Source organism: Sphingopyxis sp. 550A, from assembly GCF_053569535.1.
Window position 1 is genome coordinate 1,160,724 of sequence record NZ_CM131615.1, and the last position, 111,516, is coordinate 1,272,239.

Genomic DNA, 111,516 nt, shown 5'->3' on the forward strand with positions numbered 1-111,516 from the left:
GGCAGCCGACCATCGAGCGCACCTGATGATGCAGGAAACTGCGCGCCGCGGTCTCGATGACGATCTCGTCGCCGTGGCGGCTGACGCTGATCCGGTCGAGCGTCTTGACCGGGCTTTCGGCCTGGCAATGCACCGAGCGGAAGGTGGTGAAGTCATGCCGCCCGACGAGCGCCTGCGCCGCGCCGTGCATCGCTCCAGCATCGAGCGGCTTGGCGAATTGCCACGACAGCCCCTTATCCCACGTCAGCGGCGCGCGGCGGTTGACGATGCGATATTCATAGGCGCGCCCGATGCACGAAAAGCGCGCGTGCCAATCGTCCGCGACCGTCTCGCAGGCGAGCACCGCGATGGGGGCGGGGCGAAGCTGCGCGTTGAGCGCTTCCATCAGGCGGAAAGGCTCGATCACTTTCTCGATATCGACATGCGCGCGCATCGCGATCGCGTGCACGCCCGCATCGGTCCGCCCCGCGCCATGCACCGGAGTTTCCTCGCGGGTGATGCGCGTGACCGCTTCTTCCAGCGCCTGCTGGACGCTGGGGCCGTGCGATTGCCGCTGCCAGCCCATGAAGGGGCGGCCGTCGAACTCGATGGTGAGGGCAAATCTTGTCATCGCCGCTCCCTTAGCCGTTCGTGTCGAGTGAAGTCGAGACACCCATCGAGAACGCGCCTAGCCCGAGGGGCATCTCGACTTCGCTCGATGCGAACGGACTTAGGAAAGGCGCATACTCTTTGCGATCGCCCGCCCGCGCAGCAGTTCGGTGGCATCCATCGCGGGCTTGCCCGCGCGCTGCACGCGCGTCGCGCGGATCGCACCGGGGTTGCAGGCGATCGTCAGCGCATCGTCAAGCGTGACACCGGGTGTGGCGCCCGCGACCGTCTCCGTCGGGTGCACGACCTCGGCCGCCAAAATCTTGTAACGCTCGCCGTCCAGCTCGAAGAAGGCCCCCGGCATCGGGTTGAAGGCGCGAATCTGGCGTTCGACCTGCACCGCGCTGGTCAGGAAATCGAGCCGCGCCTCGCTCTTGTCGATCTTCGCGGCATAGGTGACGCCTGTTTCGGGTTGTGACACGGGCGCGAAGACGGAAAGATCACTCAGCACCGTCACCATCATCCGCGCACCCATTTCGGCGAGTTCGTCGGTGAGCTCGCCCGCGCTCTTGCCCGCGATTACGGTCGTATCGACCAGCCGCATCGCGCCGGTGTCGAGCCCGGCGTCCATCTGCATGATTGTCACGCCGGTCTCGGTATCGCCCGCCAGGATCGCGCGCTGCACCGGCGCCGCGCCGCGCCAGCGCGGCAGGATCGAGCCATGGACGTTGAGGCAGCCCTCACGCGGCGCATCGAGCACCGCCTGCGGCAGGATCAGGCCGTAAGCCGCGACCACGGCGACATCGAGGTTCAGCGCGGCGAAGGCCACCTGTTCCTCGGCGGATTTCAGGCTCTTCGGGGTGCGGACGGGCAGGCCATGCGCTTCGGCCCAGACGTGCACAGCGCTCTGCTGCACCTTCTTGCCGCGCTGCGCCGGGCGCGGCGGCTGGGTATAGACGGCGGCGATTTCGTGCCCTGCCGCGTGAAGCGCGGCGAGCGTTGGCACCGCAAAGGGCGGCGTTCCCATGAAGGCGATGCGCATGGGCGGCGCTTTGGCGGACGGCGGTGCGACAATCAACCCCTCTCCCCCTGCGGGAGAGGGCAGCGAGACTTGCGAGCTTGCTCGCTAGTCGCAGCGGGAGAGGGGGCAGCTGCGTCGCGCCCCCTCTCCAGCCTTCGCTAGGCGCTTCGCGCTAAGCTCCGGCATCCTCTCCCGCAAGGGGAGAGGATTGTGTGGAGCCGTCCGGCGCGATAGGTGCTGAGCATGGCCTCCACCGAAATCGAAGCGCTCGTCCAGCAACTTGCCCGCCTGCCGGGGCTCGGCCCGCGGTCGGCGCGGCGCGCGGTGCTGCACCTGATGAAGAAGCGCGAGAGCAGCTTCGCGCCGCTGCTCGCCGCGCTGCAGACGGTGTCGGAACGGCTCGTCACCTGCACCGTCTGCGGCAATGTCGACACGCAGGATCCGTGCGCGATCTGCGCCGACCCGCGCCGCGACGCGCGCAGCCTGTGCGTCGTCGAGGAGGTGTCGGACCTCTGGGCGCTCGACAAGTCGCGGCTGTTTCCGGGCAAATATCATGTGCTGGGCGGGCGATTGTCGGCGCTGGAAGGCGTGCGGCCACAGGACCTCAGCATCGACGCGCTGGTGAACCGCGTCGCCGCGGGCGGCATCGACGAGGTCGTGCTGGCGATGAATGCGACGCTGGAGGGGCAGACGACCGCGCATTATCTCGCCGAGCGGCTGGAAGGCTATCCGGTGCGCCTGACCCAGCTCGCGCACGGCCTGCCGGTGGGCGGCGAGCTCGACTATCTGGATGAAGGAACGCTGGCGCAGGCGTTACGGGCGCGGCGTCCGGTGGGTTGACGGCGGGCGTTCGAGTTCATACCTCGCACCCATGGCCCTGTTACCCATCATAGAGACCCCGGACCCCCGGTTGCGCGTCATTTCCAAGCCCGTCGAGACCTTCGACGCCGAGCTGAAGACGCTGGTCGCGGACATGTTCGAGACGATGTACGACGCGCCCGGCATCGGGCTTGCCGCGATTCAGGTCGGGGTGGCGAAGCGCATCCTCGTCATCGACCTGCAGGAACCCGATCCCGACGATGAGGAGGGCAAGGCCGTTATCCGTGACCCGCGCGTCTTCATCAACCCCGTCTTCTCTGACGAGAGCGAGGAGCACAGCGTCTATCAGGAAGGCTGCCTGTCGGTTCCCGAGCAATATGCCGATGTGACGCGCCCAGCCGAAGTCACCGTCGACTGGCAGGACGTGGACGGCAAGCACCATCGGGAGCGCATGACCGGGCTGATGGCGACGTGCATTCAGCACGAGCACGACCATCTGGAAGGCATTCTCTTCATCGATCATCTGTCGCGGCTGAAGCGCGAGATGGTGCTGAAGAAGCTCGCGAAGATGCGCAAGGCGGCGTAAAATCCCTCTCCACTTAGGGGAGAGGGTCGCGGAAGCTTGGCAGCTTGCTGCCTAGCTGAAGCTGGGTGAGGGTGACCCGCGTTGGCGGAGCAAACCCTCACCCGCTGCGACTAGCGGACAAGTCCGCAAGTCTCGCTGCCCTCTCCCGCAAGCGGGAGAGGGAATAACTTACTCCGCCTTCTTCGCGACCCCGACCATCGCGGGGCGCAGCAGGCGGTCCTTCATCATATAGCCCGCCTGCATTTCCTGCACGATCGTGCCGCTTTCCTTGTCGCTCGGGATTTCGAGCATCGCCTGATGCTGATTCGGGTCGAGCGGCAGGCCGATCGCGGCGATGCGGGTGATGCCGTTGCGCTCGAACACGCTCATCAGTTCGCGCTCGGTCGCTTCGAGCCCGGTGAGTAGCGGCTTGATCGTCTCGTCGGCGCGCTGTTCTTCGCTGAGCGACGCCAGCGCGCGGCCCAGATTGTCGGCGACCGACAAGATGTCGCGCGCGAATTTGGTCGCCGCATAGGCGTGCGCGTCGGCGATCTCCTTGTCCTTGCGGCGCGTGACGTTCTGCGTCTCGGCGCGCGCATAGAGCAGATCCTGCTGGAGTGCCGCAAGCTGCTCGGCAAGCTTCGCCGCTTCGTCCTGCGTTTCCGCGGCGGGAGCCTCGGTTGCGGTCGCTTCGGCCTGACCCTCTTCGACGGGCGTATCGTTTTCGGTGTTCGTCATAATCCTATCGTATCAGTCTGGAGAGAGATTGTGCGGTGAAATCCACCATGGGAACGATCCGCGCATAGTTCAAGCGCGTCGGGCCGATCACCCCCACCACGCCGACCACGCGGCCGTCGCTGCCATGATAGGGCGCGGCGATAACCGACGATCCCGACAGCGAAAAGAGCTTGTTCTCCGACCCGATGAAAATGCGCGTCGCGCTGCCCTCGCGCGCGCTGTCGAGCAGGCCCGCGATTTCCTGCTTGGTTTCGAGCTCGTCGAGCAGCTGCCGCACCCGGTCGAGGTCGCCGAGCGCGCTTTCGTCGAGCAGATTCGCCTGGCCGCGCACGATCAGCACCGGCCGGTCGGCGCCGTCCGACGACCAGATCGCGAGCCCGCGCGACACCAGGTCGGCGGCGGCGCGGTCGATCGCGATGCGCTCGGCCTCGATCTCGCGCCGCACCCGCGCCATCGCGTCGGACAGCGTCAGCCCTGCGAGCATCGCGCTCACATAATTGCCCGCCTCGACGAGCGTCGAGGGGTTGAGCCCGGCGGGCACGTCGATGACGCGATTCTCGACCGTGCCGTCGCCCGCGACGAGCACGACGAGCGCCTGCGTTCCCGACATCGGCACGAAGGCAACCTGCTTCAGCACCCGCTCATGCTTGGGGACGAGGACGAGCCCGGCGCAGGCGGACAGGCCCGACAGCGCGGCGGTCGCCTGCGCGAGCGCGCTTTCGATCGGCCCGCCGCCGTCGGCAAGGCTCGCCTCGATCTGCGCGCGGTCCTCGGCTGAAGGCTCGGCGACCTGCATCATCCCGTCGACGAAGAGGCGGAGACCCTGTTCGGTCGGCAGCCGCCCCGCGCTGGTGTGCGGGCTGGCGAGCAGGCCATATTCCTCGAGGTCTTGCATGACGTTGCGGATTGACGCCGGCGACAGGTTGAGCGCCGCGAGTTTCGACAGGGTGCGCGACCCGACCGGCTGGCCGGTTTCGAGATAGGCGTCGACGACCAGCCGGAACACGTCGCGGGCGCGCGTGGTGAGTTCGGTGATCGGCGGATTGGTCATGCCGAGGATGTAGGGGCGGCGCGGGGGAGGGGCAAGCATCGTGCTCGCCTTCCGTCATTCCCTTCGTCATTCCCGCGAAGGCGGGAATCCAGCTCTTTTCCAACTGTCTCTTCGCGCCTTTGCGCCTTTGCGTGAGATTTTCCGATTTCACGCAAAGGCGCGAAGAATGAGCAAGCTGGATTCCCGTCTTCGCGGGAATGACGAAAGTGGGTGCATTTGATCTGGCTTGTGCATAGCCTCCTCACGGGGGAGAAACCGTATGACCACACGCCCACTGACCGAGGACGACCCGCTCGACGATTTCGAGCATCGCACCATCGCATTGCTCGGCCGCCCGCACCGCGTCTACACGATGGGCAACGGCCCCGCGGTGGTCGTGATGACCGAAATGCCGGGGATCAGCCCGCATGTCGCGCGCTTCGCCCGCTGGGTCCGCGATGCGGGCTTCACCGTCTATATGCCGCATATCTTCGGGCGCGACGGCGCGGTGCCGCGGATGCCCGGCGCGCTGTTCACGATGATCGGCGGCTGCGTCAGTCGCCAGTTCCGCGCCTTTCAGGCGAATGAAAGCTCGCCCGCCGTCCAGTGGCTGCGCACCCTCGCGGCGCTCGCGCACAAGGAGTGCGGCGGCCGGGGCGTCGGCGCGATCGGCATGTGCTTCACCGGCAATTTCGCGCTGTCGATGATGCTCGAACCCGCGGTGCTCGCGCCGGTGCTGTCGCAGCCGTCGCTGCCGCTGAATGACGCGGCAGGGATGCACATCGCCCCCGACGAGCTCGCGGCGGTCAAGGCGCGTATGGAGGCGGAGGATCTGACCGTGCTCGCCTATCGCTTCGAGGGCGACAAATTTTGCAAGGCGGCGCGCTTCGCCGCCTATGAGGCCGCGCTCGGCGACCGCTTCGTCGGCCGCGTGCTGCCTGACAGCGCCGCCAATCCCGACAGCCCGATGGCGAATCCGCACAGCGTCGTCACGCTCCACCTGATCGACGAGGAAGGTCAGCCGACACGCGCGGCGCGCGACGAAATCCTCGATTTCTTCCGTATGCGCTTGAGCGGTTGAGGACGGCGGCCTAAGGGCGGCGCATTCATCACCTGAAAGGATTCCCATGCGACCCTCCGGCCGCGCGCCCGACCAGATGCGCTCCATCGCCATCGAAACCAACTTCACCATCCATGCCGAGGGCAGCGTCCTTGTGTCGTTCGGCAATACGAAGGTGCTGGTGACCGCCAGCGTCGAGGAGAAAGTGCCGCCCTTTCTTCGCGGCAAGGGGCAGGGCTGGGTGACGGCCGAATATGGGATGCTCCCGCGCGCGACCCATACGCGCGGCAGTCGCGAAGCGGCGAAGGGTAAGCAGTCGGGAAGAACGCATGAAATTCAGAGACTTATCGGGCGTAGCTTGCGCGCCGTCGTCGATATGAAGAAGCTCGGCGAGCGCCAGATCGTCATCGATTGCGACGTCATCCAGGCCGACGGCGGCACGCGCACCGCGTCGATTAGCGGCGCGTGGGTTGCGCTGCGGCTTGCGGTCGACAAGCTGCTCGAAAGCAAGGCGCTCGCCGCCGACCCGATCGAGGATCAGGTCGCGGCGATCTCGTGCGGCATCTACAACGGCACGCCGGTGCTCGACCTCGATTATGATGAGGATTCGGTCGCCGAAGCCGACGGCAATTTCGTCCTCACCGGCCGCGGCCAGATCGTCGAAGTGCAGGCGAGTGCCGAAGGGGCGACCTATGACGAGGAAGGCCTGCTGCGCTTGCTCCGCCTCGCGCGCATCGGCTGCACCGACATCTTCGCCGCGCAGGCGAAGGCGGTGGGGCGCTGAGGTGACGCGCAAGCTCGTTCCCGGCAAACTCGTCATCGCAAGCCATAATGCGGGCAAGGTGCGCGAGATTCGCGCGCTGCTCGAACCCTATGGGATCGAGCCCGTGTCGGCGGGCGATCTCGGCTTGCCCGAGCCCGAGGAGACCGGGACCACGTTCCGCGACAATGCGTTGCTCAAGGCGCATGCGAGTGCCTCCGCATCGGGACTGCCCGCGCTTGCCGACGACAGCGGGCTCGAAGTCGCGGCGCTTGGCGGGCGGCCGGGCGTCTACACCGCCGACTGGGCCGAGCGCCAATGGTTCGAGGGCGAAGAGGGACGCGACTGGTATATGGCGATGGGCAAGGTCGAAGGGCTGCTCGCCGAGCAGGGACCGGACGTCGACCGCAGCGCGCGCTTCGTGTGCACGCTCGCGCTGGCCTGGCCCGATGGCTATGCGGATGTTTACGAAGGTGCCGCGGAGGGTGACCTGACCTGGCCGCCGCGCGGGACATTGGGATTCGGTTATGATCCGGTCTTCGTTCCGATCGGCAAGTCACTGACTTATGCAGAAATTGATCCAGCCGAAAAACATGCGATCAGTCATCGCGCCGACGCTTTTGCCAAGCTGGTGACGGGGGCTTTCGGATAATTTTATCCGGGTGAATTGACTTTCATTTTACCCGGATATAATGGGGCGCCATGACAGAGCGTTCCGAAACCGTCACCGCCTTTCTCGGCGACACGCAACTCGCTTCGGGCAGCCGCGAGGCCGTTACCCGCACGCTCGAGGATCGCTATCCCGGGGACCTCGGATCGATCCTCGTGTTCGACGATGCCAGCGGCAAGCTGACCGACCTCGATTATTGGGATGCGGCGAAGACCGCGCCCGCTCCATCCGCGGGGCGCCCGCGTCTGGGCGTGAAGGCACGCGAAGTCACGCTGCTTCCGCGCCATTGGGACTGGCTGGCGGCGCAGCCCGGCGGCGCGTCGGCTGCCTTGCGCCGGCTGGTCGAAAGCGCCGTGCGGGAGGCCCCCAGCCTCGCGCAGCGCCGCGATGCGGCCTATCATTTCATGAGCCATATGTGCGGCGACCGCCCGGGTTATGAAGAAGCGCTGCGCGCGCTCTACCGCGACGAAGATGGCGCCTTCGACTCCATCGTGGCGGCATGGCCCGACGATGTCCGCACCCATATCGCGCACCTGCTCCATCGCTGACGCACGCGATTCCGGCTTTCGCCCGAGCGATGAATGGGAGTAGGGGCGCGCCATGGCCGAACCGCTCGCCCTTTATGTCCATTGGCCGTTCTGCGTGTCGAAATGCCCCTATTGCGATTTCAACAGCCATGTCCGCGAAAGTGTCGATCAGGCGGCGTGGCGCGCGGCGCTGCTGGCGGATTTGGCGCATGAAGCAGCTTTGCTGCCGGGCCGCAAGGTTTCGTCGATCTTCTTCGGCGGCGGCACGCCCAGCCTGATGCCGCCCGCGACCGTCGCGGCGGTCATCGCGGCCGCCAATGCGGCGTGGGGGTTGGCGGATGACGTGGAGATCACGCTCGAAGCGAACCCCAATTCGGTCGAGGTCGCCCATTTCGCCGATCTCGCCGCCGCCGGGGTCAATCGCGTATCGATAGGCGTTCAGAGCTTTGATGCGCAAATCCTTGAATTTCTCGGACGCGCACACAGCGGGGACGAGGCGCGGCGCGCGATCGCGGCGGCGCAGGATCATTTCGCGCGCGTCAGCTTCGACCTCATCTATGCGCGGCCCGGCCAGTCGCTTGCGGCGTGGGAGTCCGAGCTTGGCGCGGCGCTGGCGTTCGGCACCGGGCATCTCTCGCTCTATCAGCTCACGATCGAGCCCGGCACGCGCTTCGCGACCCTCGCCGCGAAGGGCGATCTCGTCATTCCCGACGGTGATACGGCGGCCGACCTGTTCGACGCGACGCAGGCGATCACGCGCGCCGCGGGTTTGCCGCGCTACGAAGTGTCGAACCACGCCGCGCCGGGCGAGGAGAGCCGGCACAATCTGACCTATTGGCGCTACGGCGATTATGCCGGCATCGGCCCCGGCGCGCATGGGCGGCGGCTGGCGCAGGCGACCGAGCGGCACAAGAAACCCGAAAATTTCATGTCCGCTGTCGACCGCAATGGCCACGGCCTGAAAGTCGAAACCGACCTGCCGCCGCACGAACGCGCGACCGAGGCGATGCTGATGGGGCTCCGCCTGACCGAAGGCATCGACCTTGCGCGCGTCGAGGATCGGAGCGGGCTGGCGCGCGAGGCGTTCGTCGATGCGGACGCGGCGGCGCGGCTGGCGGGGCAGGGGTTGCTGGTGCAGGCCGGCGACCGGCTGGCGGTGACCGATGCGGGGATATTGCTGCTCGACAGCATCCTTTCCGAGGTGGTGCGGACCGGCTAAACATTTCAAAAGCCCGTTCGCCCTGAGCCTGTCGAAGGGCCGTTCTTCCTTTTCGAGGCTGGAAGAAAGGACGGGGCTTCGACAAGCTCAGCCCGAACGGAATATTGGTTGGCAGACGGACTGATCCGCGACTGGGACGCCCATCTGGCGCATGAGAAGCGCCGGTCGGAGCATACGCGCCGCGCCTATGTCGCGACCGCGACACGCTTTTGCGCCTTTCTGTCGCAGCATCGCGGCGGCGCGGTCGATACGTCGATGCTCAAGAGCCTGACGCCGAACGACCTCCGCTCTTATCTGGCCGACCGCCGCGCCGAAGGGCTGGGCAATGCGTCGGCGGCGCGTGAACTCAGCGCGCTCAGGACGTTCCTGCGCTTCGTCGGCGGCTCCAACGCCAGCGTGCCGCAGCTTCGCGGCCCGCGCGTCAAGAAGGGCCTGCCGCGTCCCGTCGCGCCCGCCGAAGCGCTCCAACTCGCGCAGGATGTCGAGGACAATGCCCGCGAGGGTTGGGTCGGCGCGCGCGATTTCGCACTTCTGCTGCTGCTGTACGGAGCGGGGCTCCGCATCGGCGAAGCGCTGGGGCTCACCGGTGCCGCGTTGCCGCTCGGCGACACGCTGCGCGTCACCGGCAAGCGGAACAAGACCCGCATCGTCCCGATCCTGCCCGCGGTCGCATCGGCGGTGTCGCGCTATGTCGCGGCCTGTCCGTGGCCGATCGGCAAGGAGACGCCGCTGTTCCTTGGCGCGCGCGGCGGCTCGCTGGCGCCGGGGGTGATCCGCGCGAGCGTGCGTTCGGCGCGGCGCGCGCTGGGCCTGCCCGAACGCACGACGCCGCACGCGCTGCGCCACAGTTTTGCGACGCATCTGCTCGCGGGCGGGGCCGATTTGCGCAGCCTTCAGGAATTGCTCGGCCATGCGAGCCTTGCCTCGACGCAGGTCTATACCGCGGTCGACGCGGCGCATCTGCTCGATATTTATCGCAGCGCGCACCCGCGAGCCTGACGGGGATCAGCCGCGCGGCTTCCACCTAATCACCCGCCACAGATAGATCAGCACCAGCGATCCGATCGCGGCCAGCGCCATCGGCCCGACGAAGGCGTCGAGATTGGCGAAGCGGCTGCCGAACCAATGGCCCGCGCCCGCGAGCGCGCTGATCCAGATCGCCGATCCCGCGGCGGTCCAGATCAGGAATTTCGCCTGATTCATCCGCACCATGCCCGCGGGAAGCGACACCATCGTCCGCGCCACCGGCATGAAGCGCGCGACGAAGACGATCGCGGGGCCATATTTCAGGAAAAAGCCGTGCAGCCGCTCGACCTCCGCCCAGTCGAGCGTCAGCCAGCGCCCGTGCCGGTCGATGAAGGGTTTGAGCCGCTCATAGCCGATCCAGCGCCCGATCGCGTACCAGACCCAGTTTCCCGCCGTGGTCCCGGCGACCGCGACCGCGATCAGCGTCCCGAGGTCGAACCGCCCCTGCGCGACCGCGATGCCGCCGAGGCCCATGATGACTTCGGACGGGATCGGCGGAAAGACATTCTCGAGGACCATCAGCACGAAGATGCCGAGATAGCCCCAGCTCTGGATCAGATCGAGAATGATGCCGGTCATGCGGGTTCAACGCAGGGGCTGCGTCAACCGATCCGCCGTTCGATCGCGTCCCAGATCATCGCCGCCGTGTCGACATTGTCGAAGCGGTCGATTGCGACGATGCCGGTCGGCGATGTGACGTTGATTTCGGTCAGCCATTCGCCGCCGATCACGTCGATGCCGACGAACAGCAGCCCGCGTTCGCGCAAGGCGGGACCGAGCACATCGCAAATCTCCTGCTCGCGCGGGGTCAGCGCCGCCGCTTCGGCATAGCCGCCGACCGCGAGATTCGACCGGAACTCGCCTTCGCCGGGCTTGCGGTTGATCGCACCCGCGAACGCGCCGTCGATCAGCACGATGCGCTTGTCGCCCTGCGAAACGCTGGGAAGGAACTGCTGGACCATGAAAGGCTCCGGCCAGACCTGACCGAACAATTCGACGAGCGCGCCGAGGTTCGCGCCGTCCGCGTCGATGCGGAACACCGCCTTGCCGCCGTTGCCGTGCAGCGGCTTGATGACGACCGCGCCGTAACGCGCCTGAAAATCCTTCACCGCGTCGAGATCGCGTGTCACCATCGTCGGCGGCATGAACTCGGGAAAGTCGAGCACGAACACTTTTTCGGGGGCGTTGCGTACCGACACCGGATCGTTGACGACCAGCGTCTCGCCCCGAATGCGCTCGAGCAGCCAGGTGCCGGTCAGATAGCCGAGATCGAAGGGCGGGTCCTGCCGCATCAGCACGACATCGACGTCGCGGCCGAGGTCGAGCATCACCTGCTCGCCGAATTTGTAATGATCGCCCGGCTCGCGCTTCGCCTCGACGACGCGGTGCGCCTTGGTCGTCAGCCGCCCCGCTTCCCACGTCAGGCCGCGCACGTCGTAATGATAGAGCGGATAGCCGCGCTCGATCGCCTTCAGCATCAGGTGAAAACTGCTGTCGCCATTGATGTTGACCGTATCCATCGGGTCCATTTGCACGGCTGCGCGCAGGGTCATTTTTTTCTCCTCAAAGCGCGCGCCACAGTCTGCGCCGCCTAACCGATTCGTCATCCCGGCGAAGGCCGGGATCTCGTCGTCACAATATGACGCACCGGCGAGATACCGGCCTTCGCCGGGATGACGGACAAAGAGCGTCGTTGCGGCACCCTAAGGCTGCCAGACGTGGACCAGATGGCGAGGCAATCGCTTCGGCGCAAGGAGCATCACGTCGATGCGGATGTCGTCGGTCGGCCGCGCGAGGCGCGGAGCCAGCATCGCAGCCGCCGCGGCGACGCGCCGCAGCCGCCGTTCGTCGATCGCCAGGTCGAGATCTTCGGGGCGTTCGCGCCATTTCACTTCGATGAAGGCGAGCGTGCGCCCGCGCCGCGCGACGAGGTCGACCTCGCCCGCGCTCACGCGCAGCCGCTCGCCGACGATCCGCCAGCCGTGCAGCCGCAGCCACCACGCCGCGCGCCGTTCGGCCCTGCGTCCGCGCGCTTCGGCGGCGGCGCGGCTCAAGCCCGGTCCTTGAGCGCCAGCGCCCGCGCATAGACGGGGTGCCGATCGAGGCCATAGCGTTTCGCGACCGCCTTTGCCGCCTGCGCGACGGGCTTGTCGGCCATGGCGGCGCGCAGCGCGGCATCGAGCGTCGCGTCGTCGGCGATTTCGGCGGCCGCTTGGCCCGGCGGGCCGACGACGATCACGATCTCGCCCTTGGGCGGCGCATCGGTGTAGCGTTCGGCGAGTTCGCTCAGCGTCCCCGTCACGCATTCCTCGTAGAGCTTGCTGATCTCGCGTGCGACCGCCGCTTCGCGGTCGCCGAGCCCTTCCGCCAGCGCCTCCAGTGCCGCCGCGAGCCGCGGCCCGCTTTCGTAGAAAACCAGTGTCGATCGCAGCGCGGCGAATTCGGCGATCGTGTCGGCGCGCGCCTTCGCCTTGTTCGGCAGGAAGCCCGCGAACAGGAAGCGGTCGCTCGGCAGCCCCGACAAAGTGATCGCGGCGATCGCGGCGCACGGGCCGGGCAGGGTGGTGACGTGCCGCCCCGCCGCGCGCGCGTCGCGGACGAGCTTGTAGCCGGGGTCCGAAATCAGCGGCGTTCCCGCGTCGGACACCAGAATGACGACTTCGCTCTCCATCCGCGCAACCAAGGCGGCGCGGGCGCGTTCGTCGCTATGATCATGATAGGGGGTCATCGGCACACGCAAACCCAGATGCGACAGCAGCTTCGCGGTCACGCGCGTATCCTCGGCCGCGATCACGTCGGCGGAGGCGAGTGTCGCTGCCGCGCGCGCGCTTATGTCGCCGAGGTTGCCGATGGGCGTCGCAACGATATAGAGACCGGGCAAGGGAGATTTTGAGATGGTCGAATCCGGCATGAAGCCGAAAATGGCAGAAACTGCCCCGCAGCGCCAAGAGAATGCGCCGCCGCGTCGGCAATTGCTGCGCGGGCTCGGCGTCCTGGCGATGGCCGGCTTTCTCGCGGCCTGTCAGGTGGTGCCCAAGGCGACCGGCCCGGCGACTCCGCCGCCGCCGCCCGCCGGCGACAATGTCGGCCCCGGCCTGCCGACCGATACCGACCGGCATCGCGTCGCGCTGCTGGTGCCGGAGAGCGGCACCAACGCCGACGTCGGCACCGCGATCGCCAATGCGACGACGATGGCCTTGCTCGACTCGCGCACTGAAAAGGTCCGGATCACTACCTATGACACCGCGCTCGGCGCCGCTGCGGCGGCGCGGCAGGCGGTCGCCGACGGCAACAAGCTGATCCTCGGTCCCTTGCTCAGCGAGGATGTCGCCGCGGTCGCCCCGATCGCGCGCGCGGCGAAGGTGCCGGTGCTCAGCTTCTCGAACGACAGCAGCGTCGCGGGCAACGGCGTCTTCATCATGGGCTTCGTCCCCGGCCAGTCGGTCGAGCGCGTCGTCGCCTTTGCGCGCAGCAAGGGGCATCAGCGCTTCGGCGCGCTCGTCCCCAAGACCGTCTATGGCGAGCGCTCGACCGCCGCTTTCCGCGCCGCGGTGGCGGCCGCGGGCGGGACGCTGGTGTCGATCGAAAGCTATGACCGCAGCGCGACCGCGCTGACCGGGGCGGCGCGGCGGCTCGCCAATGCGGGCGCGATCGACGCGGTGCTGATCGCCGATTCGGGCGGCAACGCGATCCGCGCCGTGCCGGTGGTGAAGAGCGGCGGCGGCAAGCAGATCCTCGGCACCGAGCTCTGGAACACCGACGCCGCGCTCGGCGGCAATGCGGCGATGCGCGGGGCGTGGTTCGCCAGCGTGTCGGACGGCCTCTACGGCCAGCTCGCCGCCAAATATCGCACGCGCTACGGCAAGGCGCCCTACCGGCTCGCCAGCCTCGGCTATGATTCGGTGCTGCTGACGGTGCGCATCGCGCGCGACTGGAAGCCGGGGACGAATTTCCCGGCGGCGCGACTGATGGCTGCCGACGGGTTCGGCGGTATCGACGGCATCTTCCGCTTCAACAATCGCGGTATCGCCGAGCGCGCGCTCGAAGTGAGCGAGGTCGGGGCAGGCGGCTTCCGCGTCATCGACCCCGCGCCGGCGAAGTGGTAAGGCGCCGCGGCGTGGCTTGACCGCCACAGTCGGACGAAAAGCGTCATCTTTCTGCCACGGGCGGCCTTTACGCCGCGCCCGGCTTCACTATATGAGCGGGGCGCACGTGGATCGCGTCGATTCCGCACGCCTGCCTAAAATACCAGGAGATACAGCTATACCACCGCCGATGACTCGCCGCTCGATGGCGCCCATGCCGCCCAAAAACGGCCCGCGATACAATGAATTCATCGCTTCGCCCAAGGTCCGCGTGATCGACGAGGAAGGCGAGAATCTGGGCGTGATGCTGACGGCCGAAGCAATCGAGCAGGCGGCCGAGGTCGGGCTCGATCTGGTCGAGGTGTCGCCGAACGCCGATCCGCCGGTGTGCAAGTTCCTGGACGTGGGCAAGTTCAAATACGAGGCCCAGAAAAAGGCGAACCTGGCGCGCAAGAGCCAGAAGACGCAGGAAATCAAAGAGATCAAGATGCGTCCGAATATCGACGATCATGATTTCGACGTGAAGATGAAGAAGGTCTTCGATTTTCTGGGCGAAGGCGACAAGGTCAAGATGACCATGCGCTTCCGCGGCCGCGAGATGAGCCATACCCAGCTTGGCCTCAACGTGCTTCAGCGCGTCGCCGAAATGACCGCCGAGATCGCGAAGGTCGAGGCGCACCCGCGCACCGAAGGCCGCCAGATGCTGATGGTGCTCGCGCCGAAGTGAGTTACCCATCCCCTCCGCTTCAGAGGAGGGGCAGCGAGAGTTGCGAGCTTGCTCGCTACTCGCAGCGGGGTGGTGCTCAGCACAGGCGTCCACCACCCCAAACCCCTCCTCTGAAGAGGAGGGGCTTCAATCTTTTCTCATCCGATCCTGAAATCCAGCACCGTCGTCCCCGCAGGGCGACCGCCGCCGACATAGCGGCGCTCAACCATATGGACATCGCCCGCGGCCGACACAGCGACCAGCGTCGATGCGCGCGTGCCATAGACGTCGCCGAGCAGAAACAGCGCCGGGTCGCCCTCGGCGGTCAGCGTGTCGAGCAGGCCTTCGGGGTCGGCGCCGGCTTCGACCACCGCGGCCAGCGCCGCGCGTAGCCGTTCGGCGCGGGGGCAAGGGCTATCGATGGGTTCGTTGGCGAGAGCATGAATGCCGTCCGCCAGCGTCGCGATCAGGGGCTGCGGCCGATTGGTAAGCAGCCGGGCGGTTCCGTTCGTGGCGAACAGATTGAAGGCATTGAACCGATCAAGATCGGCGGCGGTCGGGTCGGCGAAGCGCCCTTCGCCGCGCAGCATGTCGACGACGAGCGCGCCGCGCGAATCCTTCGCCGGATCGGGCATCGCGCCACGCACGTTGGTGACCACGACGACGCGCCCGCTCGGCCGATGCACGCCGAGCCACGTCCCGCCCGCCTGAAGGTCGCGCCCCGCGACGATGCCGCCGCCGTCATCCCATTCGGCGAGCGGCGCGGCGGGGCGCTCGTGAAACTCGTCGCGGTTCCCGATCAGGATCAGCGGCCAGTCGGGATGGACGTGGTGGGCGAGGGCGACGACGCACATGTAGGCGCATATCGGTCGCTGCGACCCCTTTGCCAAGCCGCCATCTCGGTGTGTTGCAACGATATGTCACTCATTGCCGAGGCGGGGGAATGATGATAGCCTCCGCCGATCTTTCTGGAGGGGGAGGTGAATATGAGCAATGCTGTGAAGACGCCCTGGCACCTTTGGGTGGTCGGGGCAGTATCCTTGCTGATCAACGCCTTTCCGGTCGCCGATTTTACGCTGACCAATTTGCAGAATGAATTCTGGCTGTCACCGCTGAACGATGCACAGCGCAGTTTCATCCTTGGCGCGCCGCTTTGGTCGGACGTTTTCTGGGCGCTCGGTGGCTTCGGCGCCTTTGTGGGTTCGTTGCTATTGCTTATGCGGTCGCGCCACGCCGTCACCGCCTTTATCGTGTCGATCATCGGGCTCGCTGGCTCGACACTGTATCAGCATATCCTGAACGGGGAGACGACGAGGCAGCTGTTCCAGAACGTCGCCCTGTTCGTGACACTGACCATTTGGGTCATAATGCTCGCGCTGCTTTTCTACGCCCGCGCGATGAAGGCGAAGGGCGTCCTGCGCTGACTTTAAAAGGGGCGCCTGCGGGCGCCCCCCATCCTACCGCGCCCGAATGAACGCCCGGATGTCCCCGGCCAATTTGTGCCGATCCTCGTCGCGGATGTACATCATGTGCCCCGCATCATAATATTTATACTCGATCCGGTCCTGCGGGATTCCGGTGCGCGACAGCGCATATTCGGCGGCGAAAAAGGGCGTCGCGAAATCATAATAGCCCTGGCCGACGAAGACGCGCAGCCCGCTGTTTTCGCGCAGCGCCTGCCCGATATAGGGCGCGACGTTCAGATAGGCGTTGCTGTCGCGCCCGCCGATCCGCCAGTCCCACGGGCCGACGTTGCCGATCGACTGATATTCGCGATCCGTCTTGAACCCCAGCGTATCGCGCGCCCAGCTATTGATCGCGGCGGTATAGCCTGCGTCGATGCCATAGAAGCTGGGATCATTGTCGGGCTCCTCGCCCGCATTGTCGTAATCCTTGCCGGTATAGCGGCTGTCGAGCCGTCCGATGGTCAGGCCGCGGTCGCGGAGCAGTTCCTTGTAGAAGCGACCGGGCGTCACGCGCAGGTCGGCGCGTTCGAGGAAATCCTCCGACAGGCCGGTGTAGCGCGCGAGTTCGCGGCGGATCGCGGCGCGCTCCCCGCCCTGCAATTTCTGCCCTTTCAACAGCGCCGCGGCATAGGGACCGATCGCCCATTGCCGGGCTTCCTCGGCGAAGGCCTCGACCGACGGTGCGCTCGCCTTGCCGTGATAGAGCGCGGTCGTCGCCATCGAGGGGAGGTTGGTGATATAGCCGAGCTCGTTCCCCGGCGCATCGGAGCCGGCGGCGAAGTCGAGCACGGTCGAGATCAGGATGATCCCGTTGAGGCCGACGTCGTTGAAGGTCTCGTTCATGAGCTGGTTGGCAACCGCCGCCGAGCGCGTCGTGCCATAGCTTTCGCCGCCCAGAAACTTGGGGCTGTTCCAGCGGCCATTCTCGTTCAGCCAGCGTCGGATCACCTCGGCAACCGCCTTCGCATCCTGCGTGATGCCGTAATAATTCTTGGGATCGGCTTTGCCGATCAGGTGCGAAAAGCCCGTGCCCGGCGGGTCGATGAAGACGATGTCGGCGACGTCGAGCAGCGCGTCGGGATTGTCGACGATCGGATAGGGCGGCGCGCCGTCGTCGGTGCCGTTGCCGGGGATCGCGACGCGCTTGGGGCCGAAGGCACCCATCATCAGCCACACGGTGCCCGACCCCGGCCCGCCGTTGAACAGGAAGGTCACCGGCCGGTTCGGGTCGCGCGGCTCCTTGATATAGGCGGTGGTGACGATCGCGGCTTCGGCGACGCCGTCCTGGTTTTTGAGGATCGTCTCGCCGATCGTCGCGGCGTAATTGATCCGCTGTCCGCCGAAGGTGCCGGAAAGCTTGGTGGTGTGGACCTGCGGCACATAGTCGGCGGGCTTTTCGGCTTTCGCCTTGTCGTCTGCTTTGTCCTGCGCATGGAGTGCGGCGGGCGCGGCGAAGGCAAGCGCCAGCGCGATGATCGACAGACCCGTTTTCATGATTTTCTCCCCGATTGCGCGGCGAGACTATGCGGCGCGCAGAGGGGGAGCAAGGTTGCTCGTCGGTTACAGGCGGGATTTCGTCGAAGGGGCGGAACGGTTTATTTTCGAAGCAGGTGCGGAGTGGCTTTACCAAACCAGTATTTTCCGTCCTTGGGTGCCGACCATGGATTGATCGCTTCCCAGCGCTTGCCGGAAAAGTTCATGTCGTCAGGGTCTGCCTCAAGCGCTTGCTTGGTTCGATGCCGCAGCACGCGCGCCGCCTTTGCTTTCCATTCGGCGTCCGACTGGGCGGTGGTATGTCCTGTTATGGGTGTTTTTCGACGGGAGCGGGACATGGCGTCATTCCTATCTCGCCGCGTAAATTGCCGGGCGATAGAGCGGCTCGGGAATAGGAAAGCCTTTTTCCCGCGCAACCTCAAGCCAACCCTCGATCGCGTCGCGTATATTGGAGACCGCTTGCTCGCGCGTGTCCCCATGCGCGGAACAAGGGCGTAGATCGGGGACATCGGCGATCCAGCATTTATCCTCGCCGGACCAGAACAGGTTGATGTGATAATGAGGTTCGTTCACTCGTCGATATATAGGCCATAGGTCTCGATGAGTTCAAGCAGTTCGCGGACCTGATAACGCTTGGCGTCCTTGGTTTCGGGCTGGACCGGAAAGGAGCGCGGCACTTTCGGGTGGACATATTGCCGGTGACTGCCCGTCGTCCGCTCCCATTCGAATCCGAAAGCACGCAACAGCCGCTCGAAATCGCGAAAGCTCACGGTGCGGTTCGATGATTGGAGCAGCAGGGCGTATAGTTTCGCGGGCTTGACCATATACCGATCCTAAGAAGAAAATCGGTCGTTCAGATAGCGCATTTTTTTGGGGTTGTAACAAGGTCGCGTGTAAAAATACTGAAACAAAAATCTTGACTCGCCCCGGGTCCAGAAATTCGGTTGTTCTAAGGATGCCTGTTTGATTTAGCGGATATCACCGCCCCCACTTCGTCTTGCTCTGCTTCCCGAACCGCCCCTTGCGCGTTCCCGGCTTGCCCTCGTTCGAGCGCCCGACCCTCGGCGCCACCTGCTCGTCTGCCGGTAACCCGAGCTCATCGGCTTCCAGTCGCCGGATTTCGTCGCGCAGGCGGCCGGCTTCCTCGAATTCCAGGTCTGCCGCCGCGTCGCGCATCTTCTTTTCGAGGTCGGCGATATAGGCGCGCAGATTGTGGCCGACCATATGGTCGGGCTTGTCGTCGCCGAGGTCGATCGTCACCTGATCCTTGGACGCGACATGCGCGATGATGTCGCCGATGTTGCGTTTGATCGTCGTAGGGGTGATGCCGTGTTCGTCGTTATACGCCTGCTGCTTCTCGCGGCGGCGGTCGGTTTCGCGCATCGCGCGTTCCATGCTGCCGGTGATGCGGTCGGCGTAGAGGATGACGCGCCCGTCGACGTTGCGCGCTGCGCGGCCGATCGTCTGGACGAGGCTGGTCTCGCTGCGCAGGAATCCTTCCTTGTCGGCGTCGAGGATCGCGACGAGCCCGCATTCGGGGATGTCGAGCCCCTCACGCAGCAGGTTGATGCCGACGAGCACGTCAAACACGCCGAGGCGCAGGTCGCGGATGATCTCGATACGCTCCAGCGTCTCGACATCGCTGTGCATGTAGCGGACCTTGAGTCCCGCCTCGTGGAGAAACTCGGTCAGATCCTCGGCCATGCGCTTGGTCAGCGTCGTCACCAGCGTGCGGTATCCGGCGGCCGCGGTCTTTTTCGCTTCGGCGATCAGGTCGTCGACCTGTTCCTCGACCGGCTTGATCTCGACCGGCGGGTCGATGAGGCCGGTGGGGCGGATCACCTGTTCGGCGAAGACGCCTTGGGTGCGGTCCATCTCCCACGTTCCCGGGGTCGCCGACACGCTGACCGTCTGTGGGCGCATCATGTCCCATTCGGCGAAGCGCAGCGGCCGGTTGTCGATGCACGACGGCAGGCGGAAGCCATATTCGGCGAGGGTGATCTTGCGGCGATGGTCGCCCTTCGACATCGCGCCGATCTGCGGGATCGTCTGGTGGCTCTCGTCGACGAAGAGCAGCGCGTTGTCGGGCAGATATTCGAACAGGGTCGGCGGCGGCTCGCCGGGCAAGCGGCCGGTCAGGAAGCGGCTGTAATTCTCGATCCCCGCGCAGCTTCCGGTCGCGGCGATCATCTCGAGGTCGAAATTGGTGCGCTGTTCGAGCCGCTGCGCCTCGAGCAACCGGCCTTCGCCCTCGAGTTCCTTCAGCCGCTCGGCGAGTTCGTGGCGGATCGCCTCGCTCGCCTGCTTGAGCGTCGGGCCGGGGGTCACATAGTGCGAGTTGGCAAAGACGCGCACATAATTCAGGTTGGCGATCTTCTTGCCCGTCAGCGGGTCGAATTCGGTGATTTCCTCGATCTCGTCGCCGAAGAAGCTGACGCGCCACGCCATATCCTCATAATGCGACGGGAAAATCTCCAGCGAGTCCCCGCGCACGCGGAAATTGCCGCGCGCGAACGCCTGGTCGTTGCGCTTGTACTGAAGCGCGACGAGCTTGCGGATGATTTCGCGGCTGTCGGCGACCTGGCCTTTTTTCAGGTCGAAGATCATCGCCGAATAGGTTTCGACCGAGCCGATGCCATAGAGGCAAGACACCGACGCGACGATGATGACGTCGTCGCGTTCGAGCAGCGCGCGCGTTGCCGAGTGGCGCATCCGGTCGATCGCCTCGTTCACCGAGCTTTCCTTCTCGATGTAGGTGTCGGAGCGCGGGACGTAGGCCTCGGGCTGGTAATAGTCGTAATAGCTGACGAAATATTCGACCGCATTGTTCGGAAAGAAGCTCTTGAACTCGCCATAGAGCTGCGCCGCGAGAATCTTGTTCGGCGCGAGGATCAGCGCCGGGCGCTGCAGCTCGTCGATGACCTTCGCCATGGTGAAGGTCTTGCCCGATCCGGTGACGCCGAGCAGCACCTGGTCGCGCTCGCCGGCGAGCGCGGTATCGACCAGTTCGCGAATCGCCGCCGGTTGGTCGCCGGCGGGCTGATAGTCGCTAACCAGTTCGAATCGCTTGCCGCCTTCGACCTTGTCGGGACGTGCAGGCCGGTGCGGGACATAGGCCGCGCTGGTGTCGATTTCGTCGAGCGATGTGCGAATCTGGATTGCCATTGGCGCCAATATGGTATCGATGGGGCTCAACCACAAATATTAGGGTCCGGCCCCACTATTTCCGGGTCCGAGGTTTGAAGCGATTTTGCTCAGGGCGAGGAGGCAAGGCATAGGAATATGTCGATATTTCAAGACTTGCCGACGAAGCCATGGGCAAAATCGATCAAATCCCGCAGGGACGCCGAAATGGCTTCGATCTTGGGCTCGTGCGGCCTTGCGGGTAGCGATGCTACCCGCTGCATCCGCCCAAACCCAATCTCTTCGCCATTTCGACGCCTCGGACCCGGAAATAGTGGGGCCGGACCCTAAGCTGGGCAACCAATTGGTCGCGTTCGAGTTTCCGATCTGCTCAACAGGAGGATGAATTCCATGAAGAAATTTGTGACGATTGCGGCTCTCGGGGTCGCGCTGGCCGTCTCGGGCTGCGGCAAGAGCGAAAATAATGCCGGCGGCACCGTCAAGCGCGAAGCCGGAAACTGGAAGACCGACGTCAAGCTGGTGAAATTCGAAGTCCCCGGCATGCCGGCCGAAATGAAGGACGGCATGGCGAAGATGATGGAAGGCGCCAGCGGCATGGACCAGTGCTTCACGCAGGAGCAGGTCGACAAGGAGGATATCGCCTCCGAACTCGCCAAGGGTCCCGGCAACGGCGGCGAGTGCAAATGGTCGAAGAAGGATGTCAGCGGCGGCAAGATCGACGTCGCGGGCACCTGCACCGCCAACGGCCAGACGGTCGATATGGCGATGAACGGCACGATGGAAGCGAAGAAGACCGACGTGACGATCACAACCAAGGGCAAGGTGCCGAACGGGCAGGGCGATATGGAAATGGTGCTCCAGATGACGAGCACGCACACCGGCCCGTGCAAGGACGGCGCGGCGACGACCAAGAGCTGAGCGCTCGCGTCGCTGACGAAAAGCCGAAGGGCGCCGATGCAAATCGGCGCCCTTTTTCTTTGGGAGGCATCGGGGAGGGATGGACTTGCCGGAAGGGAGGCAGGTGGGGCTGCTCCCCTTCCGGCGAAGTCTCTGTTCAATGGAACCGCGAGACGTTTCGAAAGGCGCCAGGGACCAGCTCGCACCCTTCGGTCTTGCGACCCCATTTGTTCGGGTCGGGCACGAGGCTCGATCCGAACCACGACCGCCAAGGGCGTGCCGCGACCCTTGAACGATCTCACGCACTGGGGCAGGAGGACAGTTACAATGGGTCACGTCGCGGCGTGTAGCCGGATGGTAAGGTTTTCTTTACCATTGCCCCCCAATTTCCGGGCCGTTTGGAGCAACGCCGTGATTTTGTTATAAGGTCGTGGTCGCCTGTTACCGTTACATCATCGGGAAATCGGTGGCCGTCCCCGTCGAATGGCGTATCTACCGCGCGCCACGCAAAGGGCATTTGAGGGTTGCATGGACCGCACGACAACGAACCAGCTTCCGGGACGCGATGATGACGACCGGATTATCGCGGCCGAGCATGAGCGGCTCCGCGCGTCGCCGTTGTTCACGCGGTCGCCGGTTCTGTCGCGCTTGCTCCAATTCCTGGTCGAGCATCGCCTGAACGGCGGGCGCAGCGCCCCCAAAGCCTATGCCATCGCGACTGAGGCGCTGGGTCGCAACGCCGATTTCGACCCCGCCGTCGACAGCTATCCGCGTGTCATGGTGGGACGGCTTCGGACGCTGCTCGATCGCTATTATGCCGAAACCGCGTGGGTTCATCGCCTGCGCGTGCCGCAGGGAAGTTATGAGATCGTGGTTCAGCGCCGCGCCTCACCTCCGGTGCGGCCCGCGGCCGGGGATGACGGCGTATCGTCGGTTGACGGGTCTGACGAGGCCCTGCCGCCATCGCGCCCCGACGACCGCACCGTGTCGGCGCGTCGTTCGCGGGGATTTCGTTGGCTCTGGACCGTTCCGCTCGTCGCGTTCGCACTGGCGGCGGGATGGTGGGCCTCTGCCAATTGGGGGCGCTTGACGCATTCCGCCGCGCGGCCGGTGCCGCTGCTCGAGATCGCGATGCCTCAATCGGGCGACACGCCGGTATCGCGCGCGCTGGCCCGCGCGCTCGAAAGCCGGCTTCGCGACGGGCTGCGCCGCTTCGACCTGGTCGATCTCAGAAGCGCCGCGCCCGCCGGCGCGGCATCGTCGGCGCGCGCCGATTACCGGCTGGACGCATCGATCGTTCGCACGATCGATGGACCCGCCGACGTCACGCTGGTGCTCAATCGCCTGGTCGATCAGCGCACCATCTGGTCGCAGCAATTCCACCTGGCCAAGGCTGAAATGCCCGAATTCGCCGCGATCGATCCCGCGATCGCCCAGGTCGCAGGCGATTATGGCATCATCGTGCGCGATCAGGTTCAGCGGAACCCCGACGATTTCGCCCCCGGCTATCCCTGCCTCGCGCAATTCAACCGGATTCGGCAGATGCGCAATCCACAGGGGGTGCGGCAGATCGACGCCTGCCTGCGCGCGACCCTCGATCGCAAGCCGAACGACCCGGTCGCGCTGAACGCGCTGTCGCTGCTTCGTTTCGGCGACTGGCAGGCGCGCCGCAACACGCCTGATGGGGCCAAGGCCTTCGCCGAGGCCCGGTCGCTGGCGCTGCGCGCCTATGAAAATGGCGCGGGCACGGCGGCGGGCCTGTTCGCGATGGCGCGTGCGAATTTTTACGGGCGCAATTGCGCGGGCGGGCTGGCGATGGGCGACGGCGCTCTGCGGCTCAACCCCTATGATGCCGATCTGGCCGGGTTCATGGGGCTGTTCAAGCTGGCGTGCGGCCACGGCGCGGAGGGAGAGCAACTGTTGCAGCGCTCGCTCGACCTCGATTCCTCCTATCCGGGTGTGCCGGCGGTGACGCTGGCGTTCGTCCGATCGCAGGCGGGCGATCAGGACGGAGCGATGGCAATTCTCGATCGCGTCCCGTCGCCCAGCAAGATGGAGCCGCAATATCTGCTCATCCGGTCGATCGTGCTGGCGCGTCAGGGACATTTGCCCGAAGCGCGTGCGGGCTGGCAGCGGCTGCTCGCCTTTACGAAACAGCCTGCAAACGCGGCGCCCGAAGCAGTGCTGGGGCAGTTCATGATCACGCCCGCCGTGATCGAGCGGGCGTCGGCGGCGGTGCGCGAATCGGGCATCGTTGCGCCGGCGGCGGCGCGCTGACGCCGGACGCGACGGCCGGTTGCGCAAAGACTTGCGGGCGGCCCTTGCCCTTCCTATTTTCAACGCGGGCACCGGAAGACGGGAAGGGGGAAACTGGCCGGGAGCGATGAGCGAACGCCGGTCGGACCGAAACCTTTCGCCTCACTGCTAGGCGCCAGCCCTCTTGCCAGCCCAGCCGCTGGGCACTAGGGCAAATTCCAACATTCACGACATAGTCAGAAAAAAGGAACTGTGCATGAGCGATTCGGCCGAAAAGGTTAAGAAGATCGTCGTCGAACATCTGGGCGTCGAAGCCGACAAGGTTACCGAAGAGGCGAGCTTCATCGACGACCTGGGCGCCGACAGCCTCGACATCGTTGAACTGGTGATGGCGTTCGAGGAAGAATTCGGTGTCGAAATCCCTGACGACGCGGCGGAAAAGATCGCCACCGTCAAGGACGCGATCGACTATATCGAAGCGAACAAGGGCTAAGGCGAGCCTGTCCGGCATAGCCGGATATGGGCGCTCAAGCCGCCCGCATGTTTCCGGCTTCCCGGCCCCGAGCGTTCGCGCGCAGTGGCTGGGAAGCCTTTTTTATGGATGTGCGTCCACGAATTTGATGCGGCGGCCTGCGGGGGCAGGGGCCGACGAAAGGAATGTCTATGCGCCGGATTGTGGTGACGGGATTGGGTTTGGTGACGCCGCTGGGCGCCGACGTGGAAACCACCTGGAAAAATCTGATCGCCGGCAAATCGGGCGCGGGGCAGATCACGCGTTTCGATGCGTCAGATCAGAAATGCACGATCGCGTGCGAGGTAAAGCCCGCCGACCATGAATATGGCTTCGACCCCGGCAAGCGTGTCGATCATAAGGTCCAGCGCCAGGTCGATCCCTTCATCGTCTATGGCATCGACGCCGCGGGCCAGGCACTCGAAGACGCCGGTCTCGCCGAGATGGACGAGGAAACCAAGCTGCGCGCGGGCTGCTCGATCGGTTCGGGAATCGGCGGCCTGCCGGGAATCGAGAGCGAAAGCCTGCTGCTCGCCGAAAAGGGGCCGGGCCGCGTTTCGCCTCACTTCGTCCACGGCCGCCTGATCAACCTGATCTCGGGCCAGGTCAGCATCAAATACGGGCTGATGGGGCCGAATCACGCCGTCGTCACCGCCTGCTCGACCGGCGCCCATTCGATCGGCGATGCCGCGCGGATGATCCGCGACGGCGACGCCGACATCATGCTTGCGGGCGGCGCCGAATCGACGATCTGCCCGATCGGCATCGCCGGCTTCGCGCAGGCGCGCGCGCTGAACATGAGCAGCAACGACGCGCCCGAAAAGGCGAGCCGCCCTTATGACAAGGACCGCGACGGCTTTGTGATGGGCGAGGGCGCGGGCGTCGTGGTGCTCGAGGAATATGAGCATGCCAAGGCGCGCGGCGCGAAAATCTATGCCGAGGTCGTCGGTTACGGTCTTTCAGGGGACGCCTATCACGTCACCGCGCCGCACCCCGACGGCTTCGGTGCCTATCGTTCGATGGAGATGGCGCTGAAAAAGGCGGGCATGACCCCCGCCGACATCGACTATATCAACGCCCACGGCACGTCGACGATGGCCGACACGATCGAGCTCGGTGCGGTCAAGCGCCTGTTCGGCGATGCGATCGGCGACGTGTCGATGAGCTCGACCAAGTCGGCGATCGGCCATCTGCTCGGCGGCGCCGGCGCGGTCGAGACGATCTTCTGCATCCTTGCGATCCGCGACCAGATCGTCCCGCCGACGCTCAACCTCGACAATCCCGACGAGGGCACCGAGGGCGTCGACCTCGTCCCGCACACGGCGAAGAAGCGCAAGGTTCGCGCCGCGCTCAACAACAGTTTCGGCTTCGGCGGCACCAACGCCAGCCTGATCGTCAAGGCGGTCGATTAAGCCACCTTGATCCGTTTGCCCTGAGCTTGTCGAAGGGCGGTTTTTTCTTCGGGCCGAGCCAAAGAGAAGGACGGTGCTTCGACAAGCTCAGCACGAACGGGGTTGGAACTAGGGCGAATGACCATAACACGCCTGTTGCTGGTGTCCTTTCTCGCTCTCCTCCTCGCCGCCTGTTCGGGTGGCGCGCCGCGCGATGCCGAAATCGTCATTCCGCCCGGCGCGAGCATCGCCAAGGCGGGGGATATCCTCGAAAAGGCGGGCGCGTTGTCGGCGTCGAGCTTTCGCAACCACGCGCGGCTCTTCGGCGGCGGCGATCCGATCAAGCCCGGCGAGTATAAGATCGAAAAGGGAATGGATGCGGGAGACATCCTGCGCCTTCTCCAGTCGGGCAAGACCATCCAGCGCCTGATCATGATCCCGCAGGGCATGCCCTCGATCATGGTCCGCGACCGGCTGATGGCGGAGCCGCGTCTGAAAGGCGACATTCCGGTGCCCGCCGAAGGGAGCATCCTTCCCGACTCCTATGCCTTCACCACCGGCGAGAGCCGCGCCGCGGTCGTGGCGCGGATGCAGGCGGCGATGGACAAGGCGTTCGCCGAACTCTGGGCGAAGCGCAGTCCGCGCACCGCAGCGAGGGACCGCAACGAAGCGATGACCCTCGCCTCGATCGTCGAGAAGGAAACCTCAGTTCCGGCCGAACGCCGCACGGTCGCGGGCGTTTATACCAACCGCCTCGCGGTCGGTATGAAACTGCAGGCCGACCCCACCATCATCTATCCGATCACCAGGGGCAAGCCGCTCGGCCGCCGCATCCTGCGCTCCGAAATTCTCGCGGTGAACGATTACAACACCTACAGCATGGTCGGGCTGCCCAAGGGACCGATCGCCAACCCCGGCAAGGCATCGATTGCCGCGGTGCTCGACCCCGAACCGAACGACTATCTCTATTTCGTCGCCAAAGGCGACGGCGGACACGTCTTCGCGCGCACGCTGGCCGAGCATAATGCGAACGTCCAGAAATGGTATCAACTGCGCCGCGAGCGCGGAGAGATGTAGGACAAGCGGCCGACGGTTGCCGCGAGGAGGGGAGACACGATGCGTCGCTTTTTGGGGCTTTCCGCCGGGATATTCTGGCTTGCGGCCTGCATGAACGGCGGCGGCGCGGCTGACCGGCCCGCCGCCGATGTCCGCATCGAAACGGGGCCGCGGCTCGGCGCTCCGCGTGCAACGCATCAGCTCGTCGCGACCGGTGACGGAACATTGCTGGCGATCGGCGGGTGCGTCCGCGTGAATTGCGAGGCGGGGCCGGACAGCGCGACGGTCGATATCATCGATGGCGCGGCCATGCGCCTGTCGCGCCACGGGCAGTTGCTCGCCGAACGGATCCAGCCGTCGGCGGCGGCCTTGCCCGATGGGCGCGTGCTCATCCTCGGCGGCTGGGTCGACGGACGGGTGTCGGCGACGACCGAAATTTTCGATCCGAAGACCGGAACATCGATCGCGGGCCCGGTGATGTCGGCGCCGCGCAATGCGCCCACCATCGCCAGGCTGGCCGATGGCCGCATCCTGGTGGCGGGCGGCTATGACGGGCGCGACGTGCGCGCCGATGCCGAAATCTTCGATCCCGCGACGGGGCGCCTGTCGGCAACGGGCACGTTGGGGACCGCGCGTAGCGGTGCGACCGGCACCTTGCTGGCCGATGGCCGCATCCTCGTCGCGGGCGGCGGACGCCCCGACCGCGAACCGCGCCGGGCGCTGGCGAGCGCCGAACTGTTCGATCCGGCCGAGGGACGCTTCCAGCCCGCTGGCGCGCTGGCGACCGCGCGCTACAAACATGGCGCGGTTCGTCTGGCGAATGGCGATGTGCTGGTCGTCGGCGGGTCGGACGAACGCGATTATGGCGGAAAGCTGCGCTCGGTCGAACGGTTCGACGTCGCTGCCGGCCGTTTCGTGCCGGCGGGACAGCTTGCCGATCCGCGCTTCAAGATCGCCGATGGCCTGCTGCTCTTGCCCGGCAACCGCGTGCTCGTCGCCGCGGGCGATGCCGCGCCCGAAATCTTCGATGTCGCGAGCGGCCGCGGAACGCGGCTCGATTACGACCTTGGCGGGCAGTGGAACTATATGACGCTGGCGCGCGCGGGGGCGAACAGTGCGCTGCTCGCGGGCGGTTATCGCGAGGGTCGGATCGAGCCGACCGACCGCAGCTGGATCATCCATTTACCGAAAGGGGCATCCTGATGGCCGCAAAGCTTTTTCTCCACGGCGTGCCCGACAGCCCGGCGATCTGGCGCCCGCTGCTTGACCGACTCGATCTCGGCGACACGCCCGTCGCTGTCCCCGCGCTGCCCGGTTTTACCGGGCCGCTTCCCGCGGGCTTTGCCGCGACCAAGGAGGCTTATGCCGACTGGGCGGTGGGCGAGGCGGAAGCGCTGTTCGCGCAGCACGGCCCGATCGACATCGTCGGCCACGACTGGGGGGCGCTGATCGCGCAGCGCGTGGCGATGCTGCGTCCCGACCTGATCCGAAGCTGGGCGGTTTCGAACGCCGTGATCGATCCCGACTATCGCGGGCACCGGATCGCGCGAATCTGGAACACGCCGATCCTCGGCGAAATCTTCATGGCGTTGAGCGCGCCCGCGAAGCTCGCTCAAGGGCTTGCGGCGCAAGGCATGCCGGCGGATATCGCCGCGGAGGAAGCCGGGCAATGGGCGAACAAGGACAAAAGGCGTGCGATCCTGAAACTCTATCGGTCGGCGAAGGGACTCAGTTTCGAGCATGACTGGGCGCGCGACATCGACAAGCTGCCCGCGAACGGCGCGCTGATCTGGGGCGCGGGCGATCCCTATGTCGAATTGTCGGTGGCTGAGCGATTCGCCGCGAACACCGGCGTGCCGCTGACGGTGATCGAAGGGGCAGGGCATTGGGCAATCGCCGAACGTCCGGCCGAGGTTGCAGCGGCGCTGCACGCATTCTGGAGTCGATTGTAAAATAGGCGCTTTTTTGCCCATCGGCGCGGCCGATCATTGTGACCATATTAATCGATTAGATCGCGCGCCGCCTTTGCGTCATTGGCGCGGTCACGAGACAGGGCGTCCCATGGACGACGGCACATCCTCCCCCCGATCGCCGCGTCCATCCCGTCTCGAGCCAACCGACCCGGGCTTTCCCCCTCCCTTCCGGGTCTCTGGCGCCGCGCCCATCATTGTGATTGCAGTGATGGGTGCGGCCGACCGCCCAGCACCATTTCGGTCGGCTGAGAAGCCTGTTTTCCGCTCATCCACGGCCCGTGGGGGTCCGTCTTTGCCCGCAATTTTCGCGGCGTGCGCGCATGATATTGACCGGAACGGACAGCCTGCCTATAGGCGCGGCTCGCCCGACGCGGCGACCCTTCGGGGCGGAGTAGCTCAGCAGGTTAGAGCAGCGGAATCATAATCCGCGTGTCGGGGGTTCGAGTCCCTCCTCCGCTACCAAAGACGCTCTATCCCTTAACAGTCTCCTGCTCCGGCGCGTCTGATGTCCGCCGCTTTGAGGTCGGCGATGGTCGGATAGCCGTTCACCGCCATGAGCAGGTCGGCCTCGGCGAGGATGCAGCGAAGCACGTGCGCCGCGCCCTCGGCGCCGCCGAGCGCGAGGCCATAGGTGAAGGGGCGCCCGATGCCGACGGCGCGGGCGCCGATCGCGAGGGCCTTGGCCACGTCGCTTCCCGAGCGCACCCCCGAATCGAACAACACCGGCGTGTCCCCCGCCGCCGCGACGACGGCGGGCAGCATGTCGATCGCGGCGATGCCGCCGTTCGCCTGCCGTCCGCCGTGGTTCGAGCAATAGATCGCCGCGGCGCCGGTATCGATGGCCCGCCGCGCGTCGTCGGGGTGGCAGATGCCCTTGAGGATGATCGGCAGCGAGGTGATCGACCGGAGCCAGACCATGTCGTCCCACGTCAGCACCTTGCCGAACAGCCGGCTCCATAGTCCGATCGCCTCGGCAAGATGGCCCTCGACGGGCTTGTCGAGCCGTTTCCGGAAGACCGGGTCGCCGAAATAATTCTGGAGAACATGGCCGCGAAGCTGAGGGAAATTGCCGCTGTTGAGGTCACGCGGGCGCCAGCCGGTGACCCAGGTGTCGAGCGTGACGACGATCGCGCGATAGCCCGCCCGCTCGGCGCGGCCGACGAGGCTTTCGGCAAGTTCCTTGTCCTTCGGCGTGTAGAGCTGGAACAGCCCGGGCGTATCGCCCATTGCCGCCGCCACATCTTCGAGCGGGTCGTTGCCGAGGGTGGAGGCGACCATCGGCACGCCGGTCGTCGCCGCCGCGCGCGCGGCGTGCAGGTCGCCATGCCCATCGGGAGTGCACATCCCCGTGACGCCGATCGGCGCCATGAACAGCGGGGTAGGCAGGGACATGCCGAAAAGCTCGATCGACAAATTGCGGACGGTCGTGTCGACCATCATCCGCGGGACGAGCCCCCAGTGGCGGAAGGCGGCGGAATTGAGGTTCTGCGTGTGCTCGTCGCCGCAGCCGCCCTGGACATAGTTGCGCAGGCTTTCGGACATGGCCGCCGTCGCGCGGGCTTCGAGATTTGCGGCGTCGACCGGGATCGTGGGCAGCACGCCCTGCAAGCCGGCGCCGTAAATCTCGTTCTGATAGCCTCCGAAACCCGTCATGCGCATTCTCCCATTTGTCGTCTCGTCCTGAACGATCTTGCTCCGGCAAAGAAGCGTGCGAACGCCGGACAAACAAGCCGGACCGGATTATTGCCACAGCTACCCATATCGGCCTTTGCCATCCAGATCGTAAGTGCGCTTCGGCCGGTTGAAGGCAAGCCATTGATTTACGAGAAAACCCATGGGTCTCAAGGGGCTGCTGGTGCCGGCTGTCAGACTCGAACTGACGACCTACCGCTTACAAGGCGGTTGCTCTACCAACTGAGCTAAGCCGGCGCGCGGTCTCCCTAGAGCATTTTTGCCGGAGATGGAAATATCCGGTGACCGGAAAATGCGGGCGGTGAAGGCGTCAGATTATGCCGAAGGTCCAGCCCTCGGTCGCGGCGAGCGTGTCGGAAAGTGGCGCAGGCGACCAGCGCTCCGTGTCCGATGCGATCGCGCGCAGCCAAGCGGCGGTCAGCAGCGCGTCGCTGGCATGATCGCTCATCGATCCCGTCACGCCGGCGGGCGGCGAGCCGAGTGCGGCGAGGGCGGCGTCGAGCGCCTTGCCGTCGCGAATTTTGCTGCGCCCCGGCGGCATTCCCGCCGCGCGCGCGGCGAGGCTGGTGTAAATTTCGACGAGCAAGGGGCCGCTACGCGGCACGGGATCGAACGGCCAGAGCGGGATGCGGCCATGCACGCGCTGAAGCAGGCGCATTCCCGCGAGGCTCGCCTTGCCGACCTGCGCCGCGCCGACGAGGTTGAAATTGCTGACGCTTGCGGCCTGCCGCGTTGCGCGCTGATGCTGTTCGACGACGCGCAGCCGCCCGGTCCCAGGCGCATAAAGGTCGCCGACATCGCCCTGGCCATGACGGAAATGGCGCCGCGCTTCCGGGTGAGCGAGAAAGCTGGCGACCTCATAATGCGGGTCGCGAGCGGTGAGCGTCTCGACCAGCGCCCATAGCGCCGGAAGGTCGGCGGGGCTTTCGGTCCATTCGGGGAAATAGGCGCCGCGATCAGCAAAGGCGAAAGCTGCCGAAAAGTCGAAGCCGATCAGCATGTCGGCGCGCGATGCCGCAATCTCTTCAAGCCACGCCAATATCTCGGCGCGCGACCAGACATGCCCCGGCCGCACCAATGCGGGCGCCGCGGCGCCGCTCGCGACCGCCAGCGCGATCCCGCGCTGGCGCGGGCCGCGCGCGCCCGACCAGTCGAGCGCGGCGAAATGGGTGAAACGGCGCATTGGAAGGCCATAGCTAAGCCTGCAACCTTGCACAAAGCCCCGCGGCGTCCCACATGCGCTTCATGCTGATCGAAACCGAATCGACGCCCAATCCCGCGACGCTCAAATTCCTGCCCGGCCGGGCGGTGATGGAGGCGGGAACCCGCGATTTCGCGAGCCCCGAAGAGGCTGAGGCCTCGCCGCTCGCGACCGCGCTGTTCGCGCTCGGCGACGTCACCGGCGTCTTTTTCGGCCGCGACTTCGTGTCGGTGACGATCGCACCGGGCGCCGAATGGGCCGATGCGAAGCCCGACGTGCTCGGCATCGTGATGGACCATTTCCTCGCCGACATGCCGCTTTTCAATCCGGCGAGCGCGGCGGGAATCAGCGTTCCCAGCGAGGAGCAGGGCGGTTTTGCCGACGATCCTGCCGACGCCGACATCGTCGAACAGATCAAGGATCTCATCGAGACGCGCGTCCGCCCCGCGGTCGCCAACGACGGCGGCGACATCATCTATCGCGGTTTCGACAAGGGCAATGTCTATCTCAAGATGCAGGGGGCCTGCTCGGGCTGCCCGTCGTCGACCGCGACGCTGAAAAATGGCATCGAAGCCCTCTTGAAACATTATGTGCCCGAGGTAACGGCTGTCCACGCCGTCTGATCCAGACTTTCAGCCAGGAGATACCTCGATGAGCGAGCCGCTTTCCGATAGCGCTCTCGACCAGTTGTTCCGTACTGCGCGTACCTATAATGGCTATCTCGACCGACCGGTGTCGGAGGATCAGCTTCGCGCGATCTGGGATCTGATGAAATATGGGCCGACGAGCGCGAATGCGTTGCCGGCGCGCATCATCTGGTGCGTATCGGATGAGGCGAAGGCGAAACTTGCTGCGCTCGCCATGCCCGCCAATGCCGAAAAGATAGTGAAAGCGCCGGTCACCGTGATCATCGCGATGGACCATCAATTTTTCGAACATCTGCCGGACCTGTTTCCGCACACCGATGCGCGGAGCTGGTTCGTCGGTAACGAAGCGCTGGCCGAGACCACCGCTTTCCGCAATTCGAGTCTGCAGGGCGCCTATTTCATCCTCGCGGCGCGCGCGCTGGGGCTCGATACCGGGCCGATGTCGGGGTTCGACAATGCTGCGGTTGACGCCGCCTTCTTTGCCGACACGCCGCATGTGAAGAGCAATTTCATCTCGACGCTCGGCTATGGCGATCCCGCGAGCATCTTCGAGCGCAGCCCGCGCCCCGATTTCGAGCGTTTCAACCGCGTTGCCTGAGGGGCGAACGCTCGTCATCGACAGCGCCAGCGAGGCCTGCTCGGTCGCGCTGGTCGAGGGCGGGCGCATCGTCGATTTCCGGCATGAGGTGATCGGCCGCGGCCATGCCGAACGGCTCGTCCCGCTGATCGCCGAATTGGCTGACGGCGGCCGGGCGGCGTCGATTGCGGTCGGCTGCGGTCCGGGAAGCTTCGCCGGGGTACGGATCGGTGTGGCGGCCGCGCGCGCGCTCGCGCTCGGCTGGGGTGTGCCGGTGCAGGGCTTTTCGACCCTCGCGCTCGTCGCCGCGGGCGCCGCGGAGGCGATCGCTGCCGCGGACGGCGCGCTGATCGTGATGGAGGGCGGTCATGGGCAATGGTTCGTCCAGCCGTTCGCCGCCGACCTGACGCCGCGCGCCGATCTTCGTTCGCTGCTTCCCGACGAGGCGATCCGGGTCGACGACGCGCTGGCGATCGGCAACCGCGCCGAGGCGTTCGTTGCGCACCGCGGCAGCGGCCGCGCCATCGCCGTCCTGCCCGACGCTCGCGCTTTCCCGAACCTGCCGGTCGGCGCGCTCTTCGCTGACCCCAGCCCGATCTACGGCCGCGCGCCCGATGCCAAGCCGATGGCGGCCGCATGAGCCGCTCGATACGCCTCGCCACCGCCCGCGTCGGCGATCTGTCGGCGGCGATGCGCGTGATGGAGGCCGCCTTCGATCCCGCCTATGGCGAGGCGTGGAGCACCGCGCAGCTTCTCACCCTGTTCGCGCTGCCTTCGGCGCGCGTCTGCCTCGCCTGGGACGGTGATGCGGCGTGCGGCTTTTCCGCGGCGCGCATGGCCGGACCCGAAAGCGAGCTTCTCCTCCTGGCGGTCGATCCGGCCTCGCGGGGGTGTGGGGTCGGTCGGATGTTGATCGACGACTGGATGACCTGGGCGAAGGAAGAAGGCGCCGAGGAATATTTTCTCGAAATGCGAGCCGATAATGACGCCGTTCATCTTTACGAGCGCGCGGGTTTTTCGGAATGCGGCCGCCGCCCTGCTTATTACCGCGGTGGCGACGGAGTCGTGCGCGACGCGATAACCATGCGTTGTCGCTAGGATTCGCGGCCGAAATCGGTGATTGCGAAATTACATCCAGAATGGCATGAATCGCGCCTCGATACTATTGCCGCACTATAATCAGCCCGCTCTTCTGGGAATCTCGTAGAAAAGGAAACTCCTCCCATGTCGGATCAAGCCGATACCAATGAAATGCTCGTGACGCTGACCGCCGATATTGTTGCGGCGCATGTCAGCAACAACAGCGTCGCCATTTCGGACCTCGCCATATTGATCAACAATGTCCATGCGGCGCTGTCGAACCTTGGCGAACAGCCGGCGGTCGAGGAAAAGCCGGTGCCCGCGGTCTCGGTGCGCGCGTCGGTGAAGCCCGACTACATCGTCTGCCTCGAAGACGGCAAGAAGCTGAAGATGCTGCGCCGTCACCTGATGACGCATTACAACATGACCCCCGACGACTATCGCGCCAAATGGGGCCTGCCCGCCGACTATCCGATGGTCGCGCCGGCCTATGCCGAAAAGCGCCGCGCGCTCGCAAAGGAAATCGGCCTCGGTACCAAGGGGCGCGGCGGTGGGCGCAAGCGCCGCAAGGTCTGAATTGAAGGGCGATCGGCCCGATCGGAGAGGCAGCGAGGCGGCGCCTGCGGGTGCCGCCCTTGTTCTATCTGCGGGCCGTGCCTATACAGTTGGCATAAGGAAAGACACGACTGCATAAGGCAGGAAAGGCCCGCATGTCCGGAACCATCGACCTCGAAGCATTGTGCCACGAAAAGGGGCTGCGCATCACCGAGCAGCGCCGCATCATCGCCCGCGTCATCTCGGATTCCGAAGACCATCCCGATGTCGAGACGCTCTATGAACGCGCGTCGAAAATCGACAGCGGTATCTCGATCGCGACCGTCTATCGCACCGTTCGCCTGTTCGAAGAGGCCGGGATTCTCGATCGTCACGACTTTGGCGACGGCCGCTCGCGCTACGAAGCCGCGCCCGAGGCGCATCACGACCATCTGATCGATGTCGAGACGGGAAGGGTGATCGAATTCGTCGACCCCGAACTCGAAGCGTTGCAGAAGGTCATTGCCGAACGGCTGGGTTTCCGCCTCGTCGATCATCGCATGGAGCTTTATGGCGTCCGGCTCGACCGCAAGGATTGATCCGGCCGCAGCGCGCGCTGCGATCGCGGCGGGGCAGCCGGCACCGATTTCGCTGAGGGGAAAAGCGCGCATCGCGTGGCGCGTGATGCTGCTTCTCCTCTCGCTCCTCGTCCTGGTGCCGCTCCATTACCTCTACCGGTTCGTAAGCTACGGCTCGCCCTTTCCGAAGCTGTTCCTGTTCCTCGCCGCGCGCATCGCCGGCGCGCGGGTGGTGCGGCACGGGACGCCGCTGCGGCGCGATGTCTTCTTCATTTCGAACCATATAAGCTGGGTCGACATATTGTCGCTCGCGGGGGCGAGCGGCACCGCCTTCGTCGCCAAGGCCGAATTGGGCAGGGTACCGGTGATCGGCTGGCTCTGCCGCCTCAACCGCACCGTGTTCGTCAGCCGCGAGGATCGCGGCGGGGTCGCTGACCAGATCAACCTGCTGCGCGAGGCGCTTGCAGACAATTGGTCGGTGACGGTGTTCCCCGAGGGCACGACGACCGACGGCCAGTCGCTGCTGCCGTTCAAGACTTCGATGATGCAGGTGCTCGATCCGCCGCCGCCCGCGGTGCTCGTTCAGCCGGTGATGCTCGATTACGGGCCGATCGCCGAGTGGATCGGCTGGATCGGCGACGAGGCGGGGATCGACAACGCCCGCCGCATTCTTGCGCGGCCCGGCACCTTCCGGCTCGACATCCATTTCCTCGAACCCTTTCACCCGCGCGACTTCCCCGGCCGCAAGGCGATCACCGCGGAGGCGCGGCGGCGGATCGAGGAGGCGCTGGTCGCGGCGCTCGGCAAGCCGCTGCGGCCTTTTCCGCATTATGTCGCGCCGGTCCGCTATCAGCCTGCGAGTATCGAGGGCGACGGATGACCGGCCGAATCTCCTTCAAATCCCCGCCTGCTTCCTCTATCGGGGCCGCCATGTCCGCACCCGCCCCCAAGACCTTTCACGTCAAATCCTTCGGCTGCCAGATGAACGTCTATGACGGCGAGCGCATGGCCGAGATGCTCGGCGCCGAGGGTTATGTTCCCGCCGCCGAGGGCGCCGACGCCGACCTTGTCGTGCTCAACACCTGCCACATCCGGGAAAAGGCGGCTGAAAAGGTCTATTCGGACATCGGCCGGCTGAAGCGTGCGGACGGCAGCACCCCGACGATCGCGGTCGCGGGCTGCGTCGCGCAGGCCGAGGGGGCCGAGATCGCACGCCGCGCCCCGTCGGTCGATGTCGTCGTCGGCCCGCAGGCCTACCACCGCCTGCCCGATCTGATCGCGCGCGCCGAGCGCGGCGAGAAGGCGATCGACCTCGACATGCCGCTCGACAGCAAGTTCGGCGCGTTGCCGAAGCGCGCCGGCGGCCAGCGCCCCACCGCTTTCCTGACCGTGCAGGAAGGCTGCGACAAATTCTGCACCTATTGCGTCGTTCCCTATACGCGCGGCGCCGAGATCAGCCGGCCTTTTGTCGACCTGATCGCGGAAGCGCGCGCGCTCGTTGCGGGCGGCGTTCGCGAGATCACGCTGCTCGGGCAGAACGTCAATGCGTGGGAGGGCGAGGACGACAAGGGCAGGGCGATCGGCCTCGACGGCCTGATCCGCGAACTCGCGAAAGAGGACGGCCTCGAACGCATCCGCTACACGACCAGCCACCCCAACGACATGACCGACAGCCTGATCGCGGCGCATGGCGAGGTCGAGAAGCTGATGCCCTTCCTCCATCTGCCGGTCCAGGCGGGCAGCGACCGCATCCTCGCGGCAATGAACCGCAGCCACAGTGTCGAGAGCTATCTCAAGGTCATCGAACGCGTCCGCGAAGTGCGGCCCGACATCGCGGTTTCGGGCGACTTCATCGTCGGCTTCCCCGGCGAGAGCGAGGAGGATTTCCAGGCGACGCTCGATATCGTCCGCGCGACGCGCTACGCCATGGCCTACAGCTTCAAATATTCACGCCGCCCCGGCACCCCCGCCGCGACGATGGACGGGCAGATCGACGAAGCAGTGATGAACGACCGCCTCCAGCGCTTGCAGGCCTTGCTCAACGAGCAGCAGCAGGCGTTCAACGAAACGACCGTCGGCCGCACCACGCGTCTGCTCCTCGAACGCAAGGGCAAACTGGACGGCCAACTCATCGGCAAATCACCGTGGCTTCAGTCGGTCCATGTCACCGCGCCCGGGCTTGCGATCGGCGATATGGTCGATGTCGAAATCATTTCGGCAGGTCCGAACAGTCTGGGCGCGATTTTGCGCCAATTGCAGGAGGCTTGATGTCCAAACGCCCGCTGACCGCCGCAACCCCCGCCGAACCCGGCGACCGCGTCCGACTGACCGCGGAATTCGAGCGAACGCAGCTTTTGGGCATCCTCTTTGGGGAGTTCGACCGCAATCTCGTCGCGATCGAGAACCGCCTCGGCGTCTATATCTCGGCGCGCGGCAACCGCGTGCAGATCGAGGGCGAGGCGGAGGCCGCGGCCCGCGCGCGCGACGTGCTGACCGAACTCTATAACCGTATCGAACAGGGGCAGGAGGTCGACGCGGGGCTCGTCGACGGGGTGATCGCGATGTCGGCACAGCCGACGCTCGCGGGCATCATCCGCCACGACGCGAGCGAAGCGCCGACGGTGATGATCCGCACGCGCAAGAAGACGATTGTCCCGCGCGCGCCGTCGCAGGTCCCCTATATGCAGGCGCTCGCGCGCGACGACGTGATCTTCGCGCTCGGCCCGGCGGGGACGGGCAAGACCTATCTCGCCGTCGCGCAGGCGGTGGCGCAGCTCATCACCGGCAGCGTCCAGCGCCTGATCCTCTCGCGTCCCGCGGTTGAGGCGGGCGAGAAGCTGGGCTTCCTGCCCGGCGACATGAAGGAAAAGGTCGATCCCTACCTCCGCCCGCTCTACGACGCCTTGCACGACTGCCTGCCCGCCGAGCAGGTCGAGCGCCGCATCGCAAGCGGCGAGATCGAGATCGCGCCGCTTGCCTTCATGCGCGGGCGGACGCTGGCCGACGCCTTCATCATCCTCGACGAGGCGCAGAACACGACGATCCCGCAGATGAAGATGTTCCTGACCCGCTTCGGCATGAACAGCCGCATGGTGATCTGCGGCGACCCCAAGCAGGTCGACCTGCCGATGCCCGCGACTTCGGGCCTCGCCGATGCGGTCGCGCGGCTCGAAGGGCTGGAAGGCATCAACGTCAGCCGCTTCACCAGCGCCGACGTCGTCCGCCACCCGATCGTCGGGCGGATCGTCGAGGCTTATGAAGGGCCGGGGAGCTAGGGCGGGATCAGTTTGGACTACCTTCCCGTCATCCCGGCGAAGGCCGGGATCTCGCCGGTGCGTCAGGCCGAGGCGGTGAGATCCCGGCCTTCGCCGGGATGACGATGCCATCAGAATGATCGCGCTCTAGCTGCCGACCTTCCTGAACGTCACTATCGACGATCCGCCGGCTGCGATTTCGCGCGTACCCTTGCGCACCGTGCCGTCGGGCCATTTGACCTGATAGACGAAGCGGCCCGACATGGGCTTTGCGGCGCCGGTCTCGATTTCGTTCCATCGGCAGGCGAAACGGTCCCATGGGTCGGGCTTCCTGAGCACGCACACCTTGAAGGCGAAGGCGCTGATCATCAGCACCTCGCCCGCAGGCGGCTGGGTGACGAAGGTCACGCCGGGCGCGCGCCGCGGGACGGCGGTGGCTGGCCTCGGCGGCGGCGCTGCGGACGGTGGGGGAGGTGTCGCTGCGGGTGGCGGAGGGGGCGGTGGAGGCGGAGGCGGCGCGCAGGTATCGACCGCGACGACCGGCGGCAGGTCGGGCGCCGAAGCCGCCCGCGCCGTGTCGAGTGCCGCCGCGAGGTCGGCATAGAGAGCGTCGTTCGGCCGGACGCCGGCGAGCCGCTCGCGTTCAAACGCCGCGAGCGGGGCGGCGAACAGCCGTTCGGGATAATGCCGGGCGACCAGCGCGGCGCGCAGCCGCGCGGTGTCGAGCGCGATGGCGCCGTAATCGCGCAAGGCGGGGTCGGATGCATCCACACCGGGAGTATCGGTGCCACAGGTCATGAGATTATAGGGCTCGCCCTGTCCCGGCTCGGGAACCTCGGCAACTTCCGCGATTTCGGCCTCGGCTGCGACCCGTACCTCATAATAGCCGTCCGGATACCAGCTCTGTTTCGGCAGCTTCGCCTCGATCGCCTTCATTCCCGCGGCGTCGGCGACAGCCGGATCCTGCGCCGCGGCGACAGCGGGGCCGGCGAGCGCGAGCAGCGTGAGCGGCATCCGGCCGATCATCCTCAACTGCCCGTCTTCTTGAAGGTCACGACCGCCGCGACATCCTCGTCCTCATAATTGGGGACGATCTCGCGCGTGCCCTTGCGCACCGTGCCGTCGGGCCATTTCACCTGATAGACATAACGCCCCGAAAGCCGCTTCTCGACCCCGGTCTCGACCTCGTTCCATTTGCACGCGAAGCGGTCCCACGGGTCGGGCTTCTTGCGGGTGCAGACCTTGAAGGCGAAGGCGTTGATCAGCAGCACCTCACCTTGCGGCGGCGACGTCTTGACGATCACCGCGCTGCCTTCGCCCGCGCCGCAACCGCCGTCGGCAACGACCTTGGGGAGCTGGGGTGCCAGACGTTCGCGGTTCGCCTCGACCGCCTTGGCGAGCTGCTGATAGGGATCATTTTCGAAAAAGCCACCATCGGCGGGCTCCGCCGCCGCATCCGACGCGTCGGCTTCCATCGCGGCGTCGGCGGCCGCACTTGCCGCGGCGTCGGCTGCGCTTGCTGCCGCCTCGGCGGCAGCTTCGTCGGCGGCATCGGCGGCGGCATTTTCCGCTTCGATCTCTTCGTCGGTCATCGGTTCGGGCGCCGCCTTCGCCTCCTCGATCTTCGCCTTCTCGAATGCGAGCAAGGGCTCGGCATAGACGACGAGCGGATATTTCATCCGCTCGAACTCGGCGCGCAGCCGCGCCACCTCCAGCGCGACGCCGCCGTAGCGCGCGGTCAGCGGATCGGTATCGTTGAGGCTGACATATTCGGCGTTGCAGTCGATCACGTCATAAGAGGGCGGCTCGCCGTCGCCCCAGTCCATCGTCAGATTGTCGCGCGGAAAGTCGGCCATCTGGCCTTCGGCGGCGATGCGGATGTCGTAATAGCCGTCGGGATACCAGCTTTGTCGCGCCACTTTCGCTTCGATCGCCTTCAGACCGGCGGCGTCGATCGGCTCCTTTGCCGTCACCGTCACCGGCGAAGCCAGCGCCGCCAGCAGCATCGTCATCCGCGCCTTTCGCATCTCAACCCTCCTGCTTCAACCGCCGTGGCCCGCCAAGCCATCCCGAAACGAGCAACGCCGCCGCCGCCGCGATCACCGCCCATGCACCGCCCAGCATCAGCTTCACCCGCCCGATCGACGCCGCGGTCCACAGCGCGGCCGGATCATAGGCGGCATCGGCGAGCGCATCGGAGGGGAGGTCGGGGCATTCACTCTCGAACACCAGCTTCGCGTCGGGGGTGCATGTGGTTCCGCGCACCAGAGGCGCTCCATTCTCCCCCGCGACGATATAGGAGGATGAGGCCCAGCCATAGACGCCGCTCGCAGCGAGCAGCAGCGCGAGCAGCGCGGCCTGCACGCCGCGCGCAGCCCATAGCCGGACCTGCCCGCTCCCGATGACGCCCGCCGGGATGGCGAGCGCGAGCAGCGGCGCGATCCAGCCGATCGCCGACCCCGGCGGCGCCAGCCCGCCGAGCCAGGCCGCGAGCAGCAGCAGCGCCAGCCCCGCGCCGCCGGCGAGTGCGCGTACCAGCCCGTTGTTCCAGCTCAGACGCTGCACCCCGCGCGGCTTGCCGGGAAGATAGTCGGTTTTCGGCCCGTCGACGAGCATCGCGACGACGTCGCCCAGCCGGGCGATATGATCCTCGACCGGCGGCGACAGCGCGTCGAGCCAATGCGGCACACTCATGAAATATTCGAGGCTGCGCTCGGGGACGACCTCCTCGATGCGAAAGGGGATGATCGGCAGGCCGAGGTGCACCGCGCGTTCGACCTCGCGCAATATCTGCGGCGAGGTATTGGCGTGGCTCGAAAAGACGAGGACGAAGACCGTCGACGATTTGAGCCCGTCGATGATCGCCTCGCCCCACGAGGTGCCGGGCACGATGTCGCGCGGCGCAATCCAGCAGCGATGGCCGCGCGCCTCGAGCAGCGCACACACCATATTCGCGATGGTGCGGTCCTTCGACGAATAGCTGATGAAGACCTGTGACGGCATCATCCTTTTCCCCCTGCCGCCATCATGCCGTGCGGAAGCGGGCAGGGCAATCGTCACTTTTCCCGATAAATTGATATACGCAAACGATTCTCAATAGCATAAAACTTGACCCTGCGAATCCGTGCCCCTAGAGCGACGCTATTGCGAATCACTCGCAAACTATCAGGGGAAGAATTTTGCCTAGCCATCGCTCGCCGTCCGCCACCCGTCTCGCCGCCGGCAGCGCGCTGGGCCTTGCGTTCGCCGCGCTCGCGCAGCCGGCCTTCGCGCAGGACAATGACGGCGAATATTGGCTCGCACGCAAGAACCAGATCGTCGTCACCGCGACGCGTATCGCGACCAATGCCGAGGATGTGCCGTCGACCGTCACCGTGAAGAGCGACGAGCAGATCGCCGACGAGCTGGTCACCGATATCCGCGACCTCGTCCGCTTCGAGCCTGGCGTCAGCGTCCAGCGCCAGCCCGCACGCTTCAACGCGGCGCTCAGCGCGACCGGCCGCGCGGGCAACGACGGCTTCAACATCCGCGGCATCGGCGGCAATCGCGTGCTGATCCAGGTCGATGGCGTGCGCGTTCCCGACGGCTTCAGCTTCGGCGCGCAGAATGTCGGGCGCGGCGACTATGTCGACCTCGGCCTCATCAAATCGGTCGAGATTTTGCGCGGTCCATCGTCGGCGCTCTACGGCAGCGACGGTCTCGCGGGCGCGGTCAGCTTCATCACCGCCGACCCGTCCGACTTCCTCGAAAGCGGCAGGAACATCGGCGGCCTCGTCCGCGCCGCCTACAGCAGCGCCGACAACGAGTTCAGCGAAACTGCGATCCTGGCGGGACGCAGCGGCGACTGGTCGGTCATGGCCGCCTACACCCGCCGCGATTATAACGAACTCGACAACAAGGGGACGGTCGGCGGCACCGGTGCTGCGCGCACCAGGCCCAACCCGCAGGACGGCCGCTCGAACGCCGCGCTCGCGCGCATCGTCTACGACCCCGCGAACGGCCACAAGCTGCGCCTGACCGGCGAATATCTCGGCACGCATCTGTTCACCGATGGCCTCTCCAGCCTCAGCCCCACGGTCGAACTGCTGCAGGGCATCGATACCGGCGAGCGCAAGCGCGTGTCGCTCGACTGGAGCTGGCAGGGCGAGGGCGCGATCGATTTCGCGCGCGTCGCCCTCTATTGGCAGGATGGCGAGGATGTGCAGTTCACCGACGAGGACCGCACCCCAGCCGCCGACCGCGAACGCCTCAACACCTTCGAGAACCGCGTCTTCGGCGCCGCCGCCGATGCGCGCGCCGATTTCGCGACCGGTGCGATCGGCCATCGCCTCGTCTTCGGCGGCGACATCAGCAAGACGCGCCAGCGCGGCCTGCGCGACGGCGTGCTGCCGACGCCGCCCGACGTCTTCCCGAGCCGCGCCTTCCCGACGACCGACTTCACGCGTGCCGGCCTGTTCGTCGGCGATGAAATCTCGATCGCCGACGGGCGCCTGCTGCTCTATCCGGCGCTGCGCTTTGACTGGTACGATCTGTCGCCGCGCAATGACGCACTGCTGCCGGGCTTCACCGGCGCCGGGCAGAAGGATTCGCGCCTGTCGCCGAAATTCGGCGCGGTGTGGAAGGTCACCGACCAGGTGCGCCTGTTCGCCAATTATGCGACGGGCTTCAAGGCACCCGAGCCGGGGCAGGTCAACCAGTTCTTCGAGAATCTGACCTATGGCTACACCTCGAAGCCGAACCCCGATCTCGGTCCCGAACGCAGCCAAAGCTTCGAGGGTGGGCTCCGCTTCAACAGCGACCATGTCAGCCTCGACCTCACCGCCTTTTCGGCGCGTTACAAGGATTTCATCAGCCAGGAGGTGGTGAGCGGCAGCTTCACGCCCACCGATCCGGCGGTCTATCAATTCATCAATCTCGATCGTGTCCGCGTCAAAGGCGCGGAAGCACGGTTCGAGGGGCGGGCGTCCTCCGGCCTCTTTGCGACGCTCGCCCTATCCTATGCCAAGGGCAACCAGATCGATCCCGACGGCGTGCGCACGTCCTTGTCGACGATCGATCCGGTGAAGCTCGTCGCCGGCGTCGGCTACCGCGAGCCCGCGGGACGCTTCGGCGGCCAGATCATCATGACCCACAGCGGCCGCAAGGAGGCGTCGCGTGCTGCCGGGGTCTGCTCTGCCGAATGTTTCCGTCCCGATGCCTTCACCATCCTCGACGCGACCGCTTTCGTGCGGATCACCGATGGACTGACGCTGCGCGGCGGCATCTTCAACATTCTCGACAAGAAATATAGCTGGTGGAGCGACGTGCGCGGGCTCGCGCTCGTCCCGCTCAGCCCGCCCGATCCCGCGCTGCCGGGGCTGCTCGTCCCGCCCGCGAGCGCCGACGCCTATACCCAGCCCGGCCGCAACGCGAGCGTGTCGCTCAGCTATCGCTTCTGACCCCCGAAGGACTGCACCGATGAAAAAGACCTGTCGCTCGATCGCCGCCGCGCTGCTTCTGCTCGGTGCTGCGGTTCCCGCCGCCGCGCATCCGCCGATCGCGGCCGAAGAGGCCGCCACCAACTTCGAGCAGGACCGCGCCGACATCCTTGCCATGGCGGGCAATTACCACGTTGGCTTCAACATGCAGGAGTCGACGCGCTGGGACAAGGACTACACCCCGCTCGAACCCAAACGCTCGGGCGGCAACGAAGTCGTGCGCGTGATCGAGGACAGTGGCCGCAAGATCATCCTTCAGCACATGCTCGTCATCACCGACGACGAGGGCAAGAGCCATATCATCAAGCATTGGCGCCAGGACTGGGACTATGAGCCCGCGAAGGTGCTCGTCTATTCCGACCGCAATCAATGGACATGGGAAGCCGTCCCCGAAAAGATGCGCACCGGCCGCTGGTCGCAGACGGTGTATCAGGTCGATGACAGCCCGCGCTATGGCGGATGGGGCCAGTTCGAGACGCAGGCGGGCATCCGCCGCTGGCGCTCCAACTGGACGTGGCGCCCGCTCGCGCGCCGCGACGCGGTACGGAAGCCCGTCTACGACCGCTATTATTCGATCAACCGCCACCAGCCGACCCCCGACGGCTGGGTTCATTGGCAGGACAATACGAAGATGGGGATCAAGGACGGCAAGCTGGTACCGATCGTCCAGGAATATGTCCTCAACACCTATATCAAATACGACCAGTATGACGTGAAGGCCGCCGACGATTATTGGGCCGCGACCAAGGATTACTGGGCCGCCGTCCGCGCCGAATGGGACCGCGTCGCCGCCACCAAGGGCGGGATCGCGATCGACGAGGAGGCCGAGACCGGCACCGTCATCAGCGGCCGCCTGCTGAGCATGGCCGACGAGGTGCAGGAAAAGAAGCTGACCACCGAAAAGGCGATCGCCGAAGCGAAGAAGCTGATCGAGGCGAATACGCGCAGGCTCTGACCGACTTCACCACCATGTGAAGCCCGTGACTGGGGCGGCTCTGCAAGGGCCGCCCCTTCTTTCAGCGAAGCTGGCTATCCTTGCTGCCGCGGCGGTTAAACAGCTCATGTTTTCTCGCCGTGTCGCGGCCCGACTGGCACGGGACACAGGTCTGCACGCCGGGCAGAGCCAGCCTCCGGCGTTCGGGGATTTCCTCGCCGCATTCGCGGCAATAGCGGGCGCTCTCGCCGGCGGGCATCGCCCGCCGCGCGTTCAGCACCGCATCGGTCACGGTGTCGTCGATCTGCTCCTGAACCGCACCGTCGCGCGTCCAACCGCCAGCCACTCCGGCCTCCTGTTCAAAAATCCTGTCTCGCTCCAGATAGGAAGCCGTAAGGGATTTTTAAACCGCCGGGCAAAGGCGGGCGAGCGAGGCGTTGCTTATTTCCGCGCGCCATCAACGCTCCAGATCCCCGCGCCGCGCGTCGCGATGAACAGGAAGATGAAGCAATAGAGCGCGATGGCTTCGCCGCCGTTGACGATCGGGAAGAAGCTCTTGCTGCCGTGGACCATCCAGTAACCGACCGCCGACATGCCGCTGGCGATGAAGGCCGCGGGGCGGGTGAATAGGCCGATCACGATCAGGCCGCCCGCGACCAGCTCGATCACTCCCGCCGCCTGCAGCATCGGGTTCAGCGGCATTGGAAAATCGACCGGGAAATTGAAGAATTTCTGCACCCCGTGCGCGAGGAACAGCAGCCCCGCCACGATCCGCAGCAGCGCATAGGCCTGTTTGCCAAATCCATCGAGAAACTTCATCACCATTCCCCTCCTGTCGAAAGACGGTGCGATGCTAGTGCAGCTTCGCGGGCCGTCAAAGCGCATTATATGAAACGGTGCGTTTCCAGCACTTTGGCGTGGCACGACCAGAAAATGCGATCGCGATCCGATTTTTTCACGTCGCATGTCACATCCACCACCGCTGTCTCGTCATGCTTGTACAACCCAAGTCAAGGAGACACACATGACCAAGGTAACCGACCCTTTCGCGGCCTCGCCGCACCTCATGAAGCAGTGGATGGCGGTCAGCCTCGCGGCCGAAAAGAGCCTTGAGAAGAGCCTGATCGAACTGGTGAAAATCCGCTCGTCGATCCTCAACGGCTGCGCCAACTGCATCAACATGCACACCGCCGATGCGCGCGCCGCGGGGGAGACCGAACAGCGGATCTACCTGCTCGCCGCCTGGCACGAGGCGCCCGTCTATACGCCTCGTGAACGCGCCGCGCTCGCCTGGACCGACGCCTTGACCCGCCTCTCGCAAGGGCACACACAGGCGGAAGCGCGCGCGGCGCTTGACGAGCATTTCACCGCGGAGGAACAGATGAACCTGACCGTGATGATCAATGTCATCAACGGCTGGAACCGCATCGCGGTGGGTTTCGACCTCTGGTACGAGGGCGGCGTGCCGGCGAAGGCCGCCTGATGATGGGGGAAGGCATCAGCGGCGAAAATTTCGGGGGGCAGGACGCGGCGGCGAGTTTCGACCCGCTCCGCCCGCTCCTCGTCCGTGTCGCCTACCGCATGCTCGGCTCGGTCGCCGATGCCGAGGATGTGGTGCAGGATGCCTTCCTCCGCTGGCTCGGCACCGATCGCGACGCGGTGCGCGAGCCCGCGGCCTTCCTGCGCCGCACCGTGACGCGGCTCTGCCTCGATCAACTGAAATCGGCGCGCGCTACCCGCGAAACCTATATCGGTCCCTGGCTCCCCGATCCGCTGGTCGAGGAGGAGGAAGAGGACGACGTCACCCTGCCGCTGATGCTCGCGCTCGAACGGCTCTCGCCGCTGGAACGTGCGGCCTTCCTGCTCCACGATGTCTTCGGCGTCGAATATGATGAGGTCGCGAAGACGATCGACCGCGATCCTGCCGCGACGCGCCAACTCGCGGCGCGCGCCCGCACCCACGTCCGCGATGCGCGCCCGCGCTACCGGCTGGAAAAGGAAAGGGGGCTCGAAATCGCCAACGCCTTCTTCGCCGCCTCGCGCAGCGGCGACATGGGGGCGCTCGGCGCGATGCTCGCGGCAGACGTCGGCATGTGGTCTGACGGCGGCGGCAAGCGCCCCGCGGCGATGGTGCCGGTGCTCGGTTTCAACACGGTGATGACGCTGCACCGCAGCCTTGCGGTGCTGTTCGCGAAACATGGCTCGACGCTTGTCCACACCGGCACGATCAACGGCCTGCCGGGCTTCGTCACCCGCGAGGCCGACGGAGAGCTTCAGACCACGGCGCTGGAAATCGAGGACGGAAAGATCGCCGGCATCTATGTGATGCGCAATCCCGACAAGCTGAAGCATATGCATTGAGGGGAAGGGGGGGCGGCTTTCGATCGAATATTGCCGTCACGCGACCGAAAGCTGGAATCCTTGTCGTCGTGTCACTTCGCCGCTGCGACGCGCGGATAACGGCGCCAGGATCACGGAAGCCGCGCCGTCGGATAAGGGGTGCCGTCCTTGTGAAAATAGCCGTCGGGGGTGAACAGCATGTCGATGTCCGAATAGCCGCCGCCGGTGTCGTACTTCTTGCCGCCGCCCAGCGCCACGAACACGCAGTCGGCATCCGATTCGTTGACCAGATGATGGCCGTTGATGTTCCCCTTCGGCCACACAGCGATATCGCCGGGACGCATCGGCCAGCGGCCGTCATCCTCGATCAGCACCGCTTCGCCCGCGATCATCACCAGCATTTCGTCCTCGCCGTCGTGCCAGTGGCGCTGCGACGACCAGGCGCCGGGCTTCAGCACGACGTGGCTCGCCGCAAAATCGCTGAGGCCCGCGGGCGGCGCGAGGCGGCGATACCAGCGGCCCTGCACGGGCGCGTCATAGGGCGCGGGATAGCCGGTGGCGTTGGTTTGCGGAATGGCATCGAGGTCGAGCTTGGGCATCGGGCAATCCCTTCTTTGTTCTTCCTTTGTTTCGCACATTATCGCCGCGATGCAAAGCCTCGACTTGAGCGCGCGCGAAGGGGTAAGGGAGCGGCATGACCCACGCTGTTGACCCCGTCGCCCTCGCCCAGGCGCTGATCGCCGCGCCGAGCATCTCGCCCGCCACCGGCGCCGTGTTCGACGTGATGGAAGCGGCGCTGATCCCGCTCGGCTTCACGGTCGAGCGCTTCATCGACGGGATCGAACCCGACGGCCCGGTCGAGAATCTGCTCGCGGTGCGGACAGGCAAGGGGCCGGTGCATTTCGGCTTTGCCGGGCATCTCGACGTCGTGCCGCCGGGCGTCGGCTGGACGAGCGAGGCCTTCGCGCCCGAAATCCGCGGCGAGTTGCTCTACGGCCGCGGCGCGGTCGACATGAAGGGCGCGATCGCCGCTTTCGTCGCCGCCGCCGCCGCAACGCCGCCCGAAGCGGGAACGATCAGCCTGATCATCACCGGCGACGAGGAAGGCCCCGCGATCTTCGGCACCCGCGCGCTCATGGAACATATGGATGCGCGCGGGGTGAAGCCCGACATGATCCTCGTCGGCGAACCCACCTCGGTGAACCGGCTCGGCGATATGGTGAAGATCGGGCGGCGCGGGTCGGTCAACATCTGGATCGACGTGCCGGGGACGCAGGGTCATGTCGCCTATCCGCACCTTGCCGACAATCCGATTCCCAAGCTGGTGAAGATATTGGCGGCGATCGACGCGGTCAGCCTCGATGCCGGGACCGACTGGTTCCAGCCGTCGAACATCGAATTCACCGATATCGAGGTCGGCAACGGCGCGACCAACGTCATTCCCGCCTCGGCGCGCGCGCGGTTGTCGATCCGCTTCAACGACCAGCATCGCGGCGCCGACCTCGTCGCGATGGTCGAGCGGCTGGCCCAGGACGTCGAGCCCGGAGCGAAAGTGCTCGGCAAGATTTCAGGCGAAGCTTTCCTGACCCCGCCCGGCGATCTGTCGGAACTGATCGCCGAGGCGATCCACGCCGAAACCGATCTCCGGCCAGAGCTGTCGACGACCGGCGGCACGTCCGATGCGCGCTTCCTCCACGCGCTCTGCCCTGTGGTCGAATTCGGGCTGCTCAACGCGACGATGCATAAACTCGACGAAGCGGTCGCGGTCGACGACCTGCACAAGCTGACCGCCATCTATCGCGGCATATTGATGCGCGCACTGCTCGATTGATCAGTCCTCGCGCCCCCGGCGCAGGATGACATAGACCGCGCCGCCGCCGCCATTGCTGATATGCGCCGGACGCAGCGCGACGATCCGGTCGGCATAGGGCGATACCGACAGCCAGTCGGGCAGCGAGGCGCGGATCGCGCCGCGCGGGCGGGGATCGCCATGCATCTGCGGCAGGCGGTCGGCACCCGGCCGCAGTCGTCCCGCGACCACCAGCAGCACCCGCGCGCCGCGTAGCAGCCCACGCCCGATCGCCTCGTCGAGCAGCGCCTGCGCCGACGCCAGAGTATGGCCGTGCAGATCGATGCTCATGTCGGGGCGCACCAGTCCCTTGCGCAACCGCCGGTCCCAATGGCTGTCGAGCGTGCTGCTCGCCCACGTCCGGCGCGGCGGGGGCAGCGGAGCCGGCGGGCGCGGCGCGGCGGCAGGTGCGGCCGCGCGCACGACCGTCTTGGGCGGCTTGATCGTCGGCGGCGCCTTGGGCTCGATCGGTGCCGGTCGTTTCGCCAGCGGTGCGACGGTTGCCGCAACCTTTTTCCACAACGCGCTTTCCTCCGGGGCGAGTCGCCGCGCCATGTCAGGGGCGTGCCGTAAGCCGCGCGACGCTCGCACGCGGTAGCAGTAGCAGCGCCGAGCCACGCGCCGCCATGCCGCCGGCGATCGCCCGCGCCGCCTCGCCCGCGCCCCAGAAGCTGTCGAAGCGGTTCGCGCCCTTGATCGCGCCGCCGGTGTCCTGCGCGATCCAGAGGCCGTTCGGCTCGGCGCGGTCGAGCGAGAGAAAGACCGGCGCGCCGAGCGGCACATATTTGGGGTCGGCGGCGACGCTCGCGCGGCCGGTGACGGGAACGCCGAGCGCGCCGAGCGGACCGGGACCGGTCAGTTCGCGGAAGAAGACCCAGCTTGGATTCTCGTTCATCACCGCCGCCCCGCGCACCGGATCGGCGCGCAGATAATCGAGGATGCCCTGCATCGACGCCTGCCCCGGTTGAAGCGCGCCGCGATCGAGCAGCAGCTTGCCGATGCCGACATAGTCGCGGCCGTTCTGCGTGTCGTAGCCGATGCGCATGACGCTGCCGTCGGGCAGGCGCAGCCGTCCCGAACCCTGCACCTGAAGGAAGAAGAATTCGGCCGCGTCGGCCGCCCAGGCAATCTCCAGCCCGCGCCCCGCGAGCGCGCCGCGTTCGATCGTCGCGCGGTCGTAGTAAGGCACGAAATTGCTGCCGTCGACGCGGCCGCGAATCTTCTTGCCCTGCAATTCCTTCGAGAACAGGCCGAGATCGACGTCGACCAGATCGGCGGGGCGGCGATAGATGGGGACGTCGTAACCCGGGCGCTTGTCGCGCGAGGCCGCGATCTCGGGCTCGTAATAACCGGTGACGAACGCCGTCCCCGCGCCGACCTGCACCGTGCCGAAATAGCGGCTGAAGAAATTGCTCGCGTCGCGATCGGCCCAGCCCGGCGCGGCGTTGCAGCTTTCGGCCCATTCTCCGTTCTGGGTGAGGCCGCTCGCGTCGGTGCGGCGCAGCAGCGACGGGCAGCTCAGCCGGAACACCTTGAGCGCGGCGGTCGCCTGTTCGGCCGCGATGCCGAGTTCGTTATACTCGGGGCCGGCAAGAACCCCGGCCTCGGCGGCGGTGGTCGCGGTGGCCGGCGGTGCCGGCGCGGGCAGGGGCGGATTGGGGGTCGCCGGAATCGGTTTCGCCGCGCCACCCGCGGGCACCGAGGGGCGCGGCGTATAAGAGGGGATGCCCGACGATGGCGCGGGAGTCGGCGTAGGTCGGGTCGTGGCCGGACGACTTCCCGCTTCGGGAATCACCGAGGCACAGCCCGACAACAACGGCAGGATGGCGAGAATCGCGAATCCGCAAGCCCGAGCCCGCGGCGCGCGCGCCGTCGCGACCGGCCGCATCGAGGTCAGGCGGCTTCGACTTCGTCGAGCAGCCAGTTGGGATCGCTGCTGCCGATCTGGCGGCGGAAGGTCCACAAATCGTCGGCCTGCGCCGCGTCGCTCATCGATCCCGCGATCATCTTGCCCTCGGCATCGCGGGTCACCGCGCTGATGTCGGCCTGATAGCGCACCGTGATCCGCGCCTCGCGGCGGCTGAGCTCGACCGCGGTGATCTTCGCCGAATCGATACCGATCAGACGGTTGTCGAGCTTTTCGCCGCGCGCGTCGCGCGCCTCGATCGCTTCGACGAAGCCTTCATAGCTGTCGTCGTCGCACAGGTCGCGCAGCGTGTCGCGGTCGCCCGCCCAGAAAGCCTCCAGGATCATGCGATACGCCGCCTCGGCGCCTTCCATGAAACGGCCGGCGTCGAAATGGCGGTCGGCGGCGAGCAATTGGCGAAGACCGGCCTCGGCCGCGGGTTCGTAGACGAGTCCGGCGCCGCTCGCGCCGGCGGCGGGCAGCGCCGCGGGCGCATCGCTCTCGTCGAGGCGAACCGGTGCGGGCGCCGCGCGCTCGTCACGCCGCGGCAGGACGGGTTCCTGTTCGTGCCCGGTCCGCTTGCCGAGCACCGAATAGAGCCGCATACCCAGAAAGGCAGCGATCATGGCGAGCAGGACGATCGAAAAAGCAGTCACAGGCAAAATCCGATTATTACGGGAAAGTCTATTCGGCCATTACATAGGCGATCCATGGCCATGTTTCAAACCACCATGGCCTCGGCATCGCGGCGGGTCAACGATTCGGGGCATCCTGGGCGACGCGCGCCGCCCATTGTGCTGTTCCGCCGCCGCTGCTAAGCGCCGCCGCAACCTTCCGTCCCTGGGCCGCCCACGGGCGGACCCTATCCTTTATTTCCAACGAAAGCGTTACGATCATGGCTGACGAGACCGGCACCGACATCAATCCCGCCCTGCAGGCGAATGGCGAAGACACCGCGCCCGCGATCGGCCTGATCTCGCAATATGTGAAGGATCTGTCGTTCGAGAACCCGAACGCTCCCGCCGCCTATCAGTGGCAATCGGCGCCGCAGATCGATGTCCAGTTCAACATCGGCGCCGACAATGTCGGCGAGAATCTCTATGAAGTATCGCTGAAGATCGACATCAGCTCGAAGTCCGACGAGGGCACGATGTTCGTCGTCGACCTGAAATATGCCGGGCTGTTCGGGGTCCGCAACGTCCCCGACGACCAGCTTCAGCCCTTCTTCCTCGCCGAAGCGCCGCGCATCCTCTTTCCCTTCGCGCGCCGCGTCGTCGCCGACGTCGTCCGCGACGGCGGCTTCCCGCCGCTGCTCCTCGAACCGATCGATTTCCACGGTCTGTTCATGCAGCAGGCGCAGGCGCAGGGCGACGTTGGCGAGATGGCGCCGGTCGGCCAGGCCTGATCTGACTTGAAAACCTCGTCATTGCGAGCGAAGCGAAGCAATCCAGGGCGGTTTACGCACATTCTGGATTGCTTCCCCCGGCTTTCGCCGGGGCCGCAATGACGATGGTGATTGAAGAAGAGGCCGCATGACCAGCCTCGTCAAGAGCGTCGGGACGATCGGCGGGCTGACGATGGTCAGCCGCCTGTTCGGTTTCGTGCGCGACATGCTGCTCGCCCGCGTGCTCGGCGCCGGGCTCGCCGCCGACGCTTTCCAGCTCGCCTTCACGCTGCCCAACACCTTCCGCCGCCTGTTTGCAGAGGGCGCCTTCTCGGTCGCTTTCGTGCCGATGTACAGCCGTGCGCTGCATGGCGAAGGGGGTGAGGAGGCCGCGGCGCGATTCGCCGACGACGTGCTCTCGGTCTTCCTCTGGGTTCTGCTTGCCTTTTCGGCGGTGATGATGATCGCGATGCCGGGGATCGTCTGGATTCTCGCGCGCGATTTCCAGGCGGTGCCGGGCAAGTTCGATTTCGCGGTGTTCCTGAGCCGGGTGACCTTTCCCTATCTTGCGCTGATCAGCCTCGTCGCGATGCTGTCGGGGCTGCTCAACGCACGCTCGCGCTTTGCGCCGGGGGCGTTTGCCCCGGTGTTGCTCAACATTTTGCTGATCGGCGGCATCATTACCGGCTGGTGGCTGCGCGGGCCCGGCGGCGACGACCGGATCGTCGCCGAGGCGCTCGCCGTTTCGGTCAGCCTCGCCGGCATCACCCAGCTCGCCTATCTCTGGTGGTCGGTCCGCCGTGCAGGCCTGACCTTGCGCTTCCGCTTTCCCAAATTCACCCCCGAGGTGAAGCGGCTCGGGATGCTGATCCTGCCCGCGACCTTCGGCGCCGGCATCTATCAGGTCAGCCAGTTCGTCGACACGTTCTTCGCGACCTCGCTGCCGCAGGGATCGCTGACGCTGCTCAAGCTCGCCGACCGGCTGAACCAGCTTCCGCTCGGCATCGTCGGCATCGCGCTCGGCACCGCGATCCTGCCGATGCTGTCGCGCCATATCCACAGCGGCGACGCCGCCGAGGCACAGCGGCTGCAGGCCAACGCCTTCGAGATGGCGACGCTGCTGACGCTGCCCGCCGCCGCCGCGCTTGCGATCTGCGCGCCCGCCTTCGTCACCGCCTTCTTCGTCGGCGGGAAATTCACCGACGCTGACGGCGCGACGATGGCGCATATCGTCGTCGCGCTCGTTGCGGGCCTGCCCGCCTATGTCATCGTCAAGATATTGAACCCCGGCTTCTTCGCGCGCGAGGATACGCGGACCCCGGTGTGGACCGCGCTTGCCTCGCTGATCGTCAATATCGCGATCAACCTCTATGTCGTCGAGCGCTTCGGCATCGTCGGGCTCGCGGGCGCGACCGCGGTTTCGGCGAGCCTCAACTGCCTCCTCCTCTATGTCATCCTGCACCGCCGCGGCTGGTTCCATTTCACCGCGAAGCTCGCGGGGCGGATCACGCGCCAGCTCGTTGCGGTCGCTGCGATGGCGGCGTTGCTCTGGTGGATGATGCCGCTCATGCAGCCCTGGTACGGCGGCAATGTCGTGCAGCGCGTCGGCGCGCTCGCCGCGCTGTGCGGCGTGGGGGGCGCGGTCTTCTTTGCCGCGGCCTTCGTCACCGGCGCGCTTGACAAGGATCTGCTCGCCATGCTGACGCGGCGCCGCCGCAACGGTGCGGCAAAATCTCAGGAGTAAGACATGCGGACGCTATCGGGCATCCAGCCCACCGGAAATTTGCACCTCGGCAATTATCTGGGCGCGATCCGCAACTGGGTGCGGATGCAGGACGAGATGGAGGGCGACAAGCTCTATTTCCTCGCCGACCTCCACGCGATCTCGATGCCGCACGTTCCGGCCGAACTCACCGCCAACACCCGCGCGATGACCGCCGCGCTCGTCGCCTGTGGCATCGACACCGACCGCTCGCTGCTCTTCAATCAGGCGCGCGTCCCCGCGCATGCCGAACTGCAATGGCTCCTCAACGGCACCGCGCGGCTCGGCTGGCTCAACCGGATGACGCAGTTCAAGGACAAGTCGGGCAAGAATCGCGAAAGCGCGTCGGCGGCACTCTACACTTACCCTGTTCTGCAAGCGGCCGACGTGCTGCTCTACCAGACGACGCACGTGCCCGTAGGCGAGGACCAGAAGCAGCATCTCGAACTCGCGCGCGACGTCGCGCAGAAGTTCAACAATGATTATGCCAGCGAGGACGCGCCGGTATTCACCTTGCCCGAACCGATCATCCCGGCCGGTATGGCGCGCATCATGAGCCTGCGCGACGGCACCGCGAAAATGTCCAAGTCCGATCCGTCCGACATGAGCCGCATCAACCTGACCGACGATGCCGACACGATGATGCAGAAGGTCAAGAAGGCGAAAACCGATCCCGAGGTGCTGCCGTCCGAGGCCGCCGGGCTGGAGAGTCGCCCCGAGGCCCGCAACCTCGTCGGCATCTATGCCGCGCTCGCCGACACCAGCGTCGATGCGGTGCTGCGCGACTATGCGGGGCAGGGGTTCGGCGCGTTCAAGCCCGCTCTCGGCGCGCTGCTGATCGAAACGCTCGGCCCGATCAACGCGCGCTTCGTCGCGCTGAAGGACGATACGGCGGCGCTCGACGCCATTCTCGAAAAGGGCGCGGAAAAGGCGCGCCTTCTCGCGAAACCGACGCTCGATGCCGCTTATGCCGCGCTGGGGCTGTGCCGCTGAGCAAACTGCTTTTTGCCAAAGGAAATTCTTGTTTATCGGCGGCGCTTCCCCATATTGACGGAAGGTGCCGTCGTGCGGCGAAGCGAGTTCAACCAAGGTTAAGTCGCATCGGCGTAGTCATGTTATAAACGGCGCAATATGCGCGCCCGTCCGAATCACGGAGCATGAGCATGAACAAGAATATTTCCCGGCGGCTCGGTCTGGCCGCCATTGCGGGCGCGGCGCTGGCATTGGCCGGCTGCGCGACTCCCTTCAAGGCCGACGTCGCGCGTTTCCAGACGCAGCTTCCGGCGCCGCAGGGCCAGAGCTTCGCGATCGAGGCGAGCAACCCGGCGCTGCAGGGCGGCATCGAGTTCGGCCAATACGCCAATCTCGTCGCTGGCGAGCTGACCCGCTACGGCTATCGCCCCGCGGCGAACGGTGAGCGGCCCGACATGGTCGTCCGCATGGACTATGGCGTCGACAAGGGGCGTGAGCGCGTCGTGTCGTCGCCCGGCTTCGGCGACCCCTGGTATGGCGGTTTCGGTCCCTCCTATTATCGCCCGGTGATCGTCCGCGGGCCGCGCGGCCGCCGCTATGTCTACGGCTGGCGCGATCCCTTCCTGTGGGGCGGCTTCGGTCCCGGCTGGGGCTATAACGACGTGTCGAGCTACACCGTCTATACCAGCGGCCTCAATCTCCAGATCAACCGCGCTTCCGACGGCTATCGCCTGTTCGAGGGCCATGCCGAGGCGCAGTCGCGCGACAATAATCTGCAGGCGCTGGTCCCGAACCTCGTCGAGGCGATGTTCACCGGCTTCCCCGGCAATTCGGGCGAGCGCGTCCGCATCACCGTGGCGCCGCCCGAAAAGGGCTGATCGCCTTCCGCACGAACAAGGGGCTCGCCCTCCGAAAGGGAGGCGGGCCCTTTTTTGCGCGCCATGTCAATTGGTCCTCACCCTCTTCGGCAACGACCTCGTTCCTTCGCTCCCACCAAGTGTGCGAACCCGTTTGCCAAGGCTGTGTTGTGCGTGTAATACGCGCTTTCGCGCATGTTCGATTTCCTGAAATCCAGATCCTCCGTTCCGCCGTCGCCGCCCGAAACGCCGGCTGCCCCCTATCCCGACCCGTTCGCGCCTGCGGTCCCGCTGCCCGCGCCCGAAAGTCGTTTCCGCAAATGGACACGCCGCGTCTCGCGCGGCTTCGCGATCTTCGCGGTCGTCTTCATCCTGCTCGTCGGCTGGCTCGCACTCACCGCGCCTTTGTCGAAATCGCTGCAACCGATCGCGCCGCCGGAGATCACGCTGCTCGCTTCCGACGGCACCCCGATCGCGCGCATGGGGGCGATCGTCGATGCGCCGGTCGACGTCGCGAAGCTGCCGAAGCATGTCCCCGGCGCCTTCATCGCGATCGAGGACCGCCGTTTCTACAGCCATTGGGGCGTCGATCCGCGCAGCGTCGCGCGCGCCGTCTGGGCGAATCTGACCGGCGGCCGCAAGCAGGGCGGCAGCACGATCACCCAGCAACTCGCCAAATTCACCTTCCTGACCCCGAAAAAGACCCTCGGCCGCAAGGCGCGCGAGGCGCTGATCGCTTTCTGGCTCGAAGCCTGGCTGACCAAGGACGAGATTCTCCAACGCTATCTCTCCAACGCCTATTTCGGCGACAACACCTACGGGCTGCGCGCGGCGTCGCTCCATTATTTCTCGCGCCAGCCCGAGAAGCTGACCCCGGCGCAGGCGGCGATGCTCGCGGGGCTCGTGCAGGCGCCGTCGCGCCTCGCGCCGACCAAGAATCCCGATCTTGCGGCGAAGCGAATGAAGCTGGTCGTCGCCGCGATGGCCGACACGGGCTATCTGACCGCCGCCGAGGCCAGGGCGATCCGCGCCCCGCGTATCGACGTGCGTAGCCGCAACACGCTGCCTACCGGCACTTATTTCGCCGACTGGGCGCTGCCCGAGGCGCGCCAGCTCAGCGATGTCGGCTATTCGCGCCAGACGATCCGCACCACGCTCGACGCGCGGCTACAGGGGATCGCGCGTCGCGTCACCGCGCGCGCCGGGCTGGGCAAGGCACAGGTCGCGATGGTCGCGATGCGTCCGAATGGCGAGGTCGTCGCGATGGTCGGCGGCCGCGACTATGCTGCCTCGCCCTTCAACCGCGTGACGCAGGCGCGGCGCCAGCCGGGATCGACCTTCAAGCTGTTCGTCTATCTCGCCGCGCTGGAGGACGGGAAGACGCCGGAGGATCGGATCGACAATCGCCCGATCGACACCGGCGCCTATCAGCCCAAGAATGCCGGCGGCGCCTATTCGGACACGATCACCCTCGAAGATGCCTTTGCGGCCTCCAGCAATGTCGCCGCGGTGCGGCTGTTTCGCGAGGTCGGCGACGACAAGATCATCCGCATGGCGCGCGACCTTGGCGTCACCTCGCCGCTGGCAAAGGGCGACCCCAGCCTTGCGCTCGGCACGTCGAGCATGACCTTGCTCGAACTCACCGCTGCTTATGCCGCGGTCGCCGCGAACAGCTATCCGGTCGTCCCGCACGCCTTTACGGAAGAGGAGCCGGGCTGGTTCGCGCGCTGGGTCTGGGGGCCCGATCATTTCTCGTCGCGCGTCCACGACGATATCGAACAGATGCTGCGCGCCGCGGTCAATCGCGGCACCGGCCGTGCCGCGCGGCTGCCGCAAGCCAATTTCGGCAAGACCGGCACCACGCAGGACAGCCGCGACGCGCTGTTCGTCGGCTACGCCAACGGGCTGGTCGTCGGGGTCTGGATCGGCAACGACGACAATAGCCCGCTTCATGGCGCCGCGGGCGGCGGCATTCCCGCGCGCATCTGGCGCGATTTCATGCTGCAGGCGAGCGGTCGTGCCGCCGCGCCAGCCCGGAAGGAGCGTCCGGCGGCCGATCCGGGCGGTCCGGTGCAGCCGCTCGACATTCCCGACATTCCCCTCGATATTCCGAGCGTGCCGATCGCCGACAAGACCAGCGTCGGGGTCAAGGACGGCCAGGCGGTGATCAGCACCGAGATCGGCGGCACGAAGATCGATCTCAAGCTGCCGATCGGCGACCGGCCGCCGGCGCAGCCGCCGCCCTCACCGGCGCCGCAATGAAGTCGGCCTTCCTTCACGTCATCCCGGCGGAGGCCGGGATCTCGCCGGTGCGTATGTTTCCGAGGATGAGATCCCGGCCTTCGCCGGGATGACGAAAAAAATCCGCTGTCCTACATTGTCCGGCCGCGATACCGTCCGATTATGATCCGCCTTGCCGTCTCGTCATCGAAGCAAATGCGATTTGCGAGTAAAGTTAGGCAGTTTTCCGCGCTTTTTCGGAGTGTCTCTTTTTCATGCTGAGCGTCGAAACCCACGAAGCGAGCCCCTGGCCCGATGCGCTCGACTGGGAGGCGCGCGCCGCCGAAGCCGCTGCTGCGGCGCTCGCGCTCACGCCGTGGGCGGAGCTTGCCAATGCCGCCCCGCTCGTCGAGATCGCGGTGCGCCTGACCGACGATGCGGAGGTTCATGCGCTCAACCGCGATTTCCGTGGGCGTGACAAGCCGACCAATGTCCTGTCTTTTCCGCAGGTGCAGGCCGACCTGCTCGACACGCTCAGCAACAGCGACGATGGTGAAATCCTTCTCGGCGATATCGTCCTCGCCCGCGAAACTTGCGCGCGCGAGGCGGCGGAGAAGGGGGTTTCGATTGCCGACCATGCGACGCATCTGATCGTCCACGGCACGCTCCATCTCGTCGGCTACGATCATATGGACGATCCGAGCGCGCAGGCGATGGAGGCCTTGGAAGTGAAAGCGCTTGCATCGCTGGGCATCGCCAATCCATATGCGGATCAGGATTAACAGGGGGAACAGACGCTATCATGCCCGACGACCGGGACTCTTCGAGCCGATCGGAAGACGACAGTAGATCCGGCCTGCTGGCCGGGCTCAAGACATTGCTCTTCGGCGGCGACAAGGAGCCGTCGCTTCGCGAACAGATCGAAGAGGTCATCGACGAGGCCGAGGAAGAGGGCGAGGAGCGCCGCGGCGGCGCCAGCGCGGTCGGCGACCTGTCGCCGATCGAGCGCAAGATGGTCCGCAACCTCCTGCATTTCGGCGAGCAGACCGTCGACGACGTCGCGGTACCGCGCGGCGAGATCGTCGCCATTCCCGAGAGCGCGAGCTTCGAGGAGGTCGTGGCGCTGTTCGCCGACGCGGGGCACAGCCGCCTGCCGGTCTATCGCGAAACGCTCGACGAGGTTGTCGGGATGATTCACGTCAAGGACGTGTTCGCGGTGCTCGCGGCGAAGGCCTCTCCGCCGCCGTTGCTCGATCTGATCCGCCAGCCGCTCTACGTCCCGCAGTCGATGGATGTGCTCGACCTGCTGGCCGAGATGCGCGCGAAGCGCACCCATCTCGCGATCGTGATCGACGAATATTCGGGCACCGAAGGTCTCGTTACCTTCGAGGATCTGGTCGAGGAAATTGTCGGCGAGGTCGAGGACGAGCATGACGACGAGCCGACCGCGCTGTTCGTGCCGGGCGAGAATGGCTGCTGGGAAGCCGACGCGCGCGCCGAACTCGACGACATCGGCGAAGCGATCGACCCGCGGCTCGCCGAGGTCGAGGAAGATGTCGACACGCTGGGCGGGCTTTCGGCGGTGCTCGCTGGGCATGTTCCCGAGGTCGGCGAAATCCTCCATCACCCGAGCGGGTGGCGCATCGAGGTGACCGAGGCCGACGAAAGACGCGTCCATCACCTGCGCCTCCACCCGCCGGTCGAGATCGACCCCGAAGCGCCGCTGGACAAGCCCGACGATTTTTGACGCAATTGCCTTTGCCCCGCCAAGCGACTAGCGGAGGGCGGATGGAAGTTTCGGACCTTCGCATCGCCCTGTTCAGCGGCAATTACAATATGACGACCGATGGCGCGAACAAAGCGCTCAACCGGCTCGTCGGCTATCTGCTGGCCCAGGGCGCGGCGGTGCGCGTCTATTCGCCGACCGTCGACGACCCCGATTTTGCGCCGACCGGCGACCTTGTCAGCGTGCCGTCGATGGCGATCCCCAATCGTCCCGAATATCGCATCCCGCTCCATTTCTCGTCGCGGGTGCGGCAGGACATCGCCCAGTTTGCGCCCAATATCCTCCACATTTCCAGCCCCGACCGCGTGTCGCGGCAGGCGGCGGCGTGGGCGCGGCGGCGCCATATCCCGGTCGCCTGCTCGGTCCACACGCGCTTCGAAACCTATTTCCGCTATTACAACCTCTCCTTTCTCGAACCGCTCGTCGTCGCGTGGCTGCGCCGGCTCTACCGCCGCTGCGACGCACTCATCGCGCCGTCCGAGAGCTTTGCGCAGGTGCTCCGCCAGCAGCGGATGAACTACGACATCGGCATCTGGACCCGCGGCGTCGAACGCGACACCTTCACTCCCGGCCGCCGCGACATGAGTTGGCGGCGAAGCTGGGGGATCGCCGACGACGTGCCGGTCGTCGCCTTCCTCGGCCGCCTCGTGATGGAAAAGGGGCTCGATGTCTTCGCCGACACGATCGACCAGCTTCAGCGCCGCAAGGTGCCGCATCAGGTGGTGGTGATCGGCGAAGGCCCCGCCGGCGACTGGTTCGAATCGCGCCTGCCGCAGGCAAAGTTCGTCGGCTTCCAGGGCGGCGAGAACCTCGCCCGCGCGCTCGCCTCATGCGACATCTTCTTCAATCCTTCGATCACGGAAACTTTCGGCAATGTCACGCTGGAGGCGATGGCGTGCGGGCTGCCCGTGGTCGCGGCGCGCGCCACCGGCAGCGCGAGCATCGTCAAGCATGGACAGACCGGTTATCTCGTCTCGCCGGGCGCGATCACGCTCTTCGCGGACGATCTCGAGCGCTATTGCCGCGATCCCGAACTGCGCGCGGCGCATGGCGCCGCCGCCCGTGCCGAAAGCGGCGCCTATCAATGGGATGCGATCAATCAATCGGTCGCCGACACCTATTTGCGGCTGATCCGGCAGAAACAGCGGCGCGGCTAGCATGGCGGATGATCTGTTCGCCGATCAGGAGCCGCCGGCCTCCGTCACCCCCGGCGATGGGCCGCTTGCCGAACGGCTACGGCCGAAGACGCTGTCCGATGTCGTCGGGCAGGAACATCTGACCGGCCCGGACGGTGCGATCGGCCGCATGGTCGCGGCGGGGCAATTGTCGTCGATCATCCTCTGGGGACCACCGGGCACCGGCAAGACGACGATCGCGCGGTTGCTGGCCGAAGCGGTCGGCCTGCGCTTCGCGCCGCTGTCGGCGGTCTTCTCGGGGGTCGCCGATCTCAAGAAGGCGTTCGCCGATGCCGGGAAGATGGCCGCGGCGGGCCAGCGCACCTTGCTGTTCGTCGACGAGATTCACCGTTTCAACCGCGCCCAGCAGGACGGCTTCCTGCCGTTCGTCGAGCGCGGCACCGTCATCCTCGTCGGCGCGACGACCGAGAACCCCAGCTTCGCGCTCAACGCTGCGTTGCTCAGCCGGGCGCAGGTGCTCGTGCTTCATCGTCTCGGCGACGCGGCGCTTGGCACGCTGATCGAGCGCGCCGAAGCGGAGATCGGCCAGCGCCTGCCGGTCACCGCCGAAGCGCGCGCCGCGCTGATCGCGAGCGCCGACGGCGACGGGCGCTTCCTGCTCAATCAGGTCGAGACGCTGTTTTCGGTGACGATCGAAAGGCCGCTCGATCCCGGCGAGCTTGCGCAATTCCTGCACCGCCGCATGCCCGTCTACGACAAGGACCGCGACGGTCATTACAATCTCATCTCGGCGCTGCACAAGGCAATGCGCGGATCGGACCCGCAGGCGTCGCTATACTGGCTGGCGCGGATGCTCGTCGCGGGCGAGGAGCCGCTCTATGTGCTTCGCCGCATCACCCGTTTCGCCAGCGAGGATGTCGGCCTCGCCGACCCGCAGGCGCTGGTGCAATGCCTTGCCGCGAAGGATGCCTATCAATTCCTCGGCTCACCGGAAGGCGAGCTCGCGATCGTGCAGGCGTGCCTCTATTGCGCGACCGCGCCAAAGTCGAACGCCGCCTATGCCGCACAAAAGGCCGCGTGGAGCGCAGCGCGCGAAACCGGCAGCCTCGCGCCGCCCGCGAATATCCTCAACGCCCCGACCAAGCTGATGAAGGATCTCGGCTATGGCGCGGGCTATGCCTACGACCATGACGCGCCCGAGGGATTTTCGGGCGCCAATTACTGGCCCGACGAAATGAAACCCCTCGACCTCTACCGCCCCGTCGATCGCGGTTTCGAGAAACGGATCGCCGAGCGCATGGCTTGGTGGGACGAGCGGCGGCGCGAGGGCAGGGGCGGATAGATGGCGGCGCGCTTCGACAATTGGGACGATGTGGTCGCTTTCGCGCTCGCGCTCCCCGACGTCGAGATGGCGCCCTTCTATGGCACGCCGTGCCCCAAGGTGAGCGGCAAGGCCTTCGTGTCGCCGGGACGCGAGGCGGGCAGCTTTCATGTCATGGCCCCGCACGAGGAAAAGGAGGTGCTGCTTGAAACCGATCCCGACAGCTTCTGGCAGACTCCGCATTACGAAGGCTGGCCCGGCCTGCTCGTCCGCTATGGTCCGCACGATCCCGGGCGGGTCGCCGACGTCATCCGCCGTGCCTGGTGGGACCGCGCGAAGAAAACGCAGCGCGCGGCGTTCGGCGAACGGCCCTGAGATGCTGGCGCGCGCCGCTTTCGGCCTGGCACTCGCGGCCGCCGCGCTTCCGGTGCAGGCGGCCACCGAGATCGATCGGGCCTGGGCGGCCGGCTATCGCGCGGCCTTCACCTGCTCGGCGTTGTGGAATGGTGCGGGCAAGCCGCTGGAGGCGATCGAACGCGACGAACTGACCGGCATTTATCCCGAGATCGAGGCTGATGTGCACGCGCTGAACGCCGATGTCGACGACAAGGCGAAGGTCGTCCGCGTCAGGTATCGGGACGACATGCCGCCGCGCCTTGCGCAGTGGATAACCGGCGAAGGGTGCGTCACGCTGCCGATCGGCGCCGCCCCGATACCGATCGCCGGCTTCACGGGCGCCGCCCGCCCGGTGCTCGACGATCAGCCATGGCCGATGGGCGACAGGGATGCGCGCGCGCCGGTCCCGCGCGGCTTTACGCCGTTTGCGAGCGCGGCGGAGGCTGTCGCGGCCTATGGCGGGCGGACGAGTTCGCTGCTGATCGTCAAGAACGGCCGGATTGTCGTCGAGCGCTATTGGGGCGGGCACGGCGTCCACACCGCGCAGCGCACCTTCTCGGTCGCCAAGTCGATGGCGGCGACGCTGATCGGTCACGCGGTGCTGCAAGGTTCGGTCGATGTGAAGGCGCCCGCGCTGATTGCCGAATGGCAGTCGCCGGGCGATCCGCGCGCTGCGATCACGACCGAAGAGCTCATGCGTATGGCGAGTGGGTTGACCAGCGATACGGCAGGCAACCGCAGTGACGCCATCTATATGGGCGGTGCATCGGTGCGTCAGTGGACGACGCAATGGCCGCTGCTCAATCCGCCGGGCACGCAGTACCGCTACGCCAATAACGACACGCTGCTCGCGACGCTGTCGCTGAAGGCAGCCGAGGCGAAGGCGGGCCGCACGCTCGACCCCAACGCCTTCTTCGACCGCATCGGCATGACGCGCACCTTTGCCGAGCATGACAAGGACGGCGACTATATCCTGTCGAGCCAGGTGTGGACGACCGCGCGCGATCTGGCGCGGCTCGGCCTCCTCTACCAGAATGACGGGATGTGGCGGGGCGAGCGCCTGCTGCCCCTCGACTGGCGTCGTTTCGTCACTGCGCCGACCGGACCGCAGCCCGAGGGAGCGTTCGGCTACGGCGCCTGTTTCTGGCTGTTGAACAAGTCCGAAGGCGTCCCAGCCGATGCTTTCGGAGCCTTCGGCAACCGCGGTCAATATCTGGTGGTGATCCCCTCGCGCCAGCTCGTCATCGTCCGTCAGGGTTATGACGATGGAAAGCAGCGGCTCGACATCGCTAAGCTGGTCGCCGCCATCGTCGCGGCGGACGGGAAGGGGCCATAGAGCGTGAACGGGTTAGACTGAAACCCTGCCATCCTTGTCTCGTCATCCCGGCCTTCGCCGGGATGACGAGACAATTAAAAATGGTCATGCCTTAATCCATCCCCGGATAGCGATTGAACGTCGGCATTTCGTCCAGCTTCTCCATCCAGCCGATGCGCTCGGCAATCTGGATCTGCGCGCCGGCGGGGATCAGGTCCGGATCGTCGAGCGTTGCCGACTGGACGTCGATCTGGCCCGGAAAAATCGCCTCGTTGGTATAGAAGAGGCCGGTGCCGCAATCGGCGCAGAAATGGCGCCGGCCATGTTCGGATGACACATAGATTTTGGGCGTGCCGGTCATCTCCAGATCGGCCTGATTGACCAGCGCCCAGCCGACCATCGGCGCGCCGGCATGGCGGCGGCAGTCGCGGCAATGGCACAGCGCATGATGTTCGACCGCGGTCGGTATCGAATAGCGGATCGCGCCGCAATGGCACTGGCCGCTGGCTCGGGTGGGGGATTCGGTCATGATCGCTCTCCTTCTGATGAGAACATATCATAAACATTATTCGAGTCCAGCAGCACTGACCGGCGCTAGTCGCCCAGATCGACCTTATGGGCCTTGGCCCAATCCTGATATTGTCCGCGCGGGTCCGCCGCGGGGTGGGCCAGGATGGCCGGCATATCCGCGCGTAGCGCGCCCAGGTCGAGCGAGCGGATCATCGCCTTGACCGGGCCGACCCCCGCCGGCGTGATCGACAGCCGTTCGATGCCGAGGCCGAGGAGCGCCATCGCCTCCAACGGACGTCCCGCCATTTCTCCGCACACGCCGAGTGTGACCTTGCTGCCCGACACCAGCTTCACGACGCGCGCGAGATAGCGCATGACCGTCGGCGACAGCCAATCATAGCGTTCGGCAAGCCGCGGGTGCGCGCGATCAGCGGCGAAGAGGAACTGGGTGAGGTCGTTGGTGCCGATCGACAGAAAGTCGAGGTGCGGCAACATCAGGTCGAGTGTCTCGACCAGCCCCGGCACTTCGAGCATCGCGCCATAGCGAATCGCGACCGGCAGCTTCTTGTTGTGGCTCGCGAGCCAGGCGCGCTGCTTGACGAACAGCTCGCGTGCCGCCTCATATTCCCAGGGTTCCGATACCATCGGGAACATGACGTTGAGCGTCCGGCCGGCCGCTGCCTCCATCAACGCGCGCGCCTGCACCTTCAGCAGCCCTTCGCGTTCGAGCGCCAGGCGCAGCGCGCGCCAGCCCATTGCGGGATTTTCTTCCTGCTCGGAATCCTCCATGTTCATATAGGGCAGCACCTTGTCGCCGCCGATATCGACCGTCCGGAAGATGACCGGCCGGTCGCCCGCCGCGTCGAGGACGTCGCGGTAGAGTCGTTGCTGCCGCTCGCGCTGCGGCAATGTCGCCGAGACGAGGAACTGGAATTCGGTGCGGAACAGCCCGATGCCGCGTGCGCCGGTCAGGTCGAGCGCGGCGACGTCCTCGCGCAGCCCGGCGTTGATCATCAGCTCGATCGGCACGCCGTCGCTGGTGACTGCCGGCAGATCGCGCAGCGCGGCGAGGTCGGCGCGGCGCTTTTGCGTGATTTCGAGCTTGGCGTCGAAGGCGTCCTGCACCGCCTGGGTCGGGCGGACGTGGACGGTGCCCGCGCCGGCGTCGAGCAGCAGCAGGTCACCCTCGCGGATCGAGGAGCGCACGTCGCGGACGCGGCCGATGACCGGAACCCCCATCGCACGCGCGACGATGATGACGTGTGCGGTCAGCGACCCTTCCTCGAGCACCACGCCTTTCAGCCGGCGGCGGTCATATTCGAGCAGTTCGGCGGGGCCGAGGTTGCGTGCGATCAGGATCGAATCCTGCCGTAGGCCCATCTGCGCCGCGGTGCCCATCTGCCCCGACACGATGCGGATCAGTCGGTTCGACAAATCCTCCAGATCGTGCATCCGGTCGCGCAGCAGCGGATCGTCGATCTGGCGCATCCGCATCCGGGTGCGCTGCTGGACGCGCTCGATCGCGGCCTCGGCGGTCAGGCCGCTGTCGATCGCTTCGTTGATCCGGCGCGACCAGCCCTCGTCATAGGCGAACATCTTGTAGGTCTCGAGAACCTCTTCTTGCTCGCCGCCGATGCCGAATTCGGCCTGGCTGGTCATGCGGTCGATCTGTTCGCGCATCTTGTCGAACGCCGCGTAGACGCGGTGACGCTCGGCCTCGATGTCGTCCGCGACCGTATGCTCGATGGTGATGCGCGGCTGATGGAAGACCGCGATGCCGGCGCCCATGCCGTCGACCAGCTTCTGCCCCGACAGCCGCTGCGCCGACTGATCGGCGGCTGCGGCGTCGATGCGCGCGGTGGTGTCGACCAGATCGGCGTTGGCGATCAGTTCGGACAGCACCATCGCGACGGTCTGCAGCGTCTCAATCTCTATCTCTTCATAGCGGCGCGGGTCGCTATGCTGGACGCAGAGGACGCCGACCGCCTGCTCGCGGCGGATGATCGGGACGCCGGCGAAGCTATGGAAGAGTTCTTCGCCCGTTTCGGGGCGGTAGGAATAATCCGGGTGCGCCGCTGCTTCGTCGAGGTTCAGCGTCTCGATCTGCGCGGCGATCGTGCCGACGAGGCCTTCGCCGAGCGCGAGGCGAGTGACGTGTACCGCTTCCTGCTTGAGGCCGCGCGTCGCATAGAGCTCAAGGGTGCCGTCGCGCAGCAGATAGATGGAGCAGACCTCGCTGTGCAGGCATTCGCCGATGATTCCGACGACCTGATTAAGCTTGCTCTGCGCGTTGCTGCGCGCAGCCATCACCTCGTGCAGTCGGGTCAGGATCGTGCGCGCCGACTGGGCGGCCGATGTCGGCGGAGGCGGGGCATTGGTCATGTCCCGTCCGTGCTAACAGATGCCAGGCCCCGCCGCCAAGGGCGCGCGCGAAATTTCCTGTCGCGATCAGGCGCCGGGGTTGGTCGCCGGTGGCGTCGCCGACGTCGTCGTTTCGGGAGACGCCGGGCCATAGGGCGCTGCAGGCGTCACGGCCGGAGTGGTCATGATCGCCGGGGGTGGCGCATATTTCGCGTCCCATGCCGCCGCGTCGAGCTGATACTGGGCATAGGCTTCATAGAAATCGAGGAATGGCTGATCGAGCCGCGCGAGCTGCGCCGGCGCCTGTTCGATGACTTGAGCGCTTGGCGTCGAGGAAACGAGCTGCGCGATCTCGTTGGCGCGGGCGCAGAAGGCGCGCTGTGCGGGGGGCTGTGCGAAATAGTTGAAGAGCTGGGTCGACAAACGATCGCGCGGGGCGATTCCGTTGTTGCCATTCTCCTTGCCGAGCTGGGTGATGACCGCCTTTTCGCTCGACTTGATGATCTTCGCATGGGCCTTGATGATATTGTTGTATGCCGACACCAGCGTTGCTTCCTCGGTGCCGCGGCAACCGATCGCCGCGACGTTGAGGCCGATCTTGAGCTGCCAGAAGGCACGGTCGCCCGAAATATTGCTGTTCGCGGTGACGAAATGGCCGTCGATCCCGCGGCCGGGCAGTATCTGCGTCAGCGAAGCATAGCCCGGCGGCAACGGCCGCGGCGGAATGACGATCGTGACCGGCGGCGGCGGCGGGGGAGGCGGCGGCGGCGGTTTGGGTGCGCAGGCGGCGACGCTCGCAAGCAGCCCGGCCATGATGATCTTGCGCGACATAGTCATGAAATTCTCCCCAACCGCGAACATGCGGCCTCAACCCCGTGCGTGCAATGCGGCATCGGCCTGTTGCACCAAAGCCGCGATGATATCGGCAACGCTCTCCTCCGACGTTACCATACCCACCGATTGCCCTGCCATTAACGAACCGCCCTCGACGTCGCCGTCGATGACCGCGCGGCGCAGGGCGCCCGCCCAATAATGCTCGATCTGAAGCTGCGCTTCCAGCATGTCGACCTCGCCCGTGTCGAGCAGGTTCGCGACCTCGCGCTGTTTGGCGGTAAAGGCCTCGGTGCCGTTGTTCTTGAGCGCGCGCACCGGGATCACCGGCAGGCGCGGGTCGATCTGCACGCTCGCGACCGCATCGCGCGCCGAGGCGCGGATGAACGCCTTCTTGAAAGCGGGGTGGGCGATGCTTTCGGTCGCGCAGACGAAGCGGGTGCCGAGTTGGACCCCCGAAGCGCCCATCTCCAGATAGCCGGCGATCGCCTCGCCGCGACCGATGCCCCCGGCGACGAAGATCGGCACCTCGTCTGCGAGCGTCGGTAGAATTTCCTGCGCCAGCACGCTCGTCGATACGGGGCCGATGTGGCCGCCGGCCTCCATGCCCTCGATGACCAGCGCATCGACGCCCGACCGGACGAGCTTCTTCGCCAGCGCCAGCGTCGGCGCGAAGCAGATGACCTTCGCGCCCGATGCCTTGATTGCCTCGAGGCTCCCCTTGGGCGGCAGGCCGCCCGCGAGCACGACATGGCCGACGCCATGCTTCGCGCAGACGTCGATCAGCTCGAACAATTGCGGGTGCATGGTGATCAGGTTGACGCCGAAATTGCGGGTCGCGAGCGTCTTGGTCGCTGCGATCTCGGCATCGAGAAGTTCGGGTGTCATCGCACCGCAGGCGATGACGCCGAAGCCGCCCGCGTTGCTGATCGCGCTCACCAGATGGCGCTCCGAGACCCAGCTCATTGCCCCGCACAAAATGGCGTAATCGCTGCCGAGAAGCCCGGTTCCGCGCGCCATAAGATCGTTAAGATTGCTCATCGAAAGCGCCTTTGCCAGCAGTCGCGCGCGGGCGCAATGGATTGCGATAATCGCGCTTTCGTCCCGCCGTGCGCGGGACTCGGTTCGGCGCGACAACCGGGCCTTTCGGCGCAGAAAGCAAATCAATCATTGTCAACTAAATCACTTGGCATATGCTTGGGGAGCGAATCCATAGGGAAAGGAAATTTGCATGAGCTCCTTCAAGGAGACCGCCAAAGGCGGGTCCGAGCAAGTGCCCCGCGCCGTCCAGACGGTGCTCGACGCACTCGAAAAGCTGAAGTTCGGCGCCATCCAGCTGACCGTCCACGAGGGGCGGCTGGTGCAGGTCGACGTCACCGAACGCCACCGCTACCCGAACTGATCTCGTTCCCCCGAAAGGGGGGCGTTCCATATTTCATGCCGCAGACCGGACCGCCGGATGTGGCAATTTTCTTGCAACAGGAAATTGTCATGACCGCAAAATATCCGTCTGCCCGCCGGCGCCTGCCGGCCGCTTCCGTCTCGCTCACCCTGCTTCTCGCGCTCGCCGCAACCCCGGCATTTGCCGCTGAAACCGCCGCCGATGCCGAGGACGTCGACACCGCCGCCGCGCAGGTCGAGGGCGGTAGCTATGGCGGCGACATTCTTGTCACCGCGCGCCGCCGCCAGGAAACCGCGCAGGATGTGCCGATCGCGATCTCGGTCGTCGCGGGCGAACAGATCGACAATACGGGCAGCTTCAACGTCGGCCGCCTGACCCAGCTTACCCCGACGCTGCAATTCTATTCGTCGAACCCGCGCAACACCGCGGTCAACATCCGCGGCATCGGCGCGCCGTTCGGGCTCACCAACGACGGGATCGAGCAGGGGGTCGGCATCTATGTCGACGACGTCTATTATTCGCGCGTCGCCTCCTCGACCTTCGACTTCCTCGACGTCGCGCAGATCGAGGTGCTGCGTGGGCCGCAGGGAACGCTCTATGGCAAGAACACCACCGCGGGCGCGATCAACATCACGACCAACCAGCCGACCTTCGATTTCGAGGGCAAGGCCGAGGTCAGCATCGGCAATCTGAACTTCAAGCAGGCGAAGGCCGCGATCTCCGGCCCGCTCACCGACCATCTCGCGGCGCGCATCGCCATTTCGTCGACCAGCCGTCGCGGCACCATCTATAACGTCACCACCGACCGCTGGGTCCAGAGCCAGGACAATATCGGCATTCGCGGCCAATTGCTGTGGCAGCCGAACGACGATCTCTCGATCACGCTTTCGGGCGACTGGAACAAGCAGGATGCGGTGTGCTGCGCTTCGGTGTTCGTGCGCACTGGCGAGACGCAACGCCCGCTCAATCGCCAATATGCCGCGCTCGCCGCGGCGCAGGGTTATGTCGTGCCGAGCACCAACCCCTATGACCGGCTGACCGACCTCGACGCCAATCTCAACGCGGGGAACGAGATCGGCGGCGTCGCGCTGCGCGTCAAATGGGACGTCGGCCCCGGCACGCTGACCTCGGTCACCGCGTGGCGCTATTGGGACTGGCAGCCCGAGAACGACCGCGACTTCACCGGCCTGCCGATCGTCACCAAGTCGCAGAACCCGTCGCAGCAGAACCAGTATACGCAGGAATTGCGCTATAATTACACTGGCGACCGCTTCGACTTCGTGCTCGGCGGCTTCTATTATTACCAGCGCATCGACACGCAGGGGACCGAGCAGCATGGCCCGGCGTCGAGCCGCTGGACGCTCAATCCGACGAGCGCGCTGGCGAACGACCCGTCGGTGCTCGACGGTCTGACCGCGATCAACACCCAGTTCCTCAAGAACACCAGCGCCGCGCTGTTCGGGCAGGCGAGCTGGAAGATCAGCGACCAGTTCACGATTCAGCCCGGCGTCCGGCTGAACTATGACAAGAAGGAAGGCTTTTATCGGCGGCGTGTTTTTGCAGGCGACGGAACGCCGGTCGTCTTTGGGCCGACCGACGCGGTCACGCTCGCGCGGCTCGGTGTTTTCGCGCCGCAGGAATATGCGCCCGCGTTCAGCGACTGGAACTTCAGCTACGACCTGTCCGCGACCTACAAGGCGACGCGCGATCTGCTTTTCTATGCGACCTATGCCAAGACCTTCAAATCGGGCGGCATCAACCAGAATGGCGTGCCGAACGATGCGGACAACAATCCGCTGCTCGGCGCCGCGACAGTGAAGCCGGAGTCGGTCAATCATTACGAGGCGGGGATCAAGGCCGAGTTCTGGGACCGCCGCGCCACCTTCAACCTCACCGCCTTCCGCAGCGATATCCGGAATTTCCAGGCCAATGTGAACAATGGCCAGTTCGGCGTGCTGCGCGGCTATCTTGCCAATGCGGGGAAGGTGCGGACGCAGGGCTTCGAGGGCGATTTCTCGATCCGTCCGAGCGAGCGCTTCCGGGCCTATGTCAACGGCGCCTATACCGATGCCAAATATGTGAAATTCGTCGATGCGCCGTGCGCGCCTGAGCAGTCGGGCGGGACGAACAGCCCACCGAACTGCGACATTTCGGGCCAGCGGCTGCCGGGGGTGTCCAAATGGGCCTTTTCGTTCGGGGCCGAGGTGAATGCGGAGTCGAAGCTCTTCGACCAGGATGGGCAATTCTATTTCGGTTACGACGGCAGCTACCGGTCGGACTGGTCGTCGAACCCGACGCCGTCGGCCTATACCTGGGTCAAGGGCTATTCGCTGTCGAACTTCCGCGCCGGGTTCCGGACCGAGAATGGCCTCGACCTCTTCGCCTGGGTCCGGAACGCGTTCGATCAGGACTATATCGACCAGCTCAGCGTCGGACCGGGCAATACCGGGCTAATCGTCGGCCTGCCGGGCGATCCCCGCACCTGGGGCGGGACGGTCAAGGTCAGTTTCTGAGCGGGCTGTCCCACCGCAAAGGAAAAGGGCCGCTCCCGCGAGGGGGCGGCCCTTTTTCATGCAGGCTGGATCAGCGCTGCTGCGGATTCCTGTTCCGATCCTGATCGGAACGTTGGCCGCCCTGCTGGCGATCCTGACCACCCTGCTGTTGCTGCTGGCGACGATGTTCCTCGTCGCGGTCCGCCTGCGGGTTCTTCTGGTTCTGCTGGTTGGGGGTGTTAGCCACTTTCCATACTCCTGCTGTCCCGCCATGCCATCATGTCGCGACCCTTCAGCAACCCGCCGCGGCGGCCGATGTTGCGGGACTTCGCCGGGCCGTGGCCGGAGCGGGACGGACCCCTCCCATAGAAGCAACCGGCCCGCGTCTGATCGGTTCGTTCGATGACTATGTCCGGCTTATTCGGTTAGGTCGATGGAGAGGTGCGGCGTAACCTGACCCGGCAAGAACGAAAGGATGACGCCATCGACTCGACGTCCGTACGCGCCGACCGTTTCCGGCAAGCCCGATGAAGCGGGTGCCCGCGTCACGCTCGCGTCATTCCGCCGCATCATGACCGCATAATATCCATAAGAGAGGAGAGACTGCATGAACGCCCCCCAGACAGGCTGCCCCTTTGGCGGCAAGGACCGTTTCCGTTCGCTGCTCGGCCGCACGAACAAGGATTGGTGGCCCGATGCGCTGCCGCTCGACATCCTGACCCAGAACGGTGCCTCGCCCGATCCGATGGGCGAGGATTTCGACTATGCCAAGGCCTTCCGGTCGCTCGACTATCAGGCGCTGAAGGCCGACATCACCGCGCTGATGACCGACAGCAAGCCGTGGTGGCCCGCCGACTATGGGCATTACGGCCCCTTCTTCATCCGCATGGCGTGGCACGCCGCGGGCACCTATCGCACCGCCGACGGCCGCGGCGGCGCCAACAGCGGGCAGCAGCGCTTCGCTCCGCTCAACAGCTGGCCCGACAACGGCAACCTCGACAAGGCACGGCGCCTGCTGTGGCCGATCAAGCAGAAATATGGCGCGAAGATTTCGTGGGCCGATCTGTTCATCCTGACCGGCAATGTCGCGATCGAGTCGATGGGCGGCCCGGTGTTCGGTTTCGGTGGCGGCCGCAAGGACGTCTATGAGGCCGAACGTGACATCTATTGGGGCGCCGAGGAACAATGGGTCAACGAAGGCGTCCAGACGCGCATCGACCCCGACAAGGAACTTGACCTCGAAAACCCGCTCGCGGCGATCCAGATGGGCCTGATCTATGTCAATCCCGAAGGACCGGGCGGCAATCCCGACCCGCTGCAATCGGCGCGCGACATCAAGATCACCTTCGAGCGCATGGCGATGAGCCATGAGGAGACGGTGGCGCTCACCGCCGGCGGCCACACCTTCGGCAAGGCGCACGGCGCGGGCGATGCGAGCCTGGTCGGTGCGGCGCCCGAAGCCGCCGACATCTCGCTGATGGGGCTCGGCTGGACGAGCAGCTTCGAGACCGGGGTGGGCGCGCACGCGATCACCAGCGGCATCGAGGGCGCGTGGGTGAACACGCCCACCGAATGGTCGGAGAATTATTTCCGCCTGCTCCTCGACTATGATTACGAGCTGGTGAAGAGCCCCGCCGGCGCACAGCAGTGGCAGCCGATCAACCAGAAAGAGGAAGACATGGCCCCCGACGCCCATAATCCGGGCAAAAAGGTGCCGACGATGATGACCACCGCCGACATGGCGCTGAAGATGGACCCAGAACTGCGCAAGATTTCGGAGAAGTTCCGCAGCGACCATGAAGCGTTCAAGGACGCCTTTGCGCGCGCCTGGTTCAAGCTCTGCCATCGCGACATGGGACCGAAGGTTCGTTATCTCGGCCCCGAGGTGCCGGCCGAGGATCTGATCTGGCAGGACCCGGTTCCGGCGGGGAGCAAGCCGTCGGACGGCGATGTCGCGGCGTTCAAGAGTGCGATCCTTGCTTCGGGGCTGACCGTCGGCGAACTCGTCAAGGCGGCCTGGGCGTCGGCTTCGACCTTCCGCAAGACCGACTTTCGCGGCGGCGCCAACGGCGCGCGCGTCGCGCTGGCGCCGCAGAAGGACTGGGCGGTCAACGACCCGGCCGAACTCGCCAAGGTGCTCGGCAAGATCGATGAACTGCGCGGCAGCCTGTCGCTCGCCGACGCGATCGTCCTTGCGGGCAGCGCGGCGGTCGAGAAGGCGGCGAAGGACGCGGGCTTCGACGTCGCGGTGCCCTTCACCGGCGGCCGCGGCGACGCGGCGCAGGACTGGACCGACGTCGAGAGCTTTGAGGTGATGGAGCCGAGGGCCGACGCCTTCCGCAACTATCTCGCCACCAAGCACAGCGTGAAGACCGAGGAACTGATGCTCGATCGCGCGTCGCTGCTCGGCCTGTCGGTTCCCGAACTGACGGTGCTGGTCGGGGGCCTGCGTGTCCTCGGCGCGAACCAGGGCGGCAGCCGGAACGGCGTGTTCACGAACCGCGTCGGGCAGCTCACCACCGACTTCTTCGTCAATCTGCTCGACATGGATACGACCTGGGAAGTCGTCGATGCGAGCGGCGACGAGGAGTTCATCGGCTATGATCGCGGCGGGCGCACCGAACGCTGGCGCGCGACGCGCACCGACCTGATCTTCGGCTCCAACTCGCAGCTTCGCGCCATCGCCGAAGTCTATGCCGAGAAGGGGCATGAGGAGAAGTTCGTGCGCGACTTCGTCAAGGCCTGGGTCAAGGTGATGAACGCCGACCGGTTCGACCTCGGCTGATCTGCGGACCTGCCGGTCCCGCATCATGCCGCGGGACCGGCTGCGGCCGCCAGGACGACGGGTCGTGGGCCCGCCTCCGGGGACATGGGCCGGGGGCGGGCCTTTTCTTTTGGGCTTAAAGCGACAAAGGATACGGACGTGCGCGTCCATATTGTCTCCTTTGTCGCTTTAAGAGCGGTGTGGGAAGGGAGGCGAACAGGCTTTGCGAATTGCAGCGAAGCCGATGGTCGGGCGCGTGTTCCATTCGCCAGATTGGAGCATGGCGGGAGAATGTAGGAAAGGATTATCGGAGAGTGTCACCTTTGGGGTGGGGAGCGGCCCCTGCCCACCTTCGTCATTCCCGCGAAAGCGGGAACCCAGTGTGGGGTTAGCCGACGCACGCTCTGGGTCCCCGCTTTCGCGGGGATGACAAAGTTAGGAGATGCCGGGCGGCTGCAATCGGTCGTTTCCGGACGTTCGTCATTCCGGATTTGATCCGGAATCCATTCTCTCGACGCTCGGGAATGGGCCCCGGATCGCTTTCGCGGGATGACCAAGGCGAAAATGCCGGAATCCTTATCTTTCTGCCCGCCCAATGTTGACACCGTAAATTTTACCTTGACCCACGCCGCCCGCACGGGCAATGTTTACGACGGTAACATTGAGTCGCGGAAGGTGAGATACCATGCGCAACCTGCTCTACGCCGTCGGGCCGATGATCTTCGATTCGCTGGGCGTGATCGTCTTTGCCGTCCTGCTCGGCGTCGGGATGGGGATCGTGCCTGCGACGATCGCGGGGATGGTGGTCGCGGTGGCGGTGGTCGGCCATGAACTCGTGCGCGGGCGGCCGGTGGCGGCGCTCCAGTGGATCAGCCTCGCGATGGTGATCTTCTCGGCCGCCGCGACGATGCTGACCGGCGATCCGCGCTTCGTGATGGCGAAGCCCTCGGTCGTCTATCTGATCGTCGGCGCCGCGATGCTGCGCCGCGGCTGGCTCAACCGCTATATTCCGCCCGAGCAGGTCGAACTGGTCGGCGATGTCATGGACCGCTTCGGCTATGTATGGGCGGCGATGATGTTTTTCACCGCCGTCGCCAATCTGGTGATCGCGATTGGCTTCACCGCCTGGTGGCCGCTGTTCGTCGGCGTGTTTCCGCTCGCGTCGAAAGCCGCGCTGTTCGCGGTGCATTTCAGCGTCGTGCAATGGATCGGGCAGGCCCGGCTGCGCCGCCGCGCGGGCGGGTTGCAGCCGGTCGCCGCCGAATAGGATCAGTCGGCGGCGTCGAGGCCGTATGCCGTGTGCAGCACGCGCACCGCGAGTTCGGTTTCATCCTCGTCGATCAGCACGCTGACCTTGATCTCGCTGGTCGAGATCGCCTGGATGTTGATGCCGCGGTCGGCCAGCGCGCGGAACATCGTGCTCGCGACGCCCGCGTGGCTCTTCATGCCGACGCCGACGACGCTGACCTTGGCGACCTTGTCGTCGGACAGGATGCGGTTGAAGCCGATCTTCTCCTTCGACCCTTCGAGCAGGTCGATCGAGCGGATGAGGTCGGTCGCGGGAACGGTGAAGGTCACGTCGGTCTCGCCCTTGTCGCGGCCGACGTTCTGGATGATCATGTCGACATTGATCCCGGCCGCGGCGAGCGGGCCGAAGATGTTGGCGACGCCGCCCGGCTTGTCGGGGACGCGGGTGACGATGATCTTCGCCTCATTCTTGTCGTGGGCGATGCCGGTGATCAGCTGCCGTTCCATTTGAAGTTCCTCTATTTCCTCGTCGCTGACGATCATCGTGCCCTGCTTCGGCGCCTCGTCGCCCTCGACGAAGCTGGAGAGCACCTGGACGCGCACGCCCTCCTTCATCGCGAGGCCGACCGAGCGGGTCTGGAGCACTTTGGCGCCGACGCTCGCGAGTTCGAGCATTTCCTCATAGGTGACATAGTCGAGCTTCTGCGCGCGGGCGACGATGCGCGGGTCGGTCGTGTAGACGCCGTCGACGTCGGTATAGATGTCGCAGCGGTCGGCCTTCACCGCCGCGGCGACCGCGACCGCGCTGGTGTCCGACCCGCCGCGGCCGAGCGTCGCGATGCGGCCGTCGTCCATCATGCCCTGGAAGCCGGGGATCACCGCGACCTCGCCCTTGCCCATCGCGGCGAGCAGCGCGCCGGTGTCGATCCCTGCGATGCGCGCGCGCGCGTGCGCCTCCTCGGTTCGTATGGGGAGTTGCCAGCCGAGCCAGCTTCGCGCCGGGACGCCCATCGCCTGAAGCGTCAGCGCGAGCAGGCCCGAGGTGATCTGTTCGCCCGCTGCGACGACGACGTCATATTCGGCGGGGTCGTAGCGCGGGTTCGCCTCGCGGCAGAAACCCACGAGCCGGTCGGTTTCGCCCGCCATCGCCGAGACGACGACGGCAACCTCGTTGCCTTGTCCCACTTCGCGCGCGACGAGTTTCGCGACGGTGCGAATCCGCTCGGTGCCCGCCATCGACGTGCCCCCGAATTTCATCACGATCCGCGCCATCTCGCCCCGCCTTCTCGAAAACTGGTTTCCGCCGCAACCACTTGGATTTCTGCGGCGTCCGGCTGTTAGGGAAGGGGGAGGGCGATGGCAAGGCTGACCCATTATCCTGTCGGGATATTTTTTCTTGTCCGGCGACAATCGAACGGCAGTTTTTCGTCAAATTATATGCCTGAGGGGCAAATTTCTTGCGCGGGATAGGGCGAGGTGCCACATCCCACCGCATGAGTGCCGCGACGATCAATCCGAATGAAGCCGCCCATTTCGGCGCGCTCGCCGCCGACTGGTGGGATCCGCACGGCTCGTCGGCGATGCTGCATCGGCTGAACCCGGTGCGGCTTGCCTATATTCGCGAACAGATCGACATGCATTGGCAGGTCGATGCGCGCGAGCGCCACCCGCTCGCCGGGCGCTGCGCGCTCGACGTCGGTTGCGGTGCCGGGCTGCTCGCCGAGCCGCTGGCGCGGATGGGCGCGGTGGTGACCGGTGTCGATGCGGCGCCCGAGAATATCGTCGCAGCGCGGGAGCATGCGGCGGGGCAGGGGCTTGCGATTACTTATCATGCGGGCGAATTGGCGGCGCTGCCCGCGGCGACCTTTGACCTTGTCACCTCGATGGAGGTCGTCGAGCACGTGACCGATCCCGCCGCCTTCGTCGCCGAACTCGCGGCGCGGCTGACGCCGGGCGGGCTGATGATCCTGTCGACTCCGAACCGCACCCTTTGGTCGAAGCTGCTGCTCGTCGAGGCGGCCGAGCGCGTCGGCGCGGTGCCGCGGGGGACGCACGACTGGGATCAGTTCCTGAAGCCCGAGGAATTGGCTGGATTGCTGGAAGGCGCCGGGCTGGAGGTGGTCGACCGCACCGGCCTGTCGCCGTCGCCTGCACGCGGGTTCAAGCTCGGCGGCAGCGAGGCGCTCAACTATCTGATCGCGGCCCGGCACAAGGGCTGAGCCCATCAACCTCGCGCTCGCAATGACGATGGGTTAAAAGTCCACATCCTCATAATATTTCGGCGGCGTGATGATCTCCATCCGCTCGGCAAGCAGCGGGCGGAAGCTGGGCCGCGACTTGAGGCCCGAATACCAGCCCTTGGTCTGTTCATGCCCGGTCCAGTCGATGCCGCCGAGATAATCGGCGACCGAGATGTGCGCGGCGGCGGCCAGATCGGCGAGGCTCATCGTCGCGCCGGCGAGCCAGGTGCGGTGGTCGATCAGATAGTCGATATAGTCGAGATGCTGGTTCGCGGCCTTCATCGCCTCGCGCAGCGCGCCGCCGTCGGGCGGCTGGCGGTGGACGATGCGTTTCTGCATCCGCTCGAACAGCAAAGGCCCGGTGACCTCATAATAGAAGTCCTGGTCGAACCAGGCGACAAGGCGGCGGATCTCGGCACGGCTGGCGGCGGTGCCGTTGATCATCGCCTTGCCCTCGACCGTCTCCTCGAAATATTCGGCGATCGCATTGCTGTCGATCAGCACCTGTCCGCGGCCCTGGTCGACCATGACCGGGGTGCGCCCCGCCGGGTTCAGGTCGACGAATTCGTCGCGGCGCTCCCACGGCGATTCGCGCACCAATTCATAGCCGACGCCTTTCTCGCCCAGCAAAAGCCGGATCTTGCGCGAAAAGGGACAGAGCGGGAATTGATAGAGTTGCCACATGGGTCCGGCATAGCGGCAGGGGGGCGCCGGGCGCAACGGCTATGCGAACGGCGGAGGGGAAGAAGCTCAGCGCCGCGCAGCGGCGCGTTCGCGTTCCCATTGTGCGGCAAGATCGCGGGCCATATCCTTGAGGACAGGCGCATAAGCCGCGAGCGCCGAGGCGGCGTGGCCGGTCATGCGGGTGCCGGCGCGGACGTCATCGCCCATGCGCTCGGCATAATGGGGATCGCGCCCGGCGATGTCGCCGACCGTGGCGTCGGGCGGGATATAGGCGGCGTCGGATTCGGGATCGACGCGCGCGACGGCTTCGGCGAGCGGGCCGACCTTCATCTGCATCAGAGCGCCGACCAGCGCGGTGACGGTATCGGCCATGTGGTCCTGCATCGCGGGATCATTGAGGGTCGCGACGGCGCGTCCGGCCGCAGGGTCGGTAGCGGCGGCGGGCAGCGGTGCGAGAAGTGCCAGCAGAGGAAGGGCAGCGATGGTCAGGCGCACGGCTTCATCCTTTCGGGATGGGGAAAGCGAAGGGTGCCTATAAAGAGAAGACGCTTTCGCTGCGCTGAACGCCTGGGTGCGCTGCGACGACAGGAGGCGGAGGTACGACAAATGTCTGACTTGCCACGGAATCACCGCCCTTGACCGCCGCCCGCGTTACCGATTTATGAGCTATTCGCTGCTAGGACGGGGGGCAGCTTTCCCATCTGCGACCGGAATGAGATGATATGAGCGTTGCCGCGCTGATCACGATAGACACCGAATTGTCCGCGGGGCGGCAGGCGAACGGCCTGCCGGTCGAGGAGAATCTGCGTCAATCGGTGCTGGGCGAGACGGCGGCGGGTGCGTTCGGCGTCGGCTGGCAGATGGACAGATTCGACCGCCACGGGGTGCGCGGGGTCTTCTTCGTCGATCCGATGCCGGGCCTCGTCCACGGCCCCGAGATCGTCGCGCGGATGATCGAGCCGATCCTGGCGCGCGGGCACGAGGTGCAGCTTCACATCCATACCGAATGGCTGGAATGGGCGAAGGATTCGCCGGTCGAGGGACGGCGCGGACGCAATATCGGCGATTTCTCGCTGTCCGACCAGATCGCGCTGCTCGGCTGGGCGCGCGACGCGCTGGTGCAGGCAGGGGCGCCCGCTCCGATCGCCTTTCGCGCCGGGAATTTCGGCGCCGACGATCGCACGCTCGCCGCGCTCGAGGCGCTGGGGCTGCGCTGGGATAGCAGCTTCAATCCCGACTATGCCGGGCGCGGATGCGCGATCAGCCTGCCAGTGGCGGCGTCCGACCCGGTGGCGGTCGGATCGCTGATCGAAATACCCGTTTCGGGCATCGAGGATCGACCGGGTCATTTCCGTCCCGCGCAGGTCTGCGCGCTGTCGTCGCGCGAAATGAGTGCCGCGCTCGACCATGCCTGCGAGTCCGGCGCGCCGTTGTTCATGATCGTGACCCATAGTTTCGAGATGCTTTCGCGCGACCGGCAGCGGCCCAATCGCATGGTGATGCGCCGCCTTGAATCACTCTGCCGTCATATCGCGCGCGAATCGCGGATTGAGTCGCGCGGCTTCGCGACGCTTGCGGCGCCGCAGGCCGGCCGGGCGTCCGCGCCGCGACTGGGGCCGAGCATGATGCGGACCGGGCTCCGCATGGCCGAGCAGATGATCGGCACGTGGCGCTACGAGCGCCGGCTCCGCCCGGCATGACCCGCGATCGGGGGCTGCCCCCGGCCATCGTCCTCGGCGTCGACAGCAGCATCGGACTGACGGTGGTGCGCGAACTGGGGGCGCACGGCGTGCCGGTGATCGCGGCCGGGCGCTCGCGCTGGTCGATCGGGGGCCATTCGCGTTATGCCCGCCAGCATATCCTGCGCCCCCGGGGCGTTCCGCTGGCCGACTGGCTACCCGAGGTCGTCGCGGCGAGCGGGGCAGGGGCGGTGATCCCGATCAGCGAAGCCGACCTGCTCGAACTCGCCGACATGCCGCCTGCGATCGGCGGGTGCCGGATCGCCAGCCCCCGGCACGAACAACTCGACCTCGTGCTCGACAAGCTCAACACGCTGGCGCGGGCGCGCGAGACGGGAATCGAGGTTCCCGACACCTGGCAACCGCTGGCAGGTCAGGATTTCGAGGCGAAGGCGGCGGATATTGCCTATCCGGTTATCCTGAAATGGAGCGATCCGCCCGCGATGTGGGAGCGGCTGGAAGCGGCGGGCATCGACTTCGAGAAGGCCGAGCGCGCCGATGGCGCCGAAGCGCTGGTCGCGATCCTGCGACGCTACGATCCGCTCGGCGTCTATCCGCTCGTCCAGAGCTGGTGTCAGGGCTATGGCTTCGGCCAGATGCTGATGATGGAAGGCGGCCGGGCAACGCTGCGCTTTCAGCACGAAAGGCTGCGCGAATATCCCGCGAGCGGGGGTATATCGACCCTGTGTCGGTCGGTGCCGCTGTCCGACCATCGCGCGCAGATGGAAAAATCGGAAGCCTTGCTGCGTGCGATCGGGTGGGAAGGGCCCGCGATGGTCGAATATCGCCACGACGCGGCGAGCGGCCGCTATTGGCTGATGGAGGTCAACGGGCGATTGTGGGGCAGCCTGCCGCTTGCCAGCCAGAGCGGGGCGCATTTCGCCTTTGCACTCTATCGCCGCCTCGTGGACGGTGTCGCGGGCCAATTGGCATCGGGGTATCGCGACCATCGTGCCCGCTATGTGCTGCCCGATACCAAGCGATTGGTCGATCAACTGCGGGCCAAAGACCTTTCGGCAGGCGAAAAATTGCGTGAAATGGCCACCTATGCGGCCGATTTCTTTCGGTTCGATACCGGCTATTATGTGGCCAAATTCTCCGATCCGGTGCCGACGCTGGCTGATCTGGCCGGGATCATCGCGCGGCTTTTGGGAAGCGGAAGCTGAGCTCAGGGATCGCACTGGCGATCCGCTGAAGGCAGGCGCGCGTATAGGGATCGTTCAGCCGGTAAGGGTCGTGAAGGTGCGGCATGACCGGGCGGGTGTAGAGGCCGAGCAGCGTGCGCGGCAGATGCGCGAGCCGTTCGTCGGCGGCGATCCGGCGAAGCTGGCGCGCTTCCATCGCGAGCAGCAGATCGCCGGGCTGCGGCTGATAGGCCTCGCGCTCCGTGGCGCGATGTCGACTAAGATCGATCCCCATCGCCCCCGCGATCGCGACGATCGGCGGGTGCGCCGGCGCGCCATGCGAAGCCGAAAGACCGAAGGAAGCGGTGGCGAGTCCCGCCTCGGCCGCTGCAACGTCGGCGAAAGCGCTGCGGCAGATATTGCCGTGGCAGACGAAAACGAGCCGCCGCACCGCCTCCGCATCCGGCTCCTCGACCGAGGCTAACCCCAGCGTCGTTTCGCCATAGGACAGGATCAGCCGTACAAGGCCGCGCGTGGTGCCAAAACGGGCGTTGATCCGGTGCGAGAGGCCGGGGGACATCATTGCATAGCCTTTTCAGCCCAGCCATTCTTTCCAGGCGCTCATCGCGCATAGGAGGAAGGTGTCAGCACTCCGTTAATGCCGCATCCCGATAGCGACGATGGCCGATGGTGAAAGGCGTTGCCTATTCCGCGGCAACGACCTCCATCGTCTCTTCGGTCAGCGGATGGGCGAGGCGGCTCAGCATTTCCTTCGGGCATATCTGCCAGAAACGATCGCGCCAACGGTCCCAATCGGCAAGGATTTCGGCCGACCATTTGCTGCCCGTGGCGTGCGCATGTTCCTCGACGAGGGCTTTTAACACGGCTTCCCAATGGCTGCTCGCAAGTCGCTGCCAGACGATCGATTCGCCGTTCGCGCGGCGCTCGAAGCCGGCGTCGGTGTCGAGCACGAAAGCCATGCCGCCGGTCATCCCCGCGCCGAAGTTCGACCCCACGGGGCCGAGGATCACGGCGGTGCCGCCGGTCATATATTCGCAGCCGTTGGCGCCGCAGCCTTCGACCACGACCTTCGCGCCCGAGTTGCGGACCGCGAAACGCTCGCCTGCCTGACCCGCCGCGAGCAGGGTGCCGGCGGTCGCTCCATAGAGGACGGTGTTGCCGACGATGCTATTGTGCTGGCTGACGAGCGGGCTCGACACGGTCGGGCGCACGATGATGCGGCCGCCCGACAGGCCCTTTCCGACATAGTCGTTGGCGTCGCCGAATACTTCCAAGGTGATGCCGCTGCACAGGAAAGCGCCGAGCGACTGGCCCGCGGTGCCGCGCAGGCGCACCTGGACATGGTCGTCGGCGAGCCCGTTCATCCCGAAGCGCGCGGTGACCTCGGCCGATAGGCGGGTGCCGACGGCGCGGTGGGTGTTGCGGACGTTGTAGGTGAGTTGCATCCGCTCGCCGCGCTCGAACAGCGGCTTCGCGTCGTTCAATATCTGCGCGTCGAGGCTGTCGGGCACCGGGTTGCGGAAGTTCGGCCCCTGCGAGCGGCGCTGATCGTCGGGCGCGTCGACCTTGGCGAGGATCGGGTTGAGGTCGAGGTCATCGAGATGCTCGGCGCCGCGGCTGACCTGGCGCAGCAATTCGGTGCGGCCGATCACCTCGTCGAGACTGCGGCAGCCGAGCTTGGCGAGGATTTCGCGCACTTCCTCGGCGATGAAGGTCATCAGGTTGATGACTTTCTCGGGGCTGCCGGCGAACTTCGCGCGCAGCTTTTCGTCCTGCGTGCAGATGCCGACCGGGCAGGTGTTGCTGTGGCACTGGCGCACCATGATGCAGCCCATGGCGACAAGGCTGAGCGTGCCGATGCCATATTCCTCGGCGCCCAATATGGCGGCGATCACGATGTCGCGGCCGGTCTTGAGCCCGCCGTCGGTGCGCAGGCGGATGCGGTGGCGGAGGCCGTTGAGGGTCAGCACCTGATTGACCTCGGACAGGCCCATTTCCCATGGGGTGCCGGCATATTTGATGCTGGTCTGGGGCGAAGCGCCGGTGCCGCCGGTGTTGCCCGAGACGAGGATGACGTCGGCGTGCGCCTTGGCGACGCCCGCCGCGACGGTGCCGATGCCCGCCGAGCTCACGAGCTTGACGCAGACGCGCGCTTTCGGGTTGATCTGCTTGAGGTCGTAGATGAGCTGGGCCAGATCCTCGATCGAATAGATGTCGTGATGCGGCGGGGGTGAGATCAGCATCACGCCCGGCGTCGAGTGACGCAGGCGCGCGATGAACTCGGTGACTTTAAATCCGGGTAACTGGCCGCCTTCGCCGGGTTTGGCGCCCTGTGCGACCTTGATTTCGATCTCGTCGCACGCGCCGAGATATTCGGCGGTGACGCCGAAGCGGCCCGATGCGATCTGCTTGATGTTGCTGTTGGCGTTATCGCCGTTGGCATAGGGCTGGTAGCGCTCGCTCGCCTCGCCGCCTTCGCCCGACACCGCCTTGGCGCCGATGCGGTTCATCGCGATCGCCAGCGTCTCATGCGCTTCCGGGGACAGCGCGCCCAGCGACATGCCGGGGGTGACGAAGCGCTTGCGGATCTCGGTGATCGCCTCGACGCTGTCGAGCGCAACGCCCTGCGCAGGATAGTTGAATTCCATCAGGTCGCGCAGATAGACCGGCGGCAGGTCGGCGATACCGCGCGCGAACTGGAGGTAGGTCGAGTAGCTGTCGGTCGCGACCGCGGTCTGGAGAAGGTGCATGAGCTGCGCCGAATAGGCGTGCGCCTCGCCGCCCGCGCGGTGGCGGTAGAAGCCGCCGACGGGCAGGGTGGTGACCTGATTGTCGAACGCGGCCTCATGCTTCTCGGTCGCATTGATGAACAGCGACTGATAGCCCTCGCCCGAAATCTTCGCGGGCATGCCGGGGAAGAGGTCGTTGACGAGCGCGCGGCTGAGGCCGACCGCTTCGAAATTATAGCCGCCGCGATAGGAGGAGACCACCGCGATCCCCATCTTCGCCATGATCTTGAGCAGGCCGTCGTCGATCGCCTTGCGATAGCGGAGGTGGCAGTCGCCCAGCGACAGGTCACCGCCGAACAGGCCGCGCGCGTGGCGGTCGGCGATCGCGGCTTCGGCGAGATAGGCGTGGACGGTCGTCGCGCCGACGCCGATCAGCACGGCGAAGGCATGGGTATCGAGCACCTCGGCCGAACGGACGTTGATCGAGGCGTAGCTGCGCAGGCCCTTGCGGACGAGATGGGTGTGGACCGCGGCGGCGGCGAGCACCATCGCGACCCCGACGCGGTCTTCGCCGATCTTCTGGTCGGACAGGAACAATTCGCTGCGCCCGGCGCGCACCGCATCCTCTGCCTCGCGGCGGATGCGCGCGATCGCCTCGCGGAGCGCCGATGCGTCGCTGCCGGCGGCGAACGTGCAGTCGATATCGGCGACGGCATCGCCGAAATAGGCGCGCAGCCGGTCCCAGTCGTCGCCGACGAGGACGGGTGAATCGATCACGAGGACGTGCGCGCTCTGCCCCTTTTCGTCGAGGATATTGCCGAGGTTGGAGAAGCGCGTGTTAAGGCTCATCACATGCCGCTCGCGCAGACTGTCGATCGGCGGATTGGTGACCTGGCTGAAATTCTGGCGAAAGAATTGCGCGACGTGGCGCGGCTTGTCGGAGATAACCGCGAGCGGCGTGTCGTCGCCCATCGATCCGATCGCTTCCTTCGCATCCTCGACCATCGGCGAGAGAATGAGCTCCATATCCTCCATGGTCAGGCCCGCCGCGACCTGGCGGCGCAGCAATTCGGCGCGGTCCCACGGCTCGAGCGTCGCCTTGCCGCCCTTGGGCAGGTCGGCCATGGTGCGGAAGCCCTTGACGCGTGCGGCATAGTCGGCGTCGCCGGCGATCTTGTCCTTGATCGCGCGGTCTTCGTAGAGCGTGCCCTCGTCGAGGTCGACCGCGATCATCTGGCCGGGGCCGAGGCGGCCTTTCTTGCGGATGCTCGCCTCGGGCAGCAGCACCATGCCGCTTTCGGAGCCGACGACGAGCAGATTGTCGGCGGTCAGCGTGTAGCGCAGCGGGCGGAGCGCGTTGCGATCCATCCCCGCGACCGCCCAGCGGCCGTCGGTCATCGCGAGCGCGGCGGGGCCGTCCCATGCCTCCATCACGCTGGCGAGATACGAATACATCGCCTTATGTGCGTCGGGGATGTCGTCGTCGTGGCCCCAGGCTTCGGGGACGAGGATCAGCTTGGCGGTCGGCGCGTCGCGGCCGGCGCGGCACAGGGTCTCGAACGCCGCGTCAAGCGCCGCAGTGTCCGATGCCCCCGCGGGGATCACCGGCTTGATATCCTCCGAATGCTCGCCGAAGGCGAGGCTCGCCATCTTGATCTCGTGGCTTTTCATCCAGTTCTTGTTGCCGCGGATCGTGTTGATCTCGCCATTGTGGGCGAGGCAGCGGAAGGGCTGGGCGAGCCACCATTGCGGGAAGGTGTTGGTCGAATAGCGCTGGTGGAAGATCGCGACCCGGCTCTCGAACAGCTTGTTCGTGAGGTCGGGATAGAAATCGGCCAGACTCTCCGCGAGGAACAGTCCCTTGTAGATGATCGAGCGCGCCGACAGGCTGCAGACGTAGAAATCGTGGATCTGCGCCGCGATCACCTTTTTCTCGATGCGGCGGCGGACGAGATAGAGCTGCTTTTCGAATTCGGCGACCGACTGCTCGTCGGGCAGCGGCCCGGCGATCATGATCTGCTCGATCTCGGGCCGCGTCTGCTGCGCCTTGTCGCCGATCACCGACACGTCGACGGGCACCTGGCGCCAGCCGTAGATGGTGAAGCCCGCGTCGATGATCTCGGCCTCGACGATCGTGCGGCATTCCTCCTGCGCGCCGAGGTCGGTGCGCGGGAGGAAGACCATGCCGACGGCGAGGCGGTTCGGGCGCACCTTGTGCCCCGATGCCGCGATCGCATCGTCGAAGAAGCGGACCGGCAGGTCGACATGGATTCCCGCCCCGTCGCCGGTCTTGCCGTCGGCGTCGACCGCGCCGCGGTGCCAGACGGCACGCAGCGCCTCGATCGCCGCCTCGACGACGCGGCGCGACGGCTTGCCGTCGGTCGCCGCGACGAGCCCGACGCCGCAGGCATCGGATTCGAGGTCGGGGCGATACATGCCGCTTTCGGCAAGCCGCGCGTGATCTGGGGTGGGATAATGGGTCATCATATTCGTCCTGACGGGTCAGCTTCCCGGTTCCTCATCCCGGCGAAGGCCGGGATGAGAATGGGGTCTTAGGTCGACGGCTTCTTCTTGCGAGCGTTGGCGACGGCCTGTTCCTCGGCATCATAGGCGGCCGACGAGGCGTTGCTCGCCGCTTCCTCGAGCTGCTCGACGCGCTGGCGGTCAGCCTCCGACCAATTGTCGCGGTTGTAGGCGGGGTCGTCGACCGTCGCTTCGGCGGCATCGGCCGCGGCCTGTGCCGCATCCGCTGCTGCATCGGCATCGGCCGCCGCGGCGTCGGCCGCTGCATCAACCGCTTCGGTGGCTTCAGTCGTTTCCTCGACCGGGGAGTCCCACTGGTCGCGATGTTCCTTCAGCTCCTTGACGCTGACCTTCATCAGCTTGGCGAGCTTCGCGAGTTCGGCGTCGCTGAGGTCGGCGAGTTGCTTTTCCTTGGGCAGATCCTTGAACTTGGCCTCGATCTCCGAGCCGCGATCCATGAACTTGCCCACCAGCGGCGGCACCGCCTTGATCATCGCGAGCATCAGTTCGGGATCGGCCTGGAGCGCCATCCATTCCGAGCTATAGGCCTTGCCGGTCGGGGTCGCGAAAAAGGCGTTCATCTCGCCGAGCTGCTGGGCGGTGAACTTGCGGGCATAGGCGTGTGCCAGCCCGTTCCGCATCGGCCCTTCGAGATCGGTCAGCGCCTCGCTGATCAGGGGTTTGACGATGTTGGTGATCTGATCCTCGCGCTGCTGGCGATAGGGATCGAAGATGCCAGCCGCCGCCAGTTTGGTCTTATCGTCGAGTGCGGCGATCTTCTCGCTCTCAACGCCGGTCTTGATCGACAGCATCAGGTCGGACGTGCCGCCAAATTCGTCCATCAACCCCTTGAAAAGCTTGCCATAGAGATTGTCGAGCATCTTCTCCAGGCTGCCCGGCGGAACCAGCGCGGTCGTCGTCTGCTGCGCGAGTGCGAGCTGTGCGGGCGCGATCGGCGGCAGTTTGTCGGTGCCGAATATCTTTTCGATCATCGCGACAGCCTGATCGATTTCCTTCTGCATCTTCGCCTTGGCGTCGGCCATCATGGCCTCATCGCTCATGCCGTGGCCTTCATCGCTTTCGACGGCGGGGGCGACGATTTCGGCATCGGGGGCCTCCTCGGGCGCGGCGAAAGCCTGCATGGGGGTAAACGCCATCGCGCCGGCAAGCAGGATCGATTTGAACATTGTCGTCATTCGCTTTTTTCCTTCCTGCTCGCTGTTCATGATTTCGACTCTGCAAGCGGCTTGCCCAGAACGCCTTCCAATTCCTGTTGAAGAGCCTTCATCTCTTCCGGCAACCGCGCGAAACCCTTTGCCATCAGATCGCGCTGCCACGTGGCAATGTCGGGATCAGACAGGATTCCGTAGGATTCCTTGACATATGCCTGGCCCGTCGGAGTGCTGAAGAAGCTATGCATTTCCGCGAGCTGGGGCACCGTGAAGCGCCGCGCATAGGCCCGGGACATCGCCGTCAGCATTCCCGGCATTCCGGCTTTCAATTGCTCTGCCGTCTGCTGGCGTTGCCGATCGATAAAGCGGTTGAAGACAGTTTCGACTTTTGGGTTCTGCATGGCCGCGGCGAACGAAGGCTGGTCCTTGAGGCTGGCGGTCATGGTCGTCATGATGGCTTTCATCATCTGTTCCACCATCGCGTCGCGCTGCGCGGCGGGCAGGATGAGGTCCATCAATTGCGTGGCGGCAGCCAGCCGATCGGCGGCCGGCTCCGCTGCCGGCGCGGCGCCTTGATCCTGAGCGTGCGCCGATACGGGCGACATGACAAGCGCGGCGCCGAACAAGATACTCTTCCATCTGGACATAAGCATGATCCTTTCCCTGTTGGTCATGCTGCCTTCTTTTCGCTTTTCGCTTTCGCTTTCAACCACTTTGCCATCTGGTCGCTGACATCGCGGCCGTCGCGGATGCCCCAGACGACCAGGCTGGCGCCGCGCACGATGTCACCGGCCGCGAAGACGCCCGGCAGGCTGGTCATCATCGTCTGATGATCGACGCGCAGCGTGCCCCAGCGCGTGACGGACAGGTCGGGCGAGCCGAACAGGTGCGGCAGTTCCTCGGGATCGAAGCCGAGCGCCTTGATCACCATGTCAGCGGGCAGGTCGAAGCTGCGGCCCGGATCGGGCTCGGGGCTGCGGCGGCCGCTCGCGTCGGGGGCGCCGAGGCGCATCCCCTGCGCCGCGACCTGTTTCACATGCTTGTCGGCGGTGAAGCTTTCGGGGGCGGAGAGCCAGACGAACTCGACGCCTTCCTCTTCGGCATTGGCGACCTCGCGCTGCGAGCCCGGCATATTCTCGCGGTCGCGGCGATAGAGGCATTTGACCGACTTCGCGCCCTGACGCACCGCGGTGCGGACGCAGTCCATCGCGGTGTCGCCGCCGCCGATCACCACGACATGCTTGTCCTTTGCGTTCAGGCAGCCGTCGTCGAAAGCCGGAACCTCGTCGCCGAAGCTCTTGCGGTTCGAGGCGATCAGATAGTCGAGCGCGCCGATCACGCCTTCGGCGCCGCTTCCCGGCACGTTGATCTCGCGCGCCTTGTAGACGCCGGTCGCGATCAGGATCGCGTCGTGCTTCGCGCGGAGCTGATCGAGCGTCGCATCCTCGCCGACCGCGAAGCCCAGGTGAAAGCGGATGCCGCTTTCCTCCAGCCGCTCGATGCGGCGCATGACCACTTCCTTCTCCAGCTTGAAGCCCGGGATGCCATAGGTGAGTAGCCCGCCGGCGCGGTCGTGCCGGTCGTAGACATGCACCTCATGCCCCTGGACGCGCAGATATTCGGCTGCGGTCAGCCCGGCGGGGCCCGCGCCGACAATGCCGACCGACTGGCCGGTCGGCTTGCCCGCCCGGATCGGTTCGACCCAGCCTTCGGCCCAGGCGGTGTCGGTGATATATTTCTCGACGCTGCCGATCGTTACCGCGCCATGCCCCGAAAATTCGATCACGCAATTGCCTTCGCAGAGGCGATCCTGCGGACAGATGCGGCCGCAGATCTCGGGCATCGTCGAGGTCGCGTTGCTGAGCTCATAGGCCTCGCGCAGCCGCCCTTCGGCGGTCAGGCGCAGCCAGTCGGGAATATGATTGTGGAGCGGGCAATGCACCGAGCAATAGGGCACGCCGCATTGCGAGCAGCGCGACGCTTGCGCATCGGCGTCAGGCGCCGCGTAGCGCTCGGCGATCTCGCGGAAATCGCGCGCGCGCTCCTCGGGCGAGCGCTTGTCCGGATAGGATTGGTCACGCCCCACAAATTGGAGCATGCGTTCGGAAGCCATGCAGTATCCCCTTCGTTGCCAAGGGCGATGGCATGGCGTGAAATCGCCTGTCACGACTAAAATTGCAATCAGGACAGTATTACTGACCTTAATTTAGGCAAAATAGACCTCATGGCGGCGGCGCGTAATAATCTTTCGCATATTGGTATCGTTTCGGACCTATCTGGCGGCGAGCCACGCCAGCGCCGCCACTCCGACAATGATTCGATACCAGGCGAAAGGGCCGAAGCCATAGCGGGTGACCACCGCCAGGAAGGCCTTGATCACCGCCCAGGCGACGACGAACGAGACCAGTGCGCCGACCGCGATCAGTCCGATGTCGCTCTGCGTGATCGCGTCGTGGTGCTTGGCGAGCTGGAGCACCGTCGCGCCGGTCAGCGTCGGCAGCGCGAGGAAGAAGCTGAATTCGGCGGCGGTCTTGCGGTCGACGCCCAGCGCCATCGCGCCCATGATCGTCGCCCCGGAGCGGCTGACGCCGGGGACCATCGCGAGGCACTGGACAAGGCCGACGATGACCGACTGGCGCACTGACAGCGCCGCGACTCCGCCGCTTTCCCGCGGCTTCGCGAAGCGCTCGACGAGCAATATGCCGATGCCGCCAATGATCAGCGCCCAGGCGACGACGGTCGCATTCTCCAGCAGCGCCTCGATCTGGTCGCCGAAGGCGAGTCCGAGCACGACCGCGGGGATGAAGGCGAGCAGCAGGTTGCGGACGAAGGCGATGGCTTGCGGGTCGCGCCGGAAGAAACCGACCGCCATGTCCCAAAAGAGGTGGCGATAGAGGACGACGATCGCCAGGATCGCGCCCGGCTGGATCGCGATGTTGAACACCGCCCATTTCGACGCGTCATAGCCGAGCAGTTCGGTCGCGAGGATCAGGTGGCCCGTCGACGAGACGGGGAGAAATTCGGTCAGCCCCTCGACGATGCCGAGGATGATCGCGGTCAGCCAGATGCTCATGGGGTTCCCATATCAAGGTTGCGACGATGCGAAAGGGCGCCCGACATTCGCCGGACGCCCCTGTCCGTCGCCTGACTACGGGGGACAGGGCGATTTTGCCAGCGGCGATTTGATGCGGGCGGCCGTCAGGCGGTCTGGGCAAAGCGCCCGTGTCGGCGATACTGGACCAGCCAGCCGCCGGCGACCGCGTCGAGCGAGGTCGGAACGATGCCGAACTGGCCAAGCCCGGCGGCGTCCTCCGCCACGACATTGTCCCGCTGGAGCATCAGCCACTGATCCTTGGTGATCGGCGCGCCCGGCGCCCAGCCGAAAGCCGTCGCGATCGCGCCTGACACCGCGTCAGGAAGCTCGACGAACAACCGCTTGCGTCCGGTGGCTGTCGCGACCCACTGTTGAAGCGCCGCCATCGTCAGCACCTCAGGCCCGCCGAGCTCGAAAATCTTGCCCGCAGCGGTATTGCCGAGCGCCGCGACGACCGCGTCTGCGACGTCGCCGACATAAGCGGGCTGGAGCCTCGTGTTCGGCGCCATCACCGGAACGACCGGCGCCAGACGGATCAGCGCCGCGAAGCGGTTGATGAAATGGTCCTCGCGTCCGAAGAGGATCGACGGGCGCAGGATCGCGGCGGCGGGGAAGGCGGCGCGCACCGCGGCCTCGCCCGCGCCCTTGCTGCGCGCATAGGCCGACGCGCCTTCGGGGTCGGCGCCGATCGCCGAGACGTGAACGAGCGCGCGGATGCCCGCGGCTTTCGCCGCGGCGGCGACATGCCCGGCGCCGTCGGCCTGCACCACCTTCATGTCGTCGAAGCTGCCCGCGAGGTTGATCACCGCGTCGCTGCCCTGAACGGCGCGCGTTACGCTGGCGGCATCGCGGACGTCGGCGGCGACGAACTGCGTCTGGCCGAGCCCGCCGAGCGGCTTGAGGAACAGCGCCTTGCGCGGCTCGCGCTCGGCGACGCGCACGCGCGCGCCGCGCGCGAGCAGCCGCTGCACGACATAGCGGCCGAGGAAGCCGCTGCCGCCGAAAACGGTGATCAACTGTCCGTCGAGCTTCTGCATGATGTCCGCCTGTATCCGATTCTCTAAAGCCGCCGGGGCGGCATCCAGGCGCTCCCCATGCCGCGAAGCGGCGCGGCGGGCAAGGGGCAGGGCACCGCCGCGCGCGCGAAACCGTCGATTGCCGATAAAATATGCCTCGATATGCGCAGCGCGGTTGACAAGCCGAGCACGGCGCCGCTAAGCGCCCGCTCCTACCCCGTGCCCAGATGGCGGAATTGGTAGACGCACCAGCTTCAGGTGCTGGCGATCGCAAGGTCGTGGAGGTTCGAGTCCTCTTCTGGGCACCATTTACCCTTCTCAGGGCAATCGACAAAATCCCGGAAATCTGTTAGTTTTCCGTGGGTTTTGTTCCGAATTGTCCGAGGGTGTCTCACACAATCTCACCCCGAAACGGGCCATCAAAAAAGCCATAATGGCCCGTCTTTTTTGGAGTGAGTTTTGCTCGATGGCCCGTTCGCCTCGAGCGCTGTGACTGGTGCCGGTCCTAACCCTTTTAAAGGAGTTGAGCCGTGCCTCTTAGCGATGTTCAAATCAGGTCCCTCAAGCCGCGGGATCGCGTCTACAAAGTCTCCGACGCCCACAGCCTCTACATTGAGGTGCATCCGACCGGTGCGCGCCTGTGGCGGTTCAAATACACCATGCATGGAAAGCAGAAGCGCATTGCGCTTGGCGCCTATCCGAATGTCGGCCTCGCCGAAGCCCGGCGCAAGCGCGACGAGGCCAAGCTGAAAATCCATGAGGGAACCGATCCGCTCGCGGAACGGAAGCGTCACAAGCTCGTCGGCAAGTTCAAGGCCTCGAATTGTTTCGGCGATCTCGCCGAGGAATATATCGAGATGGTCACCAAGGAAGGCCGGAGCGAAGCGACGATCGAGAAGACGAAGTGGCTTCTCGAAAAGCTTAGGCCGATCGCCGGCACGCCCATCGCGGACCTGCAAGCCGTCGATCTCTTCGCGGTGCTCAAGAAGATCGAGGCGCAGGGGCACTTCGAGACGGCGCGCCGCTGCCGTTCCTTTGCGAGCCGCGTGTTTCGCTATGCTGCGGCCTCGGGCCGAGCAGACTCCGATCCGACCACGCTTCTGCGCGGCGCTCTGATTGCGCCTCGGCCAAAGCACCACGCCGCCCTCGTCGAGCCGGAAGAGGTGGGTGGGTTCCTGCGCGCTCTCGACGGCTACTCGGGCTATCCGATCACCTTGCTCGCCTGCAAGATATTGCCGCATGTCATGGCGCGTCCCGGCGAGCTGCGACTTGCGCGCTGGGCCGAGTTCGATTTCGAGAAGGCCGTCTGGACGGTCCCGCCGGAGCGCATGAAGATGCGGCGACCCCATTATGTCCCGTTGTCGCAGCAGGTGATCGCACTATTGGAAGAGCTTCGACCCTATGTCGGCGGCGAGGATTATGTCTTTCCCGCGTTCCACACGTGGAAGCGACCGCTCAGCGAGAATACGATGAACGCCGCCTACCGCCGCATGGGCTATGGGCCGCGAGATTTGACGTCCCACGGATTTCGCGCGACCGCCTCGTCGCTTCTCAACCAGTGCGGCAAGTGGAACCCCGATGCGATCGAACGGTCGCTCGCGCACGCCGACAACAATCAGATCCGCCGTATCTATAACCGGACGCCCTATTGGGATGAGCGGGTACGGATGCACCAGTGGTGGAGCGACTATCTGGATGCGCTGCGCAGCGATGATGAAGCGGCGATCACTGCCTTGCTGGAGGACTGACCGTGGATCGGAAAGACGAGATGATGGAGACATCGTCTGAAGCGCAGAGCCGTGTATTGTCGGAGGCGGTGGCGCGCATTGCCGCGCTCTGGAGCATCGGTGACGACTTGCTTGGAGAGATACTCGGCATCGCGGGTAATCGCGTAGCGGACCTGCGTAACGGGACATTTCGACTTGCTCGACCGGACCCAGCCTTCCGGGCCGGTCAATATCTCGTGCGGCTGTTTCAGAAACTGGCTATACTGATTGGCGATGACCGGTCCGTCATGGCCTGGCTTCAAACGGAGAATATGGATCTGGGTGGACGGCCGATCGATCTTGTCCGGACAGAAGGCGGGTTGCGCGAGCTGCTCTCCTATGTGGAGACGAGGAGGGCATCGTCCTGATTCAGGCGGCGCCTATTGACCGCGCACTACGGCTCCCGAAGAAATTTCATCGGGCCTAAGTCATTGAATTATGGGGTCGATGGTGCCGCTTACAGGACTCGAACCTGTGACCCCATCATTACGAATGATGTGCTCTACCAACTGAGCTAAAGCGGCAACGAGGGGCGCCTCTACCAGCGTGTCGACGCGAAGACAAGCGTCGTAGCGCAGTTTCCCGGTGACGAGTGCGAGAGGGTGTTCGGCGCCGCAATTCGCGGCGATCGCGAGAGCGATCCGGCCGTTTTCGAATTGAAAGGAAGCTTCTGCCATCGGGCGCCGCCCTACACCGAATGCAGGAGTTTATTGAAAGTGCCCACCATTTTGGCGGAACGCCCGCTGCTCGCTCCCATAGCCGAGAGCGCGGACCTCGCTGGCCATCCGAAAAAGAAGCGCGGCCCGAAACCGAAGGTGATTGTCGAATTTCCCGAGGCGTCTGGAGAAGAATGGGTCGATCCACCCTCCTTTCCCGAAGCGCTTGCGTTGCACATGCGCCGGCACGGAGATAGCTGCAATCATCTCCACCGCGCCATTATCGGCCCGGACGACAAGACCGATCGCAAGACGATCCAGACGTGGGCGACCGGCGTTAAGGCGCCGGGCACGATCGAAAGCCTCTCGGTCCTGAGCAGAATCGAGCGCCGCTATCGTCTGCCCGAGGGCTATTTTCAGGCGAAACTCGATCGGACCGGGCGCGCCACCGCGCGGCCCGCCATCGCGGCGCTTACGGCTTCCGAGAGGCGGAAACTCGCCTGGCACCTTCCGGGCGATTTCTCGAAACGGCCCAAACGCGAGCGCGAGGAAATACTGGCGTGGGTGCGTTCGGTCATCATCGAGGGCGCGACAGAGTATCGCCGCTTTCAGCGAGAAGCGACGCAGCAGCGCTTCTCACTCCGATTCTCGAACACGGCATCGGTCGATGCCGGTGCGACCGACGGGAGCATGGCTGGCTGCCGCGATGCGCCCTCCCAACTGCAGACTGAAGTCCATAGTCTTATCGCATTCAAAACCTCGACCCTCGCGCCGTCAGGCCTGCTTCGCCAAGGCATGTGGGGCGAGGAAACGGCGTCGCAGAAATTGGAACATCTCGGACTTATGTTCGGTGCTCTATGCTCGCCGCCGGATGGTGATGTTCGCGGATTTGGCGTTCCCGCCGATCGACTGTGTCTCGCGATGCTGCTCTTCCCGTCGGTCTGGGACTGGTATCTCCATTGGCGCGAGGAGCGCCGCGGCTTCTATACGAGCTGGGAGGTCAATATGCTCGACTTCGCGCTCTCGCTTGCGCGCGAAAAGACGGGTTGGATGCGGCAGCACCCAGACCTTGCGGACGCCCTGCAACCGGTCGATGAGCTGATTTCCGCAGGTGAGGTCGACGAAGCTTGTAGGGATTGGGATGCTGACTGCGACCGCTTCATCATCTACGCCCTGAACCGGAAGAAGGATGTTCAGCGCGTCGCGAAGGTCCATCGTGATCCGTTCGAACCGATATTGCCCATCCTCGAAGCCGAGAGCCCGGTCGGCGAATATCGCAAGATCACCGAGGAGATACTGGCGCGGATGCCGAGCGCGCGGCGTCATCCGAAGGCTGCGGCGGAAGCGGTCCGCGCCTTTCTGATGCTGCGCTTTGGCTTGCATCTTGGTCTTCGGCAGAAGAATCTCCGACAGCTTCGATTCTGTGTTCGAGGCGGGCGGCACAGCAGCGAGAAGCAACTCGAGAACCTGAGATGCGGGGAGCTTCGATGGAATGATCTATCGGGCGGCTGGGAGGTCTTCATTCCCGCCGTTGCGTTCAAAAATGCGTCGTCGTCCTTTTTCGGCCGGAAGCCTTATCGGTTGCTTCTGCCCGATCTCGGGCGGCTCTACGAGTTCATCGATCTGTATCTCCGGCGCGACCGGCAGATCCTGCTCGGCGGTGCCGAGGATCCAAAGACCTTCTTTGTGAAATCGGCCAAGCTGACGACGAAGGATGCCGCATATAGTCAGGTCGGATTCTATGATGCCTGGCGGCTGGCGATCCAGCGCTATGGCATCTTTAATCCCTATACCGGCCAAGGAGCCATCAAGGGTCTGCTCCCGCACGGTCCGCACAATGTTCGCGATGTTTTGGCGACGCACGTTCTCAAGAAGACCGGCTCATACGAGCAGGCGGGCTATGCCATTCAGGACAGCCCGGAAATCGTCGCGAAACATTATGGCCGGTTCTTCCCGCACGACAAATCGGCATTGGCGGCAGTGGTGCTCAACGAGGCGTGGGAGAGCTGAGCCGGCGGTAGATTGAGCTCGGCCTCAATTGAGCGCACACTGGCGTCGGCAGGCGCCGCCAGAGGTCGCGCTTTTGCATGGTTGGCCGCGCAGCGCTCTTGGCTCGCTGGTCTTGGTGGGGCGGCGGCTTAAGCACAGCTGCGCGCGCACGCCGCCCCGCCTGCGGCTTCGCCAAGGGCGCGTCTGTTGTCCGATGTTGGCGCCGCGCTGACCGCACGGCGGCGTTGCTGTTGGGCCGGCCACGGACAGCGTGTCGTTCGGCGCACGGCTATGGGACCGCTCGGCCGGTGCGCAAACCTGCGCTGCGCTTCGGCTCCTCCTCTTCGTTGCGGCCCTTCGGGTGCGCGCCGTCCTTTGGCGCGGTCCCGTCGCCTTTTCTCGCCGCCCGCCCCGCCGTCCGGGGTCGGGTGTGGTTGAAGAGAAGGAAGAACGTCATGAAGCTGGATTTCATCGATATGGGCAATCTGTCCATTGCAGCCGCCAACATGCGCGGGAAGGGGAAAGACCCCGACGTTGCAGACCTTATGCCGAGCATTCGCGCGCGCGGGGTGCTTGTGCCGCTGCTCGTTCGGCCCAATTGTTCCGAAGGCCGTTATGAGATCGTCGCGGGGCGTCGGCGATTTAACGCTGTGGGCGCAGTAGCGCGCGAGGGTGGCACGGTCCGGCCCATCCCCTGCGCCATTCTCGACGAGGGCGATGATGCCGATGCTCTCGAAGCGTCAATGCTCGAAAATCTCGCGCGGGTGCAGCCCGATGAGGTCAGCCAGTGGGAAGCATTCGTCGCGCTCGTGAAGGCGGGTCGCTCGGTCGAGGAGGTCGCTGACAGCTTCGGGTTCGAGCCGCGCGCGGTGAAACGCATCCTTGCGCTCGGCAATCTGCTTCCCCGCATCCGCACCCTCTATCGCGGCGGCGAAATCGATGCGGGCACGGTTCGCCATCTCACCCTGGCATCGAAGAGCCAGCAGAAGGCGTGGCTCGCGCTGTTCGCCGATGAAGGAGCTTATTGCCCGACCGGCCATCAACTCAAGGCATGGCTCTTCGGCGGCACGGCCATTGCGGTGAAGCACGCGCTCTTCGATGTCGAGGAAGCGAAGCTCGCCATCGTGTCGGACCTGTTCGGCGAGGTCAGTTTCTTCGCCGATGCCGATGCTTTCTGGTCGGCGCAGATGGCCGCTGTCGAGGCGCGCAAGGTTGACTATCTCGAAGCGGGATGGTCCGATGTCGTCGTGATGCCGCGCGGCGACTGGTTCCGGTCATGGGATTATGCCCATGCGGGCAAGCGCAAGGGCGGTCGCATCTATGTCGAGGTGCGCGAGAGCGGCGAAGTGACCTTCCACGAAGGCTTCGTTACATCGAAGGAAGCGAAGCGGCTTTCGGGCGGCGGCGGGGATGGCGGGGACGATGCTGTGATCGCAAAGCCGGTTCGTCCCGAAGTGTCGGGTCCGCTCAATGCCTATATCGATCTTCATCGCCATGCGGCGGTGCGCGCCGATCTGGCGGAGCAGGGCGGGGTCGCGCTGCGGGCAATGCTCGCGCATGTGATCGCGGGGGCGGACCTGTGGCGCGTTGATGTCGAGAGCCAGCGCGCGCCAAAGGAAGATATTGCCGAGAGCGTCGAGAGCTGCTCTGCCGAGGCGGCATTCGACCTCAAGCGCCGCGCGGTGCTGGCGGTGCTCGGGTTCGATCCGGAAACCCCCACCGTCACCGGAAGGCCGCTGCACCGTCCCCCTTTTGCGCCGCTGTTCGCGCGGCTGCTCGAACTCCCCGATCCGGTGGTGATGGAGATTGTGGCGATCGTCATGGGCGAGACGCTGCAGGCGGGAAGCGAGGCGGTGGAGATGATCGGCCTCCATCTCGGCACCGACATGCGCCAGCACTGGCAAGCGGACGCGGCCTTCTTCGACCAGCTTCGCGACCGCGAAGTGCTGCTCGCCATCGTCGGAGAGGTTGCGGGACCGGAGGTTGCGGCGGCGAATGCGGGCGAAAAAGGCAAGGCGCTGAAAGCAATCATCGCCGATAGCCTTGCTGGCGAAAATGGCCGCGCCAAAGCCGAGCCGTGGGTGCCGCAGTGGATGGCGATCCCGCCGTCGGCCTACAGCACGCGCGGTGGGGTCGGCAGCGTCAAATCGGCGCGGCGGGTCGCGCATGAGCTTGCGGTTCCCGCAGCGCCTGAACCCGATGCCGAGGACGAGCAGCCTTTGGCAGCGTGAAAATATGGCGGGCGGCTATGGTCGCCCGCCATATTTTTCCCGGGCGCAAAATGACGCGCCGGCCTTTGGGGCTGGCGCGGCGCTTCTGATTTTGGCGCGCCGCCGCCGCAAGCGGCGCCGTCGCGCGGTTCAGCCAAAGAAAGAGGCGGCGCGAAGTTGCCTTCGCGCCGCCTCAAACGAAGGATTATCTATCCATCGCCCCCACCGTCGATAGCTTGCCGGGGGCGCTAATCGCCAAGCCACACGGAAGTTGGCGAGCCCGATAATATCGGCTGGCCCACCTGAATTGTACGAAAGCGCCAAATCGCATGCCGTGGGCATGATTTTCTTTCTTAGCGGAGTGGGCCGACGTGATCGCGGATCGCTGCCTCCTACTCGGCTGTTTCCTTGGCCACGACGGAACGCTGGAAGATCGCTTTTCCCACTCAAGTTTCCGTATTTAATCGTTCATGCCGATAGCTCGTGACCACTCCATGTGTTCTGCAGGACCATCCCGGCGACGGGCGAGATGACCTGCACCGGCGCGGCATCCCGCGAAAGTGCGGCGGCGCAATTATTTCCCCGCCGGCTCTGCCGGCTCCTCGCGGCCGCTTCGCTTCAAATAATCGCGCCGCCGCACTCCTCCGCTGCGCTGCGGCCCTGACGGGTTCGCGGCATGCCTCATGCGCCGGTTCCTGGTCCGCCCATGCCGCAGGGATGGTCCCGCGGCTCATTCAAGGAGACGACCAATGGCAGCAATCGGCTTTGTGAACGGCACCATCGACACAGGTTTCGTGGGCCAGCTCAAGACTCTCTCGATCCGGGCCGCGATCGAGATCCGCACCAACCGCTCGAAGAGCGGCGACGTTCAGCCCGACTACCGGGTCTGGTCCGAGGGCGTCGAAATCGGTGCCGGCTGGATCCGCGTCGGTCAGGTTTCGGGCGAACCCTATGTGTCGCTGAGCCTCGCCGCTCCCGAGTTCGGGCCGCGCCGCCTCTATGCGAACCTCGGCCGCGCCGCCGGTCAGGACGGCGAGGACGGTTACGCCCTTATCTGGAACCCCGCCGACTGAGGCGAGCTTCCACCCCGCGCCGCTCTCGCGGCGCGGGGCTTTGCCGTGCCTGGATTTCAGGCGAGATCGCTCGGGATATCGGCGACGGTAAAGCTCATCGGGTTGCGGAGCCAGATATCGACCGCGCCCGCGCGCCAGCCGCAGGCGCGCGAGCCCGTGTTGCGTTGTGGCGGGAATGTACCGGCGGCGATCTTGCGGTAGATGGTGGCGCGGCTGAGGCCGGTCAGGTCGAGGACCTCGGGCAGGCGCATCAGGCGCAAGGGGGACTGCGATACCATGATTTGCTTCTCCTATTCTTGAGGGTCTTTGCGTCGACGCGAGACAGAGAAGGGGATGCAAAGGGCTGGCGTCAACCCGTTGGAAATCTGCGGTTCGTCCGGGATGTACTCCCCTGCACTCGGACGTACTCCAGCGGACTCCAGAGACCTCTGTAGATACCGAAAATAATTCGTCTCAGATCGTCTCGCCGCGGAGCCCGATCGGGAAATGTGACCGCCGGGAGCGGTCGCGATCGCGAATGACGCGCCGCAAGGCGGCGCGAGCGTCGGGTGATTCGCATCGGGGAGGGCGCCTTTGGCGCACATGCGGTCGCCGCGCGAGCGGCGGCGTTTGTTATCCCGGCACGGCGGGGGCAAAGGTGGGCGTCACTCGCCTCTAGCCCCGCCCGGCCGGGCCGCAACCCGCGTCGCGGGTCCTCCATTTCATTGCGGTCCTGCGGATGCAGCCCGCCCGATGATGCGGGTCTGCCGGCTCCTTCCTGCCGCCCACCTCCGCCCCCTTCCGGGCCGGGGTGCGGTGGCTGGAAGGAGAAAAGATATGCGCAAGGAAAGGATCGAACGGGCGAGCCTCTATTCGGAGGTCACGAACAGGATTATCGCGGAGCTCGAAGAGGGGAGGCTGCCATGGGTGCAGCCGTGGGATAACGCAGCTTGCGGATGCACGATGCCGCAGAACGCCGGAACCGCCCGCAAATACGGCGGCATCAATGTGCTAATCCTGTGGGCCGAGGTTGTCGCCAAGGGCTATGCGTCGCAGCGCTGGCTCACCTACCGGCAGGCCGAGGCGGCGGGCGGCAATGTCCGGCGCGGCGAGAAGGGCACGGTCATCTGCTATGCCGACCGCTTCACGCCAAAGGCGGAAGCCGAAGCCGCGCGCGGCGAGGACCGCGAGGCGCGGCAGGTGGCGTTCCTCAAGCGCTTTGTCGTGTTCAATGTCGATCAATGCGAGGGACTGCCCGAGGCCTATATCACGCCGATGGTCAGTCCCGATCCGGTGATTGCCATCGGCGCGGCCGATGCGCTGATCGCCGCGAGCGGCGCGCGCTTCCAGATTGGCGGCGGTGAAGCCTTTTACAGCCCGAGCCATGACTTTGTGGCTGTGCCGCCGCAGGCTGCGTTTCATGAGCCGATCAACTGGTATCGGACGGCGCTGCATGAGCTTGGTCATTGGACCGGTCACGGCAGCCGTCTGGACCGCGACCAGCAGGGCGGGTTCGGATCGGGCAGCTACGCGAAGGAGGAACTTGTCGCCGAGATGGCGTCGGCGTTCACCTGTGCGTCGCTCGGCATCGCGCCGACCGTTCGTCATTCCGACTACATCGCGTCATGGCTGTCGGTGCTGCGCGGCGACGAGAGGGCAATCTTCCGTGCCGCCAGTCAGGCGAGCAGGGCGGCGGACTTCCTTTTGGCCTTTGCGGGAGCGGACCAATGAGCGCGCGCATAAGCCGCGAGGACCGGCTGCGTCTCTGGCGCGCCGAGCGCGCCGTCGACCGGATGGAGGAAATGGATCGCAAGGTCTTCCTCGCCATCCGTGTCGAGGAACTGAGCTATTCGGAAATCGCACAGCGATTCGGCATCACCGTCGCCGATGTCGAATGGCATTTTGCCGGAAGCCTTCGCGTCCTCATGGTCGCAATGGACGAAAAGGATCCATGGTGGTGGCGTTTCCGGCTTTGAGGACGGCGCGAAGGCCGGATGGCGCTTGCCATCCGGCCTTCGCAATTACAGGGTGATAACAATGAGAACCGATCTCGATCATCTGCCCGCAAACAAGCAGCGCGAACTTGAGCGCGTGAAGCAGATCATCTTCGAGGAATTTGCCGACAGCATCGCGCTCGCGACGATGGGCTGGAAGAAGAAGGGTCGGATCGACAAGATCATCCTTTACGGCAGTTATGCGCGTGGCGGCTGGGTCGACGAACCGCATACCGCGAAAGGCTATAGGTCGGACTTCGATCTGTTGATTATCGTCACCGACAAGCGGCTGACCGACAAGGTCGACGTCTGGTCGAAACTTGATGACCGATTGGCCCGCGAGCTTTTGATCGACCAGACGCTCAAGACGCCGGTGAACTTCATCGTCCATACCCTGCAGGAAGTGAACGACGGCCTCGCGCATGGGCGCTACTTTTTCATTGACGTCGCGCGCGACGGGATCGCGCTCTACGAGAGCGACGACAAGGAATTGCACCAGCCGAAGCCGAAGACGCCCGAGCAGGCGCTGGTTATGGCGCAGGAGTATTTTGACGAGTGGATGCCACTCGCTGCCAGTGCCCAAAAGGGATTTCATTTCTTCATTTCGCAGAACGAACACAGGGACGCGGCGTTCATTCTACATCAGGCGGCCGAGCGCCTTTATCACTGCGTTCTTTTGGTCTGCACCTTCTACACGCCGCACGTTCACAACCTCGGCTTTCTACGGACGCAGGCCGAGCGCATCGACATGCGCCTCGTCGATGCCTGGCCCCGCGAATTGAAAGCCGACCGCTCGCGTTTCGAAAAGCTCAAGGAAGCCTATGTGAAGGCGCGCTATTCGAAGCATTATAAAATCACCGAAGAAGAGCTTGTCTGGCTTGGCGAGCGCGTTGAAGAATTGGGCCGCGCGGTTCATGTCGTTTGTTTGGAACGGATCGCGCTGCTAGAGGCGCGGATGAAGATTCGTTAGGCTTCAAAGGACATCCCATGGAAGATTCCGAAACGCTGGTCACGCTGACCGCCGATATTGTCGCCGCGCATGTCAGCAACAACAGCGTCGCGATTTCCGACATTCCGCTCGTGATCCGTTCGGTGCACGAAGCGCTAGCCGGTCTGTCTTCGACGGCGGAGCCCGAGCCTCAGCCTGAACCGCAAAAGCCAGCCGTGTCGGTCCGCGCATCGGTGAAACCGGATTACATTGTCTGTCTGGAAGACGGCAAGAAGCTCACCATGATGCGCCGTTACCTGATGACGAAGTTCGGCATGACGCCTGACGACTACCGCGCAAAGTGGAACCTGCCGAAGGATTATCCGATGGTCGCGCCCAACTATGCCGAGAAGCGCCGCGTGCTCGCCAAGCAGATCGGGCTTGGCAGCAAGGGGCGCGGCGGCGGCCGCAAGCCCGCTACGAGCGGCCGCGCCAAAGCCAAATAACCAATCAGGCCTGCGGTTCGCCGGTCCTGTTCAAGGCATCGGCGATCATGGCGGCGAGCGTCTCTTCGGCCTGCGTGCGGGCCGCCTGATCGGTCGAGCACAGATCGCGGCGAACCCACTGCGGCGCGCGTTCGACCGTCTGCAAGATGATGGCGGTGCTCCTATCGGTCATCGGCGCGCCATATCGCTGTCGCAGGCGGCTGCAAATCCCCATCCGTAAAGGCGCGCCGCCCCCGGCGGCGCCATAGCAGCAATTGCTGTTCGCGCGCCTCGCCGCGTAGCATCGCGGCGGCCTCGACGAGCAACCCGAGGATCACGGCGCGATTGTCGCCGGTCAGCTCGACGAGGTCGGCTTTGGCGACGAGGCCGCCCAGCTCGATCAGCTGGCGCGTGCGCTCGCGGCGCTTCACCTGCCACGCGCGCGTGTCATGCCGCGCCCGCTTCGCCTGCAGGCGGTTGCGTGCTTGCCACGCCCGGCGATGTGCCGCCCGCGTTGCGGCCAGCGCCGCCGCGAGCGCGGGCGCCGTCACCGCGAAAGAAGCTTGCGCCGCGCTTGCGCCACGCCTCCTTCCGCGCAGCGTCTGCGCCGACAGCATCCATCAGCGCACCGGCGAGCTGTTCGATCGACAGCGCATCGGCGCCCGTTGCTATAACCAGCTCGCCGAGCTGGCCTTGCTTCTTCGTCTTGAGCGCCTTGGCCTTGTCGGTGAGCGCCTGGAGTTCGGCATCGAAATCACGCGGTTTGCGCATCGTCTGTCCTTCCATGTTAATGGGATCGGACGAACCAGCTATGCCGAGTCTCAACGTCGTTCAAGTAGCTGAAATCTCGTGAGAAGCTGTGATCCCGAGCGCGATGAAATAGTGTGAGGGCGCGCTTATACGTCGTGCCGACGTGCTCGTTTTGCCCTAAATAAGTAGCCGTCATGGCGATCTATCATTTCTCGGCAAAAGTCATTTCGCGTGCTGTCGGCAGCAGCGCGGTCGCTGCCGCAGCCTATCGTTCGGCCGACCGGCTGCACGACGAGCGGCTTGGTCGCAGCCATGACTTCTCGAATAAGGCGGGCGTCGTTCACAGCGAGGTGATGCTGCCCGAGGGCGCTGACGAACAGTGGCGCGATAGGGAACGGCTCTGGAACGATGTCGAGGCGGCCGAGCTCCGCAAGGACGCGCAGCTTTCCCGTGAAGTCGAGTTCGCCATTCCCAGAGAGATGACCCAGGAACAGGGCGTCGCGCTGGCTCGTGATTTTGTACAAGCCGAGTTCGTCGACCGCGGCATGATCGCCGATCTTAATGTCCATTGGGACATCGGCGCCGACGGCCTCGCGAAGCCGCACGCGCATGTCATGCTGACAATGCGCGAGATCAAGATCGGCGAGGATGGCAGCGCCGAGTTCGGCGCGAAAGTGCGCGACTGGAACCGCACCGAACTGCTGACCCATTGGCGCGAAGCCTGGGCGGAGCATGTCAACGAGCGTCTTGCGGCACTCGACATCGACGCGCGCGTCGATCATCGCACCTTGGAAGCGCAGGGGATCGACCTCGAGCCGCAGCACAAGATCGGCCCCGCGGCGTCGCGCATGGCGGCCGAAGGGCTCGATTCTGATCGGCTCGCCGAGCATATCGAGATCGCGCGGTCGAACGGCGAGAAGATTCTCGCCGATCCCGGCATCGCGCTCGACGCGATCACGCACCGGCAGGCGACGTTCACCAACCGCGACCTCGCCATGTTCGTGCACCGGCACAGCGACGGCAAGGAGCAGTTCGATGCCGTGATGTCGGCGGTCAAAACCTCTCCCGATCTCATCGCGCTTGGCAAAGATGGACGCGGCGAGGACCGGTTCACGTCGCGGTCGATGCTGGAGACCGAGCAGCGGCTCGAGCACGCCACCGCCACCCTCGACGTGCGGCGTAATCATGCTGTCGCCGACCGCCATCGCGAACGGGCGCTGGAGCGTGCGCTCGATCGTGGTTTGGAGTTGTCGCCGGAACAGCGCGGCGCGTTTGAGCATGTGACGAGTTCGCGCGGGATCAGCAACGTCGTCGGCTATGCCGGGGCCGGCAAGAGCGCGATGCTCGGCGTCGCCCGCGAGGCTTGGGAGGCGGCGGGCTATCAGGTGCAGGGCGCCGCGCTGTCAGGCATTGCCGCGGAAGGCCTCGAACACGGCTCGGGCATCGCGTCGCGCACGCTCGCCAGCCTCGAACATCAATGGGCGAATGATCGCGAGTTGCTCAGCGACAAACATATCCTCGTCATCGACGAGGCGGGGATGGTCGGCACGCGCCAGCTCGAACGCGTCGTATCCGAGGCGGAGAAGCAGGGCGCGAAGGTCGTTCTCGTCGGCGACCCTGAACAGCTGCAGGCGATTGAGGCCGGCGCGGCGTTCCGCGCCGCGGCCGAACGTCATGGTGCCGTCGAGATCACGGACATCCGCCGCCAGCAGGAGGACTGGCAGCGCGAGGCTACGCGCGAGCTCGCGACCGGACGGACCGGCGAGGCGATCGGGCGCTACGCCGAGGCGGGGTTTGTCCACGTCGCCGACACGCGCGACGCTGCTCGCACGGAGCTTGTCGATGCGTGGGATCGCGACCGGCAGGCTCATCCCGATGCCAGCCGCATCATCCTGACCCACACCAATGACGAGGTCCGTGAGCTCAACGAGGCGGTGCGCGAGCGGCTGAAAGCGGGCGGGGCGCTAGGCAATGAGGTCGTGCTCAATGTCGAGCGCGGCGAGCGGAGCTTCGCATCGGGCGACCGCATCATGTTCCTCAAGAATGAGCGCGACCTCGGCGTCAAGAACGGGTCGCTCGGTAGCGTCGACAGCGTCAGTCCTGCGCGTATGGCGGTTACGCTCGACGACGGTCGACGCGTGGCGTTCGATCTGAAGGACTATGCCCATGTCGACCATGGCTATGCGGCGACCATCCACAAGGCGCAGGGCATGACCGTCGATCGCGTGCAGTTGCTCGCGACGCCGGGCATGGATCGGCACGGTGTTTATGTCGCCATGTCGCGGCATCGCGAGGCGGTCGACGTCCATTATGGCAAGGATGACTTCGCCAGCCAGTCGAAACTGGTGCGCACGCTCGGCCGCGAGCGTGGAAAGGACATGGCGAGCGATTACAAGGTGGCGGAGGCGACGAAGGTCGCTGAGCCCAAGCGCAGCATGTTCGACGGGCTGAAGCTCACTGTCTCGCGCGAGCCGCTGCGGGAGGAGGCGCCGAAGCTGCGGCGAACCGTCGGGCTGTCGGACGTCCGCGTCGGCGCCCGCGCCCTCGATACGGCCGCGGCCCCGTCGGCGCTCGACAAGGCGGTCGAGCGCTTTGCGCGGGTGACGAAGGAGATCGTCGATGTCCGGCGCGCCGGCGGGAAGGAACTGCCGCACGAGCTCGATGCATACAGGAAGGCCCGGCAGGATCTCGATGCGCTTCGGCCTGGCGGCGCGCGCGATCTGCGCGAAGCGTTCGGGAAAAGCTACAACCTCGCCAGCGAGGCAGCGGCAGGGCGGACCGCCGGCGCGATCGCGGCGATGGACAGCGCGGTCGCGGCCCGGGCCGCCGAACGTGCGGCTGAGCGCGCGGCCGCCGAGCGCGCGGCGCGCGAGCAGGTGCGGCAGGCGGCCGCGGCAAAGCAACTGGCTGCCGAAGTCGAGAAGCGGGCCGAGCTGTTCGTCGCCTCGTGGAAGAAGGAGAGCGCGCAGGCGCGGAAGGCACCAACCTATGCTGCGCGCGACGAGGCGCGTGCGAACCTCAACGACATGGTGAAGAGCCTGCACCGCGACCCGCAGCTCGAGTCGCTGCTGCAGAATCGCCGCGCCCAGCTGGGTTTAGACGCTGTGAGAGGGAAAACGCTGTCTCACGACCTCCAGCAGTATCTCGGGCGTGGACGCGGCATGGGTATCTCGATGTAAGCTGCTGCCATGACCCAGAAACCTGTCCGCACCCCGCCCGCCGCCGACGCCGCCAAGGCCTTCGAAGAGCTGCGCCGTGAAATCTCCCTGCAGCGAACCGCGATCCAAGGCCTCACATCGGCGAAGGAAAAGCTTCCCGACTATTTGCCTACCTTGCGCGATATCGCCTCTCGTCTCGGCCAGATTGAGGAGCAGATCGAAGGCATCAACCAGAAGCCGGCGATGCAGCTCACGCCGCAAACGATCACCGTGGAAATACACGAAGCATTGATGGGCTTCCGAGCTGATGACTCCAAAACTCTGGGGGAGGCTCGCGATACGTTGGCGCGCACGCTTGGCCGCGTCGAGGGCATGATCAAGCAGCGCCGCTCGACCGACGAGCAGAACTGGTGGGTTACTTGGGCGGGAACTGGCGGGTTATTATGTGGCGCATTCCTGGCGCTCGTCGGCGTGGTTCTGTCGACCTAGATCCTGCGCCGAAGGTTGAAGGAGGGGGCGGCTTCGCGCCCGATGTCGGCCGTTCCGGTCCTGATGACTCTGTGCCCGAAAGCGGTCATTCGATCGCAACAAGGATATCGACAGATCCGGGCCTCATGTCAGCCATTGCGGCTGACATGCTGCTTTCCGAATGCGATTATTCATTAGAGGCAGCACGAGGAGTCCGCTTGGATGTTCGCTTAAGCCCATATTTTGCTGATGGTGCACATCAGATTCCTCATCTGGGGGACGTGGGTTCGAATCCCGCCGGGTTCACCTTCTTTTCAATAACCTAGCAGCGAAAGCTCTCGGAATTGCCATTCCGGCGGTTCCCACCATTTTCCGCGAATTTTCGTGCATTCCGTGGACCGCTGGGAGCTCCGTGCAACAAAATTGGAATAAAAGTTGGTGTGATTTTGTTGGAACAAGCTGCACCTGCCATAGGGGCGACGCCGATCAAGATTGGAGTTTGCAAAGACAGAGACCGATCAGCTGCGTGATATGCAGATCGACCGTTTTGCACCTCTGACAACAACGTGATCGCCGTTAGGGATATGGTGACTCGTCGAGTAGATTGGCACGGGGTGTCTGAAATGGCCCGTCGAGGAAAAAGCCAAGATACTCACCGACGAGCGCCAGTTCGCCATTTTCCTCGCCAGTTGGTGATCGCGTGAACAACTCCAGCGCCGTGGCCAACAAGCGATCATATGGTCGGGGGTGAATGGCAAACCGCGAAGACAGCGGAAATCCGAATTCGACAGCTATAGCGGCGAAAATAGCCCGTTGGACATGCCCGTTTCCGTCGAGGAAGGGATGGATTTTACCGAACCAGCAAAAGACATAGCTGAGTCCCAGCAGCTTCTCATGATCGCTTGCTGCATCGTTCAGCCATTGGGTCAGATGATCGAGAAGATCTTTCATCCCGTCAGCAACTTCGTTTGGCGGGATGAAAAGATAGGTTTCGCCCTCGTTGAGCTGGCTCACTGCTTCTATCTTCCGATGCTCCAAACTCGTGCCTTTGGTGCCCCGATAAGTGCCGGCATATTCGGGATGCGCTGGCGGCGTAAAATCCGAGAACAAGTCTTTGTGAAGGTCGCGTGGGTTGGCAAGGATAGACTGTCTCATCGTTCGGTCGTCGCGGATCACCTGCAAGAGCGAATCGCAGCGGGCTTGCATGCGTGCATCAAAGCCCTCGGTGTCATGCGCCTGCCAAGTAAGGGGAGGCGTCACGAGGTACGTTGTTTCGGTTGGTGGACGTTCGAACAAGCGGTCACGGAAGCTCGAACTCATAATCTGTAGTCAGCATGAGCATGCCTTTTTCGATCGTTCGCCATACCAAGCGCAGGTCGCGCAAATCCTCGGGCTTGAATTTGTCACGATGAGGATGGTGTGACCGCGCGCGCAGGCGCCCAGCCTCGTCGACGAGTTCGGCCAAAAGCTCGGGATCCTCGAAAGCGATCGAGAAAATATCGGCAAAATGCTCATCGTGGCACATGATCATGCGGTAGTGCGCATAGTCGGCATGTTCGAGCGGATCGCCACCCCTGTTCGCCGCGCGGCCAATCAGCGTGTTGCATCCGCACAGGGGAAGCCTTTCGCGCTGCCAATCATCCCCGTAGGCGTCGGCCATCGCGCCATCGATAATATCGCGAAGGACCAGCTCATAGCTGTGCACGAGTGATTTCGCCTTCTTGACGTGGCGTTCTTCCCTGTTGCCGGCGAGGCGTCTGCGCATTCGCTGGCGCTTCTCGGACGCCGACAGCATCCGCATTCGTGGCCAGCGTGCGATCCAGAGACCCGAGGCGTCGAGAAACGCGCGGTAAACCCCGAGGGTGCCGATGTTCGGCATGCTCGCGGACGAAAAGGCCCGGAAAGCGTGCATCATCTCGCGGTCGACAAATGAAGCCGTAGAGAGCGCATCCGACATCGCAGCGCTGCGCGCGAAAGCGCCGAGTGCGGCGTCGTCAGTTATGACGTGACGGGAATTGAACAGGCTCATCCTGATCGCCAGCGACGCGACCGAAGGCTGGAACTTCGAAAGCGCATCGGGGAGCGCCATCGAGCGCGCCAACTCGGCCGCTGAGGCAAACGGCGAAGCCAGCGGATGCTCGATGACATCGCGGATCGAACGCATCTTCTCGCTGCCGAAGAAGCCGAGTGTTGCCTTCACGGTATCGATATCGAACCGCCCCATGACGGCTTTCATCGATTCGCTGTCGAATTGACCCATGAGTGCCCTGGCCGAAGCACTGTCGAAGGCCCCTTTGAGCGCCATCGTCGCGGCGCTATCATAGTCGCCCCGGATCATACGCATCGTTGGCGTATCGAAATCGCCGCGAATGATCTTCATCGTCGCGCTGTCAAACTGTCCGAGGACGGCGCGCATGGCGGGGCTGTCAATCTGTCCCCGGGCGATCTTCGCAAGCGAGGATGAGCCGATGGTGTCCTCGATCATGGCGGCGCGCGTCAACTGCTCGGCACGCTGCATCTCCTGCAACTGTGCGGCGGCGGTCTCGTTCCCGAAAACAGCGGTCGCCGAGGCGACGGCCCGCTGCGCCTCTATGGCCGACCGGACCGCCGGCGAGTTCGCGAGCCGGAGCTGATCGACAACCGATTGCGGCAGATCGGATAGTCCGCTCGCGTGAGCGCCGGCTGCTGAAATATCCTTCAAGTCCATTGCGTCAAATCCTGCGCCAACGCGGATCTGCCGTGTCGGGCATGTCCCAATATCACACGCTCATCTCGATCGCACGCCTCGATCCAGCCGGACCAATCGGACAAATCGTCCCGCACTTCACTCGCGCCCGGCGCGCTTGAAGAGGCCCGACCATGTTGCGATCGCCAGCGATAGGGCGATCCAGGCCAAAAGCTTGTAGAGAACTGCAATCGTCCTGGCGGCGGGCAGTGTCCCCAATATCGTCCAATTCCCGAAGACCGGATAGCCGACCTGGAGCTCTGCCCGTTTGCCAGCTCCGATGACGCAGCGCGATTCCTCGCCGAAGTCGAGCGGGATCATCACGTCGAGCGGGTAGATGAAGGGGTCGATCCGATCGCTGCAGGACTGCGAACTGCCAGTCTCAGCAGCCGGCGCAATGAAAAGATCCTTCCGCTTCAGATCGAGGGTGCCGCTGACGCCCCACACCCAGATCAGCAAGATCGTGAGGGCAGCCCTGGTCCCGCTGAGCCCGTGCCCGAAGAGCGTACCGAAGATATGCGCGAACAGACGGCCGGCGACAGTTGGGCGGGCGGCGCCCTCGGCTGTGAAGGCCGATTCCAATATGGTGCGGGACGCTTCGAAAAGTCCCTGCTGTCGCAGGATCGAAGCAAGGTGGCGCGCTGGACGCGCCGAGGTCGGGTCGAAACGCCGATCGAGCCATTCGGTTCGCAGGCGTGTTATTTCCTTTGCCGTGTCCCCATTCCCGCCTGATGGATTGGCGAGCTGCCCATAAGCGAAATTGTCGAGCCCGAGCCGCGTTTCTCCCCAGCTATCGTGACGGCCGAAGCGGTCGACGAGCAACGGCGTCGTGGTCCCCGAAAGGTCGATACGTCCATCCTCTCCGGCAAGCAGATGCTCGCCGTCGATCCGCCGGTCGACCTTGATATTGATAAGGACAAGGTTCGAGCCACCGACGAGTTCGACACTCTTCCAGCTCAACGAGCCAAGCGTTGCCCCGTCGAGGGTGACATGGCCGTCGATCACGCAGGTCACTTCGTCCTCGGAGCGGAACGTTGTCGCCCATTGCAGTTTTCCTTCGACGCGCACGCCGCGCAGGTCGCAGGTTACTTCGTCTCGATTGAGCAAGCGCGTCGAATGGAAAAGGCAATCGCCGCCGAACCGCGCGCTGCTTCCGACGATGACC

Annotated in this window: 108 protein-coding genes and 5 tRNA genes (2 of these 113 running past the window's edge); 64 read left to right on the forward strand and 49 right to left on the reverse strand. The window is 65.4% G+C overall.

The genetic code is table 11. From position 1 onward, the window contains the following. Positions 1-610 carry the 5' portion of a tRNA pseudouridine(38-40) synthase TruA gene (gene truA, locus ACVENA_RS05530; protein ID WP_449327964.1) on the reverse strand. The gene continues 131 nt to the left of window position 1, outside the view, so only the first 610 of its 741 coding nucleotides appear in the window; it begins with the start codon at positions 608-610; the stop codon falls past the left edge of the window. Between the two features lie 99 nt (positions 611-709). Then, on the reverse strand, positions 710-1,630 hold the full coding sequence (fmt, locus tag ACVENA_RS05535; protein WP_449327965.1) for a methionyl-tRNA formyltransferase: 921 nt from the start codon (positions 1,628-1,630) through the stop codon (positions 710-712). A gap of 222 nt (positions 1,631-1,852) precedes the next feature. Here fmt and recR point away from each other — a divergent pair, with 222 nt between their 5' ends. Both recR and def read left to right on the forward strand, forming a co-directional pair. Beyond that, positions 1,853-2,449: a recombination mediator RecR gene (gene recR, locus ACVENA_RS05540; protein ID WP_257548906.1), complete on the forward strand. Its 597-nt coding sequence runs from the start codon at positions 1,853-1,855 to the stop codon at positions 2,447-2,449. 31 nt (positions 2,450-2,480) lie between these two features. Continuing rightward, the gene (gene def / locus ACVENA_RS05545) at positions 2,481-3,014 is read left to right on the forward strand and encodes a peptide deformylase (RefSeq protein WP_449327966.1); all 534 of its coding nucleotides are present in this window, start codon (positions 2,481-2,483) and stop codon (positions 3,012-3,014) included. 168 nt (positions 3,015-3,182) lie between these two features. Here def and grpE read toward each other — a convergent pair whose 3' ends face one another. Both grpE and hrcA read right to left on the reverse strand, forming a co-directional pair. Beyond that, positions 3,183-3,731, reverse strand: a complete 549-nt coding sequence (gene grpE, locus ACVENA_RS05550) for a nucleotide exchange factor GrpE (protein ID WP_449327967.1) — start codon at positions 3,729-3,731, stop codon at positions 3,183-3,185. A gap of 4 nt (positions 3,732-3,735) precedes the next feature. Next, positions 3,736-4,782 (reverse strand): heat-inducible transcriptional repressor HrcA, encoded by a 1,047-nt coding sequence (gene hrcA, locus ACVENA_RS05555; RefSeq protein ID WP_449328896.1) that lies wholly within the window; start codon positions 4,780-4,782, stop codon positions 3,736-3,738. A 259-nt stretch (positions 4,783-5,041) separates the two neighbouring features. Between hrcA and ACVENA_RS05560 the strand changes: the two genes are divergently transcribed. From ACVENA_RS05560 to ACVENA_RS05585, 6 genes are all read left to right on the forward strand, one after another. Then, positions 5,042-5,842: a dienelactone hydrolase family protein gene (locus ACVENA_RS05560; protein WP_449327968.1), complete on the forward strand. Its 801-nt coding sequence runs from the start codon at positions 5,042-5,044 to the stop codon at positions 5,840-5,842. Positions 5,843-5,888: 46 nt separating this feature from the next. Further along, positions 5,889-6,605 (forward strand): ribonuclease PH, encoded by a 717-nt coding sequence (gene rph, locus ACVENA_RS05565; protein ID WP_257548915.1) that lies wholly within the window; start codon positions 5,889-5,891, stop codon positions 6,603-6,605. Position 6,606: 1 nt separating this feature from the next. Beyond that, entirely contained in the window at positions 6,607-7,233 is a 627-nt protein-coding gene (gene rdgB / locus ACVENA_RS05570; RefSeq protein ID WP_449327969.1) for an RdgB/HAM1 family non-canonical purine NTP pyrophosphatase, read from the forward strand. Positions 7,234-7,283: 50 nt separating this feature from the next. Further along, positions 7,284-7,799: a DUF2239 family protein gene (locus ACVENA_RS05575; RefSeq protein ID WP_449327970.1), complete on the forward strand. Its 516-nt coding sequence runs from the start codon at positions 7,284-7,286 to the stop codon at positions 7,797-7,799. A 52-nt stretch (positions 7,800-7,851) separates the two neighbouring features. After that, entirely contained in the window at positions 7,852-8,997 is a 1,146-nt protein-coding gene (gene hemW, locus ACVENA_RS05580) for a radical SAM family heme chaperone HemW (RefSeq protein ID WP_449327971.1), read from the forward strand. Between the two features lie 108 nt (positions 8,998-9,105). Continuing rightward, positions 9,106-9,996, forward strand: a complete 891-nt coding sequence (locus ACVENA_RS05585) for a tyrosine recombinase XerC (RefSeq protein ID WP_449327972.1) — start codon at positions 9,106-9,108, stop codon at positions 9,994-9,996. Between the two features lie 6 nt (positions 9,997-10,002). On the opposite strand, the gene ACVENA_RS05590 is transcribed toward ACVENA_RS05585, so the two are convergent. The 4 genes from ACVENA_RS05590 to rsmI all read right to left on the reverse strand — a co-directional run bounded on the left by ACVENA_RS05590 (position 10,003) and on the right by rsmI (position 12,934). After that, positions 10,003-10,602, reverse strand: a complete 600-nt coding sequence (locus tag ACVENA_RS05590) for a DedA family protein (RefSeq protein ID WP_449327973.1) — start codon at positions 10,600-10,602, stop codon at positions 10,003-10,005. 23 nt (positions 10,603-10,625) lie between these two features. After that, a complete protein-coding gene (gshB, locus tag ACVENA_RS05595; RefSeq protein WP_449327974.1) occupies positions 10,626-11,576 on the reverse strand; it encodes a glutathione synthase in 951 nt (316 codons plus the stop codon). A 150-nt stretch (positions 11,577-11,726) separates the two neighbouring features. Then, a complete protein-coding gene (locus tag ACVENA_RS05600) occupies positions 11,727-12,077 on the reverse strand; it encodes a YraN family protein (RefSeq protein WP_449327975.1) in 351 nt (116 codons plus the stop codon). Then, complete coding sequence (gene rsmI, locus ACVENA_RS05605) at positions 12,074-12,934, reverse strand: 16S rRNA (cytidine(1402)-2'-O)-methyltransferase (RefSeq protein ID WP_449327976.1); 861 nt, start codon at positions 12,932-12,934, stop codon at positions 12,074-12,076. Before rsmI ends, ACVENA_RS05600 begins: the two co-directional genes overlap by 4 nt. Before the next feature lie 10 nt (positions 12,935-12,944). Between rsmI and ACVENA_RS05610 the strand changes: the two genes are divergently transcribed. Then, positions 12,945-14,129 carry a penicillin-binding protein activator gene (locus ACVENA_RS05610; protein WP_449327977.1) on the forward strand — a complete coding sequence of 395 codons (1,185 nt, stop codon included), beginning with the start codon at positions 12,945-12,947 and terminating at the stop codon, positions 14,127-14,129. Between the two features lie 169 nt (positions 14,130-14,298). Then, complete coding sequence (gene infC, locus ACVENA_RS05615; RefSeq protein WP_257548930.1) at positions 14,299-14,835, forward strand: translation initiation factor IF-3; 537 nt, start codon at positions 14,299-14,301, stop codon at positions 14,833-14,835. 137 nt (positions 14,836-14,972) lie between these two features. On the opposite strand, the gene ACVENA_RS05620 is transcribed toward infC, so the two are convergent. Continuing rightward, complete coding sequence (locus ACVENA_RS05620; RefSeq protein ID WP_449327978.1) at positions 14,973-15,668, reverse strand: NRDE family protein; 696 nt, start codon at positions 15,666-15,668, stop codon at positions 14,973-14,975. A 132-nt stretch (positions 15,669-15,800) separates the two neighbouring features. Here ACVENA_RS05620 and ACVENA_RS05625 point away from each other — a divergent pair, with 132 nt between their 5' ends. Next, positions 15,801-16,238, forward strand: a complete 438-nt coding sequence (locus tag ACVENA_RS05625; protein ID WP_449328897.1) for a hypothetical protein — start codon at positions 15,801-15,803, stop codon at positions 16,236-16,238. Positions 16,239-16,271: 33 nt separating this feature from the next. On the opposite strand, the gene ACVENA_RS05630 is transcribed toward ACVENA_RS05625, so the two are convergent. From ACVENA_RS05630 to uvrB, 5 genes are all read right to left on the reverse strand, one after another. Then, entirely contained in the window at positions 16,272-17,774 is a 1,503-nt protein-coding gene (locus tag ACVENA_RS05630) for a S10 family peptidase (protein WP_449327979.1), read from the reverse strand. A 101-nt stretch (positions 17,775-17,875) separates the two neighbouring features. Continuing rightward, the gene (locus ACVENA_RS05635) at positions 17,876-18,112 is read right to left on the reverse strand and encodes a hypothetical protein (protein ID WP_449327980.1); all 237 of its coding nucleotides are present in this window, start codon (positions 18,110-18,112) and stop codon (positions 17,876-17,878) included. A 10-nt stretch (positions 18,113-18,122) separates the two neighbouring features. Further along, entirely contained in the window at positions 18,123-18,347 is a 225-nt protein-coding gene (locus ACVENA_RS05640; protein WP_449327981.1) for a type II toxin-antitoxin system HicB family antitoxin, read from the reverse strand. Next, positions 18,344-18,598, reverse strand: a complete 255-nt coding sequence (locus ACVENA_RS05645) for a type II toxin-antitoxin system HicA family toxin (RefSeq protein ID WP_449327982.1) — start codon at positions 18,596-18,598, stop codon at positions 18,344-18,346. The genes ACVENA_RS05640 and ACVENA_RS05645 overlap by 4 nt, the downstream gene beginning before the upstream one ends. A 154-nt stretch (positions 18,599-18,752) precedes the next feature. Then, positions 18,753-20,939: an excinuclease ABC subunit UvrB gene (gene uvrB / locus ACVENA_RS05650; RefSeq protein ID WP_449327983.1), complete on the reverse strand. Its 2,187-nt coding sequence runs from the start codon at positions 20,937-20,939 to the stop codon at positions 18,753-18,755. 369 nt (positions 20,940-21,308) lie between these two features. On the opposite strand from uvrB, the gene ACVENA_RS05655 reads away from it, so the two are divergent. From ACVENA_RS05655 to ACVENA_RS05690, 8 genes are all read left to right on the forward strand, one after another. Further along, complete coding sequence (locus ACVENA_RS05655; protein ID WP_257548941.1) at positions 21,309-21,836, forward strand: DUF3617 domain-containing protein; 528 nt, start codon at positions 21,309-21,311, stop codon at positions 21,834-21,836. Between the two features lie 507 nt (positions 21,837-22,343). Continuing rightward, complete coding sequence (locus ACVENA_RS05660; protein WP_449327984.1) at positions 22,344-24,092, forward strand: tetratricopeptide repeat protein; 1,749 nt, start codon at positions 22,344-22,346, stop codon at positions 24,090-24,092. Positions 24,093-24,327: 235 nt separating this feature from the next. Next, positions 24,328-24,564, forward strand: a complete 237-nt coding sequence (locus ACVENA_RS05665; RefSeq protein ID WP_003039428.1) for an acyl carrier protein — start codon at positions 24,328-24,330, stop codon at positions 24,562-24,564. A gap of 170 nt (positions 24,565-24,734) precedes the next feature. Next, complete coding sequence (gene fabF / locus ACVENA_RS05670; RefSeq protein WP_449327985.1) at positions 24,735-25,994, forward strand: beta-ketoacyl-ACP synthase II; 1,260 nt, start codon at positions 24,735-24,737, stop codon at positions 25,992-25,994. Positions 25,995-26,111: 117 nt separating this feature from the next. After that, positions 26,112-27,050, forward strand: coding sequence for an endolytic transglycosylase MltG (mltG, locus tag ACVENA_RS05675; protein ID WP_449327986.1), 939 nt, complete (start codon positions 26,112-26,114; stop codon positions 27,048-27,050). A 39-nt stretch (positions 27,051-27,089) separates the two neighbouring features. After that, the gene (locus ACVENA_RS05680; protein WP_449327987.1) at positions 27,090-28,232 is read left to right on the forward strand and encodes a Kelch repeat-containing protein; all 1,143 of its coding nucleotides are present in this window, start codon (positions 27,090-27,092) and stop codon (positions 28,230-28,232) included. After that, positions 28,232-28,981 carry an alpha/beta fold hydrolase gene (locus ACVENA_RS05685; protein WP_449327988.1) on the forward strand — a complete coding sequence of 250 codons (750 nt, stop codon included), beginning with the start codon at positions 28,232-28,234 and terminating at the stop codon, positions 28,979-28,981. The genes ACVENA_RS05680 and ACVENA_RS05685 overlap by 1 nt, the downstream gene beginning before the upstream one ends. Before the next feature lie 406 nt (positions 28,982-29,387). Beyond that, positions 29,388-29,464, forward strand: a tRNA-Met gene (locus tag ACVENA_RS05690). 15 nt (positions 29,465-29,479) lie between these two features. Here ACVENA_RS05690 and ACVENA_RS05695 read toward each other — a convergent pair. The 3 genes from ACVENA_RS05695 to ACVENA_RS05705 form a co-directional block, all read right to left on the reverse strand. Continuing rightward, the gene (locus ACVENA_RS05695; RefSeq protein ID WP_449327989.1) at positions 29,480-30,655 is read right to left on the reverse strand and encodes an alpha-hydroxy-acid oxidizing protein; all 1,176 of its coding nucleotides are present in this window, start codon (positions 30,653-30,655) and stop codon (positions 29,480-29,482) included. A 200-nt stretch (positions 30,656-30,855) separates the two neighbouring features. Further along, a tRNA-Thr gene (locus ACVENA_RS05700) sits at positions 30,856-30,931 on the reverse strand. 73 nt (positions 30,932-31,004) lie between these two features. Beyond that, positions 31,005-31,877 carry a hypothetical protein gene (locus ACVENA_RS05705; protein WP_449327990.1) on the reverse strand — a complete coding sequence of 291 codons (873 nt, stop codon included), beginning with the start codon at positions 31,875-31,877 and terminating at the stop codon, positions 31,005-31,007. 62 nt (positions 31,878-31,939) lie between these two features. Between ACVENA_RS05705 and ACVENA_RS05710 the strand changes: the two genes are divergently transcribed. The 9 genes from ACVENA_RS05710 to ACVENA_RS05750 all read left to right on the forward strand — a co-directional run bounded on the left by ACVENA_RS05710 (position 31,940) and on the right by ACVENA_RS05750 (position 38,586). Next, entirely contained in the window at positions 31,940-32,518 is a 579-nt protein-coding gene (locus tag ACVENA_RS05710; RefSeq protein ID WP_449327991.1) for a NifU family protein, read from the forward strand. Between the two features lie 28 nt (positions 32,519-32,546). Further along, positions 32,547-33,140 (forward strand): malonic semialdehyde reductase, encoded by a 594-nt coding sequence (locus ACVENA_RS05715; protein WP_287940966.1) that lies wholly within the window; start codon positions 32,547-32,549, stop codon positions 33,138-33,140. Then, entirely contained in the window at positions 33,133-33,759 is a 627-nt protein-coding gene (gene tsaB, locus ACVENA_RS05720; RefSeq protein WP_449327992.1) for a tRNA (adenosine(37)-N6)-threonylcarbamoyltransferase complex dimerization subunit type 1 TsaB, read from the forward strand. Before ACVENA_RS05715 ends, tsaB begins: the two co-directional genes overlap by 8 nt. After that, the gene (locus ACVENA_RS05725; RefSeq protein ID WP_449327993.1) at positions 33,756-34,217 is read left to right on the forward strand and encodes a GNAT family N-acetyltransferase; all 462 of its coding nucleotides are present in this window, start codon (positions 33,756-33,758) and stop codon (positions 34,215-34,217) included. The genes tsaB and ACVENA_RS05725 overlap by 4 nt, the downstream gene beginning before the upstream one ends. Positions 34,218-34,343: 126 nt before the next feature. Continuing rightward, positions 34,344-34,775, forward strand: coding sequence for a MucR family transcriptional regulator (locus ACVENA_RS05730; RefSeq protein ID WP_449327994.1), 432 nt, complete (start codon positions 34,344-34,346; stop codon positions 34,773-34,775). 134 nt (positions 34,776-34,909) lie between these two features. Further along, on the forward strand, positions 34,910-35,332 hold the full coding sequence (locus tag ACVENA_RS05735) for a Fur family transcriptional regulator (protein WP_257549067.1): 423 nt from the start codon (positions 34,910-34,912) through the stop codon (positions 35,330-35,332). After that, the gene (locus ACVENA_RS05740; RefSeq protein ID WP_449327995.1) at positions 35,304-36,191 is read left to right on the forward strand and encodes a lysophospholipid acyltransferase family protein; all 888 of its coding nucleotides are present in this window, start codon (positions 35,304-35,306) and stop codon (positions 36,189-36,191) included. Before ACVENA_RS05735 ends, ACVENA_RS05740 begins: the two co-directional genes overlap by 29 nt. A 38-nt stretch (positions 36,192-36,229) precedes the next feature. After that, the gene (gene miaB, locus ACVENA_RS05745) at positions 36,230-37,579 is read left to right on the forward strand and encodes a tRNA (N6-isopentenyl adenosine(37)-C2)-methylthiotransferase MiaB (RefSeq protein ID WP_449328898.1); all 1,350 of its coding nucleotides are present in this window, start codon (positions 36,230-36,232) and stop codon (positions 37,577-37,579) included. Then, complete coding sequence (locus tag ACVENA_RS05750; RefSeq protein WP_449327996.1) at positions 37,579-38,586, forward strand: PhoH family protein; 1,008 nt, start codon at positions 37,579-37,581, stop codon at positions 38,584-38,586. Before miaB ends, ACVENA_RS05750 begins: the two co-directional genes overlap by 1 nt. Positions 38,587-38,712: 126 nt before the next feature. On the opposite strand, the gene ACVENA_RS05755 is transcribed toward ACVENA_RS05750, so the two are convergent. The 3 genes from ACVENA_RS05755 to ACVENA_RS05765 are packed head-to-tail and all read right to left on the reverse strand — an operon-like array spanning position 38,713 to position 41,571. Further along, the gene (locus ACVENA_RS05755; RefSeq protein WP_449327997.1) at positions 38,713-39,597 is read right to left on the reverse strand and encodes a hypothetical protein; all 885 of its coding nucleotides are present in this window, start codon (positions 39,595-39,597) and stop codon (positions 38,713-38,715) included. After that, positions 39,594-40,592, reverse strand: a complete 999-nt coding sequence (locus ACVENA_RS05760) for a hypothetical protein (RefSeq protein ID WP_449327998.1) — start codon at positions 40,590-40,592, stop codon at positions 39,594-39,596. Before ACVENA_RS05760 ends, ACVENA_RS05755 begins: the two co-directional genes overlap by 4 nt. Position 40,593: 1 nt before the next feature. Continuing rightward, entirely contained in the window at positions 40,594-41,571 is a 978-nt protein-coding gene (locus ACVENA_RS05765) for a toll/interleukin-1 receptor domain-containing protein (protein WP_449327999.1), read from the reverse strand. Positions 41,572-41,744: 173 nt separating this feature from the next. Between ACVENA_RS05765 and ACVENA_RS05770 the strand changes: the two genes are divergently transcribed. After that, the gene (locus ACVENA_RS05770) at positions 41,745-44,003 is read left to right on the forward strand and encodes a TonB-dependent hemoglobin/transferrin/lactoferrin family receptor (RefSeq protein ID WP_449328000.1); all 2,259 of its coding nucleotides are present in this window, start codon (positions 41,745-41,747) and stop codon (positions 44,001-44,003) included. 19 nt (positions 44,004-44,022) lie between these two features. Continuing rightward, a complete protein-coding gene (locus tag ACVENA_RS05775; protein ID WP_449328001.1) occupies positions 44,023-44,997 on the forward strand; it encodes a DUF6607 family protein in 975 nt (324 codons plus the stop codon). Between the two features lie 61 nt (positions 44,998-45,058). Here the strand turns inward: ACVENA_RS05775 and ACVENA_RS05780 are convergent, their stop codons facing one another. Next, positions 45,059-45,322, reverse strand: coding sequence for a DksA/TraR family C4-type zinc finger protein (locus ACVENA_RS05780; RefSeq protein WP_257549084.1), 264 nt, complete (start codon positions 45,320-45,322; stop codon positions 45,059-45,061). Between the two features lie 95 nt (positions 45,323-45,417). Then, positions 45,418-45,795 (reverse strand): DoxX family protein, encoded by a 378-nt coding sequence (locus tag ACVENA_RS05785; protein WP_257549086.1) that lies wholly within the window; start codon positions 45,793-45,795, stop codon positions 45,418-45,420. Between the two features lie 205 nt (positions 45,796-46,000). Between ACVENA_RS05785 and ACVENA_RS05790 the strand changes: the two genes are divergently transcribed. Further along, positions 46,001-46,459, forward strand: a complete 459-nt coding sequence (locus ACVENA_RS05790; protein WP_257549088.1) for a carboxymuconolactone decarboxylase family protein — start codon at positions 46,001-46,003, stop codon at positions 46,457-46,459. Next, positions 46,459-47,337: a sigma-70 family RNA polymerase sigma factor gene (locus ACVENA_RS05795; protein ID WP_449328002.1), complete on the forward strand. Its 879-nt coding sequence runs from the start codon at positions 46,459-46,461 to the stop codon at positions 47,335-47,337. Before ACVENA_RS05790 ends, ACVENA_RS05795 begins: the two co-directional genes overlap by 1 nt. A gap of 110 nt (positions 47,338-47,447) precedes the next feature. Here the strand turns inward: ACVENA_RS05795 and ACVENA_RS05800 are convergent, their stop codons facing one another. Then, positions 47,448-47,915, reverse strand: a complete 468-nt coding sequence (locus tag ACVENA_RS05800) for a cupin domain-containing protein (protein WP_449328003.1) — start codon at positions 47,913-47,915, stop codon at positions 47,448-47,450. A gap of 95 nt (positions 47,916-48,010) precedes the next feature. Between ACVENA_RS05800 and dapE the strand changes: the two genes are divergently transcribed. Beyond that, on the forward strand, positions 48,011-49,147 hold the full coding sequence (gene dapE / locus ACVENA_RS05805; protein ID WP_449328004.1) for a succinyl-diaminopimelate desuccinylase: 1,137 nt from the start codon (positions 48,011-48,013) through the stop codon (positions 49,145-49,147). Here the strand turns inward: dapE and ACVENA_RS05810 are convergent, their stop codons facing one another. Genes ACVENA_RS05810 through ACVENA_RS05820 form a run of 3 tightly spaced genes read right to left on the reverse strand, consistent with a single transcriptional unit; the run spans position 49,148 to position 51,697 of the window. After that, the gene (locus tag ACVENA_RS05810; protein WP_449328005.1) at positions 49,148-49,687 is read right to left on the reverse strand and encodes a Smr/MutS family protein; all 540 of its coding nucleotides are present in this window, start codon (positions 49,685-49,687) and stop codon (positions 49,148-49,150) included. It abuts the gene before it with no gap. 34 nt (positions 49,688-49,721) lie between these two features. Continuing rightward, the gene (mltA, locus tag ACVENA_RS05815) at positions 49,722-51,053 is read right to left on the reverse strand and encodes a murein transglycosylase A (protein ID WP_449328006.1); all 1,332 of its coding nucleotides are present in this window, start codon (positions 51,051-51,053) and stop codon (positions 49,722-49,724) included. Positions 51,054-51,058: 5 nt separating this feature from the next. Further along, positions 51,059-51,697, reverse strand: coding sequence for a Tim44/TimA family putative adaptor protein (locus tag ACVENA_RS05820; RefSeq protein ID WP_449328899.1), 639 nt, complete (start codon positions 51,695-51,697; stop codon positions 51,059-51,061). A 269-nt stretch (positions 51,698-51,966) separates the two neighbouring features. Here ACVENA_RS05820 and secB point away from each other — a divergent pair, with 269 nt between their 5' ends. From secB to ACVENA_RS05875, 11 genes are all read left to right on the forward strand, one after another. Next, entirely contained in the window at positions 51,967-52,476 is a 510-nt protein-coding gene (gene secB / locus ACVENA_RS05825) for a protein-export chaperone SecB (RefSeq protein WP_449328007.1), read from the forward strand. A 127-nt stretch (positions 52,477-52,603) separates the two neighbouring features. Beyond that, positions 52,604-54,199 (forward strand): murein biosynthesis integral membrane protein MurJ, encoded by a 1,596-nt coding sequence (gene murJ, locus ACVENA_RS05830; RefSeq protein ID WP_449328008.1) that lies wholly within the window; start codon positions 52,604-52,606, stop codon positions 54,197-54,199. A 3-nt stretch (positions 54,200-54,202) separates the two neighbouring features. After that, a complete protein-coding gene (trpS, locus tag ACVENA_RS05835; protein WP_257549108.1) occupies positions 54,203-55,210 on the forward strand; it encodes a tryptophan--tRNA ligase in 1,008 nt (335 codons plus the stop codon). A gap of 164 nt (positions 55,211-55,374) precedes the next feature. Further along, the gene (locus ACVENA_RS05840; RefSeq protein WP_374046532.1) at positions 55,375-56,067 is read left to right on the forward strand and encodes a DUF4136 domain-containing protein; all 693 of its coding nucleotides are present in this window, start codon (positions 55,375-55,377) and stop codon (positions 56,065-56,067) included. 174 nt (positions 56,068-56,241) lie between these two features. Next, positions 56,242-58,308, forward strand: coding sequence for a transglycosylase domain-containing protein (locus tag ACVENA_RS05845; protein ID WP_257549112.1), 2,067 nt, complete (start codon positions 56,242-56,244; stop codon positions 58,306-58,308). A gap of 233 nt (positions 58,309-58,541) precedes the next feature. Then, on the forward strand, positions 58,542-59,048 hold the full coding sequence (ybeY, locus tag ACVENA_RS05850; RefSeq protein ID WP_449328009.1) for an rRNA maturation RNase YbeY: 507 nt from the start codon (positions 58,542-58,544) through the stop codon (positions 59,046-59,048). Between the two features lie 20 nt (positions 59,049-59,068). Then, complete coding sequence (locus ACVENA_RS05855; protein ID WP_449328010.1) at positions 59,069-60,013, forward strand: hemolysin family protein; 945 nt, start codon at positions 59,069-59,071, stop codon at positions 60,011-60,013. Positions 60,014-60,054: 41 nt separating this feature from the next. Continuing rightward, positions 60,055-61,209 carry a glycosyltransferase family 4 protein gene (locus ACVENA_RS05860; RefSeq protein WP_449328011.1) on the forward strand — a complete coding sequence of 385 codons (1,155 nt, stop codon included), beginning with the start codon at positions 60,055-60,057 and terminating at the stop codon, positions 61,207-61,209. A gap of 1 nt (position 61,210) precedes the next feature. After that, complete coding sequence (locus ACVENA_RS05865; RefSeq protein WP_449328012.1) at positions 61,211-62,530, forward strand: replication-associated recombination protein A; 1,320 nt, start codon at positions 61,211-61,213, stop codon at positions 62,528-62,530. Next, positions 62,531-62,884 carry an MmcQ/YjbR family DNA-binding protein gene (locus ACVENA_RS05870; protein WP_257549122.1) on the forward strand — a complete coding sequence of 118 codons (354 nt, stop codon included), beginning with the start codon at positions 62,531-62,533 and terminating at the stop codon, positions 62,882-62,884. Between the two features lies 1 nt (position 62,885). Beyond that, entirely contained in the window at positions 62,886-64,241 is a 1,356-nt protein-coding gene (locus ACVENA_RS05875; protein WP_287941008.1) for a serine hydrolase domain-containing protein, read from the forward strand. A 91-nt stretch (positions 64,242-64,332) separates the two neighbouring features. On the opposite strand, the gene ACVENA_RS05880 is transcribed toward ACVENA_RS05875, so the two are convergent. The 4 genes from ACVENA_RS05880 to ACVENA_RS05895 all read right to left on the reverse strand — a co-directional run bounded on the left by ACVENA_RS05880 (position 64,333) and on the right by ACVENA_RS05895 (position 68,963). Further along, positions 64,333-64,749 (reverse strand): GFA family protein, encoded by a 417-nt coding sequence (locus ACVENA_RS05880; RefSeq protein WP_257549127.1) that lies wholly within the window; start codon positions 64,747-64,749, stop codon positions 64,333-64,335. 65 nt (positions 64,750-64,814) lie between these two features. Further along, on the reverse strand, positions 64,815-67,112 hold the full coding sequence (gene ptsP / locus ACVENA_RS05885; RefSeq protein ID WP_287941010.1) for a phosphoenolpyruvate--protein phosphotransferase: 2,298 nt from the start codon (positions 67,110-67,112) through the stop codon (positions 64,815-64,817). Positions 67,113-67,178: 66 nt separating this feature from the next. Next, complete coding sequence (locus ACVENA_RS05890) at positions 67,179-67,928, reverse strand: hypothetical protein (RefSeq protein WP_257549131.1); 750 nt, start codon at positions 67,926-67,928, stop codon at positions 67,179-67,181. Positions 67,929-67,958: 30 nt separating this feature from the next. Then, positions 67,959-68,963 carry an NAD(P)H-dependent flavin oxidoreductase gene (locus tag ACVENA_RS05895; RefSeq protein ID WP_287941012.1) on the reverse strand — a complete coding sequence of 335 codons (1,005 nt, stop codon included), beginning with the start codon at positions 68,961-68,963 and terminating at the stop codon, positions 67,959-67,961. A 190-nt stretch (positions 68,964-69,153) separates the two neighbouring features. Between ACVENA_RS05895 and ACVENA_RS05900 the strand changes: the two genes are divergently transcribed. Next, positions 69,154-69,324, forward strand: a complete 171-nt coding sequence (locus ACVENA_RS05900; protein WP_287941014.1) for a YezD family protein — start codon at positions 69,154-69,156, stop codon at positions 69,322-69,324. An 89-nt stretch (positions 69,325-69,413) separates the two neighbouring features. Beyond that, a complete protein-coding gene (locus ACVENA_RS05905; protein ID WP_449328013.1) occupies positions 69,414-71,837 on the forward strand; it encodes a TonB-dependent receptor in 2,424 nt (807 codons plus the stop codon). 70 nt (positions 71,838-71,907) lie between these two features. Here the strand turns inward: ACVENA_RS05905 and ACVENA_RS05910 are convergent, their stop codons facing one another. Continuing rightward, positions 71,908-72,063 carry a hypothetical protein gene (locus tag ACVENA_RS05910; protein ID WP_449328014.1) on the reverse strand — a complete coding sequence of 52 codons (156 nt, stop codon included), beginning with the start codon at positions 72,061-72,063 and terminating at the stop codon, positions 71,908-71,910. Positions 72,064-72,423: 360 nt separating this feature from the next. Between ACVENA_RS05910 and katG the strand changes: the two genes are divergently transcribed. Together katG and ACVENA_RS05920 are read left to right on the forward strand one after the other, a co-directional pair. Beyond that, complete coding sequence (gene katG, locus ACVENA_RS05915) at positions 72,424-74,601, forward strand: catalase/peroxidase HPI (protein ID WP_449328015.1); 2,178 nt, start codon at positions 72,424-72,426, stop codon at positions 74,599-74,601. 664 nt (positions 74,602-75,265) lie between these two features. Further along, positions 75,266-75,847, forward strand: coding sequence for an inner membrane-spanning protein YciB (locus ACVENA_RS05920; protein WP_449328016.1), 582 nt, complete (start codon positions 75,266-75,268; stop codon positions 75,845-75,847). Between the two features lie 2 nt (positions 75,848-75,849). On the opposite strand, the gene ACVENA_RS05925 is transcribed toward ACVENA_RS05920, so the two are convergent. Further along, positions 75,850-77,100 carry an aspartate kinase gene (locus ACVENA_RS05925; RefSeq protein WP_449328017.1) on the reverse strand — a complete coding sequence of 417 codons (1,251 nt, stop codon included), beginning with the start codon at positions 77,098-77,100 and terminating at the stop codon, positions 75,850-75,852. A gap of 221 nt (positions 77,101-77,321) precedes the next feature. Here ACVENA_RS05925 and ubiG point away from each other — a divergent pair, with 221 nt between their 5' ends. Beyond that, on the forward strand, positions 77,322-78,047 hold the full coding sequence (gene ubiG, locus ACVENA_RS05930; protein WP_449328018.1) for a bifunctional 2-polyprenyl-6-hydroxyphenol methylase/3-demethylubiquinol 3-O-methyltransferase UbiG: 726 nt from the start codon (positions 77,322-77,324) through the stop codon (positions 78,045-78,047). 33 nt (positions 78,048-78,080) lie between these two features. Here ubiG and ACVENA_RS05935 read toward each other — a convergent pair whose 3' ends face one another. Continuing rightward, positions 78,081-78,752, reverse strand: a complete 672-nt coding sequence (locus tag ACVENA_RS05935) for a glutathione S-transferase family protein (RefSeq protein WP_287941026.1) — start codon at positions 78,750-78,752, stop codon at positions 78,081-78,083. Between the two features lie 66 nt (positions 78,753-78,818). Beyond that, positions 78,819-79,247: a hypothetical protein gene (locus ACVENA_RS05940; RefSeq protein WP_449328019.1), complete on the reverse strand. Its 429-nt coding sequence runs from the start codon at positions 79,245-79,247 to the stop codon at positions 78,819-78,821. A gap of 227 nt (positions 79,248-79,474) precedes the next feature. On the opposite strand from ACVENA_RS05940, the gene ACVENA_RS05945 reads away from it, so the two are divergent. Together ACVENA_RS05945 and ACVENA_RS05950 are read left to right on the forward strand one after the other, a co-directional pair. Then, the gene (locus tag ACVENA_RS05945) at positions 79,475-80,452 is read left to right on the forward strand and encodes a polysaccharide deacetylase family protein (RefSeq protein ID WP_449328020.1); all 978 of its coding nucleotides are present in this window, start codon (positions 79,475-79,477) and stop codon (positions 80,450-80,452) included. Then, positions 80,449-81,657: a carboxylate--amine ligase gene (locus ACVENA_RS05950; protein WP_449328021.1), complete on the forward strand. Its 1,209-nt coding sequence runs from the start codon at positions 80,449-80,451 to the stop codon at positions 81,655-81,657. The genes ACVENA_RS05945 and ACVENA_RS05950 overlap by 4 nt, the downstream gene beginning before the upstream one ends. Here the strand turns inward: ACVENA_RS05950 and ACVENA_RS05955 are convergent. The 7 genes from ACVENA_RS05955 to ACVENA_RS05985 form a co-directional block, all read right to left on the reverse strand. Beyond that, positions 81,626-82,198 (reverse strand): arsenate reductase/protein-tyrosine-phosphatase family protein, encoded by a 573-nt coding sequence (locus tag ACVENA_RS05955; protein ID WP_449328022.1) that lies wholly within the window; start codon positions 82,196-82,198, stop codon positions 81,626-81,628. The genes ACVENA_RS05950 and ACVENA_RS05955 overlap by 32 nt on opposite strands. A gap of 121 nt (positions 82,199-82,319) precedes the next feature. After that, complete coding sequence (gltB, locus tag ACVENA_RS05960) at positions 82,320-86,852, reverse strand: glutamate synthase large subunit (RefSeq protein ID WP_449328023.1); 4,533 nt, start codon at positions 86,850-86,852, stop codon at positions 82,320-82,322. Between the two features lie 65 nt (positions 86,853-86,917). Continuing rightward, positions 86,918-88,084, reverse strand: coding sequence for a DUF2059 domain-containing protein (locus tag ACVENA_RS05965; protein WP_287941033.1), 1,167 nt, complete (start codon positions 88,082-88,084; stop codon positions 86,918-86,920). A gap of 26 nt (positions 88,085-88,110) precedes the next feature. Continuing rightward, positions 88,111-88,734, reverse strand: coding sequence for a DUF2059 domain-containing protein (locus ACVENA_RS05970; protein WP_449328024.1), 624 nt, complete (start codon positions 88,732-88,734; stop codon positions 88,111-88,113). After that, positions 88,731-90,173 carry an NAD(P)-dependent oxidoreductase gene (locus ACVENA_RS05975; protein ID WP_449328025.1) on the reverse strand — a complete coding sequence of 481 codons (1,443 nt, stop codon included), beginning with the start codon at positions 90,171-90,173 and terminating at the stop codon, positions 88,731-88,733. Before ACVENA_RS05975 ends, ACVENA_RS05970 begins: the two co-directional genes overlap by 4 nt. A 159-nt stretch (positions 90,174-90,332) precedes the next feature. Then, positions 90,333-91,133, reverse strand: coding sequence for an undecaprenyl-diphosphate phosphatase (locus tag ACVENA_RS05980; protein WP_449328026.1), 801 nt, complete (start codon positions 91,131-91,133; stop codon positions 90,333-90,335). A gap of 125 nt (positions 91,134-91,258) precedes the next feature. Next, positions 91,259-92,191 carry a complex I NDUFA9 subunit family protein gene (locus ACVENA_RS05985; RefSeq protein ID WP_449328027.1) on the reverse strand — a complete coding sequence of 311 codons (933 nt, stop codon included), beginning with the start codon at positions 92,189-92,191 and terminating at the stop codon, positions 91,259-91,261. 200 nt (positions 92,192-92,391) lie between these two features. Here ACVENA_RS05985 and ACVENA_RS05990 point away from each other — a divergent pair. The 3 genes from ACVENA_RS05990 (at position 92,392) to ACVENA_RS06000 (ending at position 94,304) form a co-directional block, all read left to right on the forward strand. Then, positions 92,392-92,478 (forward strand) — tRNA-Leu (locus tag ACVENA_RS05990). A gap of 222 nt (positions 92,479-92,700) precedes the next feature. Then, positions 92,701-93,918 carry a tyrosine-type recombinase/integrase gene (locus tag ACVENA_RS05995; protein ID WP_449328028.1) on the forward strand — a complete coding sequence of 406 codons (1,218 nt, stop codon included), beginning with the start codon at positions 92,701-92,703 and terminating at the stop codon, positions 93,916-93,918. A 20-nt stretch (positions 93,919-93,938) separates the two neighbouring features. Continuing rightward, complete coding sequence (locus ACVENA_RS06000) at positions 93,939-94,304, forward strand: MbcA/ParS/Xre antitoxin family protein (protein WP_449328029.1); 366 nt, start codon at positions 93,939-93,941, stop codon at positions 94,302-94,304. A gap of 80 nt (positions 94,305-94,384) precedes the next feature. Here the strand turns inward: ACVENA_RS06000 and ACVENA_RS06005 are convergent. Beyond that, a tRNA-Thr gene (locus ACVENA_RS06005) sits at positions 94,385-94,460 on the reverse strand. A 192-nt stretch (positions 94,461-94,652) separates the two neighbouring features. Between ACVENA_RS06005 and ACVENA_RS06010 the strand changes: the two genes are divergently transcribed. The 3 genes from ACVENA_RS06010 to ACVENA_RS06020 all read left to right on the forward strand — a co-directional run bounded on the left by ACVENA_RS06010 (position 94,653) and on the right by ACVENA_RS06020 (position 99,864). Continuing rightward, on the forward strand, positions 94,653-96,602 hold the full coding sequence (locus tag ACVENA_RS06010) for a hypothetical protein (protein ID WP_449328030.1): 1,950 nt from the start codon (positions 94,653-94,655) through the stop codon (positions 96,600-96,602). 434 nt (positions 96,603-97,036) lie between these two features. Then, positions 97,037-98,812 (forward strand): ParB/RepB/Spo0J family partition protein, encoded by a 1,776-nt coding sequence (locus ACVENA_RS06015; RefSeq protein WP_449328031.1) that lies wholly within the window; start codon positions 97,037-97,039, stop codon positions 98,810-98,812. 728 nt (positions 98,813-99,540) lie between these two features. Next, positions 99,541-99,864: a DUF736 domain-containing protein gene (locus ACVENA_RS06020; RefSeq protein WP_058802012.1), complete on the forward strand. Its 324-nt coding sequence runs from the start codon at positions 99,541-99,543 to the stop codon at positions 99,862-99,864. 56 nt (positions 99,865-99,920) lie between these two features. Here the strand turns inward: ACVENA_RS06020 and ACVENA_RS06025 are convergent, their stop codons facing one another. Then, positions 99,921-100,142 carry a helix-turn-helix transcriptional regulator gene (locus ACVENA_RS06025; RefSeq protein WP_449328032.1) on the reverse strand — a complete coding sequence of 74 codons (222 nt, stop codon included), beginning with the start codon at positions 100,140-100,142 and terminating at the stop codon, positions 99,921-99,923. Between the two features lie 538 nt (positions 100,143-100,680). Here ACVENA_RS06025 and ACVENA_RS06030 point away from each other — a divergent pair. From ACVENA_RS06030 to ACVENA_RS06045, 4 genes are all read left to right on the forward strand, one after another. After that, positions 100,681-101,574, forward strand: coding sequence for an ArdC family protein (locus tag ACVENA_RS06030; protein WP_449328033.1), 894 nt, complete (start codon positions 100,681-100,683; stop codon positions 101,572-101,574). Continuing rightward, entirely contained in the window at positions 101,571-101,819 is a 249-nt protein-coding gene (locus ACVENA_RS06035; protein WP_449328034.1) for a sigma factor-like helix-turn-helix DNA-binding protein, read from the forward strand. The genes ACVENA_RS06030 and ACVENA_RS06035 overlap by 4 nt, the downstream gene beginning before the upstream one ends. 61 nt (positions 101,820-101,880) lie before the next feature. Then, positions 101,881-102,807, forward strand: coding sequence for a nucleotidyltransferase (locus ACVENA_RS06040; RefSeq protein ID WP_449328035.1), 927 nt, complete (start codon positions 101,881-101,883; stop codon positions 102,805-102,807). A gap of 17 nt (positions 102,808-102,824) precedes the next feature. Beyond that, entirely contained in the window at positions 102,825-103,271 is a 447-nt protein-coding gene (locus ACVENA_RS06045) for a MucR family transcriptional regulator (RefSeq protein WP_449328036.1), read from the forward strand. Positions 103,272-103,275: 4 nt separating this feature from the next. Here the strand turns inward: ACVENA_RS06045 and ACVENA_RS06050 are convergent, their stop codons facing one another. Genes ACVENA_RS06050 through ACVENA_RS06060 form a run of 3 tightly spaced genes read right to left on the reverse strand, consistent with a single transcriptional unit; the run spans position 103,276 to position 104,021 of the window. Further along, entirely contained in the window at positions 103,276-103,443 is a 168-nt protein-coding gene (locus tag ACVENA_RS06050) for a DUF6771 family protein (RefSeq protein WP_449328037.1), read from the reverse strand. Continuing rightward, positions 103,433-103,681, reverse strand: a complete 249-nt coding sequence (locus ACVENA_RS06055) for a conjugal transfer protein TraD (RefSeq protein WP_449328038.1) — start codon at positions 103,679-103,681, stop codon at positions 103,433-103,435. The genes ACVENA_RS06050 and ACVENA_RS06055 overlap by 11 nt, the downstream gene beginning before the upstream one ends. Positions 103,682-103,697: 16 nt before the next feature. Then, positions 103,698-104,021: a conjugal transfer protein TraD gene (locus tag ACVENA_RS06060; protein WP_449328039.1), complete on the reverse strand. Its 324-nt coding sequence runs from the start codon at positions 104,019-104,021 to the stop codon at positions 103,698-103,700. A gap of 173 nt (positions 104,022-104,194) precedes the next feature. Here ACVENA_RS06060 and traA point away from each other — a divergent pair, with 173 nt between their 5' ends. The 3 genes from traA to ACVENA_RS06075 all read left to right on the forward strand — a co-directional run bounded on the left by traA (position 104,195) and on the right by ACVENA_RS06075 (position 107,929). Beyond that, on the forward strand, positions 104,195-107,179 hold the full coding sequence (gene traA / locus ACVENA_RS06065) for a Ti-type conjugative transfer relaxase TraA (RefSeq protein ID WP_449328040.1): 2,985 nt from the start codon (positions 104,195-104,197) through the stop codon (positions 107,177-107,179). Positions 107,180-107,188: 9 nt separating this feature from the next. Continuing rightward, a complete protein-coding gene (locus ACVENA_RS06070; RefSeq protein ID WP_449328041.1) occupies positions 107,189-107,647 on the forward strand; it encodes a DUF6118 family protein in 459 nt (152 codons plus the stop codon). Positions 107,648-107,858: 211 nt separating this feature from the next. Then, positions 107,859-107,929: transfer RNA gene (locus ACVENA_RS06075), tRNA-Ser, on the forward strand. A gap of 273 nt (positions 107,930-108,202) precedes the next feature. Here ACVENA_RS06075 and ACVENA_RS06080 read toward each other — a convergent pair. The 3 genes from ACVENA_RS06080 to ACVENA_RS06090 form a co-directional block, all read right to left on the reverse strand. Further along, positions 108,203-108,946, reverse strand: coding sequence for a Fic family protein (locus tag ACVENA_RS06080; protein ID WP_449328042.1), 744 nt, complete (start codon positions 108,944-108,946; stop codon positions 108,203-108,205). Next, positions 108,927-110,333 (reverse strand): hypothetical protein, encoded by a 1,407-nt coding sequence (locus ACVENA_RS06085; RefSeq protein WP_449328043.1) that lies wholly within the window; start codon positions 110,331-110,333, stop codon positions 108,927-108,929. Before ACVENA_RS06085 ends, ACVENA_RS06080 begins: the two co-directional genes overlap by 20 nt. A 117-nt stretch (positions 110,334-110,450) precedes the next feature. Further along, positions 110,451-111,516 carry the final stretch of a hypothetical protein gene (locus ACVENA_RS06090; protein ID WP_449328044.1) on the reverse strand. It continues 1,640 nt past the right edge of the window, so 1,066 of the gene's 2,706 nt are visible here — the last part of the coding sequence; its start codon lies off the right edge, out of view; it ends in the stop codon at positions 110,451-110,453.

What these genes read in the sequence shown, in the direction of transcription:
- ACVENA_RS05715 (WP_287940966.1), top strand. Translation starts at nt 32,547, where the DNA reads ATGAGCGAGCCGCTTTCCGATAGCGCTCTCGACCAGTTGTTCCGTACT.
- ACVENA_RS05970 (WP_449328024.1), bottom strand. Translation starts at nt 88,734, where the DNA reads ATGACCAACAGGGAAAGGATCATGCTTATGTCCAGATGGAAGAGTATC.
- ACVENA_RS05725 (WP_449327993.1), top strand. Translation starts at nt 33,756, where the DNA reads ATGAGCCGCTCGATACGCCTCGCCACCGCCCGCGTCGGCGATCTGTCG.
- ACVENA_RS06060 (WP_449328039.1), bottom strand. Translation starts at nt 104,021, where the DNA reads ATGCGCAAACCGCGTGATTTCGATGCCGAACTCCAGGCGCTCACCGAC.
- ACVENA_RS05985 (WP_449328027.1), bottom strand. Translation starts at nt 92,191, where the DNA reads ATGCAGAAGCTCGACGGACAGTTGATCACCGTTTTCGGCGGCAGCGGC.
- fmt (WP_449327965.1), bottom strand. Translation starts at nt 1,630, where the DNA reads ATGCGCATCGCCTTCATGGGAACGCCGCCCTTTGCGGTGCCAACGCTC.
- hrcA (WP_449328896.1), bottom strand. Translation starts at nt 4,782, where the DNA reads ATGACCAATCCGCCGATCACCGAACTCACCACGCGCGCCCGCGACGTG.
- ACVENA_RS06085 (WP_449328043.1), bottom strand. Translation starts at nt 110,333, where the DNA reads ATGGACTTGAAGGATATTTCAGCAGCCGGCGCTCACGCGAGCGGACTA.
- ACVENA_RS05865 (WP_449328012.1), top strand. Translation starts at nt 61,211, where the DNA reads ATGGCGGATGATCTGTTCGCCGATCAGGAGCCGCCGGCCTCCGTCACC.
- ubiG (WP_449328018.1), top strand. Translation starts at nt 77,322, where the DNA reads ATGAGTGCCGCGACGATCAATCCGAATGAAGCCGCCCATTTCGGCGCG.
- ACVENA_RS05655 (WP_257548941.1), top strand. Translation starts at nt 21,309, where the DNA reads ATGAAGAAATTTGTGACGATTGCGGCTCTCGGGGTCGCGCTGGCCGTC.
- ACVENA_RS06015 (WP_449328031.1), top strand. Translation starts at nt 97,037, where the DNA reads ATGAAGCTGGATTTCATCGATATGGGCAATCTGTCCATTGCAGCCGCC.
- ACVENA_RS05895 (WP_287941012.1), bottom strand. Translation starts at nt 68,963, where the DNA reads ATGAGCAATCTTAACGATCTTATGGCGCGCGGAACCGGGCTTCTCGGC.
- ACVENA_RS05870 (WP_257549122.1), top strand. Translation starts at nt 62,531, where the DNA reads ATGGCGGCGCGCTTCGACAATTGGGACGATGTGGTCGCTTTCGCGCTC.
- ACVENA_RS05820 (WP_449328899.1), bottom strand. Translation starts at nt 51,697, where the DNA reads ATGATCGCTGCCTTTCTGGGTATGCGGCTCTATTCGGTGCTCGGCAAG.
- ACVENA_RS05590 (WP_449327973.1), bottom strand. Translation starts at nt 10,602, where the DNA reads ATGACCGGCATCATTCTCGATCTGATCCAGAGCTGGGGCTATCTCGGC.
- ACVENA_RS05735 (WP_257549067.1), top strand. Translation starts at nt 34,910, where the DNA reads ATGTCCGGAACCATCGACCTCGAAGCATTGTGCCACGAAAAGGGGCTG.
- def (WP_449327966.1), top strand. Translation starts at nt 2,481, where the DNA reads ATGGCCCTGTTACCCATCATAGAGACCCCGGACCCCCGGTTGCGCGTC.
- ACVENA_RS05840 (WP_374046532.1), top strand. Translation starts at nt 55,375, where the DNA reads ATGAGCATGAACAAGAATATTTCCCGGCGGCTCGGTCTGGCCGCCATT.
- ACVENA_RS06050 (WP_449328037.1), bottom strand. Translation starts at nt 103,443, where the DNA reads ATGACCGATAGGAGCACCGCCATCATCTTGCAGACGGTCGAACGCGCG.
- ACVENA_RS06045 (WP_449328036.1), top strand. Translation starts at nt 102,825, where the DNA reads ATGGAAGATTCCGAAACGCTGGTCACGCTGACCGCCGATATTGTCGCC.
- ACVENA_RS05790 (WP_257549088.1), top strand. Translation starts at nt 46,001, where the DNA reads ATGACCAAGGTAACCGACCCTTTCGCGGCCTCGCCGCACCTCATGAAG.
- ACVENA_RS05685 (WP_449327988.1), top strand. Translation starts at nt 28,232, where the DNA reads ATGGCCGCAAAGCTTTTTCTCCACGGCGTGCCCGACAGCCCGGCGATC.
- ACVENA_RS05740 (WP_449327995.1), top strand. Translation starts at nt 35,304, where the DNA reads ATGGCGTCCGGCTCGACCGCAAGGATTGATCCGGCCGCAGCGCGCGCT.
- ACVENA_RS05560 (WP_449327968.1), top strand. Translation starts at nt 5,042, where the DNA reads ATGACCACACGCCCACTGACCGAGGACGACCCGCTCGACGATTTCGAG.
- ACVENA_RS05935 (WP_287941026.1), bottom strand. Translation starts at nt 78,752, where the DNA reads ATGTGGCAACTCTATCAATTCCCGCTCTGTCCCTTTTCGCGCAAGATC.
- ACVENA_RS05575 (WP_449327970.1), top strand. Translation starts at nt 7,284, where the DNA reads ATGACAGAGCGTTCCGAAACCGTCACCGCCTTTCTCGGCGACACGCAA.
- ACVENA_RS05925 (WP_449328017.1), bottom strand. Translation starts at nt 77,100, where the DNA reads ATGGCGCGGATCGTGATGAAATTCGGGGGCACGTCGATGGCGGGCACC.
- ACVENA_RS06040 (WP_449328035.1), top strand. Translation starts at nt 101,881, where the DNA reads ATGAGAACCGATCTCGATCATCTGCCCGCAAACAAGCAGCGCGAACTT.
- ptsP (WP_287941010.1), bottom strand. Translation starts at nt 67,112, where the DNA reads ATGACCAATGCCCCGCCTCCGCCGACATCGGCCGCCCAGTCGGCGCGC.
- ACVENA_RS05710 (WP_449327991.1), top strand. Translation starts at nt 31,940, where the DNA reads ATGCTGATCGAAACCGAATCGACGCCCAATCCCGCGACGCTCAAATTC.
- ACVENA_RS06080 (WP_449328042.1), bottom strand. Translation starts at nt 108,946, where the DNA reads ATGAGTTCGAGCTTCCGTGACCGCTTGTTCGAACGTCCACCAACCGAA.
- uvrB (WP_449327983.1), bottom strand. Translation starts at nt 20,939, where the DNA reads ATGGCAATCCAGATTCGCACATCGCTCGACGAAATCGACACCAGCGCG.
- recR (WP_257548906.1), top strand. Translation starts at nt 1,853, where the DNA reads ATGGCCTCCACCGAAATCGAAGCGCTCGTCCAGCAACTTGCCCGCCTG.
- traA (WP_449328040.1), top strand. Translation starts at nt 104,195, where the DNA reads ATGGCGATCTATCATTTCTCGGCAAAAGTCATTTCGCGTGCTGTCGGC.
- ACVENA_RS05750 (WP_449327996.1), top strand. Translation starts at nt 37,579, where the DNA reads ATGTCCAAACGCCCGCTGACCGCCGCAACCCCCGCCGAACCCGGCGAC.
- ACVENA_RS05965 (WP_287941033.1), bottom strand. Translation starts at nt 88,084, where the DNA reads ATGACGACAATGTTCAAATCGATCCTGCTTGCCGGCGCGATGGCGTTT.
- ACVENA_RS06020 (WP_058802012.1), top strand. Translation starts at nt 99,541, where the DNA reads ATGGCAGCAATCGGCTTTGTGAACGGCACCATCGACACAGGTTTCGTG.
- ACVENA_RS05625 (WP_449328897.1), top strand. Translation starts at nt 15,801, where the DNA reads ATGAGCAATGCTGTGAAGACGCCCTGGCACCTTTGGGTGGTCGGGGCA.
- gshB (WP_449327974.1), bottom strand. Translation starts at nt 11,576, where the DNA reads ATGACCCTGCGCGCAGCCGTGCAAATGGACCCGATGGATACGGTCAAC.
- ACVENA_RS05680 (WP_449327987.1), top strand. Translation starts at nt 27,090, where the DNA reads ATGCGTCGCTTTTTGGGGCTTTCCGCCGGGATATTCTGGCTTGCGGCC.
- grpE (WP_449327967.1), bottom strand. Translation starts at nt 3,731, where the DNA reads ATGACGAACACCGAAAACGATACGCCCGTCGAAGAGGGTCAGGCCGAA.
- ACVENA_RS05630 (WP_449327979.1), bottom strand. Translation starts at nt 17,774, where the DNA reads ATGAAAACGGGTCTGTCGATCATCGCGCTGGCGCTTGCCTTCGCCGCG.
- ACVENA_RS06000 (WP_449328029.1), top strand. Translation starts at nt 93,939, where the DNA reads ATGATGGAGACATCGTCTGAAGCGCAGAGCCGTGTATTGTCGGAGGCG.
- ACVENA_RS05665 (WP_003039428.1), top strand. Translation starts at nt 24,328, where the DNA reads ATGAGCGATTCGGCCGAAAAGGTTAAGAAGATCGTCGTCGAACATCTG.
- ACVENA_RS05795 (WP_449328002.1), top strand. Translation starts at nt 46,459, where the DNA reads ATGATGGGGGAAGGCATCAGCGGCGAAAATTTCGGGGGGCAGGACGCG.
- ACVENA_RS05855 (WP_449328010.1), top strand. Translation starts at nt 59,069, where the DNA reads ATGCCCGACGACCGGGACTCTTCGAGCCGATCGGAAGACGACAGTAGA.
- ACVENA_RS06035 (WP_449328034.1), top strand. Translation starts at nt 101,571, where the DNA reads ATGAGCGCGCGCATAAGCCGCGAGGACCGGCTGCGTCTCTGGCGCGCC.
- infC (WP_257548930.1), top strand. Translation starts at nt 14,299, where the DNA reads ATGACTCGCCGCTCGATGGCGCCCATGCCGCCCAAAAACGGCCCGCGA.
- ACVENA_RS05900 (WP_287941014.1), top strand. Translation starts at nt 69,154, where the DNA reads ATGAGCTCCTTCAAGGAGACCGCCAAAGGCGGGTCCGAGCAAGTGCCC.
- ACVENA_RS05905 (WP_449328013.1), top strand. Translation starts at nt 69,414, where the DNA reads ATGACCGCAAAATATCCGTCTGCCCGCCGGCGCCTGCCGGCCGCTTCC.
- ACVENA_RS05945 (WP_449328020.1), top strand. Translation starts at nt 79,475, where the DNA reads ATGAGCGTTGCCGCGCTGATCACGATAGACACCGAATTGTCCGCGGGG.
- katG (WP_449328015.1), top strand. Translation starts at nt 72,424, where the DNA reads ATGAACGCCCCCCAGACAGGCTGCCCCTTTGGCGGCAAGGACCGTTTC.
- ACVENA_RS05880 (WP_257549127.1), bottom strand. Translation starts at nt 64,749, where the DNA reads ATGACCGAATCCCCCACCCGAGCCAGCGGCCAGTGCCATTGCGGCGCG.
- ACVENA_RS05860 (WP_449328011.1), top strand. Translation starts at nt 60,055, where the DNA reads ATGGAAGTTTCGGACCTTCGCATCGCCCTGTTCAGCGGCAATTACAAT.
- ACVENA_RS05730 (WP_449327994.1), top strand. Translation starts at nt 34,344, where the DNA reads ATGTCGGATCAAGCCGATACCAATGAAATGCTCGTGACGCTGACCGCC.
- ACVENA_RS05620 (WP_449327978.1), bottom strand. Translation starts at nt 15,668, where the DNA reads ATGTGCGTCGTCGCCCTCGCCCACCACGTCCATCCCGACTGGCCGCTG.
- ACVENA_RS05920 (WP_449328016.1), top strand. Translation starts at nt 75,266, where the DNA reads ATGCGCAACCTGCTCTACGCCGTCGGGCCGATGATCTTCGATTCGCTG.
- ACVENA_RS05645 (WP_449327982.1), bottom strand. Translation starts at nt 18,598, where the DNA reads ATGGTCAAGCCCGCGAAACTATACGCCCTGCTGCTCCAATCATCGAAC.
- dapE (WP_449328004.1), top strand. Translation starts at nt 48,011, where the DNA reads ATGACCCACGCTGTTGACCCCGTCGCCCTCGCCCAGGCGCTGATCGCC.
- ACVENA_RS05980 (WP_449328026.1), bottom strand. Translation starts at nt 91,133, where the DNA reads ATGAGCATCTGGCTGACCGCGATCATCCTCGGCATCGTCGAGGGGCTG.
- rph (WP_257548915.1), top strand. Translation starts at nt 5,889, where the DNA reads ATGCGACCCTCCGGCCGCGCGCCCGACCAGATGCGCTCCATCGCCATC.
- mltA (WP_449328006.1), bottom strand. Translation starts at nt 51,053, where the DNA reads ATGCGGCCGGTCGCGACGGCGCGCGCGCCGCGGGCTCGGGCTTGCGGA.
- rsmI (WP_449327976.1), bottom strand. Translation starts at nt 12,934, where the DNA reads ATGCCGGATTCGACCATCTCAAAATCTCCCTTGCCCGGTCTCTATATC.
- ACVENA_RS05660 (WP_449327984.1), top strand. Translation starts at nt 22,344, where the DNA reads ATGGACCGCACGACAACGAACCAGCTTCCGGGACGCGATGATGACGAC.
- ACVENA_RS06070 (WP_449328041.1), top strand. Translation starts at nt 107,189, where the DNA reads ATGACCCAGAAACCTGTCCGCACCCCGCCCGCCGCCGACGCCGCCAAG.
- ACVENA_RS05890 (WP_257549131.1), bottom strand. Translation starts at nt 67,928, where the DNA reads ATGACTATGTCGCGCAAGATCATCATGGCCGGGCTGCTTGCGAGCGTC.
- ACVENA_RS05635 (WP_449327980.1), bottom strand. Translation starts at nt 18,112, where the DNA reads ATGTCCCGCTCCCGTCGAAAAACACCCATAACAGGACATACCACCGCC.
- gltB (WP_449328023.1), bottom strand. Translation starts at nt 86,852, where the DNA reads ATGATGACCCATTATCCCACCCCAGATCACGCGCGGCTTGCCGAAAGC.
- ACVENA_RS05610 (WP_449327977.1), top strand. Translation starts at nt 12,945, where the DNA reads ATGGCAGAAACTGCCCCGCAGCGCCAAGAGAATGCGCCGCCGCGTCGG.
- ACVENA_RS05845 (WP_257549112.1), top strand. Translation starts at nt 56,242, where the DNA reads ATGTTCGATTTCCTGAAATCCAGATCCTCCGTTCCGCCGTCGCCGCCC.
- ACVENA_RS05800 (WP_449328003.1), bottom strand. Translation starts at nt 47,915, where the DNA reads ATGCCCAAGCTCGACCTCGATGCCATTCCGCAAACCAACGCCACCGGC.
- secB (WP_449328007.1), top strand. Translation starts at nt 51,967, where the DNA reads ATGGCTGACGAGACCGGCACCGACATCAATCCCGCCCTGCAGGCGAAT.
- ACVENA_RS05785 (WP_257549086.1), bottom strand. Translation starts at nt 45,795, where the DNA reads ATGAAGTTTCTCGATGGATTTGGCAAACAGGCCTATGCGCTGCTGCGG.
- ACVENA_RS05950 (WP_449328021.1), top strand. Translation starts at nt 80,449, where the DNA reads ATGACCCGCGATCGGGGGCTGCCCCCGGCCATCGTCCTCGGCGTCGAC.
- ACVENA_RS05765 (WP_449327999.1), bottom strand. Translation starts at nt 41,571, where the DNA reads ATGATGCCGTCACAGGTCTTCATCAGCTATTCGTCGAAGGACCGCACC.
- ACVENA_RS05875 (WP_287941008.1), top strand. Translation starts at nt 62,886, where the DNA reads ATGCTGGCGCGCGCCGCTTTCGGCCTGGCACTCGCGGCCGCCGCGCTT.
- murJ (WP_449328008.1), top strand. Translation starts at nt 52,604, where the DNA reads ATGACCAGCCTCGTCAAGAGCGTCGGGACGATCGGCGGGCTGACGATG.
- mltG (WP_449327986.1), top strand. Translation starts at nt 26,112, where the DNA reads ATGACCATAACACGCCTGTTGCTGGTGTCCTTTCTCGCTCTCCTCCTC.
- ACVENA_RS05775 (WP_449328001.1), top strand. Translation starts at nt 44,023, where the DNA reads ATGAAAAAGACCTGTCGCTCGATCGCCGCCGCGCTGCTTCTGCTCGGT.
- ACVENA_RS06030 (WP_449328033.1), top strand. Translation starts at nt 100,681, where the DNA reads ATGCGCAAGGAAAGGATCGAACGGGCGAGCCTCTATTCGGAGGTCACG.
- ACVENA_RS05695 (WP_449327989.1), bottom strand. Translation starts at nt 30,655, where the DNA reads ATGACGGGTTTCGGAGGCTATCAGAACGAGATTTACGGCGCCGGCTTG.
- ACVENA_RS05955 (WP_449328022.1), bottom strand. Translation starts at nt 82,198, where the DNA reads ATGATGTCCCCCGGCCTCTCGCACCGGATCAACGCCCGTTTTGGCACC.
- ACVENA_RS05760 (WP_449327998.1), bottom strand. Translation starts at nt 40,592, where the DNA reads ATGCGAAAGGCGCGGATGACGATGCTGCTGGCGGCGCTGGCTTCGCCG.
- trpS (WP_257549108.1), top strand. Translation starts at nt 54,203, where the DNA reads ATGCGGACGCTATCGGGCATCCAGCCCACCGGAAATTTGCACCTCGGC.
- ACVENA_RS06025 (WP_449328032.1), bottom strand. Translation starts at nt 100,142, where the DNA reads ATGGTATCGCAGTCCCCCTTGCGCCTGATGCGCCTGCCCGAGGTCCTC.
- ybeY (WP_449328009.1), top strand. Translation starts at nt 58,542, where the DNA reads ATGCTGAGCGTCGAAACCCACGAAGCGAGCCCCTGGCCCGATGCGCTC.
- ACVENA_RS05975 (WP_449328025.1), bottom strand. Translation starts at nt 90,173, where the DNA reads ATGGCTTCCGAACGCATGCTCCAATTTGTGGGGCGTGACCAATCCTAT.
- ACVENA_RS05705 (WP_449327990.1), bottom strand. Translation starts at nt 31,877, where the DNA reads ATGCGCCGTTTCACCCATTTCGCCGCGCTCGACTGGTCGGGCGCGCGC.
- hemW (WP_449327971.1), top strand. Translation starts at nt 7,852, where the DNA reads ATGGCCGAACCGCTCGCCCTTTATGTCCATTGGCCGTTCTGCGTGTCG.
- fabF (WP_449327985.1), top strand. Translation starts at nt 24,735, where the DNA reads ATGCGCCGGATTGTGGTGACGGGATTGGGTTTGGTGACGCCGCTGGGC.